This window comes from Asticcacaulis excentricus (assembly GCF_003966695.1).
Lineage (GTDB): Bacteria > Pseudomonadota > Alphaproteobacteria > Caulobacterales > Caulobacteraceae > Asticcacaulis > Asticcacaulis excentricus_A.
This window is the reverse complement of the sequence record NZ_AP018828.1, coordinates 57,672-155,000: the sequence shown is the minus strand read 5'-3', so window position 1 is coordinate 155,000 and position 97,329 is coordinate 57,672. Positions and strand designations below refer to the sequence as shown.

The 97,329-nt window shown below is 61.7% G+C and carries 78 protein-coding genes (2 of these 78 running past the window's edge); 34 read left to right on the top strand and 44 right to left on the bottom strand.

Translation table 11 applies throughout. From position 1 onward, the window contains the following. Both EM6_RS11770 and EM6_RS11765 read right to left on the bottom strand, forming a co-directional pair. Positions 1-350: the 5' portion of a response regulator gene (locus EM6_RS11770; protein ID WP_126423255.1), read on the bottom strand. 70 nt of this gene lie to the left of the window's left edge; 350 of the gene's 420 nt are visible here — the first part of the coding sequence; its start codon is at positions 348-350; its stop codon lies beyond the left edge, outside the window. A gap of 19 nt (positions 351-369) precedes the next feature. Continuing rightward, positions 370-1,518 (bottom strand): sensor histidine kinase, encoded by a 1,149-nt coding sequence (locus EM6_RS11765; protein ID WP_126423253.1) that lies wholly within the window; start codon positions 1,516-1,518, stop codon positions 370-372. Positions 1,519-1,741: 223 nt separating this feature from the next. Between EM6_RS11765 and EM6_RS11760 the strand changes: the two genes are divergently transcribed. The 5 genes from EM6_RS11760 to EM6_RS11740 all read left to right on the top strand — a co-directional run bounded on the left by EM6_RS11760 (position 1,742) and on the right by EM6_RS11740 (position 7,184). Further along, positions 1,742-1,948, top strand: coding sequence for a hypothetical protein (locus EM6_RS11760; protein ID WP_126423251.1), 207 nt, complete (start codon positions 1,742-1,744; stop codon positions 1,946-1,948). A 104-nt stretch (positions 1,949-2,052) separates the two neighbouring features. After that, positions 2,053-2,475, top strand: coding sequence for a response regulator (locus tag EM6_RS11755; RefSeq protein WP_126423249.1), 423 nt, complete (start codon positions 2,053-2,055; stop codon positions 2,473-2,475). Between the two features lie 255 nt (positions 2,476-2,730). Then, on the top strand, positions 2,731-4,917 hold the full coding sequence (locus tag EM6_RS11750) for a methyl-accepting chemotaxis protein (protein ID WP_126423247.1): 2,187 nt from the start codon (positions 2,731-2,733) through the stop codon (positions 4,915-4,917). 124 nt (positions 4,918-5,041) lie between these two features. Continuing rightward, a complete protein-coding gene (locus tag EM6_RS11745; protein ID WP_232037159.1) occupies positions 5,042-5,590 on the top strand; it encodes a response regulator in 549 nt (182 codons plus the stop codon). A 49-nt stretch (positions 5,591-5,639) separates the two neighbouring features. Next, on the top strand, positions 5,640-7,184 hold the full coding sequence (locus EM6_RS11740) for a tryptophan halogenase family protein (protein WP_126423243.1): 1,545 nt from the start codon (positions 5,640-5,642) through the stop codon (positions 7,182-7,184). 129 nt (positions 7,185-7,313) lie between these two features. On the opposite strand, the gene EM6_RS11735 is transcribed toward EM6_RS11740, so the two are convergent. Continuing rightward, complete coding sequence (locus EM6_RS11735; protein ID WP_126423241.1) at positions 7,314-8,675, bottom strand: cation:proton antiporter; 1,362 nt, start codon at positions 8,673-8,675, stop codon at positions 7,314-7,316. A gap of 212 nt (positions 8,676-8,887) precedes the next feature. Between EM6_RS11735 and EM6_RS11730 the strand changes: the two genes are divergently transcribed. Then, positions 8,888-9,136, top strand: coding sequence for a type II toxin-antitoxin system Phd/YefM family antitoxin (locus EM6_RS11730; protein ID WP_126423239.1), 249 nt, complete (start codon positions 8,888-8,890; stop codon positions 9,134-9,136). Then, a complete protein-coding gene (locus EM6_RS11725) occupies positions 9,136-9,633 on the top strand; it encodes a PIN domain-containing protein (RefSeq protein WP_126423237.1) in 498 nt (165 codons plus the stop codon). Before EM6_RS11730 ends, EM6_RS11725 begins: the two co-directional genes overlap by 1 nt. Positions 9,634-9,771: 138 nt before the next feature. Here the strand turns inward: EM6_RS11725 and EM6_RS11720 are convergent, their stop codons facing one another. Genes EM6_RS11720 through EM6_RS11710 form a run of 3 tightly spaced genes read right to left on the bottom strand, consistent with a single transcriptional unit; the run spans position 9,772 to position 12,268 of the window. Next, positions 9,772-10,569 carry a MetQ/NlpA family ABC transporter substrate-binding protein gene (locus EM6_RS11720; protein WP_126423235.1) on the bottom strand — a complete coding sequence of 266 codons (798 nt, stop codon included), beginning with the start codon at positions 10,567-10,569 and terminating at the stop codon, positions 9,772-9,774. A gap of 11 nt (positions 10,570-10,580) precedes the next feature. Next, positions 10,581-11,252 (bottom strand): methionine ABC transporter permease, encoded by a 672-nt coding sequence (locus tag EM6_RS11715; protein ID WP_126423233.1) that lies wholly within the window; start codon positions 11,250-11,252, stop codon positions 10,581-10,583. Then, positions 11,249-12,268, bottom strand: coding sequence for a methionine ABC transporter ATP-binding protein (locus tag EM6_RS11710; RefSeq protein WP_126423231.1), 1,020 nt, complete (start codon positions 12,266-12,268; stop codon positions 11,249-11,251). Before EM6_RS11710 ends, EM6_RS11715 begins: the two co-directional genes overlap by 4 nt. 734 nt (positions 12,269-13,002) lie before the next feature. On the opposite strand from EM6_RS11710, the gene EM6_RS11705 reads away from it, so the two are divergent. Both EM6_RS11705 and EM6_RS11700 read left to right on the top strand, forming a co-directional pair. Continuing rightward, positions 13,003-16,143: a TonB-dependent receptor gene (locus EM6_RS11705; protein ID WP_126423229.1), complete on the top strand. Its 3,141-nt coding sequence runs from the start codon at positions 13,003-13,005 to the stop codon at positions 16,141-16,143. Between the two features lie 185 nt (positions 16,144-16,328). Continuing rightward, positions 16,329-16,589 (top strand): GlsB/YeaQ/YmgE family stress response membrane protein, encoded by a 261-nt coding sequence (locus EM6_RS11700; protein ID WP_126423226.1) that lies wholly within the window; start codon positions 16,329-16,331, stop codon positions 16,587-16,589. Between the two features lie 52 nt (positions 16,590-16,641). On the opposite strand, the gene EM6_RS11695 is transcribed toward EM6_RS11700, so the two are convergent. Continuing rightward, entirely contained in the window at positions 16,642-17,388 is a 747-nt protein-coding gene (locus EM6_RS11695; RefSeq protein ID WP_126423225.1) for a FadR/GntR family transcriptional regulator, read from the bottom strand. Between the two features lie 270 nt (positions 17,389-17,658). Between EM6_RS11695 and manD the strand changes: the two genes are divergently transcribed. The 3 genes from manD (at position 17,659) to EM6_RS11680 (ending at position 22,771) form a co-directional block, all read left to right on the top strand. Further along, on the top strand, positions 17,659-18,867 hold the full coding sequence (gene manD / locus EM6_RS11690; protein ID WP_126423223.1) for a D-mannonate dehydratase ManD: 1,209 nt from the start codon (positions 17,659-17,661) through the stop codon (positions 18,865-18,867). Positions 18,868-19,066: 199 nt separating this feature from the next. Beyond that, a complete protein-coding gene (locus EM6_RS11685) occupies positions 19,067-21,157 on the top strand; it encodes an alpha-glucuronidase family glycosyl hydrolase (protein WP_126423221.1) in 2,091 nt (696 codons plus the stop codon). A gap of 171 nt (positions 21,158-21,328) precedes the next feature. Further along, positions 21,329-22,771: a methyl-accepting chemotaxis protein gene (locus EM6_RS11680; RefSeq protein WP_126423219.1), complete on the top strand. Its 1,443-nt coding sequence runs from the start codon at positions 21,329-21,331 to the stop codon at positions 22,769-22,771. 6 nt (positions 22,772-22,777) lie between these two features. Here the strand turns inward: EM6_RS11680 and EM6_RS11675 are convergent, their stop codons facing one another. Further along, positions 22,778-23,710, bottom strand: coding sequence for an NAD-dependent epimerase/dehydratase family protein (locus EM6_RS11675; protein ID WP_126423217.1), 933 nt, complete (start codon positions 23,708-23,710; stop codon positions 22,778-22,780). A 73-nt stretch (positions 23,711-23,783) separates the two neighbouring features. Between EM6_RS11675 and EM6_RS11670 the strand changes: the two genes are divergently transcribed. The 4 genes from EM6_RS11670 (at position 23,784) to EM6_RS11655 (ending at position 26,495) form a co-directional block, all read left to right on the top strand. Continuing rightward, positions 23,784-24,707, top strand: coding sequence for a LysR family transcriptional regulator (locus EM6_RS11670; protein ID WP_126423216.1), 924 nt, complete (start codon positions 23,784-23,786; stop codon positions 24,705-24,707). Between the two features lie 503 nt (positions 24,708-25,210). Continuing rightward, positions 25,211-25,414, top strand: coding sequence for a cold-shock protein (locus EM6_RS11665; RefSeq protein ID WP_013480794.1), 204 nt, complete (start codon positions 25,211-25,213; stop codon positions 25,412-25,414). Between the two features lie 159 nt (positions 25,415-25,573). Further along, positions 25,574-25,834: a hypothetical protein gene (locus EM6_RS11660; protein ID WP_126423214.1), complete on the top strand. Its 261-nt coding sequence runs from the start codon at positions 25,574-25,576 to the stop codon at positions 25,832-25,834. Between the two features lie 40 nt (positions 25,835-25,874). Continuing rightward, complete coding sequence (locus EM6_RS11655) at positions 25,875-26,495, top strand: hypothetical protein (protein WP_126423212.1); 621 nt, start codon at positions 25,875-25,877, stop codon at positions 26,493-26,495. Here the strand turns inward: EM6_RS11655 and EM6_RS11650 are convergent, their stop codons facing one another. Further along, entirely contained in the window at positions 26,496-27,851 is a 1,356-nt protein-coding gene (locus EM6_RS11650) for an MFS transporter (RefSeq protein WP_126423210.1), read from the bottom strand. 361 nt (positions 27,852-28,212) lie between these two features. On the opposite strand from EM6_RS11650, the gene EM6_RS11645 reads away from it, so the two are divergent. The 3 genes from EM6_RS11645 to EM6_RS17645 all read left to right on the top strand — a co-directional run bounded on the left by EM6_RS11645 (position 28,213) and on the right by EM6_RS17645 (position 30,956). Next, positions 28,213-29,037 carry an alpha/beta hydrolase gene (locus EM6_RS11645; protein ID WP_232037158.1) on the top strand — a complete coding sequence of 275 codons (825 nt, stop codon included), beginning with the start codon at positions 28,213-28,215 and terminating at the stop codon, positions 29,035-29,037. Positions 29,038-29,165: 128 nt separating this feature from the next. Beyond that, positions 29,166-30,185 (top strand): LacI family DNA-binding transcriptional regulator, encoded by a 1,020-nt coding sequence (locus tag EM6_RS11640; RefSeq protein WP_126423207.1) that lies wholly within the window; start codon positions 29,166-29,168, stop codon positions 30,183-30,185. 60 nt (positions 30,186-30,245) lie between these two features. Next, positions 30,246-30,956 (top strand): hypothetical protein, encoded by a 711-nt coding sequence (locus EM6_RS17645; protein WP_197723652.1) that lies wholly within the window; start codon positions 30,246-30,248, stop codon positions 30,954-30,956. A gap of 188 nt (positions 30,957-31,144) precedes the next feature. Here EM6_RS17645 and EM6_RS11630 read toward each other — a convergent pair whose 3' ends face one another. The 4 genes from EM6_RS11630 to EM6_RS11615 form a co-directional block, all read right to left on the bottom strand. Then, positions 31,145-33,088, bottom strand: coding sequence for a TonB-dependent receptor plug domain-containing protein (locus EM6_RS11630; RefSeq protein ID WP_232037157.1), 1,944 nt, complete (start codon positions 33,086-33,088; stop codon positions 31,145-31,147). A gap of 183 nt (positions 33,089-33,271) precedes the next feature. Continuing rightward, complete coding sequence (locus EM6_RS11625; protein WP_126423205.1) at positions 33,272-33,595, bottom strand: hypothetical protein; 324 nt, start codon at positions 33,593-33,595, stop codon at positions 33,272-33,274. A gap of 44 nt (positions 33,596-33,639) precedes the next feature. Further along, entirely contained in the window at positions 33,640-34,467 is an 828-nt protein-coding gene (locus EM6_RS11620; protein WP_126423203.1) for a glycoside hydrolase family 16 protein, read from the bottom strand. Between the two features lie 51 nt (positions 34,468-34,518). Next, on the bottom strand, positions 34,519-37,107 hold the full coding sequence (locus EM6_RS11615; RefSeq protein ID WP_126423201.1) for a family 20 glycosylhydrolase: 2,589 nt from the start codon (positions 37,105-37,107) through the stop codon (positions 34,519-34,521). A gap of 593 nt (positions 37,108-37,700) precedes the next feature. Between EM6_RS11615 and EM6_RS11610 the strand changes: the two genes are divergently transcribed. Then, positions 37,701-37,889 carry a hypothetical protein gene (locus EM6_RS11610; protein WP_126423199.1) on the top strand — a complete coding sequence of 63 codons (189 nt, stop codon included), beginning with the start codon at positions 37,701-37,703 and terminating at the stop codon, positions 37,887-37,889. A gap of 127 nt (positions 37,890-38,016) precedes the next feature. Here EM6_RS11610 and EM6_RS11605 read toward each other — a convergent pair whose 3' ends face one another. The 7 genes from EM6_RS11605 to EM6_RS11575 form a co-directional block, all read right to left on the bottom strand. After that, the gene (locus EM6_RS11605) at positions 38,017-38,415 is read right to left on the bottom strand and encodes a YidB family protein (RefSeq protein WP_197723648.1); all 399 of its coding nucleotides are present in this window, start codon (positions 38,413-38,415) and stop codon (positions 38,017-38,019) included. A 119-nt stretch (positions 38,416-38,534) separates the two neighbouring features. After that, the gene (locus EM6_RS11600; RefSeq protein ID WP_126423197.1) at positions 38,535-39,671 is read right to left on the bottom strand and encodes a M14 family metallopeptidase; all 1,137 of its coding nucleotides are present in this window, start codon (positions 39,669-39,671) and stop codon (positions 38,535-38,537) included. Positions 39,672-40,561: 890 nt separating this feature from the next. Then, positions 40,562-41,491, bottom strand: a complete 930-nt coding sequence (locus EM6_RS11595; RefSeq protein ID WP_126423195.1) for a replication initiator protein A — start codon at positions 41,489-41,491, stop codon at positions 40,562-40,564. Between the two features lie 2 nt (positions 41,492-41,493). Then, entirely contained in the window at positions 41,494-41,829 is a 336-nt protein-coding gene (locus EM6_RS11590) for a stability/partitioning determinant (RefSeq protein WP_126423193.1), read from the bottom strand. Positions 41,830-41,832: 3 nt separating this feature from the next. Continuing rightward, a complete protein-coding gene (locus EM6_RS11585) occupies positions 41,833-42,522 on the bottom strand; it encodes a ParA family protein (protein WP_126423191.1) in 690 nt (229 codons plus the stop codon). A gap of 1,248 nt (positions 42,523-43,770) precedes the next feature. After that, positions 43,771-44,442, bottom strand: a complete 672-nt coding sequence (locus EM6_RS11580; RefSeq protein WP_126423189.1) for a DUF1345 domain-containing protein — start codon at positions 44,440-44,442, stop codon at positions 43,771-43,773. Between the two features lie 49 nt (positions 44,443-44,491). Continuing rightward, a complete protein-coding gene (locus tag EM6_RS11575; protein WP_126423187.1) occupies positions 44,492-45,544 on the bottom strand; it encodes an SIS domain-containing protein in 1,053 nt (350 codons plus the stop codon). Between the two features lie 534 nt (positions 45,545-46,078). On the opposite strand from EM6_RS11575, the gene EM6_RS11570 reads away from it, so the two are divergent. Together EM6_RS11570 and EM6_RS11565 are read left to right on the top strand one after the other, a co-directional pair. Then, the gene (locus tag EM6_RS11570; RefSeq protein WP_126423185.1) at positions 46,079-47,737 is read left to right on the top strand and encodes a hypothetical protein; all 1,659 of its coding nucleotides are present in this window, start codon (positions 46,079-46,081) and stop codon (positions 47,735-47,737) included. 75 nt (positions 47,738-47,812) lie between these two features. Then, a complete protein-coding gene (locus EM6_RS11565; RefSeq protein WP_126423183.1) occupies positions 47,813-50,440 on the top strand; it encodes a TonB-dependent receptor domain-containing protein in 2,628 nt (875 codons plus the stop codon). Positions 50,441-50,575: 135 nt separating this feature from the next. On the opposite strand, the gene EM6_RS11560 is transcribed toward EM6_RS11565, so the two are convergent. After that, positions 50,576-51,184, bottom strand: coding sequence for a LacI family DNA-binding transcriptional regulator (locus tag EM6_RS11560; RefSeq protein ID WP_232037156.1), 609 nt, complete (start codon positions 51,182-51,184; stop codon positions 50,576-50,578). A 40-nt stretch (positions 51,185-51,224) separates the two neighbouring features. Then, positions 51,225-51,986 carry a 2-dehydro-3-deoxy-D-gluconate 5-dehydrogenase KduD gene (kduD, locus tag EM6_RS11555; RefSeq protein ID WP_126423181.1) on the bottom strand — a complete coding sequence of 254 codons (762 nt, stop codon included), beginning with the start codon at positions 51,984-51,986 and terminating at the stop codon, positions 51,225-51,227. A gap of 141 nt (positions 51,987-52,127) precedes the next feature. Here kduD and lldD point away from each other — a divergent pair, with 141 nt between their 5' ends. From lldD to EM6_RS11540, 3 genes are all read left to right on the top strand, one after another. Further along, positions 52,128-53,267, top strand: a complete 1,140-nt coding sequence (gene lldD, locus EM6_RS11550; protein ID WP_126423179.1) for an FMN-dependent L-lactate dehydrogenase LldD — start codon at positions 52,128-52,130, stop codon at positions 53,265-53,267. 158 nt (positions 53,268-53,425) lie between these two features. Continuing rightward, positions 53,426-53,683 (top strand): type II toxin-antitoxin system ParD family antitoxin, encoded by a 258-nt coding sequence (locus EM6_RS11545; protein WP_126423177.1) that lies wholly within the window; start codon positions 53,426-53,428, stop codon positions 53,681-53,683. Then, the gene (locus tag EM6_RS11540) at positions 53,680-53,973 is read left to right on the top strand and encodes a type II toxin-antitoxin system RelE/ParE family toxin (protein ID WP_126423174.1); all 294 of its coding nucleotides are present in this window, start codon (positions 53,680-53,682) and stop codon (positions 53,971-53,973) included. Before EM6_RS11545 ends, EM6_RS11540 begins: the two co-directional genes overlap by 4 nt. Here EM6_RS11540 and pstB read toward each other — a convergent pair. From pstB to EM6_RS11510, 6 genes are all read right to left on the bottom strand, one after another. Beyond that, entirely contained in the window at positions 53,970-54,770 is an 801-nt protein-coding gene (gene pstB / locus EM6_RS11535) for a phosphate ABC transporter ATP-binding protein PstB (protein ID WP_126423172.1), read from the bottom strand. The two genes, EM6_RS11540 and pstB, sit on opposite strands and share 4 nt — an antisense overlap. A 9-nt stretch (positions 54,771-54,779) precedes the next feature. Beyond that, the gene (pstA, locus tag EM6_RS11530; RefSeq protein ID WP_126423170.1) at positions 54,780-55,619 is read right to left on the bottom strand and encodes a phosphate ABC transporter permease PstA; all 840 of its coding nucleotides are present in this window, start codon (positions 55,617-55,619) and stop codon (positions 54,780-54,782) included. Between the two features lie 13 nt (positions 55,620-55,632). After that, positions 55,633-56,562, bottom strand: a complete 930-nt coding sequence (gene pstC / locus EM6_RS11525) for a phosphate ABC transporter permease subunit PstC (RefSeq protein WP_126423168.1) — start codon at positions 56,560-56,562, stop codon at positions 55,633-55,635. 16 nt (positions 56,563-56,578) lie between these two features. Next, positions 56,579-57,658 (bottom strand): phosphate ABC transporter substrate-binding protein PstS, encoded by a 1,080-nt coding sequence (gene pstS / locus EM6_RS11520; RefSeq protein WP_420000744.1) that lies wholly within the window; start codon positions 57,656-57,658, stop codon positions 56,579-56,581. 229 nt (positions 57,659-57,887) lie between these two features. Continuing rightward, positions 57,888-59,516: a methyl-accepting chemotaxis protein gene (locus tag EM6_RS11515; protein ID WP_172961247.1), complete on the bottom strand. Its 1,629-nt coding sequence runs from the start codon at positions 59,514-59,516 to the stop codon at positions 57,888-57,890. A gap of 154 nt (positions 59,517-59,670) precedes the next feature. Next, complete coding sequence (locus EM6_RS11510) at positions 59,671-60,306, bottom strand: TetR/AcrR family transcriptional regulator (RefSeq protein ID WP_172961246.1); 636 nt, start codon at positions 60,304-60,306, stop codon at positions 59,671-59,673. A 250-nt stretch (positions 60,307-60,556) separates the two neighbouring features. On the opposite strand from EM6_RS11510, the gene EM6_RS11505 reads away from it, so the two are divergent. The 4 genes from EM6_RS11505 to EM6_RS11490 all read left to right on the top strand — a co-directional run bounded on the left by EM6_RS11505 (position 60,557) and on the right by EM6_RS11490 (position 67,156). Next, positions 60,557-61,753 (top strand): efflux RND transporter periplasmic adaptor subunit, encoded by a 1,197-nt coding sequence (locus EM6_RS11505; protein ID WP_126423162.1) that lies wholly within the window; start codon positions 60,557-60,559, stop codon positions 61,751-61,753. 119 nt (positions 61,754-61,872) lie between these two features. Then, on the top strand, positions 61,873-65,049 hold the full coding sequence (locus tag EM6_RS11500; RefSeq protein ID WP_126423160.1) for an efflux RND transporter permease subunit: 3,177 nt from the start codon (positions 61,873-61,875) through the stop codon (positions 65,047-65,049). Further along, positions 65,049-66,419: an efflux transporter outer membrane subunit gene (locus tag EM6_RS11495; protein WP_126423158.1), complete on the top strand. Its 1,371-nt coding sequence runs from the start codon at positions 65,049-65,051 to the stop codon at positions 66,417-66,419. The genes EM6_RS11500 and EM6_RS11495 overlap by 1 nt, the downstream gene beginning before the upstream one ends. A 71-nt stretch (positions 66,420-66,490) precedes the next feature. After that, positions 66,491-67,156, top strand: a complete 666-nt coding sequence (locus EM6_RS11490; RefSeq protein ID WP_126423157.1) for a DUF6445 family protein — start codon at positions 66,491-66,493, stop codon at positions 67,154-67,156. 77 nt (positions 67,157-67,233) lie between these two features. Here the strand turns inward: EM6_RS11490 and EM6_RS11485 are convergent, their stop codons facing one another. The 6 genes from EM6_RS11485 to EM6_RS11460 all read right to left on the bottom strand — a co-directional run bounded on the left by EM6_RS11485 (position 67,234) and on the right by EM6_RS11460 (position 77,998). After that, complete coding sequence (locus tag EM6_RS11485) at positions 67,234-68,592, bottom strand: IS5 family transposase (RefSeq protein WP_126422843.1); 1,359 nt, start codon at positions 68,590-68,592, stop codon at positions 67,234-67,236. Between the two features lie 263 nt (positions 68,593-68,855). Next, positions 68,856-69,848: a cupin-like domain-containing protein gene (locus EM6_RS11480; RefSeq protein WP_126423155.1), complete on the bottom strand. Its 993-nt coding sequence runs from the start codon at positions 69,846-69,848 to the stop codon at positions 68,856-68,858. Continuing rightward, entirely contained in the window at positions 69,845-71,371 is a 1,527-nt protein-coding gene (locus tag EM6_RS11475; RefSeq protein WP_172961245.1) for a tryptophan halogenase family protein, read from the bottom strand. The genes EM6_RS11480 and EM6_RS11475 overlap by 4 nt, the downstream gene beginning before the upstream one ends. A gap of 10 nt (positions 71,372-71,381) precedes the next feature. Further along, positions 71,382-72,875 carry a tryptophan 7-halogenase gene (locus EM6_RS11470; RefSeq protein ID WP_126423153.1) on the bottom strand — a complete coding sequence of 498 codons (1,494 nt, stop codon included), beginning with the start codon at positions 72,873-72,875 and terminating at the stop codon, positions 71,382-71,384. Continuing rightward, the gene (locus EM6_RS11465; protein ID WP_126423151.1) at positions 72,868-74,385 is read right to left on the bottom strand and encodes a tryptophan halogenase family protein; all 1,518 of its coding nucleotides are present in this window, start codon (positions 74,383-74,385) and stop codon (positions 72,868-72,870) included. Before EM6_RS11465 ends, EM6_RS11470 begins: the two co-directional genes overlap by 8 nt. Positions 74,386-74,701: 316 nt before the next feature. Further along, positions 74,702-77,998 (bottom strand): TonB-dependent receptor, encoded by a 3,297-nt coding sequence (locus EM6_RS11460; protein WP_126423148.1) that lies wholly within the window; start codon positions 77,996-77,998, stop codon positions 74,702-74,704. Positions 77,999-78,512: 514 nt separating this feature from the next. Between EM6_RS11460 and EM6_RS11455 the strand changes: the two genes are divergently transcribed. After that, a complete protein-coding gene (locus EM6_RS11455) occupies positions 78,513-79,517 on the top strand; it encodes a cupin-like domain-containing protein (protein ID WP_126423146.1) in 1,005 nt (334 codons plus the stop codon). Positions 79,518-79,574: 57 nt separating this feature from the next. Here the strand turns inward: EM6_RS11455 and EM6_RS11450 are convergent, their stop codons facing one another. Both EM6_RS11450 and EM6_RS11445 read right to left on the bottom strand, forming a co-directional pair. Next, positions 79,575-80,000, bottom strand: coding sequence for a MucR family transcriptional regulator (locus tag EM6_RS11450; RefSeq protein WP_013480837.1), 426 nt, complete (start codon positions 79,998-80,000; stop codon positions 79,575-79,577). Positions 80,001-80,229: 229 nt separating this feature from the next. After that, the gene (locus tag EM6_RS11445) at positions 80,230-81,339 is read right to left on the bottom strand and encodes a phosphatidylinositol-specific phospholipase C1-like protein (protein ID WP_126423144.1); all 1,110 of its coding nucleotides are present in this window, start codon (positions 81,337-81,339) and stop codon (positions 80,230-80,232) included. A gap of 206 nt (positions 81,340-81,545) precedes the next feature. Between EM6_RS11445 and EM6_RS11440 the strand changes: the two genes are divergently transcribed. Further along, positions 81,546-84,329, top strand: a complete 2,784-nt coding sequence (locus EM6_RS11440; protein WP_126423142.1) for a TonB-dependent receptor — start codon at positions 81,546-81,548, stop codon at positions 84,327-84,329. Positions 84,330-84,393: 64 nt separating this feature from the next. Here EM6_RS11440 and EM6_RS11435 read toward each other — a convergent pair whose 3' ends face one another. From EM6_RS11435 to EM6_RS11400, 8 genes are all read right to left on the bottom strand, one after another. After that, on the bottom strand, positions 84,394-86,367 hold the full coding sequence (locus tag EM6_RS11435) for a putative bifunctional diguanylate cyclase/phosphodiesterase (protein ID WP_126423140.1): 1,974 nt from the start codon (positions 86,365-86,367) through the stop codon (positions 84,394-84,396). 88 nt (positions 86,368-86,455) lie between these two features. After that, positions 86,456-86,656, bottom strand: a complete 201-nt coding sequence (locus EM6_RS11430; protein WP_126423138.1) for an HIG1 domain-containing protein — start codon at positions 86,654-86,656, stop codon at positions 86,456-86,458. Positions 86,657-86,725: 69 nt separating this feature from the next. Beyond that, positions 86,726-87,274, bottom strand: a complete 549-nt coding sequence (locus tag EM6_RS11425; protein WP_126423136.1) for a fasciclin domain-containing protein — start codon at positions 87,272-87,274, stop codon at positions 86,726-86,728. 108 nt (positions 87,275-87,382) lie between these two features. Beyond that, positions 87,383-87,829 (bottom strand): thiol-disulfide oxidoreductase DCC family protein, encoded by a 447-nt coding sequence (locus tag EM6_RS11420; RefSeq protein ID WP_126423135.1) that lies wholly within the window; start codon positions 87,827-87,829, stop codon positions 87,383-87,385. A gap of 36 nt (positions 87,830-87,865) precedes the next feature. After that, positions 87,866-89,236, bottom strand: coding sequence for a phosphoesterase (locus EM6_RS11415; protein WP_126423133.1), 1,371 nt, complete (start codon positions 89,234-89,236; stop codon positions 87,866-87,868). A gap of 192 nt (positions 89,237-89,428) precedes the next feature. Continuing rightward, entirely contained in the window at positions 89,429-90,088 is a 660-nt protein-coding gene (locus EM6_RS11410) for a GntR family transcriptional regulator (RefSeq protein WP_126423131.1), read from the bottom strand. Positions 90,089-90,310: 222 nt separating this feature from the next. After that, positions 90,311-91,330 carry a 4-hydroxyproline epimerase gene (locus tag EM6_RS11405; RefSeq protein ID WP_126424129.1) on the bottom strand — a complete coding sequence of 340 codons (1,020 nt, stop codon included), beginning with the start codon at positions 91,328-91,330 and terminating at the stop codon, positions 90,311-90,313. 136 nt (positions 91,331-91,466) lie between these two features. Next, positions 91,467-92,381 (bottom strand): dihydrodipicolinate synthase family protein, encoded by a 915-nt coding sequence (locus EM6_RS11400; protein ID WP_126423129.1) that lies wholly within the window; start codon positions 92,379-92,381, stop codon positions 91,467-91,469. Positions 92,382-92,458: 77 nt separating this feature from the next. Between EM6_RS11400 and EM6_RS11395 the strand changes: the two genes are divergently transcribed. From EM6_RS11395 to EM6_RS11385, 3 genes are all read left to right on the top strand, one after another. Then, positions 92,459-93,688: an NAD(P)/FAD-dependent oxidoreductase gene (locus EM6_RS11395; RefSeq protein ID WP_126423127.1), complete on the top strand. Its 1,230-nt coding sequence runs from the start codon at positions 92,459-92,461 to the stop codon at positions 93,686-93,688. Positions 93,689-93,699: 11 nt separating this feature from the next. After that, positions 93,700-94,881, top strand: coding sequence for a M24 family metallopeptidase (locus EM6_RS11390; protein WP_269471952.1), 1,182 nt, complete (start codon positions 93,700-93,702; stop codon positions 94,879-94,881). Positions 94,882-94,961: 80 nt separating this feature from the next. Then, positions 94,962-97,329, top strand: partial view of a glycoside hydrolase family 2 TIM barrel-domain containing protein gene (locus EM6_RS11385; protein ID WP_126423123.1) — the 5' portion only. It continues 809 nt past the right edge of the window; only the first 2,368 of its 3,177 coding nucleotides appear in the window; it begins with the start codon at positions 94,962-94,964; the stop codon falls past the right edge of the window.

The window sequence follows — 97,329 nt, the reverse complement described above, 5'->3', positions numbered from 1 at the left end:
TCAAACGGCTTGACGACATAGCTGCTGGCCTGGCGCTCGTAGCAGTCGCGAATGTCGGTCGGCGACTCCGACGAAGTGAACATCACCACCGGAATGGCTTTGAAGGCCGGATCGGCCTTGATCTCGCTGAGGAACATCTTGCCATCCATGCGCGGCATGTTGATGTCGAGCAGGATCAGGTCAGGACGGGGAGCCTCGGCGAAGCGACCTTCGCGACGCAGACACTCCAGCCCCTGCGCTCCGTTGCCGGCCACGGACACCCGGCACTCGGTCGCTGCCGTGCGCAGAGCGCGACGAGTCATTTCGACATCGCCTTCATTATCCTCGATCAGCAGAAGTTCGAGCGTCATGACGTCTCCGGTTCAGGATTTACAGACGGGCCGGTTGTGGCAGGGTGAAGGTGAAGGTCGTGCCTTCGCCCGGCGTCGAGATAAAACTGATCTCTCCGCCATAGAGGCGCACGAACTTGCGGCAGGTCGAAAGGCCAATCCCGGTGCCTGGGAATTCGTCCTCGCTGTGCAGCCTTTGAAAAATGGTGAAGATGCGATCGGCATAGGCCGGATCAATGCCTATGCCGTTATCGGATACGTCGAAGCGATAGGCCTTGCCTTCGCGGCGCGCCGAGACGTGGATTTCCGGGATGCGCCGGCCGTCCTGAAACTTCAACGCATTGCCGATCAGGTTTTGCAGCAGGACGCGCATTAGGGTGGGCGAGGTGTGCATTTCCGGCAGGGCGCCGCAGGTGACCCTGGCACGCTGGGCTTCGATCACTCCGGCCAGACCGGCGCAGACCTCATCAAAGACGCGCCGCGTATCGACCGCCTCGACCTCGATGGCTTCGCGCCCGACGCGGGAGAAGTTGAGGATATCGCCGATCATGCGGTTCAGGCGCGTGGCGTTGTCGCGGATATACTGAACGTAGCGACGACCATCTTCGTCGAGCTTTTCGGCGGAATCCTCGGCCAGAAAGCCCGCATAGATGTTCATCATGCGCACCGGCTCCTTCATGTCGTGCGAGCAGACATAGGCGAAGCGTTCCAGTTCCTCATTCGACTGACGCAAGGTGGCGTTCAGTTGCAGGATCTGCTGCCGCTGAGTGTAAAGGTCGAGATAGACCTGCACCTTGGATTTGAGGATGTCGGGATTGATCGGCTTGAAGATATAGTCCACCGCGCCAATGGCCGCCGCTTCGGTGGCGTAGTGGTCCTCCTTGGAAAGGGCGGTCACGAAGATGATCGGCACGCCCAGCATGGAGGGGCGGGTCTTCATCAGGCGCGCGGTCTCAAAACCATCCATGCCGGGCATCTGCACATCAAGCAGCACGATAGCGAAGTGGCGTTCGAGCACGAGGCTCAGCGCCGCCTCACCCGACTCAGCGGTAACGATGTCGGCCCCCAGCGGCTTGAGTAGGGCTTCGGTCGCCAGAAGATTCTGCCAGCGGTCATCGACAATGAGGATAGAGGGCCGCGGCGTCTCGCCCACAGCGGATGGTGTCTGAGCCGTCCTGACCGTCGTCATATCAACCTCCGATTGCCCTCTGGCGCAACGAACCTAAAACAAATCGCGTCCGGATTGAATCGAAAAATGCAGCCTAAGATCCTGTTTTTCGATCTCTTCTCAAGACGAGGTCAAGCCAGATCTGGGGAACAAAGTGCCTTTATACCGTGTTCACAACCTGCGCGCGGCCCGCCATTTTCGTCTTATGCCTTTGCGCCCAGATTTCCGGGGGAGAGGAGAAATCATGACGCACCACCGCTCCCCCACCCCTGAAGAGATCAGCCACACCGCCGAAGAGAAAGGTCACAACAGCGATCCCTTTCCGCCGGAAGGCACAACGGACGAACACCTGCTGAGCAAGGACAGCCAGGGCCCGATCCGCGAGGACGAGCGCGTCAAGGCGACGCGCAAGGCGCTCCGCCGCATCCGCAAGCCGCAGAGCCACCTGTAAACGAGGACAGTCAATACTGATTTTTTACGCCCCTTACGGTTAAGGACGGGCCGCGTCAGTAAAGCGCGCCTTCTGTAAAGTATCATTTTTCTCAAAGGTTTGTCATGATTGATTGTCACGAACGCAAAGACGGGGCGGCCACGGCACGCGCGTCTTTGAAGGTGCTGGTCGTTGACGACAATCAGGCCTCGGCCCTGACCTTAAGCTGGGCCATCGAGTCGTGGGGCGATGAGGTGCGGACCTGTTTCGACGGTCTCAGCGCGATTGACACGGCGCGCAGCTTTCATCCGGACGTCGTACTGCTCGATCTGGGGATGCCGGAAATCGACGGCCTGAGCGTGGCGCGTGCCCTGCGCGCCGACCCGCGCACCCGTCGCGGCAAGATCATTGCCCAGACCGGCTGGGGCGATGCGGCGCGCCGTCGTGAAACGGCCAAAGCGGGTTTCGACCTGCATCTGGTCAAGCCCATCGACTTTAACGTCTTGCAGGAGATGTTCGAGCTGTTCCGCCTGATGCCTTCCCGGTAATTTGTTACCACTCGCCGTAACGGAGGCGCCGGCTCAACAAATAAACGTTTGCGCGAGGCGTTCTCATAAATTAAACTCAAATACTATATAAGCACATATTACAAATCACCGCTTGTCGCAATATGCGACACTGAGATATTTTGCCGCATTATTTATCATTACACAAAACATCGACGCGATAATCGCTTAATACATCATTTATTATTGTGGGCGCGATGATCCCCCTAACGCCGTTATGGCGGCTGGAGGACGCACATGAACATACATTCCGTTAAAACGAAGATCGTCGCCTTGTCGGCGCTCTGTCTTCTGATGGCGACCGGCGCCCTGGTGGGCTTCGGCATCTTTTCATCTGGCAAGACCGCGCATTTTGTGAACCAGAATGTGCAGGGCCTGCTCGATCGCAACAGCAGCGAATCCCTGACGCGGCTGGCCGATGCGCAGGCCGGCACGATCCGCACCGAGGTCGATACGGCCTTTTCCGCCGCGCGTAACATGGCGCGCAGCCTCGAAGTCATCGCTGGGCCCGGCGGCGTGCCGCGTGCTCAGCGGCGTCAGCATCTGAACGATATCCTGCTGGGGGTGCTGAAGGACAATCCGCGCTTTAACGGCACCTATAGCGCCTGGGCTCCCAATGCGCTGGACGGGGCGGACGGGGCCTATGCCAACCGCAAGGAGGTGGGTTCCGATGCGACGGGCCGCGCCCTGCCCTACTGGACCCGCAATGCGCAGGGCGAGATCGCGCTTCAGCCCTTGGTCGAATACGACAGTCAGGACCGCCACCCCAATGGCCTGATCAAGGGCGGCTGGTTCCTCGGCCCGCAGGCCAATGGGCAGGAAAGCATCCTCGCCCCCCTGCCGTATATCGTGCAGGGAAAATCCGTCTTTCTGGCCACCATGTCGGTGCCCATCGTCATCGACGGCCAGTTCAAGGGCGTGGCCGGGGCCGATTTCGACCTGTCCTTCGTACAGGTTCTGGCCCAGTCGGTGAAGAAGTCGATCTATGAAGGCAAGGGCAATGTGACCATCGTCACCTCTGACGGGCTGGTGGTCGCCTCAAGCGCCTTCCCCGACGCCGTTGGCGGCTCGGTACAGACCGTCGATCCGATGGCGTGGGGGGCGCTGGATACCGTCAAGGCGGGCCGCTCGGCCGTCGATTTCGACAAAAAGAACGATCAGATGCGCGTCTATGCCCCCATTCAGTTGGGCCGCAGCGGGCAGTTCTGGTCGGTGATCATCACCGTACCGCGCACCGTCGTTATGGCCGATGCCGACAAGCTGTCCAATGCGCTCAAGGCGCGCGGCGGCAGCGACTCTTTGTGGGAAATCGTCTGCGCCCTGATCGTGGCGGTGCTGGGGATCGCGATGATCGCCGTCATGGCCAATAATGTCGCCAATCCCATTACCCGCCTGACCGAGGCGCTGGGCCGGCTGGCCTCTGGCGAAAAGCTGCGCGAAATCGCTGGCGCGGGACGCAAGGACGAGATCGGCGACATTTCGCGAGCCGTTGACCGCATCCGCATCGTTACCGAGGAAGAGGCCTTGCAAAAGGCCGCCGATGCCGAGGCCGAACGCCAGAGGCAGGATCAGGAACGACGTCAGATGATGCTCAAACTGGCCGATGAGTTTGAAAAGTCGGTGGGCAGCATCGTCTCTCTGGTGTCCAGCGCGGCCACCGAAATGCAGGCCTCGGCGCAGCAACTGACCACCACCGCGCAGCAGGCTTCGGCGCAATCGGTCGCCGTCTCGGCCGCCGCCGAAGAGGCCGGAGCCAATGTCACCTCAGTGGCCTCGTCCGCCGAAGAACTGGGCGCCTCGGTCAGCGAAATCGGGCGTCAGGTCGAAACCTCGGCCAGCATTTCTTCTGAGGCAGTCGAGGAGGCCAGCGGCGCGGTACGGCTGGTGGACGAGCTGAATACGGTGGCCGTCAGCATCGGTGACGTGGTCGATCTGATCGCCGGGCTGGCCAGCCAGACCAACCTGCTGGCGCTCAACGCCACCATCGAGTCGGCGCGCGCCGGCGAAGCGGGCAAGGGCTTTGCCGTGGTCGCTTCCGAGGTCAAGGCGCTGGCCGGTCAGACGGCCAAGGCCACGACGGAAATCTCGGACAAGATCGCCCACATGCAGGAGGCGACGGCCAAGGCGGCGGCAGCCATCTCCAACATTTCCGGCACCATCACGCATATCAACCAGACCAACACCATCATTGCCTCCGCCGTCGAACAGCAGACGGCGGCGACGCAGGAGATCGTGCAGGCCGTCAATCAGGCCTCCATCGGCACGCAGGAAGTGACCACCAATATCACCGGCGTGGCCATGGCGGCGGAACAGACGGGCACTTCCGCCGTACAGGTGCTGGGGGCCTCGGCCGAACTGGCGCAGCAGGCCGAGCGGCTGCATCAGGAGATGGACAAGTTCCTGCAAACTGTCCGCGCCGCCTGATTACCAAGGGTCATTGAAAGTGACCCTCAGTGCCACCTGGGTGGGGAACTACACCTCCCCACCTCCCCCGCATCACCCCGCAGGGCGTGTGTACAGATGAAAGGCACGGATAATGAAGACGACTGTGAACGATATCGCAGACCTCCACCTGTCGCGCCTCAGCGTACTGGTGGCCGATGACAGCCTGAACATCCGCAAGCTGGTCTCCGAAATGCTGCGATCCATAGGAGTCAAAACCGTTAGACAGGCCAGCAGCGGCATCGAAGTGTTTGAAATCCTAAAAACCTGTCCGGTTGATCTGATGATCCTGGACCTGGTCATGGATCAACTGGACGGTATCGAAACAGCAAAACTGCTGCGTCAGAGCCCAGACAGCCCCAACCGCACCGTGCCGATCATCCTGATCACCGGCCATACTGAACGCAGCAATATCGTGCGTGCGCGCGACGCCGGCATCAACGAGGTCATCGCCAAGCCCTTCTCGGCGCAGGTTCTGCTCGATCATCTGAGACATGTCCTAACGTGTGAGCGCGAATGGATCGTCACACCACACTATACGGGACCGGATCGGCGAAAACGTACGCCTGTGTCCTATGCCGGACCGTGGCGGCGCGCCAGCGATGCCGAAGCTACATCCCCCACAGACACAGAGGTCAGCGCGATGACTCAGTGATCCGTCACACCGATTGCCCGCGCCGCCAAAACGTCGCATAGTCAGACCCATGACGGGCAAGCGCAGAATCCTGATCCTGGGGGGCGGTACGGCCGGATGGCTGGCGGCGGCCTATCTGGCGCGCTATTTCGACATCAAGCGTCAGCCGCGCCTTGAGATCGTGCTGGTGGAGTCGCCGGAGATCAGCAGCGTCGGCGTCGGCGAAGGCACCTTCCCCACCATCCGCCAGACGCTGAAATTCATCGGTATCGACGAAGCGCCCTTCATGCGGCGCACCACCGCCACCTTCAAACAGGGCATCCGTTTTGCCGACTGGGTAAAGACGCCGGTCAACGGGCGGCACGAACACTATTTCCACCCGTTCGAAGCCCCCTACTATACCGAAGGCGAAGGGCTGGTCCCCTACTGGCTGTTGCAGGACGAGGCGACGCGCAAGCCCTTTGCCGAGGCCGTAACCTTTCAGAAGCGCGTGGCCGAGGCGCGGCGCGCGCCCAAACGCCCGCACGAAGGCGATTTTTCCGGCCCGCTGAACTATGCCTACCATTTCGACGCGCATCAACTGGCCGGGGTGCTGGCCGAACGCGCCGTCACGCTTGGGGTGGCGCATAAGCCGGCGCGGCTCGATGGGGTGGTGCTCGACCACACAGGGCAGATCGACCACATCGTCGCCGAGGGCGAGGTGCTGACGGCGGACCTCTATATCGACTGTTCGGGCTTCCGGGCCGAACTGATCGGCAAGGCCTTGGGGTCGCCGTTCCGTTCGGTGCGCGGGACGCTGTTCACCAACAAGGCGCTGGCGTGCAAGGCGCCCTATGAGCGCCCCGACGCCCCCATCGAAAGCTACACGGTGGCCACGGCGCACGCGGCGGGCTGGACCTGGGATATCGGCCTCGATGGTCAGCGCGGCATCGGCTATACCTATTCGACCGACCACACGAGTGACGATGAGGCCGAAGCGACGCTGCGCCGCCATGTGGGCAGCAAGGCCGCGCTGAACCTGCGTGAGATTGCGTTCGAGCCCGGCTATCGCGAGCGCCCGTGGATCGGCAACTGCGTGGCGGTGGGGCTGGCCGGCGGGTTTATGGAGCCGCTGGAATCGACCGGCATCGTGATGATCGAGGTCGCCGTGGCCATGATCGCCGAGCTGTTCCCCCATGCCGGGCCTATCGACGCCCCGGCCCGGCGTTTCAACGCCCTGATGACGGCGCGTTACGAGAATATCGTCACCTTCCTCAAGCTGCACTACGCGCTGAGCCACCGTAGCGAGTCCTTCTGGCGCGACAATGCCGATCCGCAGACCTGGCCTGAGCGGTTGCGTGAGTTGCTGGAGCAATGGCGCTACAGGCCGCCCAGCCGGTTCGACTTCCTGATTGACGTCGAAACCTTCGCCTTCTTCAACTATCAGTACATTCTTTACGGCATGGGCTTCCGGACCGACCTCAGCGGGGCGCGCGACCACTTCCCGCATGTCGAGGACGCCAACCGGACCTTTGCCAAGGTCCATAATTTCGGCGAACGCGCGACGCTGGACCTGCCGCCGCACCGCACCCTGATCCGTCAGATCTACGCCGAGGGCTTTGCCGAGTCGGCGTAAGTGCTCTTCTTATACCTCCCCAGCTTGCTGGGGAGGGGGACCGTACGAGCCTGATGCGCGTAGCGACATCAGGTGAGATGCGGTGGTGGGGGTTCTTTTTGATCTTAACCCCAAACGGATGTTAAACCTTTAGTCCGGCGACCGATCCGGCAAGGCCCCAAGCTCGCCGCTTTCGCGGGCCTTGCGGCCATAGACGGCTTCGAACAGCGGCGAGGCCATGACCGTGGTGACAATCGCCATTAGCACCAGCATCGAGAACAGGGCCGGGCCGATAATGCCCTTTTGCAGGCCGATATTGATGATGATCAGCTCCATCAGCCCGCGCGAGTTCATCAGCGCACCGATACCGAGCGCCGTGCGGTTGTCTTCGCCGGTCAGGCGCGCCGCCGCATAGCAGGCCCCGAACTTGGCGAGGATCGACACGGCCAGAATGGCCAGCGCGATCAGCAGCAGTTCGAGATTATTGACCATGTCGAGGCGCGTGTTCAGCCCCGAATAGGTGAAGAACATCGGCAGCAGCAGGATCACGGTCAGCGGCTCGACCTTTTTCTTCAGTTCCTCGGTAAACTTGCCGCGCGGCATAACCGTGCCCAGAATGAAGCCGCCGAAGATGGCGTGGATGCCCACCGCGTCCATCACAAAGGCTGAAGTCGCAAAGGCGATCAGGGTGATGGCCAGAACTGTGTGGCTCATCTCGCCGCGGTCTTCGACCATGCGCCCCAGCGGTGCCAGAAGGCGCTTACCGGCAAAGACGACGAACAGGGTCCACAACAGGCCGCCCCCGATGGCCAGCACGGCGATACCCGGCCCGCCGCCAAAAGTGGCCAGCACGATGGCCAGTACGCACCACGACACGGCGTCATCAAAGGCACCGGCGGTCAGGGACAGGGTGCCCAGCGACGAGTTAGCCAGACCACGCTCATTGATAATGCGCGCCAGCATGGGGAAGGCGGTCAGTGCGATACAGGCCCCCATGAACAGGGTGGCGTTAACCTGCGAAATGCCTTCGGCAAACAGGCCGGGCACGGTGAGAAGCCACGGCGTGATCAGCACCGCCATCAGAAACGGCACCGTAATGCCCGATAACGAGACCGCGGCGGCGCTCTTGCCCTTCTGCGCAAAATGGTCGGCGCGGAAGGTGCAGCCGACGAGGAACATATAAAGGCCTACGCCTAGTTGCGCCCCGACATACAGGACGTTACGGCTTTCCTTCGGGAAGATGGCCCCCTGAAGATCGGGGAACAGAAGCCCCAGAAGCGATGGCCCCAGAATGACCCCGGCGATCATTTCGCCGACCACCTGCGGCTGCGCCAGAAACTTCTGACCCAGCCAGCCGACCACGCGGCACGCCAGAATGATCAGGCCGATTTGCAGGAAGAAACGGATGCTGAAGTCGTTGGCATTATAGGTGCCATTGGGCCCATGCGGCGACAGGATGGTGGTGATGGTCTCAAGCGTGTGAGCCCACATGTCGGGTGTGGCGACGGTCATGCGTGTCTGTGATCCCCTGATTGATCTGTGTTCGGCCTTCTTTTGAGCGAGACCGGTGGCTGAGACAGACACAGAAATCATGCCGGACGCAACCGGTTGCCGGTTTAAAAAAACGTTTTGAAATCGCGCGTTTGAAATGTGTTGCCAATGGATCACGATGTAGTAACGTCACTACATGTTAGCGCGCTCATTTGTAGCAACGTAGGTGCAAAATGACGACCTTTTCCAGCCGGGAATTCAATCAGGATGTCGGTAGCGCCAAACGCGCCGCCCTGTCGGAACCCGTGTTTATCACTGACCGGGGCAAGCCGACTCACGTACTGTTGAGCTTTGAGGCCTACCGCGCCCTGTCGGGGCAGACGGAGACCTTGGTCGATTTGCTGGCGCTCAGCGAAGGGGTGACGATCGACCTCGACGCCGCCCGCGCCGGGGATGGCTGGGACCGTCAGGGAGGGGTTTAATGTACCTGCTCGATACCCCCATCGTTATGGAACTGCGCAAGGCCAAGGCCGGTGACACCGATCCGGGCCTGACCCGCTGGGCGTCGGGCATCGGGCGTCAGCACCTGTTCCTGTCGGTGCTGAGCCTGCTGGAGATGGAAACGAGCGTCGCCGCGGCCGAAAAGCGTGACGCCGAAAGCGGACGCCTGCTGCGGCTATGGCTGGACGAACAGGTGCCGCGCGCCTTTGAAAACCACATCCTGCCCATCGACGCGGCGGTGGCCCGACGCCGGGCGGCCCTCCATATGAGCGATTCCCGCGATGCGCTGATGGCCGCGACCGCCGCCGTGCACGGCCTGACGCTCGTTACCCCCTCACCGGCGGCCTTCAAGGCGGGCAAGGTCAAGACCTTCAACCCGTTCGGCTATACGCCCGAAGAGGCCGATACCTTCGCCGACTGGCGCGAAGCCTCACGCTCAGGCCCGCAATGGTTCCGCAACCTGTTTGTCAGGTTTTAGAGCGCATTCCGAAACGGAGTTCGGCGAAGCCGAAAGTGTGCAACGGTTTTCGAAATCAAATGCGCGACAAAACAAAGCGTTAGAGCGGGATTTGGCTGCGCCGAACTTCGTTTCGATTCAACCTGAACGAAATTCGCTCTAAAACGCCGCAATGACCGCACCATTATAGGTCTTGGCAATGAAGTCTTTGACCTTCTGAGAGGTCAGGGCCTCGGCCAGCGCCTTGATACGCGGGTCATTTGTCTTGTCCTCACGCGCCACCAGATAGTTGATGTACGGGCTGTCCGACCCTTCGATGATCAGGGCGTCTGTCTTGGGGTCCAACTTGGCATCCAGCGCGTAGTTGGTGTTGATCAGGGCCAGATCGACCTCCGGCAGGACGCGCGGCAGGGACGGCGATTCCAGCTCCTTGAACACAAAGCCCTTGGGGTTACCGGCGATGTCTTTCAGCGTCGCATTGATATTGCTGGGGTCTTTCAGTGTGATCAGACCGTTCTTGTGCAGCAGGATCAGGGCGCGCCCGGTGTTCGAGGCATCGTTGGGCACGGCGATGACCGCGCCCTGCGGCAGGTCGGCAATCGTCTTATATTTGCGCGAATAGCCGCCAAACGGCTCGACATGCACGCCGACAACGGTGACCAGCTTGGTGCCGCGCTCTTTATTGAACGAGTCGAGATAGGGCAGGGTCTGGAAATAGTTGGCGTCGATCAGGCCCTGATCGACCTGAAGGTTCGGCTGCACATAGTCGTTAAAGACCTTGATATCGAGCGTGATGCCCTTGGCCGCCAGATCAGGGGTGAGGATCTTGAGGATTTCGGCGTGCGGCACGGCGGTGGCGGCGACACTGAGGACATTGCCCTTGGTGGCCGGCTTGCCGCAGGCGGCCAGAGCAGAGGCGGCAACACCGGTCAGGATAAGATGACGACGAGACAGCATGAGTATCTTCCTTATTTCTTCGAGACGCGCGCCACCAGCGCATCGCCCAGCATTTGCAGACCCTGAACCAGGGCAATGATCAGCACCACCGTCACCACCATGACATCGGTCTGGAAGCGTTGATAGCCATAGCGCACGGCCAGATCGCCGAGGCCGCCCGCCCCCACCACACCGGCCATGGCCGTATAGGAAACCAGCGCGATGGCCGTCACCGTCGCCGCCGCAATCAGGCCCGGCAGGGCTTCGGGCAGCAGGGTGTGCAGGATGATCTGGCGCTTTGAGGCCCCCAGCGCCTGCGTGGCCTCGATGACCGAGCGATCGACCTCGCGCAGGGCGTTTTCGACCAGCCGCGCCAGAAATGGCGCCGACCCCAGCACCAGCGGCGGAATGGCCCCCTTCACCCCCAAGGACGTGCCGACCAGCGCCAGAGTGACCGGGATAAGCAGGATAAACAGGATGACAAAGGGGATGGAGCGCAGCACATTGACCGCAAAACTCAGCAGGCCATAGAGGAGCGGATTGGGGCTTAAGCCCTGACGGCTGGTGACCGACAGCCACACGCCCAGAGGCAGGCCCAACGCGAGGCTGAGCAGCAAGGATGCGCCGACCATGCCGAGCGTCTCACCGCTGGCGCGGGCGATTTCCGCCGGGTCGATATTGGCAAAAAACTCAGATCCTATCATTGGACCGCCTCCGTCACGCTGACGCCGCGCGCCCGCAGTCGCGCCAGCGCTTCGGCGCGGTCAGGACCGGCCATATCGACGATCATATGGCCATAGGGGCCGGATTTGAGGTGCGACACCTGCCCGGACAGGACGCTGAAGCGCGCCTGAAGCCCCTGCACGGCCGCCGACAGGGCGTCGGAATAGACCACCTCGCCGAAATAGGTCAGGGTGACCGCGCCTTCGCCCACCCCGTCGGGCGGTGGCGGCAGGATATGCTTCGACAGGGCGCGACCGGCGGCGCTCACCGGGGCGAACAGCACCTGTTCCACCGTGCCGACCTCGGCCAGCCGCCCGTGATCAAGAACGGCCACGCGGTCGCACACCTGACGCACCACCTCCATCTCATGCGTCACCAGCACGATGGTCAGGCCCAGTTCGCGGTTCAGTTCGGCCAGCAGGGCCAGTATGCCCTGGGTCGCCTCCGGATCGAGCGCCGAGGTCGCTTCGTCACACAGCAGGATGTCCGGCGCATTGGCCAGAGCGCGGGCAATGGCCACACGCTGCTTCTGGCCGCCCGAAAGCTGCGCCGGGTATTTCTGCGCGTGGGCGCTGAGGCCGACGCGATCAAGCAGATCAAGCGCGCGCTGGCGGCGGGTGGCGGACGTCCCCGTCCCGGCCAGTTCCAGCGCATAGGTGACGTTGTGCAGCGCTGTCTTGCTCGACAATAGCCCGAAAGCCTGAAAGATCATGCCCATCTTGTGCCGCAGGGCCAACAGAGCGCGCGCATCCAGACCGCTGAGATCGAGGCCATTGACCTCTACCCGGCCTTCGCTAGGCGTTTCCAGCCGGTTGAGCAGGCGGATCAGGGTCGATTTGCCGGACCCCGACGGGCCGATAATGCCAAACACCTCACCGCGCGCGATATCGAGATCGACGCCGTCGAGCGCCGCCTGCACGCCGCTTTTGGAGACGAAGCGCCGGGTCACGCCGCGTAAGCCGATCACCGAAGCCGGATTGTGCACATTTGAAACCATCAGGCGGTCTTAGAGCGCCTGTGGCGGCCTGTGAAGCGTGTTTTTCTGCGCGCAGTGGTGACGCTTTCTAAACTGGGGGTCACGCGGCGGTTTCGCGTCTCAAAATGATGATCATTTTTGACATAATTTGAATATTTCAAATTTGAAAATTAAACACGCCGTCAATTTTAGACCCTAACATCAACAGTGACTCTTATAAATACAGAATTGTAATTAGTATAAACATATCACTGATAAAACCATACATTTTTAAGAAGTATTAAATTTGTATTTATGTCAATTGCACCAATATATTTGTCTATTTTATCGTCATAATTTGGTCAAATTCGATCCATTTTTGAAATATTATGTGGCATTTTTGCCCGTGAAACGATGATATTTGACATTTTCATAAAAATAGCAGCGCTATTTATGACCAAGGACTTGACTGATCGTTTTTGATCGTAAATGTTCGCAGCGCTGATAAATTGATCATCGCGCCACGAGGGTACAAACCCAAGGGCAGGCCTGACGGCAGCGATGAGGGAGACTCGCCCCTTTCCGGAGCCGTTTGTGTCGCTCCACCCCCCTTCCTTCGCCACCGGTTCTGCGTCGCGCCGAACCTGTCCGGCAAGAGGGCGGCGTCCGGCCTGTCTCCCGTTTTGATTTGTCCGCCGGTGTCCGCGCGCCGTCGTCCCCCTCCCCGGATGACCACCGGACCGCCGCCCCGCAGATTGCTCAGGAGCCTCAAAGGTATGATCCGCAGCCCCTCCCCCCGCCTCCTTTCCACGCGCCTGAAAAGCGCCTCCGCCCTGACTGCGGTGGCCCTGCTGGGCCTGTCCGGCGTCGCCTTTGCGCAGGAGGCCGCCCCCGCTGCCCCGGCCAAAGAAGACATTGAAACCGTCATCGTCACCGGCACGCGCCAATCTCAGCAATCGGCGATCAATCGGAAGAAAAAGGCCGGCACAGTCTCTGATTCCATCGTGGCCGATGATATTGCGCAGTTCCCGGATAAGAATGTCGGCGAAGCGCTGGGTCGCATTACCGGCGTTCAACTGGCCCGCGATTTTGGTGAAGGCAACTCGGTCTCCATCCGCGGGGTGGAACCCGATCTGAACCGTGTCGAAATCAATGGCATGAGCACCCTGTCAACGGCGGGCAACCTCAATACCTATGGCGGCGGCGGGCGATCCAATGACTTCCGCGAACTGGCCTCGGAACTGGTGCAGTCGATCGACGTGTTCAAAGGCTTCACGGCCGATATGACCGAAGGCGGCGTCGGCGGTACAGTCAGCGTCAAAACGCGCAAACCACTCGACTTCAAAAAGCCGACCTTCTCCATCACCGCCTCGCTGCAAAACCTTGACACAGAAGATGGCTGGAAGCCGCGCAGCAACTTCTTCGGCGCGACGCGTCTGCTGGATGGCAAGCTGGGGCTGATGGCCAACATCACCTTCGATAATGTCGATACGCGCGGTGACTATCTGCGCAATACGGCCTGGGTGCGTCTGGCCGATCTCGACGGTTCGGCGGAAAAAACGGCCAACTATTACTCGCCTACCGACTCCGCCGCCAATATCGCGGCCTATAATGCGATCACGACGCAGGCCGGCTGTAATTCAGCCTATCCCGGTTCCGGCAGTGTGGTGACGGCACAGCGCAACAACTGTCTGTCGCAATGGTACGACTACAATCCGCGCGTGCCGCGTTACGGCGTGTGGACCCGAAATGACCAGCGCGCCTCGGCTGAATTCGTTGCGCAGTACCGTTTCACTGACCGCATCGACGCCTATGTCAGCTATAATCGCAATACCCGCGACCAGAGGCTGAACGACATCAACTATGGCACAGACTTCACCTCGGTGAACCGTCTGTATAATGTCACCTCAGCGACCAGTACGGCCTGCGGTTCCACCGTGCCTGCCGGATCGACCACTGTAGTCAATCACGTGGTGAGCAGCTACACCGCCGGTAACTGTGTGACCACCACCGGCCGCGGTGGCTCCAACGCCTTCAGCGTCAGTGCGCGCGATTTCAAATACACCACCGAAAGCGACTATTACGGCTTTGGCGCCAATTATAAGGGCGATCGCCTGAAGGCGGAGTTCCAGGGCTCGGTGGCCAAAACTGACACCGTGTCAGAAACCAACAATGTCAGCGTCAGCTACAACGTGCCCGGTCTGGTCGTAAGCCTCAACAGCGCGGGCGCTCCGGTCTTCACCTTCCCCACGGGCTATAGCCCGACCGACGCCTCTGCGGTCAGCCAGTGGCAGATCCAGTATCGTCCATCGAATGCCCATTCCGAGGAACAGCAGTACAAGCTCGACTTCGATTATGACACGCGCTGGCCGATCATAGACAAGATCGAATTCGGTGCCCGCGCGACCGATAGCGAAACCTATGGCTACGGGGCACTGATCTTTGGCGGTGGCGACGGGATGATCGTCAGCGCCGGCAGCAATCTGGCCTCGGCGACAGACGATACCGTCGTCTATGCCAACCAGATCAACTCGACAGCCACCATTTCCCCCAACCAGACCGCCGATCAGACGGCCGCCGCCGCCGCGGTTGCCGCGTATCAGACCGGCTACTGGTCCACGACCGAAACCTGGTCGAGAAACTTCTCGAACAGCGTCTTCGCGGCGGCCATGACGCCGTTGTCTTCCAGCTTCTATTACGGCGGCGGCAATATCCCGACCACCTGGAACTATCCGGACTTTGCGACCGTGGCGCAGTACCTCGATACATCGCACTTCAATCTGGACAATCTGGAAACGACGACGGGCAGCGACGGCAAAACCTATAACCGCATCCCTTACCGCGTTTCCGAAACGACCGACGCGCAGTATCTGAAGTTCAACTATGCCTTCCCGTGGAATGGCTGGGACGTGAGCGGGAATTTTGGCTGGCGTCGCGTCAATACGCAAACGACGGCTTCGGGCGTCAATACGCGTCAGGAAATCCGTTACATCAACAACGTGGCCACCACCTACACCGTGTCGAACAGCCAGACCTCCATCACCAAGGATTATACGGTGTGGCTGCCCAGCTTTAACGCCGGAGTGTGGTTCATCCCGAACACGCTGTCGGCGCGTGCGGGCTTTGCCGACCTGATGGCGCGTCCGTTGGTGAACTATCTGATGCCCTCGGTGACCTGCACCATCAACTACACCAATGACGGTACGGACTCCGATACGGCCGACACCTGCGTCGCGGGCAACCCGTCGCTCAAGCCTTACCGCGCCAAACAGTATGACCTGAGCTTCGAATACTATCCCAACAAGGATACGCAGGTGACGCTGGGGCTGTTCTACAAGAACATCAAATCCTTCTATGTCTCTTCGCGGGTTCCGGTGGGGCTGGTCGATTACTTCGGCGATGGAACCCAGTATTCCCTGACCACCTATATCAATGGTGAGGGGGCCAAGATTTCGGGTCTCGAACTGACGGCCAAAACCGCCTTCACCTTCCTGCCGGGCTGGATGTCGGGCTTCGGCGCCGATGCCAACTACACCTATCAGGAAGCCAAGGATGTCGGCCTCTACAGCCAGCTTGACGGCTCACCCCTGCCCTTCCCCGGTCTTTCGACCGACAGCTATAACTTCACCTTCTGGTACGACAAGGGCCCGATCAATGCGCGTCTGGCCTATAATTACCGCTCGAAGTGGCTGGTCAGCGCCGCCGACAGCTATGGTCAACCGCTCTATCGTGACGAAACCGGCTATCTGGATGGCAAGATCACCTGGAAGCCCGGTCCGCGCGGCCTCAGCCTCTTCATGGAAGGCAAGAACCTGACCAAGGAAGAGGAGACCACCTCCACCGGCGTTGGCAATCTCCTGACCGAGCAGGGCTATTTCGGTCGTCGCTTCTTCGTCGGCTTCACGATCAAACGTTAAGCGCTCTATTTCCTCCCAAACTCACCGCCGCCTGTGCCTCACAGGCGGCGGTTTTTTGTGGCCGGAGCCTTGCGCGGTTTTTATGCGACGGCCCCACGGCGGCATTTTGGCCTTATCAGACGCGTGAGAGGGTGAACCTCAGTACACGGGCCTTTCGGCTCCTGACTTTTGAGGAGGCTATTTCCATGAACGAGAATTCCATCGGCTGGCTGACAGCCCTGATCGTCGGTGCCTTTGCCGGCTGGATCGCCGAACAACTGATGAAGTCCGAACAGGGTCTGTTCATGAACATCCTGCTGGGGGTCATCGGGGCCGCCGTGGCCAATGGGCTTCTGGCCATCCTCGGCATCTCGTTCGGCGGCGTGATCGGCTATCTGGTCGCCGGTGTCATCGGGGCGTGTCTGCTGATTGCGCTCAGCCGCATGTTGCGGGGCCGCCGGGCGTAACGCGCCTGAAGCTTCAAATGCAAAAAGCCTGCTCCGTAAGGGGCAGGTTTTTTTATGCCTTCAGGAACCGTTTGGCCAGCGCCTTACGCCGCGCCTCACCGGCGGCGCGCGCCTTTTCGACCTCGACCAGTTCGGTCGTGGCCAGGAGGTGCTCGATCACGCGGTCCATGTGCTCACGCATGGCCTGACGCGCCGCGTCGGGCGAGCGCTTTTCCAGCGCCTCAATGATCTGGCTGTGCTCGGCAACACGCGCCTTCATACCCAGATTGGCCGTGCGCGCCAGAATGTTGCGCGCCAGCGGTGAGCGGTAGCGCCAGTCCCACAGATTCTCAACCGACGAGACAATCGCCCCATTGCCCGTCACCTGCGCAATCAGCATGTGAAATTCGCGGTCAGCGCGCTCGGAGACGGCCGGGGACGGATCGTCCATGCGCCGCGCCAGCTTTTTCAGGTCATCAAGCTGTTCATCCGTAATCAGGGTGGCCGCCAACGCCGCCACCTCGCTTTCGAACAGGCGGCGCGCCTCGATCAGCTCAAAGGCACCGATTTCGGAGTCGGACATGGGCAGGGGATCAGGCGACACCGCCTTGACCACGATGCCGTGGCCCTGGCGCGCCTCGATATAGCCCAGGATTTCCAGCGCGATCATCGCCTCACGCAGGGTGGGGCGGCTGACCTTGAACTGCACGGCCAGCTCGCGCTCGGTGGGCAGGCGGTCGCCCGCACTATAGACGCCGGAGCGGATTTCTTCGGCGATGGCGTCGGCGATGCGTTTGTAACGTTTACGATTGTCAGACATGGGACCGTTATCAGGATTCGTCTGGACTATGCCTCATGGCGCTGTATTTTGAAACGGAAAAGACAGGAAGAGGCGCCCGTTTTTGGCCTGACCAATACGGCCACAGGCCTTAACCATCCCCCGCGCACCGTCTGAGCCTTACGATTTTTATGGCTTTTTGGGTCATCCCGGACGATTGAACGTCCGGCGCAACGCAGTTTGTGCTTGCCATCGGGGCAGCGAAACGGCAATAAGGCCGAATAGGTCATACCAATTTAAGGCGTAAGTCTCATGAAGATCGTATCGGCAAAAGTCATCGTCACCTGCCCCGGCCGGAATTTCGTCACCCTAAAGATCATGACGGACGAAGGCGTCTATGGCATTGGTGACGCCACGCTGAACGGGCGTGAGCTGTCGGTCGTCTCCTACCTCGAAGACCACGTGATCCCCTGCCTGATCGGGCGCGACCCGCAGCAGATTGAGGACATCTGGCAATATCTCTATCGCGGGGCCTACTGGCGTCGCGGCCCGGTGACCATGTCGGCCATTTCCGCCGTCGATATGGCGCTGTGGGACATCAAGGGCAAGATCGCTGGCCTGCCCGTCTATCAGCTTCTGGGCGGCCGTTCGCGCACCGGCGTCATGGTCTATGGCCACGCCAACGGCACCAGCATCGAAAACACCATCGAGGTGGCGCAGGAATATAAGGCCATGGGCTATAAGGCCATCCGCCTGCAATGCGGCGTGCCGGGGCTGGCCTCCACCTACGGCGTGTCGAAGGACAAGATGTTCTACGAGCCCGCCGACGCCGACCTGCCGACTGAAAACGTCTGGTCCACCGAGGCTTATATGCGCGTAGTGCCGAAACTGTTTGCCGCCGCGCGGGAAGCGTTGGGCGAAGAGGTCCACCTGCTGCACGACGTCCACCACCGCCTGACGCCGATCGAGGCCGGGCGTCTGGGGCGCGACCTTGAGCCCTATCGTCCCTTCTGGATGGAGGATTCGGTCGTCGCGGAAAATCAGGACAATTTCAAACTGATCCGTCAGCACACCACGACGCCGCTGGCTGTCGGGGAAATCTTCTCGTCGATCTGGGACGCCAAGGACCTGATTCAGAACCAGTTGATCGACTATATCCGCGCCACCGTCGTGCACGCGGGCGGCATTTCGCACCTGAAAAAGATCGCCTCGTTCGCCGAGTTGTACAACGTGCGCACCGGCTGCCACGGCGCGACCGACCTGTCGCCGGTGTGCATGGCGGCGGCTCTTCATTTCGACGTCTCGATCCCCAACTTCGGCATTCAGGAATATATGCGCCATACGCCGGAAACCGATGAGGTCTTCCCGCACGGCTATTATTTCGACAAGGGCGACCTGATGGTCTCCGAAGCGCCAGGCCTCGGCGTCGATATCGACGAAGACCTGGCGGCGAAGTATCCCTATAAGCGCGCCTATCTGCCGGTGAACCGCCTGCAGGACGGCACGCTGTTTAACTGGTAGGCCCTTTTAGACTCCCCCCTGATATCAGGGGGGATACCGCCGGAACGGCGGAGGGGGGTTATGGGGCGTTGAAAACCTAACCGTCTTCGATGCTAAACGCATCGAATCCACCTCCCCTGATTTGGCTTCGCCGAACTGGCGTTTCAGGGGAGGAACTTAAAAACCGCACCCGCAAAGCGGGGTACCACAGGAGGGAACTATGCGTAGGCTTATCCACGCGCTGTGCGCGCTTGTCTGTCTGTTGGCCACCCCGGCCTTTGCCGAGGATGGATACGACCTGTGGTTGCGCTATAAGCCGGTGGCCGGCGCCCAAACCCTCCCTCGCACCGTCGTCGCTCAGGCGGATTCCCCAACGGTCAAGGCGGCGGTAGCTGAACTGCAACGGGGCCTGTCTGGCCTGTCCGGGCACAGGATTTCCGTGACCCAAAATGTTAGCGCTCACTCTGTGGTTCTGACGCGGAATGCGACGCCCGATGCGACGCTGGGCCGCGAAGGCTATGCGATCCGCAAAGGCCGTCAGAACGGTCAGCCGATCGTGCGCATCCGCGCCAACAGCGATATTGGTCTGCTGTATGGCGCTTTCGCCTACCTGCGGCACATCCAGACCGGCACCACCGCCGACACCACCGACGTGCCGAAGGTCAAACTCCGCCTGCTCAACCACTGGGACAATCTCGACGGTACGGTCGAGCGCGGCTATGCTGGCGCATCGTTGTGGGACTGGTGGCGGCTGCCGGACCTGAAGGACCCGCGCTATACCGATTATGCGCGCGCCAACGCCTCCATCGGCATCAACGGCACAGTGCTGAACAACGTCAATGCCAAGGCGGCATCGCTGACCGCGCCCTATCTCGACAAGGCAGCGGTGCTGGCCGACACCTTCCGCCCTTATGGCATCCGCGTCTATCTGTCGGCGCGCTTTTCGGCCCCCATCGAACTGGGCGGCCTAAAGACCGCCGATCCGCTCGACCCCACCGTGCGTGCCTGGTGGAAGGCCAAGGCGGACGAAATCTACGCCAAAATCCCCGACTTCGGCGGCTTCCTCGTCAAGGCCAATTCGGAGGGCCAGCCGGGTCCGCAGGACTATGGCCGCACGCACGAGGACGGGGCCAATATGCTGGCCGAAGCCCTCGGAAATCGTGGCGTCGTCATGTGGCGGGCCTTTGTTTATAAGGCCGAGGTCGCCGACGACCGCCACAAGCAGGCCTATAGCGAGTTCAAACCGCATGATGGAAAATTCGCCCCTAATGTGCTGGTGCAGGTGAAGAACGGCGCCATCGACTTTCAGCCGCGGGAGCCCTTCCACCCCTTGTTCGGGGCCATGCCCAAAACGCCGCTGATGATGGAGTTCCAGATCACCAAAGAGTATCTGGGCTTTGCCACCCACCTCGCCTATCTGGGTCAGTATTACGAGGAAACCCTGCGCGCCGACACCTTTCAGAACGGCCAGAAGGGCTGGAGCGTCGCCCGCGTCGTGGAAGGCGAACATCACGCCCTCAGCGGCATGGCGGGCGTGGCCAATATCGGCACGGATCGTAACTGGTCCGGCTCGCACTTCGATCAGGCCAACTGGTACGCCTTCGGGCGGCTGGCGTGGAACCCGCAAGGCTCGGCGCGCGACATCGCGGCCGAATGGGCGAAGATGACCTTTACCACAGACCCGCGCTTTGTGACGCCCGTCGTCGCCCTGATGATGCGCTCGCGCGAGACGGTGGCCGACTATATGACGCCGCTGGGGCTGCATCACCTGATGGACACCGGCCACCATTATGGCCCCGGCCCATGGGTCGATAATCTGGGCCGGCCCGACTGGAACCCTGTCTATTACCATAAGGCGGACGCCAACGGCATCGGCTTTGACCGCACCAAAACCGGCTCTGATGCCTTGAGCCAGTACGACCCGCAGGCGCAGAAGGCCTGGGCCGATCCCAAAACGATGGATGAGCGCTATCTCCTGTGGTTCCACCACCTGTCGTGGGACTACCGCACGCGCTCCGGCCGCCCCCTGTGGGAGGAACTGGTCCTGACCTATGACAAAGGGGCGAAGGACGCCGCCGCTATGCAACAGACATGGGCGGCGATGAAGCCCTATGTCGATGCCGAACGCTTCGAGGCGATCGCCAGCACCCTGCGCATACAGGCGCGCGAAGCCAAATGGTGGCGCGACGCCTCTATCGCCTATTTCCAGTCGAAGTCGGGCCGCCCCCTGCCCGCCGGGGTGGCGGCGCCGGAAAAGTCACTCGACTATTATAAATCCCTGACCTTCCCCTACGCGCCGGGGCACCATTAAAAAAAATTGAAGGAGATTGTGATCCACGCCCGTTTCTGACCGTATAATCTTGTTAAACTAAATTTAATTCCTTGAATTTCATAAGTTTTTTGTAAGAGCGCCATTCGATTTTAACCAGAGCTTTACCATCGGCGTAACAATGCTACGTTAGAAGTTGCGTAAGGTTTTGCCATGCTCGTTAAATCGAAGTCCGACCACCGCGCCCGCTATGACGCCCTGTCGCGGACACAAGCCATCATCTGCTTCACACCCGATGGGATCATTGAAGACGCCAATGACCGCTTTTGCGAGGCCATGGGCTATAATCGCAGCGAAATCATCGGGCGGCACCACAGCCTGTTCGTCGATCAGGCCTATGCGGCCAGCGACGACTATCGCGCCTTCTGGGCCGATCTGAAGGCCGGACGCTTCCGCTCGGATGAATTTGAACGGCTGGGTAAGGGCGGCCAGCGCGTCACGCTTCAGGCCACCTATTCGCCCATCGAAACCAACGGCCGCGTCACCGGCATTATCAAGATCGCCACCGTCGTCGAAAGCCGCAAGGCGCAGCAGGAACGCATCGCTCGCCTTCTGGAGACGCTGGACAAGCTGCCCGTGCCGATCATGACGTGCGATCCGGATACCTTCGTCATCGACTACGCCAATCAGGCCTCAATCCGCATGTTGGGCAAGATCCAGCAATATATCAACGTCAGGGCCGATGAAATCATCGGTTCCAAGATCGACGTCTTCCACAAGGTGCCGGAGCATCAGCACCGGATGCTGAAGGCAATGGGCAGCGATGGCCATCAGACGACGATCAAGGTCGGGCCGGAATATCTGGAGCTAAAGATCAACCGCATCGCCGGAAGACCGCTGCTCGTCTGGTACGTGGTGACGCACCGCGTGGCCATGGCCAAGGGGATGGAAGATACGGTCGCTGAGATGACGCGCGTCGGCGATGCCGTGACCTCGCAGGCCGGTGAGCTGTCGGGCTATGTCCGCGAAACCATGACCCTGACCGGCACCGTCGCCAATGCGGTGTCGGAACAGGCCACCGCCATCCACGAAGTCGCCATGCGTACCACCGACGTGGCCAGAGAGGCCGAGGCAGTGGAAAGCGCCAGTATCGGCACAAAGCGGCAGTTGGAAGGCCTGACCGGCGCGGTGGGCAGCATTTCGGACGTGGTGTCCACTGTCTCTTCCATCGCCGAACAGACCAAGCTGCTGGCGCTCAATGCCACCATCGAAGCGGCGCGCGCCGGGGCCGCCGGTGCGGGCTTTGCGGTCGTGGCCTCTGAGGTCAAGGCCCTGTCTGAACAGACCGCCAAGGCGACATCGGAAATCGGCAAGCGCATCGAGGCCATTCAGGCCGAAACGCGTAAGACGGTCGATACGGTGTCCGGCGTCATCAACGGCATTGGGCAGATTACGCAACTGGTCAATTCGGTGGCCTCCGCCACCCAGGAACAGCGAGCCGTGGCGCAGTCGGTTGCTGAAACCATGGGCCGTGTGGCCGAATACGCCGAAAATACCGGTAAGTCCGCCGAGAAAGTTGCCGGCATCTCCGATACAGTACGCGCTACGGCTCAGGAACTGAACAGCCGCCTGGCCGAGTTCGTCAAAAAGGATTAGGCTCGATCACCGGCTATAGCTGAGCGCCGTTTGCGGGATACCCACCTCAAACGGCGTCACTTCAAAGCCGAAGCGCTGCCTCAGCTTGTGGCCGTCGATATGGTAGGGGCGGTCGAACAGGAAGCGCATGTCGTGCAGTTCGCGCATAAAGGGCGTGACCAGCCCCAGCACGGGCAGCAGACTTTGCGGGATGGCCTGAATCCGCGCGGGCTGCCCCAGCGCCTCGGCCCCCAGCGCGATCAGTTGTCGCGGCGTGCGCGTCGGCGCGCTCGGCATATGCCAGACCTGTCCAAATTCGCCCACCGGCAGGTCGAGCAGCAGGGCCATAGCGCGCGACACATCCGGAATATAGGCGAAATCGTGCGGCGTATCCGGCGGGGCGATCAGTTGCGCGGGCTTGCCCTGCGCCAGACGCCCGAAGACCAGATCGCCCAGATGGCTGTTGCTGACGCCGGGACCGTAGAAATCCGGCACGCGCAGGGCGCTCATCACCACCTCGCCCTTCGCCGCCGCCGTCTGCCACTGCTCGGAGATGGCGCGACGTACCGCCGGTTTGCCGCCCCAGCGGGCATAGGGCGTCGTTTCCGAAATCGGCTCGTTTTGCGGTCCGTACATATAGAGATTATCGAAGAAGAGCGTTTTCGCGCCGGTCTCACGCGCCGCCTTGAGCAGGTTCGTCATGGCCACGGGCCAGCTTTGCCGCCACACGGCGGTCGAATACTCAAAGCCAATGGTGATGACGATGTGGGTCGCACCGCGCGTCACGGCCAGCACCGCAGCGGCATCCAGCACATCCGACGCCATAAAATCGACGCCCGGCGGCAGGTCTTTGGGGCGCTTGCGCTGCGTGATCAGGGGCCGACGGCCTTCGGCGACCAGACGTTCGGTAAGGCTGCGGCCACCGGGACCGTAACCGAAGATGACGATTTTCTCGGACATGGGGAACTCCTGTTGATGTCCAAGGATACCGCCGATTGCACTATACCAAAAATGCATTATTTGTATAAACATTATGCAGAATAAGAATTTAGCCGCTATCGATCTCGACCTGCTGCCGGTGCTTGAGGCCCTGCTGAGGCGGCACAATGTGACCCACGCCGCGCAGGAGGTGGGCCTCAGCCAGCCCGCCGTCAGCCGGGCCCTTTCGCGGTTGCGCGACCTGTTCGACGACCCGCTACTCATCCGCTCCGGCGGCGGCCTGACCCTGACGCCTAGGGCTGAGCGGCTTGCCCCACAGGTGGCGAGCGCATTAGAGGGGGTGCGCGGCCTGTTCCGCGAAGATCGCTTCGACCCGGCGCAGGAAAAGCGCACGATGCGGCTAGTGGCCTCGGATGTGCACACCCTACTGCTGCTGCCCGCCCTGACCGCGCGGCTGGCGCGCGAGGCCCCCGGCATCGACGTTCAGGTCTCGGCCTATGGCCCGGAGACCATCACCCTGATGCAGCAGGGGCGGCTTGATCTCGCCTTCGCGCTGGAGACGACGCCCCTGCCCGTCGGCACCGAGACCCTGCCGCTGGGTTATGACCGGCTGGCCCTGGTGATGCGGCGGGGGCACCCGCTGGCCGACCGGCCCGTCACGCCCGAAGATTATGAGCGCTTCCCGCACGCCGCCATCCGCATTTTCGGCGACGGCCAGTCCGAGCTGGACGCGGCGCTGGCGGCGCGGGGCCTGTCGCGGCGGATCGCCCTCAGCACCCCCTATTTCACCGCGGCGCTGGCCGCCGTCAGCCACAGCGACCTTCTCACCACCGTCTCCGAAGCGCTGGCGCAACGGCTGGCCGAGACGTTTGGTCTGGTCTGCGTACCCTCACCCGTGGCTCCGGAACCGATGCGACTGGTGCTGGTGTGGGACCGCCTGCGCGGCCGCGACCCGGCCCTGATCTGGTTCCGCGAATGTCTGAAAGACGTGGCGGCGGCGGTCTATTCGGTCAGCTAAAGGTCAAAGACACCGAAAAGCCGCAATTAGCGCTTAAGATGTGTTTGTGTCCGGACTGGCGAAGCGCCGTCCCTGACCCTTATCTCCCCTTCTCGTTCTGGCTGCGCCCGCTTCCACGCCGAGTGCGCTCCCACCTTTTAGAGTCCGCCCCTCAGCGGACAGGAACATCATGTACACGTCTCATACCCCCACGGCCGCGAATGGTCGTCACGGTCGCGTTGCGGCCCCCCTTCACCGTGCCTTTGCGAGTCGCATCCCCACCCCGCCCCTGTTTACGCCGGAAGAATTGCGCCGCCTTGTCGCTGAAATGATAGATTGAATAAATAATACGCTCGGATGTCGCTTTTAGAGCGAAAAGTATTTCAAGCTATGCTATAGTAAAATTTCGAAACACAGACCGCTTTGTCTGATTGCCTGTATTGGCCTCTCCCAAGCATTTCTTTTTTCGAACGCCCCGATTTTCGGGGCAGACGGCGCACGTCTATATGCGAACGGAGGCCAACATGGCTGTCGGTATTGTAAAGTGGTTCAACCCGAACAAGGGTTTTGGTTTTATTCAGCCGGATGACGGCGGCAATGATGTGTTCGTGCACATTTCGGCCATCGAACGCGCCGGCTGGCGGATGCTGGTCGAAGGCCAGAAGATCGCATACGAGGTCCAGAGCGACCGCGGCAAGGCGGCAGCGGTCAATCTTCAGGCCGCCTGACTCTGCGAAGCCCGGCGACCCCGCCGGGCTTTTTTATTTGATTTAGAGCGAAATGACTTTGAGTTGAATCGTCATTTCACTCTAAATTTTTGTTTTGTCGCGATGTTTTTGCGGAAAACCGCTCACACTTTTCCGCACATCGCTCCAAGGAGCCTGCACATGACCCCTTTCCGTTCCCCCGCCGACACCTGGGATTCCCTGTGGCCGACCGTGGGTGAGGCCGGGCTGGTCAATGCCCATGTGCCTGCCCGCTTCGAAGTGCGCTTTGACGGTCAACTCTGGCAGGTGCTCAAGGACCGTGAACCCGTGGCGCATCACAGCGAACGCAGCGAGGCTATTCGCGGCGTGCGTCAGGCCATGCAGCGTCTGTTTGCTGCCGGTAAATCGGCACAGTGGCGACTGATCGCGGCCAACGACTGATCCGCCTGTTGTCTGAAATGGTTTTTTGAAAGCTCTCCTCATGACCTATTCGCCCGCTGTGGCTACCACCACCGACGCCCTGTCCGACATCGCCGATCTGGTCGATGCACTGCTGGTGGAGCCGTGGGAGCCGCAGAAGGTGACCGGTCGCCGTCGCGAAGCCTGGGCGCAACTGGCGCCCTTGGTCCTCAACGGCATTAAACTATCGAAATTCGACACGCCCGCCTTTGACCGCCTGATGAACGGCCACATGCCCCTGCTGCGGCGCAGCCGCGACCGCGTCTGGACGGCGGCGCTGTTCGTTGTGGCGGCCGCCCTGTCGCGCTCGGAGCCGGTCGAGTTCAGGCGCTTTCTGTTCAGTCCGCCCTTGCTGAACGAGATGGCGGGCCTGAGCCGCATTATCGACTACATGGTCCGTCTGTACGCGGGCTCGACGGACTTCCGCCCGGAGTTGCGGCGTCAGGTCATCAACCTGATCTTTGATCCGGTGGAGGAGCTGGCGCGTGCCAGCGACCTGAGGCAGGTGGTGGACTTCGTCGCCGCCCGACTGGCCGATATTGACGGCTTTCAGCCCGACCTTTCGGGCATAAGCCTCGACCTGATGGGAGCCGTTCTGGCCGCGCGGCGCGGTGTGTACGACCTGCGCCACCAGATACGTTAATCACTCTTCCAAGGCCGCCCGTCGGCGCGCCAGTTCAGCCGAGACGGCGCTCATGCTGGCCTTGTCGAGCTTATACAGCAGCAGCACAGCGACCGAGATCAGGGCCGCCGCCGCAGGGGCGAGCGACATCAGGACGGTTATGATGCCCTTGGTTTCGACGGTCTGCGGGCCATTGGCGACATAATCGACGGCCTTCAGACCCGCGCCGATCAGGTAAGAGGCCAGCGCTCCGCCCAGCTTTTGCGAAAAGGTCGCCGCCGCATAGGTCATGGCCGTGGCGCGCCGTCCGAAGCGGTATTCCGTATAGTCCGCCGCATCGGCATACATGGCGTAGGCCAGCGGCGATTTCGGCCCCAGACACAGGCCGATCAGTATTTGCACCGCAAACATCAGCCCGATCTGATCCGGCGGGATGACAAAAAAGCTGGCCGAGAGGACAGCGACGGCGCCCATCAGGATCATCATCAGGCGCGGCTTGTCGATCCATTTGGTCATCATGGGCGTCAGGAGCGCACCGGCGGCCAGCGCTACGCCGTAAGAGGTCAGGAACGGCCCGATCAGATCCTCACGCCCCACCACATAGCGCATATAGTAGGCTGAGGTGGCCATACGCAGGGTGATGGTCACCATGATGACCAGAGCCAGGGCAAACAGCACCAGCCACGGCTTGTTACCGAACAGGTCGCGGATGTCGCGCCAGGGGCTGGAGGCCTGCTGTGGCGGCGGGCTGATGCGTTCGCGCGTATTGAGGACGACCAGCGCCATGATGACAACGACCACCACGCCATAGATGGCCATAACGATGGGCCAGCCCTGCGCCGGATTGGCCCCGCCGAAGCTTTTGACTAGCAGCGGCGTGGCATAGGTAACGATTGTGCCGCCCAGAAAGCCGCCGACAAAGCGGAACGCATTGAGCGTGGTGCGGTCCTGCCCGTCGGCGCTCATCACGCCGGACAGGGCGCTGTAGGGGATGTTGGCGACCGTATAGACAATCATCAGCAAATTATAGGTCAGATAGGCATAGACCAGCTTACCGTCATGATCGAAGGGCGGGGTGAAGAAGCACAGCACCCCCAGCACCGCCATCGGCGCGGCGGCCCCGAAAATCCACGGACGAAAACGGCCCCAGCGGCTGCGCGTGCGGTCAGCCACCGCCCCCATCACGGGATCAGTAAAAGCATCGAGGACGCGACTGATCAGCAGCATGGTCCCCGCCGCCAGCGGGTCGAGGCCGAAGACGTCGGTGAAGAAGATCAGCCCGAAGGCCGAAATGGTCGTCCAGTAGAAGTTAAAGCCCAGGTCGCCTGCGCCATAAGCGATCTTTTCGCGCAAGGATAGACGGTCAGTTGCGGCCATTTCGTTCCCCTGTGGTGCCGCGTTTTCGCGGTCTGGCCTATCTGTAGGGCAGTGTTACCCCCTGCGCAAGCGTCGATACGTCAACGTTGTCATGAACTGTTTCAAAAATAGCACAATCTCTAAGGATACTCCATTCTGCCCCGCCACATGGGCTCTGAAAGATAGGGCTCATAAGGCTTTCAATCCGCAGCCTCACGACTTCCCAAGGGCTGGTGTAGCAGGTATCATAGCGCCATTTTCCGCGTCAGTGCGGTCCAAAGGGGACGCTTTAGCCAAGATGGATAAGTTTAACACCTCTGCCTCCAGTGTCGGCAGACCCGCCTCCGTCTTGTCGCGGCGGGTGTTTCTCCTGAGCGCCTCCATGAGTGCTCTGGCGACTGTCGCCTCTGCCTCGACTCAGGAAACAGGTTTCGACGGCGCGGGGATTCCCGTAGACATCGGCAAGGGGTATCGCATCACTTCGCATATTCTGGGCGACACCCGCAGGGTCAACATATCCCTGCCCACCGAATATGCCGATCCGGCAACCGCCCACAAACGCTATCCGGTCCTTTATCTCCTCGACGGCGGCGACGGCTGGCAGGATTTTGCGCACATCGCAAGTATGGTTCAGCAGGGCGGGACATGGGGGGCCAACGCGCCCGTGATCGTTGTCGGCATCGAAAGCAAGGACCGCAAGGCCGAGCTCACCACGCCCTCGACCGATCCAGAGGAAATAAAGACGCTGCCGACCAGCGGAAAGGCCGATCTTTTCCGCCGGTTCATGGTCGAAGAATTGAGGCCTCTGGTCGATGCCGCCTACCGTACAGACGGGGTGAACGCAGTTATGGGTGAGTCGCTGGCGGGCCTGTTTGTGGTCGATACCTTCCTGCGCTTTGGCGGACAGTTTCAGAAATATATCGCCGTCAGCCCCAGCCTGTGGTGGGACTATGGCAATCTGTCCAAAATGTCCGATTCATTTTTGAAGACGAAGACGGCGACGCCGCGAACCCTGTGGCTTTCCATCGGCAATGAAGGCGGCACCATGCAGGCGGGTGTGGATCGTCTGGTGACCGCGCTGCAGAACAACCCGGCCGAAAACATCGTCTGGAGCTATCGTCCGCTCAAGGATGAGAGCCACGCGACCATCTATCACCCGGCGGCAACGCAAGGAGTCCGCTTCCTTTTTCCTGGTGACGCGAAGTAGTTGATATTCTGACGGGTTCAAACGGAACCCTTGGTCCCGACCTATGGGTCATACTCTGCTTGGCCTTTGTCTGGACAGGGGGCAAACCCCACGTTAGGCTTTGAGTTTAATTCCTTTTCGGTCTGCCCGTGTCCCGTATCACCATCGTCGATCTGGCCCGTCTGACGGGCGTTTCCATCAAGACCGTGTCGCGGGTGCTGAACAAGCAGCCGGGCGTGCGGCCGGAAAAGCGCGCTGAGATCGAGGCGCTGATCGCCGAGACGGGGTTCAAGCCCAACCCCGCCGCCCGCGCCCTGTCGGGGTCACGCAGCTATATGATCGGGCTGATTTTTGAACGCCCCGTCACCCACTATTACCAGCATGAGCTTCAGATCGGCGCCCTCAATGCCTGCCATCAGGCCGGCTATCATCTGATTATCGAAGGGGTGGCGGAACTGCGCCACCTGCCGCGCGCGCAGATGAAGGCGCAACTGGCCACCTCGCGCTTTGACGGCGTGCTGCTGGCCCCGCCGGTGTGCGATGATGCGGCCATGATCGACCTGTTCGACGAGCTTGGCGTGCCCGTGGTGCGCATCTCTCCCGTCCAGCATTTCGAGCGCAGCCCCTATGTGTTTATGGACGATGTGGCGGCGGGCTATGAGCTGACGCGCTGGCTGATCGAACTGGGTCACACACGCATCGCCTTCATCGAAAACCTGCGCGGGCGCGGCTCGAACGACAACCGCAAGTCCGGCTATCTGCGCGCCCTGTCCGAGGCCGGGCTGGCGGCGCGACCGGAATGGGTGGTGCGCGGCGATGTGCGGGTCAATAACGGCTTCGATGAGGCCGAGGCCCTGCTGTCTCAGGCCGACCGCCCGACCGCTGTCTTCGCTGCCGCCGACTACATCGCCTTCGGTGCCATGGCGGCGGCCGCCAAGCTGAAACTGTCGGTGCCGCAAGACGTCTCCATCGTCGGTTTCGACGATGCGCCGGGCACCAGCAGCGTATGGCCGCCGCTTTCGACCGTACATCAGCCGATGAAGGGGCTGGCCGAAGAGGCGACGCGCCTGCTTCTGGAGCGCATCAACGGGCGTGACGTCCCGGCGGCGCAACAACTCGACTATTTCATCGTCCGCCGCGGGTCCGCCGCCGCCCCGCGTGAGGGGTAAAAACCACTGCGTTACACACCGGCCTTAATTTGGCTGCATAGCCGTCTCACAGTCCCTGTCATGCGCCTGAAACCCCTCACCCTTTCCGGTCTGATCCTCGCTACGCTGGTCGTCACGCCCCTGTCGGTGTGGGCGGCCGACGATGAGATCGTGGCCACCAACCGCCCCAAGGTGGCCCTTGATACCCCGGCCCCCGCCGCCAGCGTGACGCCCGTAACCGCCGAAGACACGGCCAAGGCGACGCAGGCGCAGGTGCTTTCAACGTTGGACGGGACGCGCACTCCCGACCGCCGTCAGCCGACCTCCTGGGGCCGCGACGATACGGACTCAGGCCCGCAAAAGCGTCAGATTCACGGCGAAGCGGGTGTCTCCATCGGCACCGGCGGCTATAAGAGCGCCTATGTAGCGACCCTGATCCCGGTGGGCGAAACCGGCACGCTGGGCATCGCCTACAGCCAGACCGATCACGGCAATAACGGCTATATTTACGGCGACCCTTACGGCTATGGCTACGGGCCGGGCTATGGTCACTATGGGGCGTCGGCTTACGACCCCTACGGATACGGCTATGGTCGGGGCTATGGCTATGCGCGCGGCGGCACGTCAAAATCCCTGTCGATCTCGCTCGACTTCAGCGACCGCGGCAAGGACCGCGACCGCGACGAAGACTGCGACAGCGTGCGTTATGAAGGCGCTATAGGCGACCCCATATGGGGCGGCTATCGTCCCTCCCGCCGCGTCTGCACCAAGACGACAAACTATCCTTACTGATTAACAAGGCTTGGGCGGAATGATTTCAAATAGAATCATTCCGATCTAATACCAACGGCCGAAGATGCTGACCGCATCCGGCCGTTGAAAACTCGAGACTGTCTCATGTGTGTCAGCGACATGAGACAGTCTTGAAAGGCATACCCAGAGTCATTTTCAATGACCCTGGGTATAAGCCGGTAACCGCATCAGAAGCGCATCCGCACCCCGCCATTGAGCACGAACCCGTCGGTCGGGGCCCAGGCCTCGACCGTCCAGCGTCCATCGGCGGCCCTTTGCCGCCGCACCAGCGGATCGTGCCGCGTCTGGCGCACATTGAGCAGGTTTTCGGCATTGAGGAACAGGCGCACCTTCCCCACCACGCGCTCACCCAGCAGGCCCAGTTCCCAGTAGGGTTTACTCTCGCTCCGGTACGGATTGTCGTCCAGAGTCTGACAGCCCGTATAATAGGCCTCAAAACCGATCCGCCCGATGTCGTGTTCCTCCCACATGGCGACGAAGCCGCCGGTGTGTTTCGGCGTTGTCGGCTGAGCGCGGCGGCCGCTGCCCGACGGATCGGGCTCGGTGGCATCGACATAGACGTAGGAACCGGTCAGGGTCAACGCCTCATGACGGTAGCGCAGACGCCATTCCGAACCGCGCGTGCGCGTCACGCCCGCCGCATTGACCAGCCTGACCGAGGACGGGCCCGTTTGGCGTAGCTGCACCGCATCGTCTATGTCCGCACCGAACAGGGTCATATTGGCCTCGATCGGTCCTTTGGCATAGGTCAGGTCCAGCGAGGCCGTGCGCGCCACCTCGGGCCGCAGGTCGCCCAGCGGCTCCAGCCGGCCAAAGCCCGTGGCCTCGATGGCCTCGACAAAGGGCGTGGGCGCATGAAACCCGCGCCCCACTGAGGCCCGCACCGTCCAGTGGCCCGGACGATAGAGCAGAGACAGGCGCGGACTGAACTGCCTGCCGTAGCGGCTGTGGTCATCCAGGCGGGCACTGGCCGCCAGCGTCAGGCGCTCACCCATCGTCTGCTCCACCTGCCCGAACAGGCCGGGGACGCTGAAGTGATAGTTGAAGTCACTGAACCCCTTGGAATGGTAGTGGTCGGACTGAAAAGCTACCCCGCCCACCCAGGCGGTCGGCCCCGTCTCGCCTTTCAGCGCCGCCTCGGCAAAGCCGGTCAGGTGCGAGTCGCGGTCAATGACCTCGCCGAAGCGGTGCTCGTGACGCTGGGTCATGGACGAGGCGCGCAGGCTGAGGGTGCCCAACCCTTCCAGCGGAAACTGCGCCGTAACCCCGGCATCGACGCGGCGCGAGGCTTGCGTTTCGGGAAAGGCCGTGCCGTCCGGGACCGTGCGCCCGCTGAGCGTGCCACCCTTACGCTGTTCGCGCATGGTGCCCAGCGTGAGCAGTGCCTTCGACCCGTTGTCCCCGTACCAGAACAGGCGCGGTCGCAGCGTCCAGCGCTCAAAGCCCGCCATATCGATCCAGCCATCGCCATCGAGATCCTTGCGCGCCTGACGGTGATAGCCGCCGGTAAGCGAATAGCTGAGGCTCTGCGTCGCCGGGGCGGAGCTATAGGCCGTGACGTCCTGCCCGCCACGATGCGTCAGGTTGAGCAAAACCTCGCTTTCCGGCTCAGGGCTGGGGCGGCGCGAGACGAGATTGATCACCCCGCCCAGCGCCGAGGCCCCATAAAGCGCCGAGACCGAGCCCTTGATCACTTCCACCTGCCCCAGATCGGTCGGCGGAATCTGCAACAGACCGAGCGACTGCCCGCCATAGAGCGGCAAACCGTCGGTCAGCAGCAGGGTGTAGCGCCCGGCCATGCCCTGAATGCGGATATTGGCCGCCCCCAGCGACGGCGCGGTCACCTGCACGCGGATGCCCGGCGTCTCATTGACGAGGGTCGAGATATTGCCGGGGGTCATCAGGCTCTTTTCGTCGATCTCTTCGCGGCCGATGACGTCAACGCGGATCGGCTCGTCCTGAAGCCGGCGGCCAGCGCGCGTGGCCTGAACCACCACCTCTTCGATGGCGTCTTCCGGCTGAGGGGCAAGGGTTTGGGCCTGCGCGGCGGTCACGCAGACAAGCAGCGGCAAGGCGGCAGCCGCCAGAGCGCAATCCGATAAAGTGGGCACCACTTTTCGGAAAAATTGCGCGACCAAACAAAAATTTAGAGCGGGATGACGTTTCGGTCTAAAATCATCTCGCTCCAGAAGGGGCAAGGCCCCGTATAGGTAAGACATGGGAAAACCCGTAAAAATGAGCAAGCAAGGGCGCAGCGCGTCTAAGCGCTCCGCGTCGGTTCATTTTTCAGGGTTTCAGCGCGGCGGCGGGGCCAGCGGGCGGTAGCTCAGGCCAACGCTGTAGCGGTGACGCGACTGGAAATCCAGCGCCGTCACGCTCGGCAAGTGCATGAACAGGAAGCTGGCGGTGGCGATGGCGGCGCAATGCTGACCACAAACCTTCAGTGATGCCGCCCCCTTGTCGGCGCAGCAGGGCGCTTCCGACGACCGGACGTGCAGGTGCACATGGGTGTCTTCGTGATGCGCCCACGGACCGGCGGCTTCGGGCGCGTGCAGGCCCGACAGCATGGCCAGCAGTCCCGCCACAATCACCATCACTTTGAGGAGACCAGAGCGCATGGGGTATTTATAGGGACCGCACCTCGCCACTGCAAGCGGGGGTTTTAGCGCTTTTTCCACACCCTTACGTAATCGACCTCAAAGGTGCGCGGGAAGATGCCGTCGTCCACCTCACCGGCCATATTGCCGCCAATGGCCAGATTGAGCAGCAAAAACTGCGGCTTGTCGAAGGGCCACGCCCCCGGCTTGTCGGTTTTGACGTAGGTATGGAAGTGCTGCCCATCGACGAAGAAGTCGAGCTTTTGTGGTGTCCACAGAAGCTGATACTTATGGAAGGCGGTGCAGGCATCGGGCACGTCGATGCCATTGCCGTTGCCGGAACCGCCCACGCTGTTGATCGTATAGCGGTTATGCACCGTGCCAAAGGTCCGGCCCGGCGTCTTGCCCACATGCTCCATAATGTCGATTTCGCCGCCGTCCGGCCACCCCGCATCGGTGCCGAGCATCCAGATGGCCGGCCATGAGCCTTGACCGCACGGCATTTTGGCGCGGATTTCGTAAAAACCATACAGGAAGCTGACCTTGCCGCGCGTGATCAGGCGCGCCGAGCTGTAGTCCTGCCCGCCATAATCGGCGCGGTCGCTCAGGCGTTCCTTGCGCGCGGTGATACGCAGCGTGCCGTCCTTCACCTCTGAGTTTTCCAGCCGTTCGGCGGCGTAATACTGCTTTTCGTTATTGTACCAGCCGCTACGGTTGGCCTGTGTGTCATAGACCCAGGTCTTCACATCGGGCAGGCCGGGCGTGTTGAATTCCTCGGCCCAGTCCAGCATATAGCCCGCCGGAACGGGTGAGGTGGCATCGGCCGCCCGCGTTTCATTGGCCCCCGACAGAGCCGTCAGCGTCATCGCCGACAGAATCAGGGATTTCAGCATGACGTTTCCTCTGTGTTTATGCCCTCTCGCCGAAGGCAAGGAGGTTTAAGATCACTCTACCCTTACCATACGGCTCTTGCGGCGGCCATCGGGGGAGGTGACGCGCAGTTCGACCGGGCCGCTCACTGCCACCGGCCCCGTATAGGGCGTCCATTCGCCGCCTGCGAGGCGGTATTCGATGGGCGTAGCGGCGATTTCGGCATTGGCGAATAGCTGCCCGCCTTCGATCTTTGCCCCCGGTGGCGCCAGACGATAGGCGATGCCCGCCTGATCCAGAAGCCGCAGATGCACGCCCAGCCGGTCACGGAAGCCCTGCCAGTCGCCCAGCACGGCCTTGGGATCGACCTTGCCGTCACCATAGGTGTAGCTTTCCCCCGCCTTGTACGGCGCTTCCCAGCCCGCCCGGTGCCAGGCCCGCTCGGCCAGCGGCAGAAGGCGCGGGAAGAGGCGATATTCGGCCTCGTCGTCCGTGCGCACCACCTCGGACCATAACTGCCCCTGTAGGCCGGTCAGGCCGCGCCCCGGCGCATAAGGCGTCTTATCGGCCACCGTCGTCCCCTGCCCGCGGATATCGGTCAGCAAGGAGGCATTGGCGGGCAGGTTTTCCGGCTGGAAGCTGAAAATCTTGTAGCTGTCCGTATCGCGCGACGCCCAGTCATAGGCCGTCTCATCCGGGTCCGGCGCGGGCGGCATGTCAAAATAGGTGACATCGGGCACGGACAGCACGACTTCCCAGCCGCGATTGGCCTGATCGTGCGCTTCGGTGGCCGCCGTGCCGAGGGTGGAACTCCAGATGTTCGACTGCACGATCTTCGGCATGCGCGCGGCGTCCGTATGGCCCATGCCGTCGCTCCAGCCCGCCGTCTCGATGCCCTTTTGCGCCAGATAGGCCGAGACGCGCTCGATGAAATAGGGGGTGAGCTGCGGCGCTTTCAGACTGTTCTGCGCCATAAAGGCCTGACAGGCGGGCGATTGCGTCCATGCCCCCGCCGTCTCATCCGCCCCGATATGGTAGCGTTTCAGCGGCACACCGGCGGCCTGATGCAGCTTCATCGTCTCGTCGATCACCTTGTCGATAAAGGCATAGGTGGCGGGCAGGCAGACATTGAGCGTATTGTCGTTATAGTGCTGGATCGAGCGATAGGCCGTGGTGTCTTCGGGTTCGACCAGCCGATATTGCGCCGCCCCCGCCGCATCACCGGCGGCCATCAGACGGCGATAGCGAACCTCCATGGATTTGATCGCTGCGCGGCTGTGGCCCGGCATATCGAAGGACGGGATGACCTCGATGCCGCGCGCCTGCGCCGCCTTCAGGATGTCGATATAATCGGCCTTCGTGAAATAGCCATTGACTGGCGTGTCGCGCTCCGGCCCGGCCCCCAGTTGCGGCAGCAGGCAGGTTTCTTCGGCCGGGTCGTGGCAGCGATAGGCCCCCATCTGCGTCAGTTCCGGCAGGCCGTCGATTTCCAGCCGCCAGCCCTCGTCGTCGCCCAGATGCAGGTGCAGGCGGTTGAGCTTATAGGCCGCCATCTGTTCCAGCGTCTCGAGCACAAAGGCTTTGGAATGGAAGTTGCGCGCCACGTCGATATGCAGGCCGCGGAAGGGCAGGCGCGGCGCGTCTTCGATGGTCATACGCCGCACCTGAGCGCCATCAAAGGCCGTTTGCTGGGCCAGAGAGCGCAGGGCGTGGTTGGCCCCGGTCGTCGATCCGGCGCGGATGCTAACGCTTTTGCCCACCGTCAGGCGATAGGCTTCGGGGCTCAGTTTCGGGTCGATGGTGACGCTGAGCACCGGCCCCCGCCCCTCCCCGGCCCCCGCCTGTTTCAGGGCCTCTACGGCGGCGGTAATGGCGTCACGGCTCAGGCCTTTCAGGCGCAGGTCAAACCCCTTGCTGAGATCGAGCGGCGCGCCCTTTTGCAAAGTCACCCTAGCCGGGGTGGGCAGGATCACCACGGCCGGACGGGTCAGGGCGACGTTGCGCGCCGCATTGCGTTCATAGGCACGTTCAGGGGTCAGCCACTGCGTCTTGTCGCCGGGGGTCTGGGTGCCCAGCTTCGCCTCATCGGTCATCGGGGCGACAAAGGGCAGGGTCTCCAGCCCGCTTTCAGGGTCGATCACCGCCTTAGAGGCCACAAGGGTACGGGGGGTGAGGCCCGGCGCGGCCACATAGGCATTGGGCATCATGAAACCGCGCGCATAGAAATGCCCCTGCCCCCAGACGCGAACCGTATGCGAGGCACCACCCTTCAGCGTGATGCCGGCCTTGGGTGTCAGGGCGTAGAGGTCGCCATTGACCTGTTTCAGGTCGAAAGCGTCGCTTTCAGAGCGCACAAATGCCCCGACGTAGGAGAAATAGAGGGTCCAGCCACCGGGCAGGTCGCTCCCTTCGGGAAGGGTGAGGGTCAGGGCCGACAGGAAACAGGCGGCCTTGTCGCAGGTCTGACGGTTATCGACGATCTCCCACCGATAGCCGAGCTGGTTCCCCAGACGGTCCAGTGTGGCCTGATCCAGTATCGGCACAGGCGCGACGCTTGGCGCAGCGGGCGCTGGCACCGGCGTTTGCGGCAAGGTGGCGCAACCGGCGGTCAGGGACAGGATAAGGGCCAGTGTGCTCAGGCTGACGGAATGGGCAAAGGTCATGGCGGTTCCTCGGTCGGCGCTGCGTTTATCGCATGTGACGGCGGTTTTTCCGCGAAATCAAGTCCAAAAGTTATAGGGTGGAGCGGTATTGGTTATAACCAATATAGCGGATAGCTAGCGGATAGCTTTTTCAAGCCTCCGCTTATCGATTTGACATTTGCGCCCAGATATGAGAACAAAGAAGGAACTCTAGGAGAGTGCGATGAGCCGACTGTATGACGGAGCGTGGGTGCTGGTGGCTGGTCAGGCGGTGGCGCAGCCGGCTATTGAGTGTCTTATACCAAGGGTCATTGGAAATGACTCTTGGTATTCCGTTCGAGACTGTCTCATGTCGCTGATACATATGAGACAGTCTCGTGTCTTCAACGGCCGGATGCGGTCAGCATCTTCGGCCGTTGGTACTAAAAGCATGTTTCGCGTGGCAGATGGTCTTTATGGTGAGGATGGGCGCGCTGTGGACGGGGTTGTGGGGCGTCCGGCCATTCAGATGATCCTCGACCCTCAAACCGCGCGCGAAAACGGCCTGCTGGCGGGGTAATTTTTAACCCCCTTCCGCTATAGACAGTCCCCTCCCCTGCCGTAATATGCCCGCCATGACCCCTACACTGATCGCTGCCAACGACAACTGGCCCGCCGAGGCCGAACTGATCGCCGAAACGGTTGCCGCCTATGAGGCATCGGGAAGCACGCGGGCGCAGGCTCTGGCCGATCTGCGCCACGCCGTGCAGGCTTTGCGCCGCAATGGGCTGCGCTCGGCCCGCGCCCTTAAGGGGATGGAGTAAGGATTATAGCGGACTGATTTCCATAATCAGTCCGCTCAAGCCGCCATTGAGGCGGCGGCCAAGGTGGCGGAGCCTCGCACCCGGCGAGGGACTAAAAAAGCTAGATCATTATGTTTATCATAATGATCTAGCGGAATAAACCGCCCAGCAGCTTGCCAATGCCGTCCTGCCCCAGGAGGTTCGGGGCGGCCTCGGCTATGGCCTGCGGCAATTGTCCGCCCTGCGACAACTGATCGACCACACCGGGCAGGACGTCGCCCAGTTGCGCCGGATCAATGCCCAGTGACCCGGCCAGTTGATTGACCATGTCCGGCCCCAGCGCCGACTGCAACTGCTCCAGAGATACCGGCAGGTTGGCGCCGTTCGACACCCACGACTGCACCACCTCAGCCAGACCGCCCTGCTGCAACTGACCCAGCACGTCGCCGATCAGGCCCTGCCCGCCCAGTTGCTGCGCCAGACCGGCGAGGTCGAGATTGCCCAGATCGAGCTTGCTGCCGAGGGCGCCAAGAATATCGTTCAACATGATCCGCTCCGTGTGTGTTCCCATTCTACCTTGCGCGGCGAATCGGTCAGAGTCGAGTCAGGATGTGCGGTCACCGATACCCCGATGATTGCGCAAACCTTTGCCTCACGCAGATGTTTTCAGCCCCGGGCGCGGGGCGGGATCTCCGTGATCACGTCCGACAGCGCCTTCAGGCACGCTACGCCCAGCGCCTGAGAGCGGGCCGGTGACCAACCCTCAACGGCGTCCGGCGCGTCGTCATGGTCCTTGAACGGCATTTCCAGCGTCATGGCGATGGCCCCGAAGCGTTCGGCCACGGCATTGGTCGAAACGGCCAGATTGGCCTGTCCCGGCGCATCGACCGCATAGCCATAGGTGGTCTGGAAATCGAGCGTGCGCGCCGACAGGGCGCTCAGATAGCGGCGATAGAGGACGTCACGCTGCGGCGTCCACGACGGAATGCCCTCAAATCCGGCCATGAAAACGTGCGGGATGGCTTCGTCGCCGTGCACGTCGATGGCAAAATCAACGCCGGTGTCGTCCATGGCGTTGCGGAGGGCCAGCACTTCCGGGCTCTTTTCGGCCGAGGGCTCGGCCCACTGACGGTTCAGATCCGTGCCGGCGGCATTGGTGCGCAGGTGCCCGCGCGCGCTGCCGTCCGGGTTACAGTTGAGCACGATGTAAAAGGTCGCCGCTGCCCGCAGAGCTATGGCCTCCGGCGCGTCGCTGCACAGCCAAGGAATGGCCCCCTCCATCCACCATTCGGCCATGGTCTCGCCCGGATGCTGACGCGCATAGAGCCAAACGACGCGCGGCCCCTCTCCTACCCTGAACAGGTCGAGATCGCGGCCATCGAGCGTTTGGCCCAGAACCCGGTGACTGATGCCGGCCAAGGCCTTCACCCGCTCGACCAGCGCCCGGTGACGGTCACTGTCATAGGGCGCAAAATAGGCCACCCACAGGGTTTCAGAGGCCGACCGGTGACGGATGCTCAGCACGCCGTCGGCATAGGCGGTGTCGGCCTGCCTCCAATGGGCCCCATCGCTGCTGATACGGGCTTTGTAGCCCTCCCAGCCGCCCGTATAGGCCGATCCCCCGGCATTGGTGAGGCGCAGTTCCAGATCGACGCCTGAGGCCCCGTCCACGCGGAAATAGAACCACTGGTAATAGTGCGACTGATGATCCGGGCGGATAGCCAGATCGAAACGTCCGCCCCCGTGCGCCTGCACCACCTCGATATTGCCGCCATCGAAATCGGAATGGATGCTGACCGCCATGCTGCGTCTCCGCAAGGTGTTGAATGTACTGATCGTTTCCATAACGACCGAATCGGAGGCCGTCACGTGATTTCGGGACCGTTTTTCAGGGTGTGGCTGGCTATCGGGGGATCAGTGACGGCCTCTTTTCGCCGCAATCCCTTGGACTCCAAGCGACTCCGTGTCTTGTGGGGTCGTTTTTCAGCATCATAACCGTCGCTCTATGGCTGAAATCAGAGCCTGACGGGTATATCTCGGTGGTATTGCAGGCGGTCACTACAAACTCACCCACTGAGGTCAAGGAACAGGACGCGGTGAACCGTAAATCCCGGTGACTGTGCTGTTCGGTGACTCTGCCGGTCGGGTGTTAACTGTCTTTCCCCGTAGATGTCCGCCTGAGCGACCCTTCAAAGGTCGCACAAGGCGGACCGCGCACGGACCTTAATACCGCTCCCCTCTCGCTGTTAAGAGAGTCTGTTAGTGAATCTAGTTAAATAGGTTAAGCGAAAAAACAGCCGGAATTCCCCTTTAAAATCAACAAGGGTACCTTTTGTTAATCTTTGATACCCCGTCACTTTGTCACTGATCCCCCGCGCGACGGGTCTTCGTTCCCCCGTGCAGGCGGTCACTCTTCCCCCGATAAGTGAGCTAGGAAAAACAGAATATTTTCCACAGCTTGCCCGCGGCTTTTTAACCCTATTTCCGCGGCAAATCCGGTCACCATTCCCCGAACACCGGCTTTTGAGGGCAAAACCGCTGAAAAACGCCCGCCGGTCACCGTTCCCCCGACTCACCTTGAGCGAATCGGTCACTCTTCCCCCGTCAATCCGGTCACCCATCCCCCGATAGGGTGGTCACTGTTCCCCCGACGAATCGGCCTCAAAAAGTCACCGATCCCCCGACACCGTTTTCTAGAATCGTTTGTGCATAAGGCCGTCGATTTCCAGCGCCCGCTGGTCTTCGGCGGTTTGCCGTTCCAGCGTTTTCAGCGCATCGCGCACCCTCACCCGCTCTTCCATGTCGCGCTTGATGAAATGCACGGCGGGTGAGCCGTCATTGGTCTTGGTCAGCGTCATCTCGTATTCCGGCAGGGCGTTCTTGGCCACGATGCGCTTTAAAAGGTAGGTAAACTGCTTCAGCGGGCTGTCTGAGCCGGTTTTCTCATGCAAAATCGCGATACGGCAGGTCCAGCCGCCCTCCTGATCACCGGCGTGCTTGCGCGCCACGCGGTAAAGAGCGCGCTCCATGCCGCCGGTCAGCAGGAAATAGTCCTGATGCATGGTTAGCAGAGAGCGTTCGGTGACGATCCCCTGATAAACCCAGTCGGACAAGGTGATCGAAATGCCGCGCGGCGCCTCGGTTTCCGGGTCCACCTCCAGTTGAAAGGCGTCGATCCAGCCGAATTGCGCCTTGTCCTTGCGCTTGGGCGCGCGCAGCGAGGTCTGGATGGTCGTCGATTCCAGCCTTTGCAGCGCCGCGTTCAGTTCCTGATAGGATTTGCCGCCGGTATCGCGCTTGATGGCGCGCAGCAGATCATAAGACGTTGTCTTAAGAGTCCGCGGCAAGTCATTGACTCCCTGCTCTTTCAGACGATTGAGCACCGAGGCCGCCCAGATCATGATATCGGCGTCCCAAATGGTGGCGATGCCGAATTCGGCATTGCCTGAGACCTTCACCCAGGTGTCGCCATCGGGGCTGGTATATTCGATCGGTTTCAGGCGCTTGCGCTTGGCGAGGCTGAAAAACGGCCGTTCCATCAGCTCGCGCTGGTCCTTCAGCGACATGTCGCTGACGAGCGGGATAAACAGGTCGAACTGCGATTCGGCGGCGCGGCGGGCCATGATCAGATCCTGCCCTCGGCTTTCAGTTTGTCTTCCAGCGCTTCGACGGCCTGCTCGAACACCTGCCCCAGCACCAGACCCTGCGCGTCGGCCACGGCATAGAAGCGGCGCAGCGCCTCGTCGGTGACTTTCAGATTGAGCTGACGGTTACGCCCGGTGCGGTAGCGACGTTGCAGGACGGGTTCAGGCGCTGCAGGTACGGCCACGGCTTCACGGCTGGGGAAGCCCCTCGCCTCGGCCACGGCGCGCAGAGAGTCCTTATCCGGCTTGGGTTTTGGCCGGGCGTCAAACGCCGACAGGTCAAGATCGTCGTCAAAGATCGAAGCGCGTTCGGACATGGATTAAGCGACCTCCTGAGCCGGAACCGCGTCCGGATTTTTCAGCAATTCAATGGCTTCGGCAACAAAGGCGCGGGCATTGGCCACGGCCTTGTCGATATTGGCGACCTGCGACGGGTCTAGCGTTTCCAGCGCCCCGCCGAACGAGAACATGGCCTTGAAGGCTTCGCGCTCGTGCAATTGCGTATCGAACAAACGGATACCATGGGCGCGCAACTGCTCGTGGATGGCCGACAGGGTACGCGGCTTGATGATCGGATTGGTGCGCGTCAGCAGCACCGCATGCGGGATCGGGCGGCGCGACTGACGCTCGGTATTTTTGATCAGGCTGAGCGCCTTGGCCGCCTGCTTGGCATCCAACTGCGAGCCTTGCGTTGGCACCACCACCAGATCGGACGCCCCGATGGCATAGGCCACCGTCAGCGACGCCGTGCCTTCGCAATCAACGACCACAAATGGCGCTTCGGCGGCCGCCTCCTCGATCTTGTCGAGAATGTTTTCCTGATTGGCGTCCGACACGATGCGGATATTGGCCGGGCAGCCATTCAACTGCGACCAGGCCAGGATCGGACGGTTGGGGTCGGCGTCTATAATAATGACCTGCGTCTTGCGCGCCAGTTGCGTGGCCATCAGCGTCGCCGCCGTGGTCTTGCCCACGCCGCCCTTGGGCGAAATGAAGGAGATGACAGGCATGTCAGGTTCCTCGTGCTGGCTTTGACGCGCGAATGGCGAGCTATCGGATAGCCACCGGCTAGCGCGCGCCTTTTGCGCAAAGGTTAATGAAGTGTTAATTCTGTTGGTGCGCCGATTCTGACGCGGGGTCCAGACGGAAGGCCTCCGACAGCTAACGGAAAGCTGTGCGAAAGTCGCCCGATAGACACCGGCTATCTCACCGAAAGCCCTCGGCTAGACGTCGGGTTGCTATGCGTTAGCTCTCGGTTAGCCATAGCCTAGCTTTCCAATAGCTAATAGAAAGTTAATAGCTAGCCGAATTCCATCCGATAGCCTGTGTGAAGCTTTCGTGTGGCTATCGGATATGTAATGAGTATCTGGTAGCTACCCTCTCCTCAGTTGTGATGACGTTTCACAGCGGGTGAATAAGGTTTCGTCTCAATAAGCTATTGAATAAATGTAAGATATCTTTTGGCTATCTTTTGGGCATCTAAAAAAGAGCCTCCGGCGGGCAGGGGCACAGCCCCTGCACCCGGTTTCGGGCGCGAAACTTCCTCATACCTTCCCAGCTTGCTGGTGTGTAGCGCCAGCGAAAGTGTAGCTTTCATAAGCGTTGGGAACATCAAGCGAAGCGCAGATGGTGGTGGGGGCTTCCTTGGCGTCAATGACACGACATTCTGACAAGCTGGCAAGGCCCCTACGCCACTGAAGATTAGCCACCAAAAACACGAAACGAAGTTCGGCGCAGCCAAAAGAGCCGCTGAAACACCCGGCCCACAGGGCCCTGACCTTCGTGCGCAAGCCTCGATGAATGGCGCTGCGCGTCGAGAAAGGCTTTGAACCACAGATTACACAGATTTCATAGATTGGCGCTGCGCGCCCCTGAGTGACGCAGACACGGATAATCTGTGAAATCTGTGTAATCCGTGGTTTTTGAGCTGTCGTGACGATTTCACCTTAGCGATCTTCCTCCTCCCCATATCATGGGGAGGTGCCGAGTTTACGAGGCGGAGGGGTATCTTCACGAGGAGTTATACCCCTCCGTCAGCGTCGCTTCGCTCGCCAACACCTCCCCACTTCGTAGGGAGGGGAAGTCGGGTTTAAAGCGCAGGCCTGTGCCAAAGGCTCCCATTCGTGCTTTTTGCGTTTATAGTGGCTAAAAACCCGCCCGAAACCCCAGACGCCGCCCGCGGAAAGCGCGTGCCCACATCCGGGGTCCGGGGTCAACTGACCCCGGAATCTTACCCTTGCCCAACACTCAAACCCAACTCACCCCAGCAGGCTTGCGGCGATATTGATGCACAGGGCGAGGATGGTGGTGTTGTAGACAAAGGCAAAGACGGCGTGGCCGAGATTGAGGCGGCGCATGGCTTTGGAGGCGACGGAGACGTCGGCGGTTTGGGCGGCGGTGCCGACGATGAAGGCGAAATAGGCAAAGTCGAGATAGTCCGGTTCGCAGTCTGCATCCGGGAATTTGAGGGGCGGGGGCTCGGCGCGGCGGATGGCGATGTAGTAGGCGTGGGCGTAGTGCAGGGCGAAGGTGGTGTGCACGAAGACCCAGGTTGTGACGATGGTGGTGCCGACCAGCGCGAGGTCGAGGCCTTTGCTGAGGCCGGTTTCGTCGTGGGCGGCGATCAGTTCGCTGGCGATGGCGACGACGCAGACGGCGATGGCGGCCCCAGTGAGGCCCAATATGGTCCATTTGCCGACGTCTTGCGTTTCGGCGCGGCGGCGCATGTCGGCGGTATTGGCGGTCATCATCAGCCGGGCGAGGGCGATGAGGTAGAAGACGGCGGCGCTGTTCCACGCGACCAGCACGCTTTGCGACAGGCGCAGGTCGGTGAGGGTGCCCAGAAGCGTCCCCAGACCAAGGGCCAGAGCGATGGCACGGCTCAGCCACGGGCGGGTACGCAGGGTGCGGACAAAGGAAAGGGCGGTCATAGACAATGCTATGACCGCCCTTTGGAAAATGTCCAGCCGGGGAGGGGGCTTAAACCGTTTTCGTTACCTTGTTCAGGTGCGGCGGGCTGTCCGGATTGAGGCCGCGCGCCAGCGACAGGCGGTTGGCGAGGCGGTAGAAGCTTTGCAGGCGCAGGATGGGCTCAAGCATCGGCTCAGCGGCCAGGGCGGGCAGGGTATAGGCCCCCGGCGTGGTGTCGGCCAGCCACACGGCAGCCCCGCGTCCGGCAAATTCCGCGGCCACATCGCGCACCCCGTCGCCGGCCGTGTCGGAGGTGGCGAAGGCCAGCACAGGGAAGCCCTGATTGACGATGGCCATCGGGCCGTGGCGCACTTCGGCGGCGGAGAAGGCTTCGGCGTGCAGGGCGCAGGTTTCCTTGAGCTTCAGGGCCGCTTCCTGGGCCACGCCGAAGCCGTAGCCGCGACCGATGACGAAGAGGTTGTTTGCCGCGGTCAGGGCGGGGAGGGCGGCGGACCAGTCGAGGTCGAAGGCCTGACGCATCTGGGCGGGGAGGGCGGCTACGGCGGCCTTCAACGCCGCGTCGTCGGCCCATTCGGCGGTCAGGGCGGCAAAACCAGCCAGAGCGGCGAGGCAGGATTTGGTGGCGGCGACCGACAGCTCCGGCCCGGCGCACAGCGGCAGGACTTCGTCGGCGAGCGTCGCCAGCGGCGCGGTTTCGTCATTGACCAGCGCCACAACGAAGGCACCGGCGGCCTTATAGGCTTCGACGGCGGTCAGAAGGTCGGGCGAGCGGCCCGATTGCGACACGGCGATGCACAGGGTTTCGGCGGCGACGACCGGGGCCGCATAGACCGAGGCGACCGACAGGGCGGCGGAGCTGACCGGCACGCCGGTCAGGGTCTCGATGACGTACTTGCCATAGGTGCAGGCGTGGTCTGACGAACCACGCGCACAGGTGACGACGGCCTTCGGGGGCTGGGCCTTAAGGCGCGCGGCGATACGGCTCAGGGTCTCGGCATTGCGTTTCAGGAAGCGCTCAACGGCGTCGCCGCCTTCGGCCGCCTCACGGAACATCAGGGTCGTGGTTTCATCCAGCGGCGTGGCGACGGAGGCGAGGGACATGTAGACGGTTCCTTTGTGACGAGGCAGATGGTTCTGATACCAATATTTAGCATTGGTATTACTACTGATGCGCTTTTGAGGCAAGGCCAATCGCAAAACCGTCAGTTTTGTAGCAATTTAGAAGGGTTTCCGGCGGGAGGCACGCAAAAACCCGCACAAAAGGATATAACCAATATTGCTATTGGGCTTTATCTGTGCCACGCTCACGTCCGTAACCGGGTTTTCCCTCATTTCCCCCCGGCCCTACTGGAGTGGTCTGCCCCTGCGCTGACCACTCTTTTTTTTGCTCTATGTTTCGCTCTGTTCGCGAGTCTGTCCGTGCTCTGACAGGCGAAAACGTGACACCAAAGACACATAACGCGCCTTACAGAGGCGATTCCGCCGCCGGTAAGTGCCGGTTTTCGGGCTTACACAAATCCGTCATACAAGTTTGGGCGTTCTGTCACACAGCCTCCCTATAAGGCCGAATGATGGCATGGGTGCGTTCAGAACGGGGTCTCCCGACGCGCCGCTGCGCTGGTCTGGAGAGATGACATGAACACTTCCACGAAATTCCGCCTGGGTCTGCTGGGCTTTACCGCTGCTGTGGCTCTGGCGGGCTGCTTTGGGGCTGACAACGTCGCTTCGCCGGGCGAAGGCGTGCTGATCGGCGGCGGCACCTCGTCCTCGTCATCGTCGTCGTCTTCCACGTCAGGTGTCGCGGCGGCTTCGTGTCCGACCGGCACCGACAATATCGGCGTCATCACGCTCGCCGGCGGTGCTCAGGCCCGCAACTGCCAACTGCCGAACACCATCACGGGCAGCCTGACCCTGGCCAAGCTCGACGGCGTCATCTACTCGGTCTCGGGCCGCGTCAATATCGGTGAGGACATGGGGCCGAACGTTAATTCCCCGATCGCCGGTGCGCGCAAGGGCGTGCTGACCATCGAGCCGGGCGTCACTGTCTTCGGTTCGGCTGGTCTCGACTACATCGCCGTGCAACGCGGTTCGCAAATCTTCGCCGAAGGCACGGCGACCAATCCGATCATCTTCACCTCCAAGAACAACGTCACCGGCGCTTCGACCTCGAACTCGATCGGCGAATGGGGCGGTCTGGTCCTTCTCGGCCGTGCGCCGTCGAACTCCTGCGCCACTGACGCGGTTCCGACCAACCTCGACGGCTTCAACACCTGCGGCGCGTCTTTCGAAGCCGTGGCCGGTCTGAACTTCGGCGGCAACAGCCTCGCCGACAATTCCGGTACGCTGAAGTACGTGCAGGTCCGCTACACCGGCTATCAGGTCGATGTGGGCAAGGAGCTGAACGGCATCACCTTCGCCGGCGTCGGCGCGGGCACCACGGTCGATTACGTTCAGGTCTATAACTCGTCCGACGACGGCGTTGAATTCTTCGGCGGCGCGGTCAACGCCAAGCACCTCGTGCTGGTCGGCAATGACGATGAGCAGTTCGATACCGACAACACCTGGTCGGGTTCGGTGCAGTGGATGATCGCCCTGCAGGCCGCCCGCTCGACCTCGGGGTCTTTCGGCTTCGAAATGTCGTGTAACAAGGGTGGCAATGGTGGTGTTCGCGCCTTCTGCCCGCCGACGGCGGTTGTCAACACCGGCACCCTGCGTCCGTTCGCCTACCCGAAGGTATCGAACGCCACCATCATCATGAAGAACACCTTGAATACTCAGGCGCTGAAGCTCGACACCGGCACCGGCCTTCTGCTGATGAACTCGATCATCCGCACCACCAGCCCGTCGTCGAACTGCCTGCTGGTGCAGGACAACAATACGGTGATCGCTCAGGTCGCCTTCCGCTCGGTCATGGGCATCTGCGGCGGTATCGCTTCGGTGAGCGTCCAGACGGGTTCGTCGAACACCGGTCAGACCCTGCCGACCGTGGCTGAGGCCGAAGCCCTGTGGAATACGGGTAACATCACCCGCGTGTCCTCGGTCACCGCGACCCTGCTGCCGACCGTCACCAACAACTCGATCGGCACGGCGACGACCCTGACCAACGACATCGTCAACGGTGCGACCGAAAACGCCGTTGCGGTGACCAACCCGACCATCCTCAACGATGCGGCCAATAACAACCTCGGCTTCTTCACCAATCCGACCTACATCGGTGCCGTGAAGGACGCTAACGACACCTGGTACAAGGGTTGGACCTGCGGCATGGGCACCGGCGAGAAGTCCTGCCAGTAGCAAGCGACAGCGCGGCGGGGGAAACCCCGCCGCGACGCGCTCTGCTCTCCAAGTCCTTCAGCAAAGGTTGATCCCATGAAACTGCATACTCTCTCCCTCGGCGCCTTGCTGATGGCTACGACGTCGCTGGCGGCGGTAAACGCCGCCGTGGCGCAAGACCAGACTCAGACGGCTGCCGACCAGCCAGCGGAAGCCGCCACCGGCGATTCCAACGCCGTTACAGAAGTCGTCGTGCGCGGCAAGAACCTGCCCAAGACCATGCGTCGCACGGCAGAAGTCACTTCGATCCTGACCACCGAAGACCTCAAGCGCACCGGCGACGACAATGCCGCTACGGCCCTGACGCGCGTCGCGGGCCTGTCGCTGGTCGAAGGCAAGTTTATCTATGTGCGCGGCCTGGGCGAGCGCTACTCGTCGGCCCTTCTGAACGGCGCGCCGCTGCCGTCGCCGGAACCGCTGCAACGCGTTGTGCCGCTCGACCTGTTCCCGGCGTCGCTTTTGGGCCGCGTTTCGGTGCAAAAGACCTATTCGGCGGAATATCCGGGCGAATTCGGCGGCGGTGTCGTCGATCTTCAGACCGTGGCCCTGCCGCGCGACAACTTCCTGAGCCTCGGCATCGGCACCGGTTACAACAGCGAAACGACCGGCAAGAAAACCGTCACCTATTTCGGCTCGGCCACCGACTGGCTGGGCTATGACGACGGGGCCCGCAGCCTGCCCGATCCACTGCGTAATGCGCTGGCCAAAGGCAAGCTGGTCAACCCGAACACCTACCCGGCGACGGGCACGGGCGCGACCAACGAGCTTCAGAAGATCGGTCATTCCTTCACCAATGCCGACCTCAACCTGCTGCAAATCGGCCGTCCGACCCCCAACTTCAGCCTGAACGGCAGCGCCGGTCAGACCTATGACGTTCTGGGTGGCAAGTTCGGCGTCGTGGCCGTGGCCGACTTCTCCAACAACTGGTCGGTCAAGAACGGCATCCACTACGAGGATGACTATACGAACTCGGCCAACAATGTCTCGCTGAACAGCCTTTTGTCGCTCGGCTATACGCGCGGTGCCCACACCCTGAAGTGGACCGGCATGTATATCCGCAAGACGACGAAGTTCGCGGCTACCCGTGACGGGTTCAACTCCAACGGCTTCTTCTACCGCAAGGACCGTACCGGCTGGTATCAGCGCGAGTTGGGCCTCAGCCAACTGACCGGCACGCACGCCCTGACGCCGAAGCTGGTGCTCGACTGGACGGCCTCCTACGCCGTGACGGTGCGCGATACGCCGTATGACAAGTTCATCAACTATCAGTTGGACACCTCCAACACGGCGACAAAAGGCCTCTATTTTACCGACCTGCGTAACGGCGGTAGCAATGAAACCGCCTTCTCGAACCTGAAGGACGTGGCCAAGTATCTGGGTGCCAACCTGACCTGGGACTACAGCCTCGGTGAAGGCCGTGATGGCAAGCTGATGGCGGGTGTCTCGGTGCTCGACAACCAGCGCGACTACCAGCGCCGGGCTTTTGAGTTCAAGTCGGTGAACGACTCGCTGGCCAAATATACCCGCGTCGATTACCTCTTCTCCGACTACAATATCCGCCCGGACTTCCTGCAACTGTGGGAAACCGGTTCGGACTCGCCGCAAGCCTACAAGGGCGGCCTGTTCGTGTCGTCCTACTACGTGAAGACCGATCTGGAAGTCATTCCGCTGGTTCGCGTCGCCGCCGGTCTCCGCTACGAAAGCGGCAAGGAGCGTAACGACCTGCGTTACCTCTATCAGACCAACACCAAGCCGGAGCGCGCCGCGACCCAGATCAAGGAGACCTATCTCCTGCCGTCGGGTACGGTGACCTGGAACTTCAAGGACGACATGCAACTGCGTTTTGGCGCGTCCAAGACGATCGGCCGTCCGCAGTTCCGCGAACTGGCCGAGCCGACCTTCCGCGAAGCCGATAGCGACCGCTCCTACACGGGTAACCCGCTGCTGAAGGACACCGAGATCACCAACCTCGATGCCCGTTATGAGTGGTACTACGGCGCGGGCGAATACCTGACCGCCGGCCTGTTCCACAAGACGCTGGACAAGCCCGTCGAAACCATCTCGACCGGCACCCAACTCCAGCAGACCTTCGTCAACGCCCCGGAGGCCAATATTCAGGGCTTTGAGGTGGACTATAAGGGCCTGTTCGAGAGCCCGATCAAGGGCGGCTTCTTCGAGAGCAAGCAGTGGCTGGTGCAGGCCAACTACACCTTCACCGACTCCAGCGTGAAGGTGAAGGCCGGCGACAAGATCGCCTTCAGCCGCACCACCTTCCAGCCGGTCGAAGCCAGCCTGTACATCAAGGACGGCTCCAAGCTGCAAGGTCAGTCGGATCACCTCGCCAACGTGCAGTTCGGCTGGGAAGACTCCGAAGCCAAGTCGCAGGCCACCCTGCTGCTCACCTATGTCAGCGAGCGTATCTCGGTGCGCGGTTCGGGTATTGTCGGTGACCCCGACATCATGCAGGAGCCGGGCACGCAGGTCGATTTCGTGTGGCGCAAGGGCTTCGACGCCTTTGGCCGTGGCCTGAACTTCCAGCTTGAGGCCCGTAACCTGATGGGCACCGAGTACAAGGAATATCAGACCATCAACGACAAGCGCGTCTATGTCGATCGCTACGATCCGGGCACGTCGGTCTCGGTCAGCCTTTCGACGCAGTTCTAAAAACAAGAGAAGGCCGTCCGGTTCGCCGGGCGGCCTTCTTGCTACGGACAAACAAAGCCCTCCGGATCACTCCGGAGGGCTTTGTTCTTATCTTGAAGGGTCACTGAACCCCCGACGGTATCGGGGGAACGGAGACTATTTTACGGCCTTGGCTTTTTCGTCTTCGCTGAGGCGCTGGAACAGCAGATCGACCATCTCCTCGGCGTTTTCATCCGTGGCGGTCGAGGCTTCGACGCCGCAGTAGTTTTGGTCCGGCAAGCGGCCCCAGACGACCAGCGGCGCGTAGTAGCGGGCGAGGTCGCTAAGCGCCTCGTGCTGATCCTTAGCGGCGGTGTCGGGCAGGACCAGCATGCCGTCAAAGCGCTGCGAGCGGACAAGGTCCTTCAACGCGCCCTGACGCTTGGCCGGGGTCTTGAGCACCAGCAGCTCATAGCCGCGTTTGAAGACGGCCTGGGTGAGGGCGCCCATCATGCTCAAGAGGTGCGGGTCGCGCAGCTTGCGGTCACCGTCGTCGGGAAGGACGAGGCCGATGGTGCGGGTGCGCTTCAGACGGAGGTTACGGGCGGCCTGATTGACGACGTAGCCATGTTCCTCGGCAATCGCCGCGATCTTGTCACGCAGCGGCTTGGGGATCAGGGGGCTTCCGGCCAGGGCCCGCGAAACGGTGGACACTGAAACGCCGGCCATGCGGGCGATATCGGCCATCTTGAGCGGCGCGGTGGTCGAAAGAGTCTCTGTGGTCATTGTCTCCTCAAGGGGTTCGGATGGGGCCGGAGCAGACGCATTAGCGCGCCAGCCAGCCCCCATCGACGGGGATAATAACTCCGTTTACGTAATTTGACACGCTAGAGGCCAAAAAAACCGTCGCGCCGCCCAAATCTTCTGGTGTGCCCCAGCGTGCGGCGGGAATCCGGTCGAGAATCGCCTTCGCGCGTTCGGGGTCGCTTTGCAGCCCTTCGGTCAGTTCGGTGGCCATATAGCCCGGCGCGATGGCGTTGACATTGATGCCTTTGGACGCCCATTCGTTGGCCAGAAGCCGCGTAATGCCCGCCACGCCCGACTTCGACGCCGTGTAGGAGGGGACGCGGATGCCGCCCTGAAACGACAGGAGCGACGCCGTGTTGATGATCTTGCCGTGGCCCTGCGCGATCATGTGACGGCCGGCGGCCTGACACATGAAGAACAGGGTCTTCAGATTGAGGTTCATCACCGCGTCCCAGTCTTCCTCGGTGAATTCCGTGACGTCGCCCCGGCGGATCGACCCGGCATTGTTGACGAGGATGTCGAGCCCGCCCATGACGCTCAAAGTTTCGGCGACAATGTCCTCTATGGGCGAAATGGAGGTAAGATCGGCGCGGATGAAATGGAACCGGCGCCCCAGAGCCGCAACCTTTTCGGCGGTGGTGTCCGCCCCCGATGAGCCCACGGCGCAGATATCGGCCCCGGTTTCGGCCAGAGCCAGCGCCATGCCCTGACCCAGCCCGCGATTGGCTCCGGTGATCAGCACGGTTTTTCCGGAGAGGTCGAACATCGAGGCAGCGGGCATGGCATTTCCTGAATAAAACGGGAGGTGATTAATTTTGATCTATGATGATTGAACGGGATTGTCCACGCATTGTCATCGGGCTTGGCCCCATGCTAGAGCATCGTCCGTGCTTTTCCAATTCTTTGAATCGCTGGGTTTGCCATGATCATCTCCGCCTCGACCGATTACCGCGAAGCCGCCCGGCGTCGGCTGCCGCCCTTCCTGTTTCACTATATCGACGGCGGGGCCTATGCCGAGCGCACACTGGCGCGCAATGTGTCGGACCTTGGCGACGTGGCGCTGCGCCAGCGGGTTTTGAAGGACGTGTCGTCGCTCAGTCTGGAGACGGAACTGCTGGGCGAGAAGCTGTCCATGCCCATAGCTCTGGCCCCCGTCGGCCTGACCGGCATGTATGCCCGTCGCGGCGAGGTGCAGGCGGCGCGCGCGGCGCAAAAGGCCGGCATCAACCTGACGCTTTCGACCGTCAGCGTCTGCCCCATCGAGGAGGTGCAGGGCAAGTGCGACAAGCCGATCTGGTTTCAGCTCTATGTGCTGAAAGATCGCGGCTTCATGAAGAACGCGCTGGAACGCGCCTGGGCGGCCGGTATCCGCACGCTGGTCTTTACCGTCGATATGCCGGTGCCGGGGGCGCGCTACCGCGACGCCCATTCGGGCATGAGTGGGCCGCACGCCGAGATCCGCCGCCTGTGGCAGGCGGTGACGCACCCGCACTGGGCCTTTGATGTCGGCCTGATGGGGACGCCGCACGATCTGGGCAATGTCTCGAAATATCTGGGCAAGGCCACGGGTCTGGCCGACTATATCGGCTGGCTGGGGGCCAATTTCGACCCGTCGATCTCATGGAAGGATCTGGAATGGATCCGAGACTTCTGGAAGGGGCCGATGGTCATCAAGGGCATACTCGATCCGGAAGACGCCAAGGACGCGGTGAGCTTCGGTGCCGACGGCATTGTGGTGTCCAATCACGGCGGGCGACAGCTTGATGGCGTCCTGTCATCAGCCCGCGCCCTCCCGGCCATTGCCGAGGCCGTGAAGGGCGACCTGACCATTCTGGCCGATTCCGGTATCCGCACGGGCCTTGATGTGGTGCGTATGATCGCGCTGGGGGCCGACGGTGTGCTGCTGGGGCGGGCCTTTATCTACGCGCTGGCCGCCGGGGGGGAGGCGGGGGTCTCCAACCTGCTCAGTCTGTTCGAGAAGGAAATGCGCGTCGCCATGGCGCTCACCGGCGTCAAGTCGATCCGCGAGATCGGCCCGCAGTGTCTGGTGCCGGGGGCGTGATTGTCAAAGATTGACAATTTTGGGGGCGGGCGTATCTTTTAGAGCGAAATGACTTCAAGCGGAAACGCCATTTCGCTCTAAATTTTTGTTTTGTCGCGATGTTTTTGCGGAAAACCGCTCACACTTTTCCGCACATCGCTCTAGTCAGGAGATACGCCATGACCCTGAATGTAAACCTGACGCCGCGTCTCGAAGATATGGTGCGTGAGAAGGTCGCGGGCGGCCTGTACAATAATGCCAGCGAAGTAATCCGCGATGCGCTGCGCCTGATGGAAGCCAATGACCGGTTTCAGGCGGCCAAACTTGAGGCGTTGCGCGAGGCGATCCGTGAAGGCATCGACAGCGGTTCCGCAGGAGAACTGGATATTGAAGCCATCAAGGCCAAAGGTCGCGCCAGACTCAATGCGGCGGAATGACCCGGATTTTAAAGACGGCAAGGGCGAAAGACGATCTCGAAGCCCTGTGGCTTTATATCGCCAAAGATCGTCCTGACGCCGCGGATAAGATGTTGGATCGTATTGCCGAAACGCTGAGAAAGTTGTCTTTGCATCCCGACATGGGGCGACCCCGACCGGAACTCTACGCTGGGTTGCGCAGCTTTCCGATCCGGCCCTATGTGCTTTATTATCGTCCTGTAGAGCAGGGTATCGAAGTGGTGCGGGTATTGAATGCCGCTCGCGATATGCCCGCCGCCTTTGAAGCTTAACCGAAGCGGCCGCCGATATAGTCGGAGGTGCGCTCGACCTTCGGCTTGACGAACAGTTCTTCGGTTGGGCCGTATTCGACCATCTTGCCCAGATACATGAAGCCCGTGTAGTCCGACAGGCGCGCCGCCTGTTGCAGGTTATGGGTCACGATGATGATGGTCAGGTCGCGCTTCAGCTCTTCGAGCGTGTCTTCCAGCTTGGCCGTCGAGATGGGGTCGAGCGCCGAGGCCGGTTCGTCGAGCAGCAGGATTTCCGGCTCAACCGCGATGCCGCGGGCGACGCACAGGCGCTGCTGCTGACCGCCCGAAAGCGACAGGCCGGACTTGGTGAGCTTGTCCTTCACCTCGTCCCACAGGGCGGCGCGGCGCAGGGCCTTTTCGACCACCTCGTCCATCTGCGACTTCGACTTCTTGTGGTACAGCTTCACGCCGAAGGCCACATTGTCGTAGATCGACATGGGGAAGGGGGTCGGCTTCTGGAACACCATGCCGACGCGGGCGCGTAAGCTGGTCACATCGACCTTGGGGCCCAGAATATTCTCGCCATCGACCAGAATCTCGCCTTCGGCGCGCTGACCCGGATAGAGGTCATAGATGCGGTTCATGGTGCGCAGCAGGGTGGACTTGCCGCAGCCCGACGGACCGATCAGGGCGGTGATGCCATTGCGCTTGACCGGCATGGAGACGCCGAACAGCGACTGATGCGTGCCGTAGTAGAAGTTGAGGTTCCGCGTTTCCAGCACAAGCTGATCGGCCGGGGGCGGGGTGATGACGCTTTGGAAATCGGTGTCGGACATGACGAGGCCTTACTTGTGATCTTTGTCGCGGGCGAGCCAGCGCCCCAGAATGTTGACGCCCAGAACCGCCAGCGTAATCAACAGCGCCCCGGCCCAGGCGAGGGTGTTCCACGTCTCGTAGGGGCTCATGGCGAAGGGATAGATGGCGCCCGGCAGGCTGGCGAAGGGCTTCGACATGTCGAAGCTCAGGAACTGGTTGTTGAGAGCGGTAAACAGCAGCGGCGCGGTTTCACCCGAAATACGGGCAAAGCCCAAGAGACCGCCGGTCAGCATACCGGCCCCGGCCGCCTTCCAGATGATGCTGCGCACCGTAACCCACTGAGAGGCCCCCAGCGCCATGCCGGCTTCACGCAGGGCATTGGGTTGAAGGTTCAGGATGTCTTCGGTGGTGCGCGTCACGATGGGGGTAGCGATGATACCGAGTGCGATCGCCCCGGCCCAACCGGAGAAGCCGCCCATGGGCACAACGACCCACCAATAGACGAACAGGCCGATCAGGATGGACGGGGCCGACAGCAGCACGTCATTGAGGAAGCGCACGACGTGGCCATAGGGGGTGTTGCCACCGATTTCGGCCAGCCACGTCCCGGCCAGCACGCCGATGACCACGGCGATCATCATGGCGACGCCGCACATCAGGATCGAGCCGATGATGGCGTTGCGCAGGCCGCCCGGCGAGTCGGGGGCCGGGGTGTCGGCGGTGAACAGCATCAGGTCCACCCCGCCGACGCCCTTGGTCAGCAGCGAGAACATGATCAGGGCCAGCGCAGCGAGCGCGACCAGCGCGGCCCCGGTGCAGATAATGACGAAGGCCTGATTGGCGATTTTGCGGCGAAGGGCGCGATCCATGCTCTTGCCTCCCTTAGTAACGCTGCGAGGACAGGAGCGCCCTGGCGATGGCCAGAACGGTGAAGGTAATCAGGAACAGCACCAGACCCAGCGCGATCAGCGAGGCGAGGTGGACGCCGGAGGCTTCGTTGAACTCATTGGCGATGGTCGAGGCGAGCGTCGAGCCCGAAGCGAACAGCGAGTCCGGGAAGCGGTGCGAATTGCCGATGATGAAGGTGACGGCCATGGTCTCACCCAGGGCGCGGCCAAAGCCCAGCATAACTACGCCGATCATGCCCTTCTTGACGTAGGGGATCAGGACCGAGCCCACCACTTCGTAGGAGGTGCAGCCGAGGCCGAAGGCGGCTTCGCGCACCTGCGGCGGGATCGAGCGGAACAGTTCACGGAAGACCGCCGACATATAGGGCAGGATCATGATAGCGAGCACGATGGAGGCCGTGAAGATATTGGCGCCGTTGGGCACCCCGGCCAGCAGCTTGCCCCAGAAGCTTTCGGGGTCGAGGCTGGTCAGGATGGGCAGTTGCACCGTGCGCGCAAACCACGGTGCGAAGACGAACAGGCCCCACATGCCATAGACGATGGAGGGGATACCGGCCAGAAGCTCAATGGCGGTTGAAACCGGCTGAGCGATCTGCTTGGGGCAGTACTGCGTCAGGAAGACCGAGACGCAGACGGCGATGGGCAGGGCGATGGTCAGAGACAGCACCGCGGTGATCAGCGTGCCGACGATGGGACCGGCGGCCCCATAGACTTCGGTGACCGGGTTCCAGGTGCTGGAGGTCAGGAAGCCGAAGCCGAACTTGGAGATGGCGGGCCAGCCGCCGATCATCAGGGCGACGATCAGGCCGCCCAGAGTAAGCAGCAGGGTCGTCGCCGCCGCGAAGGCGAGGCCGCGGAAGATCGGGTCAACGGGGTCTGGGTGGCGGGCGCTCTGAAGAGACATCGGGGTTTCCATAAGCTTACTGAGCGGAGGCGGCAGACGCCGCCACGGCGGGCGCGGGGGTGGCCGGGGCATAGACCGGCTTACCGTCCGGACCTGTGATCTGCGACCACTGGGCGCGCATCATCTGCTTCACCTCAGGGGGCAGGGGGACGTAGTGCATTTTTGTCGCCAGCGCGTCGCCATTGGTATAGGCCCAGTCGAAGAAGGTGAGGGCGGCGCGGCCGCTGGCCGGCTTGTCCTGCGTCTTGTGCATGACGATGAAGACGGTGCCGGTGATCGGCCACGCCTGAGCCCCCGGCTGATCGAGCAGCAGAAGCTGGTTGCCCGGCGCGTTGGCCCAGTCCGCCCCGGCAGCCGCCGCGGCAAAGGCTTCGATGGACGGGGCGATCATGTGGCCGTCGTGATTGCGCATATTGGCGACAGCGGTGCCGGTGCGCGCGGCGACGGCGAATTCGACATAGCCGATAGCGCCGAGCGTTTGCTTGACGAAGGCAGAGACGCCCTCATTGCCCTTGCCCCCAAGGCCCGCGGGCCATTCCAGCGCGTCGGCGGCTCCGACCTCTTCCTTCCAGGTCGGGCTGACCTTGGCCAGATAGTTGGAGAAGAGGAAGGTGGTGCCCGACCCGTCAGCGCGGTGGATAACCGTGATGGGCAGGTGCGGCAGCTTCAGGCCCGGATTAAGGGCTCGGATGGCCGGGTCGTCCCAGCGCTTGACCTTGCCCATATAGATATCGGCCAGCAGCGGGCCGGTCAGGTTCATCTGACCGCTCTTGACGTCGGGCAGGTTGACGATGGGGACGATGCCACCCATGACGATGGGGAATTGCAACAGGCCGGTTTCGTCGAGGTCAGCGGGCTTTACCGGCTTGTCCGTGGCGCCGAAATCGACCGTCTTGACCTTGATCTGACGCACGCCGCCGCCGGAGCCGATCGACTGATAATTCAGACGGACGCCGGTGGTGTCCTTATAGGTTTCGGCCCATTTGGCCCCCAGCGGCGCGAAAAAGGTCGAACCCGCGCCGGTGATGTCGCCCGCCGCCGGCGCGTCCTTGCCTTCGGCCGTCGCAGCACCCTTATCCGAGCACGCGGTCAGCATCAGCAGCGCGCCAAGCGCCAGGGCGAAGGGTTTGAACATCTACTCGTCTCCGATGATCCGACGAACACGTTTCCGATGGGAAGCCCGTATCCGAATCCAACCACCGGTAAAGCACCGCTGCGTTAAACAAATATGACGCAAGGGTAAACGGCAGGCGGTGCTGTGAAGCTGAGGGGGCATTACAACAGTTTTGTGACAGTTGTGTGAAGCCTGCCGACCATTGATTTCCCTAAGCCGCCCGCACCGCGCGCAGGAAGGCGTCCACCGCCCCGTTAAGGCGTGCGGTTTCTTCGGCCAGATGCGCCGATTCCTCGCTCACGCAGGCGGCGGTCTGATCGGTTTCATCGGCCGAACGGTGCACCTGTTGCAGGGTGCGCCCCACCGCCTGTGCGTCGGCGGCGGTCTGTTCGATGGTTTCGCCGATGCGGGCGGTCAGGCCCGTTTGCGCCTCGACGGCCTGAGCGACGTCCTGAGCCGTGCGCCCCATGTCTTCGATGATGCTGCGGATGGCCCCGACGCTGTCCACGGTCTCACGAGTCGCCGACTGGATATCCTGAATCTGGGTGGTGATGCGGCGGGTGGCTTCGGCGACGCGGCCGGAGAGGGTCTTGACCTCTGAGGCGACGACGGCAAAGCCCTTGCCGGCGTCTCCGGCGCGCGCCGACTCTATGGTGGCATTGAGCGCCAGCAGATTGATCTGGGACGCCACGTCGTCGATCAGGCCGATAATGTCGGTGATCTGCGCCGACCGGGCTGACAGGGAGTCGAGCTTGGCCGCCGCGTCGGCGGAGCGGTGCGCCGCTTCGTGGGCGATGGCGTCTGAGCGGGCGCTGCGCTCGGCGATATCGCGTATGGCGAGGCTGAGGGCCTGCGCGGCTTCGGAGACGTGCCGGGCGCGCTCTTGCGTATTGCGCGTCGCCGTGGCGGCGGTTTCGACGCCTTCGCGGGTGCGGATGGCGATTTCCGAGACATCGGCGGCGCGTTCGTGCAGGCCGCCGACTGACTGCTTCACCTGGTCGAGAATGCGGCAGGCGGTCTGTTCAAAGGCGGTAGCGGCCTCCGACATGGCGGCGCGGCGGCTGGCTTCGGCCTGAAGCGCCGCGTGCTCGGTACGCAGGCGGTCGTGCTCCATGGCCTGCAATTGCTGCGAGCGGGCGGCGTTTTCCTGACGCACGCGCTCGGCGGCGTGGCGATGGCGTCCAACGATCAGCCCGGCGGCAATGGCCGCCAGCGCCGCCACGCCCAGACCGGTCAGCAGCGCGTTGCGGATGCCCTCCAGCCGTTTCAGATAGGCGTCCACGCGGATATCGACGCCGACCAGACCGACAAAGCGGCCCTTGTCCACCAGCGGCGCATAGCCCGACAGGAAGGTGCCCCATTTGTCCGTGTAGGTTTCCGACTCGACCTGCGGGGCCTGAGTGGCAAAGGCCTTTTCGAGGGTCGATGTGCTGTCTTCATAGACTTCCATTACGCCCGTCGGCAGGACGGTTTCGCCCGGTTTGGGGATGGAGGCGTCCATGATGAAGCGGGTCTTACCGTCCACCCGGACCATGGTGTAGATGTAGGCGAGGTCCGGATTGCCGCGCAGCAGGGCGAAATAGGGGGCGCGCACATGCTCGTAATCGGCATTGCCCTGATCTTCCGGGCGGGTGATGCGGGCGTGGGCGGTGGTGTCGGTCAGTTGTGCCGCGCTGACGGCGACGCGCATCAGATTGGTGCGCACCTCGTTTTTCAGCGCTGACGAAGCCGTGAGATAGACCGCCAGACCGGTGACGGCAGCGGCGGCAAACAGGGCCCCTCCGGCGATCAGCCCGTCGCGCCAGCCCACGCCTAACCGGATGCCCAAACGCTCAAGCATAGTCGCCCCCACCTGTTGCCGGCACATGTCTGAGCCGACTCGTTTTCTGAACTGAACGTCCAGTAACGCTTCGTTTTTTAATGGAGGGTTAACCGTGGGGGCGGCGGCGGATAAAAGCTGTTTATGGTGCTATCTTGCCGCGCCCTGAGCCAACCTATTTCAGGATAAACAGCACCTTCATCACCGCGCGCAAATCGTTGGCCAGCGCCTCACGGTCGATGTCGGGATGGGTGATGGCGCGGATCATCATGCCGTCGAACAACATGCTGATGATTTCGCCGCGCGCGTCCAGACGCCGCCGGTCACACCCCGGATTGAGGCGCTCACAGAGGCTGCGGCCCAGTTCGCGTTCCTGCATGTCGGCGGACTGCACGATGGCCGCGACGCGCGGATTGCGTGCGGCTTCGGCCAGCACTTCGAGGGCCAGCGCGCTCTTGTCGGGGCCGTACTTGTGGTCCAGCGCGAAGTCGATGGTGTTGAGGAGGGTGTCCAGCAACTGATCGTCCGGCGTCTGGTCCCATTCGGCGAATTTGGCGCGCATTTCTGCCAGATCATTGGCGACGATGGCTTCAATAATAGCTTCTTTATTCGCAAAGTAGCGATAGATAACGCCGACACTCATCTTCGCTTCGGCGGCAATGTCGGACATGGAGGCGCCATGAAAACCGGAGCGTCTGACGCAGCGCAAGGTGGCGTCCAGAATCTGCTGGCGTCGCTCCTCGCGGCTTTGACGCGCACGGGGCAGGGTAGGGGAATCGGCAAGTGCGGACTTCAAAGCTGTACTGGTCATCCGAGGTGGCAAACCCTTCGTGGATAAGGGGTTAACATTTTTAATATTATCTCTGCGCTTGACATACACCAAAAAGCCGCGTAATGCCAGAAAAAATGAGAATGATCGTTCACTCTCATTTCGTGCTGACACTTTCTTGCACATCCGTGCGACAGGTGTAGGGCTTGTTTTGCGTTGCACACTTTGATCTGCGCCAACGTATAGGGCGGCATTTACAAGTGACTGACATTTCGTTCCGGAGAGAACCCGCATGAGATCGCAATTTCCCCTTATGAAATCCGCAGCGGTGGTGCTGGCGCTTGGCCTCACCCTCACGGCCTGCGGCAAGAAGGAAGGCGGCCCCGGTGCGGGCGGCATGGGCATGGGCGGGCCGACCGAGGTCGGGATCGTCGTCGTGGCGTCTGAGTCGGTCAATCTGACGACCGAACTGTCAGGCCGCACCTCGGCCTACCTTCTGTCGGAAGTGCGTCCGCAGGTCAGCGGCATCGTCAAGGCGCGACTGTTCACCGAAGGCAGCTACGTCAAGGCGGGTCAGCCGCTGTATCAGATCGACGCCGCGCCGTTCCAGGCCTCCTACGCTCAGGCGCAGGCCACTGTGGCTCAGGCCGAAGCCAATCTGACGGCGGCACGGCTGAAGGCTGAACGCTATGCCGAACTGGTCAAGATCAACGCCGTCTCGAAGCAGGATAATGACGACGCGCAGGCGCAGTACGCTCAGGCCAAGGCGACCGTCGCCGCCGGTCAGGCCGCGCTGCAAACCGCGGGCATTAATGTCGGCTGGACCAAGGTCGTGGCCCCGATTTCTGGCCGTATCGGCAAGTCGAACGTCACACCGGGCGCTCTGGTCACGGCGGCGCAGGCCACCGAGCTGACGCGCATCCAGAATATCGACAATGTTTATCTCGACATCAATCAATCGGTCACCGAGCTGATGGCGCTGAGGCGTGCGGCGGCGGCGGGTCAGATCGGTGAGGCCGCCACGGCCGATGTCGAAATGGTCCTCGAAGATGGCACGGTCTATCCCATCAAGGGCAAGCTGCAATTTTCGGACGTCAGCGTCGATGAATCGACCGGTACGGTGACGCTGCGCGCCCTGTTCCCCAACCCCAACGGCGTCCTGCTGCCGGGCATGTATGCCAAGGCGCGCATCGTGTCGGGCGTGGTCGGCAACGGCATTCTGGTGCCGCAGCCGGCGGTGACGCGCGATCCGAAGGGCAATGCCACGGTCATGGTGGTGTCGAAGGACAGCAAGGCCGAGATGCGCCCGATCAAGGTGGCGCAGACGGTCGGTGACAAGTGGCTGGTGACCGAAGGTCTGCAAGCCGGTGACAAGGTGATAGTGGAGGGTCTTCAGAAGATCCGTCCCGAAGCCCCGGTCAAACCCGTCAGTGTCGGTGCGGCCAAGGAAGCTCCGGCTGCCGCGGCGCCTGCGCAAAAAGCCAAGTAAATCAAGCGTTTTAAATAAATGACTGACGACGCGACGCCCGAAGTGTGTCCGTCGTCAGCCCCAGACCTCTATCTGCCAGACCTCCATCTGACTGCATCCGTTCCTGCAAAGGCACCGTCATGATCTCGCGTTTCTTTATCCATAGACCGATCTTCGCCTGGGTGGTGGCCATCGTCATCATGATGGCGGGCCTTCTGTCCATCGCCAACCTGCCGATCGCCCAGTATCCGCAGATCGCCCTGCCGCAGGTGTCGGTCAGTGCTTATTATCCCGGTGCTTCGGCCAAGACCGTTGAAGACTCGGTCACCCAAATTGTCGAGCAGCAGATGAAGGGCATTGACGGCCTTTTGTACATGAATTCGACCTCGGATTCGAGCGGTGCGGCCTCGATCACCCTGACCTTCAAGGCGGGGACCGATCCGGACATCGCGCAGGTTCAGGTGCAGAACAAGCTGCAATCGGCCACGCCGCTCCTGCCGCAGGAGGTGCAGCAGCAGGGCCTGACCGTGGCCAAGGCGACCTCCAGCTTCCTGATGGTGGTGGGCCTCTATTCCGAAGACCCCAATGTCTCAGGCCACGACCTCGGCGACTACATGTCCTCGACCCTGGTCGATCAGCTCAGCCGCGTCGATGGCGTCGGCACCATCCAGAACTTCGGGGCTCAGTACGCCATGCGTATCTGGCTCGATCCGGCCAAGCTGACCAGCTACAGCCTGACGCCGACCGACGTGATGAATGCCATCCGCGCCCAGAACACGCAGGTCTCGGCCGGGCAACTGGGTGGTCTGCCCGCCGTCAAGGGCACGGTGCTCAACGCCACGATTACGGCGCAGTCGCGCCTGACCCGCATCGAGCAGTTCCGCAACATCATCCTCAAGAACACCTCTGGCGGCGCCGTGGTGAAGCTGGAGGACGTGGCGCGTGTCGAACTGGGGGCTCAGCAATATACGGGTACAGTGAAGTTCAATGGCCGTGAAGCGACCGGGGTCGCCATCAGCCTGGCCACCGGATCCAATGCGCTCAACACCGCCAATGCGGTGAAGGCCAAGATGGCCGAGCTGGAAAAGAACTTCCCCAAGGGCTACCACTACGTGGTGCCGTTCGACACGACGCCGTTTATCGAGCTCTCGATCCATGAGGTCGTGAAGACCCTGATCGAAGCCGTGGTGCTCGTCTTTGTCGTCATGTTCCTCTTCCTGCAAAACTGGCGCGCCACCATCATCCCGACCATCGCCGTGCCGGTGGTGTTGCTGGGGACGTTTGGTGTGCTGGCCGCCTTTGGCTATTCGATCAATACCCTGACCCTGTTCGGGCTGGTGCTGGCCATCGGTCTGCTGGTCGATGACGCCATCGTCGTCGTCGAAAACGTCGAACGTGTCATGCATGAAGACAAGCTGCCGCCCATGGCCGCGACTATCAAGTCGATGGAGGAAATCACCGGGGCGCTGATCGGCATTGCGCTGGTCCTGTCGGCGGTGTTCATCCCTATGGCCTTCTTTGGCGGGTCGCAGGGCGTCATCTATCGCCAGTTCTCGATCACCATTGTTTCGGCCATGGTCCTGTCGGTGGTGGTGGCCCTGATCCTGACGCCCGCCCTGTGCGCCACGCTTCTTAAGGCCTCTGATGCCGAGCATCAGGACAAGAAAGGCTTTTTCGGCTGGTTCAACCGCAATTTCGACCGCATGGCCAATGGCTACCGCAACACAGTGGGCAAGATTCTGGGGCAGGGCGGTCGCTATATGATCGTCTTCGCGGTGATCGTCGGCCTGATGGCCTTCCTGTTCACCCGCATCCCGACCTCCTTCCTGCCGGAAGAAGACCAGGGGATCATGTTCTCGCTGGTGCAACTGCCGCCGGGGGCCACGGATGAGCGTACCGGTCAGGTCATGGATCAGGTCGGCGCGCACTTTGCCAAGGACCCGGCCGTGGAATCGAACTTTACGGTCAGCGGCTTCTCCTTCGCCGGCGTGGGGCAAAATGCTGGTATGGCCTTCGTCCGCCTCAAACCCTTTGAGGAGCGCAAGTCGCCGGACCTGAAAGCCCCCGCTGTCGCCGGGCGCGCCATGGGTGCCTTCAGCCAGTTCCGTGACGCCATGGCCTTTGCCATCGTGCCGCCGGCGGTGTCTGAACTCGGCAACTCATCAGGCTTCAACCTCCAACTGAAAGATGTCGGGGGTCTGGGTCACGAAGCCCTGCTCAATGCCCGTAATCAGGTGCTGGGTATGGCGGCGCAGAACCCGTCGCTGATGGCCGTGCGTCCCAACGGCATGGAAGACACGCCGGAACTGAAACTCGACATCGATCAGGTCGCCGCCGGTTCTATGGGCGTCAGCCTCAGCGACGTCAATGCCACGCTCTCGACCGCCATGGGCGGGGCCTATGTCAACGACTTTATTGACCGCAACCGCGTGAAGAAGGTCTATGTGCAGGCCGATGCGCCCTTCCGCATGAAGCCGGAAGACCTGAACCAGTGGTATGTCCGCAATGATCAGGGTCAGATGGTGCCTTTGTCGGCCTTTACGACCGCGCACTGGGCCTATGGTTCGCCGCGACTGGAACGCTATAACGGCGCGCCGTCGATGAATATTCAGGGTATGGCCGCGCCGGGCAAGTCGTCGGGTCAGGCCATGGCCGAGATGGAGAAGATCATCGCGCAACTGCCCCCCGGCATCAGCTACGAATGGACCGGCCTGTCGCTTCAGGAGAAGCAGTCCGGGGCCGAAGCGCCGATGCTCTACGCCCTGTCGATCTTCGTCGTCTTCATCCTGCTGGCCGCCCTCTATGAGAGCTGGTCGATCCCGGTGGCCATCGTTATGGTCATTCCGCTGGGCGTGCTGGGGGCGCTGCTTGCCACCCTGCTGCGCGGCCTGTCGAACGACATCTATCTGCAGGTGGCCTTGCTGACCATCATCGGCCTGTCGGCGAAGAACGCCATCCTCATCGTGGAGTTTGCCAAGCACAACCACGAAAACGGCATGAATCTGATCGACGCCACGCTTCAGGCTGCCCGCGTCCGCCTGCGCCCGATCATCATGACGTCGATGGCCTTCACCTTCGGTATCCTGCCGCTGTTCTTCGCCGATGGCGCGGGGTCGGGCAGCCAGAACGCCATCGGTACGGGTCTGGTCGGGGGTATCCTGTCGGCCACCTTCCTGGCGGTGTTCTTTATCCCGCTTTTCTTTGTCATCATTGAAAAGATGTTCAAGGCGGACGAAAAGCACCTTAAGACTCTGGCGGCGGAGCGTGAAGCTCTGGCGGCTCTGGAACAGTCACGTCACAACCGTGAGGACCACTAATGACACGCTCTCTTAAACTCGGTCTGATGCTCCCGGCCACGGCTCTGGTCCTCAGCGCCTGTACGCTGGCCCCGAAATATGAGCGCGGCACCCTGCCGGTGGCCGATCAGTTCCCGACGCCCGCCACGGCGCAGGGAGAGTCGGCGGAAACCCTGCCGTGGCAGAAGGTCTTCCTTGACCCGCGCCTGCAAAGCGTCATCTACGAGGCGCTGGTCAATAACCGCGACCTGCGCATCGCGACGCTGAACGCCGAGCGCGTGCGCGCCCAGTACAGCGTGCAGCGCGCCAGCCTGTTCCCCGCCGTCAATGGCACGGTCAGTGGCCGCCGCGCCGATACCGGCACAGGTACGGACACCGAGTCCTACAGCGCCGACATCGGGGCCTCGTGGGAGCTGGACCTGTTCGGGCGCGTGCGCTCTTTGAGTAATGCCGCGCTCAACACCTATTTCGCCTCGGCCGAAAACCAGAAGGCGGCCAAGGTGTCGCTGATCTCGTCTGTGGCCACGGCGTGGCTGACTCTGGGCGCCGATCAGGAGCAGTTGCGCCTGTCGCGTGAGACCCTGCGTCTGCGCGAAGAGAGCCTGTCCCTGACGCAAAAGCGCTTTGACCTTGGGGCCACCGACGCGCTGGGCCTGCGTCAGGAGCAGACCCTGACCGAACAGGCGCGCGCCGATGTGGCGCAACTGGAAGCGCTGGTGCAGCAGGACAAGAACGCCCTGCGCCTGCTGGTTGGCGTTGAGGTCGAAGCCGCCAACCTGCCGAATTCACTGCCGGAAAACGCCGTGCTGAGCGACCTGCCGGTCGGCCTGCCGTCGGACGTGCTGCTGAAGCGTCCGGATGTAGTGGCCGCCGAATTTGATCTCAAATCGGCCAATGCCAATATCGGGGCGGCCCGCGCCGCCTTCTTTCCGCGCATCTCGCTGACCGGTGCGGTGGGCAAGGCCTCTACGGACCTCAATAACCTGTTTGACGGGGCCGATACCTGGAGCTTTGCGCCGTCGATCTCGGTGCCGATCTTTGCCGGCGGGGCCAATATCGCCGGGCTGGAAAGCTCGAAAAAGGCGCGGGATATTGCGCTGGCGACCTACGAAAAGTCGATCCAGACGGCGTTCCGCGACGTGGCCGACGCCTTGGCTGTGCGCTCGACCATCGACACGCGCCTGACCGCCCAGACCCGCGTGGTCGAAGCCGCCAGCGAGACCGAAGCCCTGTCGCGCGCCCGCTTCGATCGTGGTGTGGACTCGCGCCTGACCCTAACCGACGCCCAGCGCACCCTCTACGGCGCGCAGCAGGGCCTGATCACCACGCGCCTGACCCGCGCTCTGAACCTGACGCGGCTTTACGCGGCCACGGGCGGCGGCCTGCAATAGATTTATCGCGACGCTTTGCGCTTTGACCGCCTGAGGGAACCGGAATAACGTTCTCTCAGGCGGTTTTTTGTATGATCTCTCTCAATCCCCACCTTACCTTGACGGTTCAGTCTCTGGGCCATGAGGCGCAGCCCCTGATCATCGTCGATGAGGTGCTCAGCGATCCGCAGGCCCTGATTGCCGAAGCCGACGCGGCGGCCTTTCGCACGCCTGCGCCCGGATCGCGATATCCCGGCCTCAATGCCCCCTTGCCACAGACCTATAAGACGGTGGTGGCGACGGAGCTTCTGCCGCGCCTGTTGCCGCATTTTGGTGTGACGCCACAGCCCTTGCCGCTGTTTGGCTTTTTTGGCGTGGCCACCCAGGCCCCCGACGCCATGGACGTGCGGCAGGCCGCGCCGCATATCGACGCCTTCAGCCTCAACAGCTTTGCCAGCGTGCATTACCTTTTTGAGGGCGATCTGGGTGGTACGGCCTTTTTCCGCCATCGGGCCAGTGGGCACGAGCTGATCACCCCCAGTCGCAGCTATAGCTTTGAGCGCGCCAAACGGCTGGAACTGGATGGTTTTGACGGCAGCGGTGAAGCGGCACGGGCACAGTTTTTTGAGCCCATTGCCGCTATTGAACCGCGCTTCAACCGGCTGATCTTTTACCGGGCTGGACAAATCCACTATGGTCAGGTGCAGGCCAGCAACCCGCGTCGCCTGACGGCCAATCTGTTCTTTGGTATCCGATAGCTACTGTTTTGGGCTTTCTAGATCATTATGATTTCTGGTAGAAACATAATGATCTAGTCGTCCGTGAAGAACCGGATTTAGGCGGCGTGGAGGGTTGGTTTGCGCCTTAACGATGAGATGAGGGTTGGGAGTACGAAGGCGAACAAAAGCCTGATCCACTTGATGAGCAGGGTGAAGTTGTATCCGGCAGCGGCGAGGACGGCGTTGATGGCGTCGCCTCTGCGGTGTGCGAGGTAGTTTCGGCCCATGCGATGGCCGGCTTTGAGATGGCCGATGACGGGTTCGACCGCGGCCCGTCGTCGCAGGGCTTTTTTGATAGTGTCGGTGACGCCGCGTTTCTGACCACTGGTAAAGACCTTGAGGCGATGCTTGTAAGGAGCGTTGTGGCCCTTGTAGCCAGCGTCAGCGACGATGCGGTTCAGATTGACACCGATCTGGCTCTCGATCTCGGGCAGCACCTTCTCCAGGGTATGACCGTCATAGGGTGCGCCGGGCAAGGCCTTGATGTGGGCGACGAACTGGCCGCCTTTTGAGCGCTGGATGGGTGTTGCGACGCTGACCTTGACGCCGAACTCATAGGGCTTGTGCGCCTTGCCCTTGCCGATGCACTCGACTTCCGGAGCGTGCAGTGAATAGACTTTCTGACCCCGTTGGCGCGGGCGTTGATCGCGCACCCGGCTGGCCAGGGAGAGCGGCCAGGCGAAGGCCGCGTTCAGGGCTTCGTCCGTCCCGATCTTGCGGCGAATATCACGGATGACGCGGCCCAGTTGGGTGCGCAGGGTTCGCAAAGCCTTATTGGCGCGCTTGAACTGTTTGGCATGGGCGTAGCGCTGGTGCTTGATCAGGGCCAACTTGCCGACCCGCTCATAGGTTTGACGCAGGTTGACGCCCAGGGCCCTGGCCAGACGGACCAGACGTTCACGCGCCCGGTGCATAAGCCGCGCATCCGTCGGAAACATGACGTTCTTCGGCTGGACGGTCGTGTCGACTATCACCTGGCGGAAGTCTGCAGGCTTGGCGGCTCCGGTCCGAGTGGCCACAGCCAGGCTCTCCTGGACCAGAGCTGTCAGGGCATCCTCGCCCATGCGCTGGCGCCACCGCGTGATCGATGTGCGCTCAAACGGCAGGCGATGGCGGAAGAACTCCTCACCGCAGAAGTATTGATAATAAGGGTTTTCCAGCCAACGAGCGCATAGCGCCTCGTCCGACAGATCGTGTGCAGACTTAAGGATCGCCAGCCCCGCCATCAACCGCGTCGGCAACGGTGGGCGGCCCTTCCTGTCGGTGTAAGCCGCGCCCAGCTTCGTCTCCAGAAAGACCCAGTCGATCTTCTGCGCCAGCTTCACAAGAGGGTGGCCCAGATCGATAATCTGGTCCAGGCGTGATTGGAAGATGTCATTCTGCCCAGTTTCCCGACGCTCTTTTGGACGCACGATCAACGCTCCCACGGCTCACATATCAACCAGGGAATCACGCCAAAACTCGTTCGTCAATTGCAAGAAAACCTATCAAGACAGGTTCTTTTCTGGCAATTCCAAACCCTTCAAAAGTACAATTTATAACTATAAATCAATGAATTGGACGTTCTTCACAGACGACGATCTAGATTTTTTGCTTTTGTCCCTCGCCGGGCGGCGGCTTCGCCACCTTGGCCGCCGCCTCAATGGCGGCTTAAGCGTAATGATTCCAGTAGAAATCATTACGCTCTAAAAGCCGCCGCGATTTCGGCTTTAAGCGCCTTCAGCCGTTCGGGCGTCAGTTCGCCATAGGCCCCGCGCACCTGAGCCGGCAGGTGCGCCATGGCCGCCTCGCTGTCGCCAAAGATAAACAGCTCGAACATGTGACGCCAGACGGCCTTCTGTTCGTCCGGCAGGTCCCTCAGCGCCACCAGCGCCGCCTTGAAGGCCAGTCGGGGCAGGGGGCGGGCGGCGTCCGCGTCGTTCCACCAGTAATTGACGAGGGCATTGAAGGGGGCCAGCGACTGCACCTGATGCCACCAGCCATAGGGGATGTATAGCGCATCTCCGGGTTCCAGTTCAGCGACCTGCGCGCTGTCCAGTGCCGCCCGCAGCCGGGGCCAGCGCGCGAAATCCGGGTTGCGGATGTCGGGCAGGCTGAGCGGTGCGCCGCCGGGGGTAAAATCGTCCGGGCCGGGGTAGAGATTGGCCTGCTGATCCGGCGGGAACAGGGTGAAGCGGCGGCGTCCGGCCACGACGCAGGCGATATTGCGCATCAGGTCGTAATGGGTCTGGGTGGCCACATGGGTGCCCAGCCACAGGCGCGGCTGAACCTGTGGCGGCAGCAAGGGCATTGCGTGCGCCTCGGCAAAGCGCGGCAGGTAGGTTTCGGTGGGCAGGGACTGCACGTAATAGCCGCTGCCGTCGGTCGGCGGGGACAGCAGCCTTGGCCAGATGTCTTCGAGCCACTGCGGCGTGGTGCGGAAATTCACGCCGGTCAGGCTGGCGTCATAATGACAAAGCCCGTTCGCTTCGGGGGGCAGGATGGACAGCGGCACCTTCAGCCCGGCATCGAAATCGGCCAGCAGCGCCGTGACGGCCTGATCCGATTGCCGGGCGGCGGCCACGATGGGCCAGTCGGCCACCAGTTGCTTCAGGACGACCGGTTGCGCCGCCGCCTGCACGGTCGCAAAGGCCTCCGCCGTCACGGACTCTATCGCGCGGACGGGTGTCATCCGGCGCTGGCCATGCGCATCTTCAGGTCGGCGGAGGGCGCAAAGCGGCGCACATAGTCTTCGTGGCCGGGCAGGCTGTCGGCACGGCTTTCCAGCATCTTGCGCCAGCGGCTCATATGCAGACGCAGATCGGCGGCTTCGATCGTCTCCACGATCGGGTGACTGGTCTTGGGCAGCAAGCCCTGCCCCATCATGACCGCCAGCCAGCTCGTCTCGCGGAACAGCTCGGGTTCGCGGGCAATCAGCAGTGCGGTTTCGCGGAACATATCCAGCCGCTCTTTCAGGCTGTCGGGCATCTCCATGGCCTGCACCCAGCGCCAGAAGGGCGTGTCGTCGCGTTCGCTGATCTTGTAGTGGGCGATCAGGAAGTCCTTGATATTGTTGTAATCAAACAGGACGTCGCGATTATACTGCGCCACGACGGAAGGCACGATCCCTGTCTTGGGGAAGAAGGCCAAAAGGCGGGTAATGCCCGACTGCACCAGATGGATGGCCGTCGATTCCAGCGGCTCAAGGAAGCCAGAGGCCAGACCCAGGGCCACCACATTCTTGTCCCACACGCGCTTGCGGTGACCGGTGACGAATTTCAGCAGGCGCGGCTCGGCCAGAGGCGCGCCGTCGAGGCAACCGAGCAGTCGCGTTTTGGCGTCTTCGACGCTGAGGAACTGATCGGAGAAGACATAGCCATTGCCGGTGCGGTGTTGCAGCGGAATCCGCCACGTCCAGCCCGCTTCGCGCGCCGTGGCACGGGTATAGGGTGTGATGTCGGCGACGCGCTCACAGGGCACGGCCACGGCGCTGTTCATCGGCAGCCAGCGCGACCAGTCCTCATAGCCGCAGTTCAGAGTTCCTTCGATCAGCAGGCCACGGAAACCGGAGCAGTCGATAAACAGATCGCCTTCAAGGCGGCGGCCATCGGCGGTGACGACCGCCGTCACAAAGCCGCTTTCAGGGTGCTGTTCGACGCTGACGATGCGGCCTTCGTGGCGGGTGACGCCGCGCTCGGCGCTGTAATTGCGCAGGAATTTGGCATAAAGCACGGCGTCGAACTGAAACGCATAGTTCAGACCGGGCTTGTCGCCTTCGGCCGGCAGATACCCGAAGCGCCCCTTATAGGCGGCGACGGTTTCCAGATTGAACTGCGTATAGTCGTACTCACCGCCCCGGCGTCGCCAGTCGGCCAGCCAGTAGTGATGGAAGGGGAAGCTTTCGATTTCCCGCCCGCTGTGGCCAAAGGGGTGGAAATAGCTGTGCCCTTTGGCGCGCCAATCGACGAACTCGATCCCCAGCTTGTAGGTGGCGTTGGTTTCACGCACGAAGGTGGCTTCGTCGATCCCCAGCAGGTCATTGTATTTGAGGATGGGCGGGATGGTGGCTTCGCCCACACCGACAATGCCGATTTCCTCTGACTCGATCAGATGGATATCGAGCGACTCCCCCAGTGTTTTGGCCAAGGCAGCGGCGGCCATCCATCCGGCGCTGCCGCCCCCAACGATCACAATCTTCCTGATGGTCTGTTGCATCCGATAAACCCTATACAGTCGCTGCCCGTGATACGGCATCCGGGGTGGGCATGGCCTCGACCTGCTTGCGCACATAGCCGAGGGCCGTCTGAAAGTGGCGGATCAGTTCGGGTTCCGCAAGCTGATCGGCGCGCACATCATGGGTGGCGGGAAACAGCCCGTGGCCAAGGCCCGCGGCGATCCACCACGCCTCGTCGAAGGTTTCGTCATCGTACACCGGCAGGTGACCACAGGCGGCAAACACTTCGCGCTTATAGGCCAGTTCCGGCGGCAGGCTGACGCTGCGCAGATGGTCCCAGACCGGCTGATCGCGGCGTTTGTTGAGGCTGTAGAGCCAGATCTGCGCATCCCTCAGACGGTCGTAGGCCTGACCCACGGTGCGGTTATACACAGCGCTTTCCAGCCCGGATGTGTCCAGCGGGAACAGGGCCGTCAGGTGCGACAGACCGAGCAGCAGGGCGGGCATCCGCGCAGTGCCCAAAGGATCGAGCACGGCGGCGGCTTCGCCCAGCCCGATGACATTGCCCGACCAGGCCGGGCGACGGCCCGCTTCAAAGGGTGTCACTGTCGCCTGCGGATGCAGGCTCATCTTCACCACCATGGCCGCCGCTTCGAAAGCCTCATCGTCAGACAGCTCGTCGCGGATGTAGGCCTGTTGCACAGCGGTATAGTCGCGCAGCGGGAACAGTCCGGCCCAGCCTGAGCGGAAGGCGGTGATCTGCGCATAGGCCGGAAGCGGCGTCGCGGGGGCGGCATAGGTGGTCAGCAGGCGGTCAAAGGGTAGCCATTGCCGCCACGAGCTAAAGCCTGTCTCCGGCATCTGGCTGAGCAGACGTGCGTCGCTGCCTGTGGTGTCGATAAACAGATCGCCTTCTACTGTTTGCCCGTCGGACAGGACCACGGCGGTCATCTCAGGACCCTTCACGACGGGCGACACGTGCGCGGCGGGCAGGTGCCGCACCCCGCGCTTGATTGCCACCTGCCGCAGCATTTCGGCATAGGGGGCGGCGGGCAGGTGAAAGCCGCGATCGGCGTCGGCAAAGCCGCTGAGGTCGGCGTCGGGGGTCAGCAGACGCCCCTGCTTGGCACAGGCGGCATTGATGGCGAAATCCTCAAACGCCACGTTCATGCCGGAGGCGCGGGCCCGCAGCCACAGATGATGGAAGGGCACATTGTGCAGCGCCACGCCTGTGCTGGAATAACCGACAAAGACCGGCGGCGCGGTCTTGGCCCACCCAACATATTGCTGCCCCAGCGTAAAGGTCGCGCCCAGCGCCCGCATCAGCACCGCTTCCTCCAGCCCCAGACGGGCGTGGAAGCCGGCCTGACTGCCCAGTGTCGGCAGCACCTCGCCGGGGCGCAGCAGCGACGGCAGCTCGACAGCGGTAAAGCTCAGATCGCTGCGGGCAAAGGTGCGTTGCAATACTGCGGCGGTCAGCCACAGGGCCTCGTCACGGCCGACGATGACGACGGTGCGCACCGGTCTGACGGAGGTATCAGTCATGGGAAATCCCGCTGTTCGGATTGTAGCAATGGGCGGCCACAAACTCGGCGTGTGAGGGCAGAACGGCCAGATTGCTGTCGATCTTGCGTTTGAGGTCTTTCAGATAGCCCGTCAGGGCCTCTTCGCTTAGGCCATCGGCCTGCCGGTCGTAGGCTTGCGGCATGACGTCCTGCCCCATGAAGACGGCGATCCAGCTTGCCGGGGAAAACAGGCCATCCTTGTACTGCTGAACGTGGCCGCGGTGGCGGAACAGCGCCATCTTTTCCTTCAGGCTGTCCGGCACAGGCATAGAGCGCACATAGTCCCACAGGGGGCCCTGGCTCGCCGAATTGGCGTGGTAGTGCAGGATCAGGAAGTCGCGCACCCGCTCATATTCGATGTCGATCAGGCGGTTGAATTCGCGCGCCAGAGCCGGGTCAAAGCGCGTGTCCGGCATCAGGCGCATCAGGAAGGTCAGGGCGATCTGCGACAGGTAGATGCTGGTCGATTCCAGCGGCTCCAGAAAGCCGGAGGCCAGACCGAGGGCGATGACGTTTTTGTGCCACGACGCCGTGCGGCGGCCGGCCTGAAAGCGCAGCAGGCGCGGCTCGGCCTGAGCGGGGGCATCGAGCGCACCCAGCAGCACCTCACGCGCGCGGTCTTCGGTGGTGAAGCGGCTGGAAAACACATAGCCATTGCCGGTGCGATGCTGAAGCGGGATGCGCCACGTCCAGCCGGCTTCGCGGGCGGTGGCGCGCGTGTAGGGCGTCAGGTCGTCGGTACGTTCGCACGGCACGGCCAGCGCCCGGTCGCACGGCAGCCACGGCGTCCAATCTTCCCAGCCTAAATTCAGCGCCTGACCGGCGATGACGGCGCGAAAACCGGAGCAGTCGATGAACAACTCGCCTCCCACGCTTTCACCGCTGGCCAGGGTCAGGCGTTCGACAAAGCCGGTTTCGGCGTTCTGATCGACGCCGGTCACCTGTCCTTCGATGCGCTGCACGCCGCGCGCCTCGCACCACTGGCGCAGATAGCGGGCATAGAGGACCGCATCGAAATGGTAGGCATAGGCGTAGGCGGAACGGATCGACTTGGGGTCTTCCACCGGAAAATCGAAGCGGTTTTCGCGCGCCAGCCGTATGGGGAAGGCATAGTCCTCGATGGAACCGGGGTCCATGAAGGTGCGCGCCTTCAACCACAACTGATGGAAGGGGATGCCGCCGGCCGACTGACCGTGGACGCCAAAGGGGTGGTGATAGCTGCCCGACGTGCCCCAGCCGCGGAATTCGATCCCCAGCTTGAACGTAGCATTGGTCGCGCGCATGAACTCAGCCTCATCAAGGCCAAGCCAGGTGTTGAAATCGCGTACCTGCGGCAGGGTGGCTTCGCCCACGCCGACAATGCCGATCTCTTCGGACTCGATCAGGCGGATGGTGCAGGCATCGGGTGTGAAGGCGCGGCTCAGCACCGCCGCCGTCATCCAGCCGGACGTGCCGCCGCCCAGTATGGTGATGTTGCGAATGGGGGTCATCCCTGCTTCCCCTTTTGGCTTCTGATGAGTGGGGTCTTTTTAAGTGTCGCGATCTTAGAGGGTATTTTGAAAACTGTGAGGCCCCTTTTGGATAAAAAAGCGCGTCACTGTGTCTCATCCCCAGAAAAGCAATTGGCCCAAAAAGAATTGGCCCAGATAAAAACAGGACGCACCACGTGTGATGCGTCCCGTAAGGGTTTCCGTGAATGACGGAGGGAGAGGCGCGCAAAGGTCGTACCGCTGCGCGGGAAACGGGTTGTCCGGGAAAGAACGCCTCCCGGACAGCCTCATCCTACCGTTTGGAACGGTGTACCGATTAGAACTTCAGGCGAACCTGAGCCTGAATGCGGCGATCGTTCTGGAACCAGGCGTTCGGCAGCAGCAGGCGCGTATCGTTCGGGCTCGAATTGGTCGGGCCGTCAACCTGTTGCAGAAGAACGGTTTCGGTGTTGAGCAGGTTGGTGCCTTCGATCGACATTTCCACGTGATCGTTGAAGCGGTAGGCCAGGCGGGCATCAAGGAAGCCCGCCGACTTTTGCCAGATCGGCAGAGCGATACAGCAATCCTGCGAGGTCACGAGATACGACGAACGCCAGTTGTAGGCCAGACGCGCCGACCATGCACCCTTTTCGTACATACCCACCAGGTTGAACGTCTTGTCAGACAGACCTTCCAGCGGCAGATCGGTGAAGGAGTTGGCCGCCACCGACGTACCGCCACCGGTTTGACCGGAGGTGCCGTCACCCGAGTTCACAACCACGTTCGACGACTTGATGCCCTTGTTGTTGAGCATGGTGTAGTTGAAGTCGATGCCGAGGCCGTTCCACGGGGAGGGCAGGTTGTCGAAGAAGCGCTTATAGGCCAGTTCCCAACCCTTGATGGCCCCACCGTCACCATTGACCGGACCACGCATACGCACCGAGCGGGTCACGCCCTGATTGGTGAAGTCGCGGAAGTAGGTGCCGTAGGTGATGTAGTCGTGGAACTGCTTATAGAACAGCGAGAAGGTGAACGACCCGGTCGAGGAGAAGTAGTTTTCGAACGACAGGTCGAACTGATCCGCCGTCACCGGCTTCAGGTAGGGGTTCTGGGCATCACCGGTATAGGTCATGACGACCGACTGGATCTGACCGGCGGAGTTACACACAAAGCCCTTGCCGCAGACGCGATCCGCTTCATTGGGCAGAGACGCATTCACGGACGTATAGGCTTTCAGGTTACCGATATCCGGACGCGACATGGCGCGCGAAGCGGCCACACGCAGATACCAGGCATCATCCAGCGTAATGCGCGCGTTGAAGCTGGGCAGCCAGTTCTTATGCGTGATGCTGTAGACACTGCGGGTATTGTTGACCGTCATGAAGTTACGATCAGCCTGCGTCACGTAGTATGACGCATTGATAACCGTGACATCACCCAGCGGCGTTTTCTGTACAGAGGTCGGCTCAGTCGCGTAGGCAATCTGGTTGCCGAAATTGATACCACCCGTGCTTTCGTTCTTCGTCTCGACGTAGCGGACCCCGATATTACCCGTCACAGGGAACTTACCAAACAGCATCGCGTCGTCGCCCCCGAACTTCAACTGAAGATAGGCGGCGTTGGTGATTTCGGACACTTCGGCAATTTCGGACGGACGGAAGCACCCGTCCACCCGGCCCGAACGACGGCAGACCGGAACCCAGACGTTCGACACGTTGCCATCCGGATCATACTTCGGATTCGGGATGGTTTTCGTCGGGTCGTTCGGATCCGGAATGGTCTGGGGTTCAAGCGCGGCAGTGGTCCGAGGCTTATAGCTCGCACGGCCAAACATATTCGCCAGACCTTCCTGGTCCCTCAGGAGGTCCATGTTCAGGTAGACGGCGGTATTGGCGTTGGTCAGACCGCCGCCATAGAAATCTTCGTCGAAGGAACGAACACCATAGGCCGAAGCGCTGGGGAACTTGGAGCCTGTGATGAAGTAGTTGTCAGCGGTATAGTTGGACCACGTGTTCACAACGTTAGCCCAGTTGTAGGTAGACCAGCGCACGGTCTGTTCACGTTCGGCATGGCGTACGCCGAACTTAAGCATATTCAGCCAAGGCGAGTCGAAGCTGTAGGCGGCGTCCGCACGTACGGCAAACTCATTGCCATCCGAATCCGTGACGTGATCCATCAGATCGTTCAGGCGGTAGTTTTGCGGGTTGGCAACGTCGCCGGGCATCGTCACGAAGCTGGTCGGCTTTGCCAGCGTGAAGGTCGGGTGTTCGCCCGTCATATCCCAGGTGACGTCTGCAAAGGTCGAAAGCGTCCCGGCGATGTCATAATTGGTCTGAATGGCATCGACATACTGAACGTCGAAGCTGGTGAACAGCTTGTCGCTGACCTGCCATTTCAGGTTAAACGAGGCGTCCCTTGTGTCGTTGACGCTGTCGCTGAAGCGGGTCGAGGTGGCGTAAGACGTGCCCCGTTGGGAACCGCCGCAGCTTTCCCAAGAATAACAGACCAGGTTACCGGTCGGCGAGTTTGCACCGGGATGGGCGCCGATATTGCCATACCAAACATCAGACGAGGCTAAGAGCGTACCTTTTTGCAGGAAACCATTGGAATCGAAGGTACAGGTGGTGCCCGTCTTGCATTGGGTTTCATTCGCACCCGTGGCAAAGTACTCAATATCCTTGGCCCACATGTCGGTGCCGGTCGAAGCGGTCGAGACGTACTCTTCCCACTTTTCCTGCTTCTTCGACTGGTTGTACTGGAAGGTGGCGGTCATATTGCCGTCATTGCTCTTCCATTGAGCGGCAAAAGCTACGCCGTCGCGGATACGGTTATAGATATTGTCGCGCAGCGAAATGGCGGTCGGGTAGTAACGTTTGGCGGTCGTGCCCCAGGTAGCGGCGTTCGAGTGGATCGCCATACGACCCAGTTGCACGCCTTCCGAGTTGGTGAAGACTTCCGAGTGAGCGGCGTTGATCATCACGCCGAATTCACCCAGCTCCGTGTCCCAACGGTCGGCATAGATGCCCGACACCGAAGCGGCGCCCTTACCGACGAGATCGCCATAGGTATATTCAGCGGTCGCGGCCAGCACGCGGCCCTTCTGGTCGAACGGCAGACGGGTACGCAGATTGACCGTACCGGCGATACCGCCTTCGATCAGCTCAGCCGTCTGGTTCTTATAGACGTCCACGCCGCCCATCAGTTCCGGCGACACGTCCGACCAGGACAGGCCGCGGTTGGAGTCGGCGGTGAAGATGTCGCGGCCGTTGAATTCCGAACGCACCTGTTGCAGGCCGCGGACGACGACGCCCGACGGTTCGGCCGAGAAGTGCGCGGTGTCGCCGGTGGCGGCGAAGCGGTTGACCGTGATGCCGGCTACGCGCTGAAGCGCTTCGGCGACCGACTTGTCCGGGAAAGCCCCGATGTCATTGGCCGTGATCGAATCGACGACCGTGTCGGCATTCTTCTTGATCTGCTGGGCGCTCTGCAAGGCTTTGCGCGCGCCAACGACGACGACTTCCTGCGGCTCGCCTTCCTTGGGCGCGGTCTGCGCCTGTGCCGCGCCGGCCATAGCCACGCCGGCGGAAATCAGAAGCGCCATAGCCGAAACGCCGTGCTTCAACTTAACTGTCATGTGTTCAAGTCCTCCCTGACCGCTCTTCATCTCAAAAAAAGATTTCGGGGAGGCAAACAGCATGAAGGCGTCATTGCGCCTTATGCCCCCCACTCTGGTGAGCTTCCCGAAACCTGTATCCACTTTTTTATTGCCCGCCAGTCACACGACCAGACGGGATTACACCACAGGCCTATGCCTGACAGCGCTGACAATTACAGAATTATATCAACTCTGCGTTTTTGAAAACGCATTAAGCCAATTTGATTTCAAAATTATTTGCTAGCGCTACCATGAAAATCCGGCATCAACCGAATCTCATATAAAAAAGCCATAAATTACATTTACTTAACCTTCAATATCGTTGATATTTTTTTAAAGCGGAGCACTGCATGTGTGCTTTTTGTGCCGCATTTCATCTTTTCAGTTTCGTTTTGAAATGCGCATTTTGACCGATAAAAAGCCGCACGGCCTTGACTTACGGGGATAGCGCGGTCGAATCTCCCCACCCTTACATGGGTATGCAGGAGGCCGGATGAGCCGCGACGTGGAGGCACTGAAAGCCGCGGATGAAGCTGAGATACGGTTGCGTATCCGCCGGGCGACCGTGCCGTTTGTGGTGCGTGGTCTGGTGGCGCAATGGCCGGCGGTTCAGCGGGCCCGCGAAGGCGTGTCGTCGCTGGCGGCCTATCTGCAAGGCCTCGACAACGGCCGCCCCGCCGGGGTGCTGACGGCCAGTGCGCACCTGAAAGGGCGGTTCGGCTACACACCCGATCTTGAGGCCCTGAACTTCAGTCACGCGCAGCAGACCCTCTCCGAAGTCATGGCGACGCTCGTGCGTCTGAGCGGCCATCCGATGCCGCCGGGCCTCTATCTGCAATCGGCGCCGGCCCGCGACCATGCGCCTGAGTTCGCCGTGCAAAACCCGATGCCCTTGCTGCCGCCAGAGATCGGGCCGCGCCTGTGGATCGGCAACGCAACACGGGCGGCCCTGCACAACGATCACGACCTCAACCTGGCCTGTCTGGTGGCCGGGAGACGGCATTTCCTGCTGTTCCCGCCGGAGCAGGTGGGTAATCTGTACATCGGGCCTCTGGGTTACACGCCCTCCGGACGGCCGATCAGCATAGCCGACCTCGATACGCCGGATTTCGAAACCTTCCCGCGCCTGCGTGAGGCCTTTGAACACGCGCAGAGCGTGACGCTGGAACCGGGGGATGTTCTATTTATCCCGCGCTATTGGTGGCATCAGGTCACGGCCGAAGGGCCGGTGGGCGTGCTGGCCAATTTCTGGTGGGGCGGCTATGCGAATCCGCTGGAGGACCCGGCGGTGGTGTTCAATCAGGCGCTGGGGATTATGGCCGGGCTGAGCGAGGCTGATCGGGCCTATTGGCGCGAAATGTTCCGGCTGCACATTGCCGACCCACGCCCGGCGCATTTTGAGCATCTGCCCCCTGACGTGCGACAGATGACCGAGGCGGAGCGTCGCGCGCTGGTCGTCAGTGTCGAGCAGGCCGTGCGCGGCTATATATGTAAGTAGCCATAAAAAAACGGCAGGCCTGCGGGCCTGCCGTTTTTTTGTTCTTATACTGACGTCTTACGCCTTGCGCGGCTTGCGGGCGGCCTGACGACCACCGGTGCCGAGGCCCATCTGCTTGGCAAGGTTGGAGCGCGCCGCCGCATAGTTGGGGGCGACCATCGGATAATCCTTCGGCAGGTTCCACTTGGCGCGGTATTCTTCGGGGCTCATATTGTACTTGGTGCGCAGGTGACGCTTCAGCGACTTGAACTTGCGACCGTCTTCCAGACAAATGATGTAGTCGTCCGAGATCGACTTTTTGATCGACACGGCAGGGGTCTTGGCTTCTTCGACCTTTGCTTCCGGTTCACCGGTCAGACCGCCCAGCGCCTTGTGCACCGAGTGAATCAGAGCGGGCAATTCAGATGCGGGCACCGAATTATTACCGACATAGGCGGTGACAATATCGACAACCAGATCGGTCAGCTTGTTTTGTTCTTCCATAACCAAGAATCCTTGTTACCTTTCCTTCCCCAAAACAGCAGTTTGCCCGCGAAGTCAACTGAGCTGACATAAAAAATTGAAATAAATGCCGATATGGCGAAGTTTCCAGTGCGTCAAACCCCGGATAATTGTGTTCACAATAGTATAGAGAAACAGACATTACTGCGCCGCAGTGTCTATCCTTGCGTGTAGCCGAAGCGAAGTTGACTTAAGGGAAGGCGCAGAAGCCTCAACGCCGCGGTGCCTGTCCCCGCAGCGGATTGGCACGGGCCGCGACGCCGTCCGGCAGGCGGACCTGATAGGGGCTCCATTCGGGGCGCGGGGTGGGATAGTCGGTGGAAATATACTGCGCGCCCGACGCCAGCGCCTTTGTGAAACGGCTGAGATCGTTGCGGCGCGCTTCGGTGGTCGAATCGTCAGCACGGGTGCGCACCACAAAGCCCGCCTTCACCGCCGCCTGAATGCGCTCAAACTGTTTCACCGGGTCGTTGAGGGTGAAGTAGGCGGCGTGATCGGCCGCTTCGGACACCGAATTGACGAAGACGGGCAGGCCCTCCAGCGAGGCGTGGCCGCGCATATAGACGGCGACCTTTGCCGGACCTTCATCCAGCGCGAAGAAGACCTTGCCGCGCGCCGCCTTGAGTGTCGGCCAGCCGCCAGCCATCGCCCCCTCACGTAGCGTTTTGTGCCCACCGCGCACCTGATCCGGCGTGATCAGGCGCTCCGGCCCGAAGACCGAGCGGATTTCAGCGTCCAGCGCCTCAAAGGCCTGAGCGTCATAAGCGAGTGGCGTCACGCCGCCGTCGAGGCTGGGGGCGCCATCCTTGGCGTTCATCATGATCAGCAGGGGGACGTGATCGGGGTGGGCGTCGGACCAGTCGCGGATCTGCCTCAGGCACTGGACGAAGGTGTGGCAATGGCTGCGCACATCGGCATCGGGCATGTGCAATACCTTGAAGCCGGGCTTATCCATATCCGTGGCGTCATAGGGTTCGCCGCTGAGCTGCGGCAGGCGCGGATGGGCATAGCGCCCGCCGTCCGGATCGTAGAGGAAGTCGATTTCAAGCTGACGCATCCCCAGATCGAGCTGCGTTGCCAGAGGTAGGTGGCCGTAGTCGAGCGCCTTCGCCCCCTGAGCGTTGCGCGCGGCGATCAGGGCCAGTTCCTTCGGCGGAATGGCGATCTTGTAGCTGTTGTGCGTGCCCACCGCCTGAAGGTCGTTCATATGCAGACCGGCGGTGGCCTTCGGTTCCAGCGACGACTCTGCCGCGAGGACGGGCAGGGCGGTCATGGCCGCGACAAGTGCTGCAACAGGCCACAGGTTGGGGCGACGGGTCATGGGTTCACCTTCTCGGTTGTCAAAAGCCTCTGTAGCGCCCGTACCACGCCCGCATGACAAAATGACGAGAAAACACAAGCGAACGGCGTTAGGTGGGGGGTGTCATAAAACCGTATTTTTAGTGACAATACGCTTTCACAAATAAAACATACCTGCGCCTCAATCCGCCGCGTCCTCCCCCCTGCGGTGGCTATGGGAGCTATTTCATGTCTGTTTCGCAAAAGACGCTGTTGGCGGGGGTCGCCTGCGGCGTTCTCAGCCTGTCGCTTATCCACGCCGCGCCGGCCCTGGCGCAAAGCCCGACCTTGAAGCCAACCGAAGACGCCGCCAAGGCCTCGCCCGCCGATGAGACCGAAGAGGTCGTCGTGCGCGGCTTCCGCAAGTCGCTGGGTCAGGCCCGCGCCCTGAAGCGCAATTCGGATATCGTCTCCGACGTCATCGTCGCCGAGGATATGGCCAAATTCCCCGATCTGAACCTCGCGGAATCGCTGCAACGCCTGCCGGGCGTCGCCATCAACCGCGAAGGCGGCGAAGGCCGTCGCGTGTCCCTGCGGGGTCTGGGGCCGGACTTCACCCGCGTGCAACTGAATGGCATGGAAGTGCTCGGCAATGTCGATTCGCCGATGGATTCGCGCGGTCAGACCTCGCGCGATCGTGCCTTCGACTTCAACCTGTTCGCCTCTGACCTGTTTAACAAGGTCGATGTGAAGAAATCCTTCTCGGCCGAGCAGGACGAAGGCGGCATGGCCGGGACGGTCGGCCTCTACACGGCCAAGCCGTTCGACTACAAGCCGGGCCTGAAGGGTGCCTTCTCGCTGCAAGGCGGCACCAATTCCAACACCGAAGACTTCCAGAAGCGCGGCGCGGCCATGCTGTCGTACAATCACGACGGCAAGTTCGGCGCGCTGATCTCGGTCGCCTATGGTGAGCGTCAGACGCAGGAACAGGGCTACAACACCTATGGCGCGGGCAACCAGAGGGCGCTGGCTGCCAATGTCAGCAAGCTGAGCGCCGCTGATCAGGCGCTGGCCACCGCCGGCCTGCTGGTCTTCCAACGCGGTAACCGTCTGTCGGTGTGGGGTTCGGATCAGACGCGCCTTGGCATCACCACGGCCCTGCAATGGCGTCCGCTGGAAAACCTGACCCTGACGCTGGATGCGCTGCACGGGGAGTTCACCAACAAGCGTGACGAACTGCACCTCGCCACGCGCGCCAGCGTCGGTTCGACCGTCCTCGGCACGGCCATGACCCATTCGGGCATCCCGGCTTCGGCGCAGAAGGCCCCCAGCCTGAATTCGATCCAGTACGATCAGTACTACAGCGTCCTTTATGCCGACGTCGATAACACGGTCTTCGCCACCGAAACCCGCCGTCAGAAGGCTGAAAACACATTTGACCAAATGGTGCTCACCGCCGACTGGCAGGTGTCGGACACGCTGAATATCAACGGTCATGTGGGCAAAGAAAAGTCCACCTACGACCTGCCCTATTCGGACAAGTTCTATATGGAAGCCTTTGGCGGCCTGATTACCGACTACACGCAGGACCCGTATTACGGCCGCAATACCTATAAGTGGGACACGACCGATCCGAACAACTACCGCGCCCACGAAATCGACTTTTTCAGCAGCTATCAGACGACCGAGCTGGAAAATGCCGAAATCAACGCTGCCTATGCCTACAGCGACAACCTGACCTTCAAGGCCGGTCTGTCCTATCGCAGCTTCGCCAATTCGGGCCGTCAGTATACCAATGACGACCTGCTGAAGGGCGAGTGGGAAAACGGCACCTGGGGTACGCGCCCGGATGACAAGGTGAACAGCTACTACAAGCTGTTCACCGGCCACAAGGACCAGTCGTGGGTGATTGCCGACTTTGACAAGGCGCTCAACTATTACGGTGTGACGCGCACGGTAAACTGGGTGCGTAATGCCGACTACAGTGTCACCGAGGACACCAATGCCGCCTATGCTCAGGTCGATTTCAAGGGCACGCTGGGGGGCCGTCCTGTACGCGGCAATGTCGGTCTGCGCGGCTATGAGACTGAACTGACCTCCGAAGGTTTTATGAGCGTCAACGGCACGACGAAGCCGGTGACGACGTCGAAGACCTATTCGGGCACCCTGCCGGCGTTCAATCTGGTGGTTGAAGCGTCCGACAATGTGCAGGTGCGTCTGGCGGCGTCGCAGAACCTCAACCGTCCGTCGCTGACGGCCTATGCCATGAACGGCACGGTCAGCAACGACACGACGACTAACACCATCACCGTCTCGACCGGTAACCCCAACCTCGAACCCTATACGTCTGACGAATATGATCTGGGCGTCGAATGGTACTTCGGTCGCGTCGGCATGGTCACCGGCGGCGTCTTCCATAAGGACATCGACAATCTGGTCGTATCCAAGAAGGTCACCAATGTCTCCTACGCCTCGACCGGCCTGCCCGAAGGACTGAGCGCCGGGGTGACGGCCAACAGCACGGTCAACGAATACACCCGTCCGATCAACCTCAATAATGTCAAGCTGACGGGCTTTGAGCTGAGTGGTCAGACGGATTTCGTTTTCCTGCCCGCGCCGTTCAACAATCTGGGCATGGTCGCCAACGTCACCTTTATCGACACCACGACGATCAATTCGGTGCAGGGCGTCGATGTGAAGGGGCCGTTGTGGGGCGTGTCGGACGTCAACCACAACCTGACCATCTATTATGAAACCGCCAAATGGGGGGCACGTATCTCCGAAAACTTCCGCTCGGACTATCCGATCGACGGCGGTGGCTTTGCCTCGACCACCTATGTGGACGCGGCCGCCTTCTGGCAGGTGACGCCCAGCCTGCGCCTGACGCTGGACGGTATCAACCTGACCGACGAGAAGGAAATCCAGTACAACAGCTTCTGGCCGGGCGGTAACGCCGCGCGCGGGGCCAAGCGTCTGTGGAACACCACGACGTCGGGCCGCACCGTGTTTGTCGGCCTGAACTGGCAGTTCTGATCCGGCTTTCGGGTCTGAATGAAAAAACCCCGGAGCGAAGGCTCCGGGGTTTTTTGTGCCGTTTTCACGCCGCCGTTTCGCTGAGCGTATCCGCCCCCAGAATGTTGCCCAGGCGCTGCGGACGCCCCAGCAGATATCCCTGAAGCTGATCCACGCCCAGCGTGCGCAACAGGTCGCGCTGTTCATCGCTTTCCACCCCTTCGGCGACGATGGTCAGGCCAAAGGCGCGGGCGATCAGTATGGTGCTTTCGATGATCACGCGGCTCTGACCACTCAGGTCGGCGACGAAGGACTGATCGATCTTGATGCCGCTGACATTGAGGTGACGCAGACGCGACAGCGACGAATAGCCCGTGCCGAAATCGTCGATATGGATGTGCACGCCCAGCGCCTTGAGGTGTTTGATGGTGTGGCTGACCTGCTCGATATGGCCGTCATCAAAGACGCTTTCGGTCACTTCGATTTCCAGACAGGCCGGTGAAAGGCCCGTACGCGACAGGATCGACACCAGATGCAGGGCAAAGGTATCGAGCGTCAGTTGCTTGACCGAGACATTGACCGCCACCTTGGCTGCGATCCCCTGACGGCGCCACTGGACGGCATCGGCGCAGGCGCGTTCCAGCACCCAGTTGCCCAGTGCCACGATACGGTCGGTATCTTCGGCCAGACGGATGAACTCGTCCGGGCGGATGGTCCCCAGCTCCGGATGGTCCCAGCGGCACAGGGCCTCATAGGACAAAAGCGCGCCGGTGCGGGCGCAGATGATCGGCTGATAGGCAACATACAAGGCGTCGCTGCCGATGGCCTCACTGAGGGCGCGGCTGAGGTTGAAGCGGCGGCGCAGGCTTTCGGCAAAGGTTTCGTCAAAGGCCAGTGTCCGACCGCGGCCGCTGCGCTTGACCTCGGTGGCGGCCAGATCGGCGGCGTGGACGATGTCCGAAAAAGTCTTGTCGTGATCGGGATGGCAGGCCCAGCCAATACTGACGCCCAGCTTGAGATCGGTGCCTTCGATGTTCAGCGGGATATCGACGGCGCGCGATACGCCCTCGGAGACCGCATCGACCAGCGCATTGACGTCGCCGGTGACCGGGCAGGCCAGAACGAACTCATCGCCGCCCCAGCGGGCTAGTTTGGCCTGCGGTGGGGCCACGGACTCGATCTGCTGGGCAATGGCCGTCAGCACCTTGTCCCCCGCTTCGTGGCTCAGGGCGTCATTGACCTGCTTGAAGCGGTCGAGATCGAGGAAGAAGACGACGGTGCGGGTGTGTGGCTCGGCCTCGATCCGCTTCTGGTGCCAGTCGAACAGGCCGTAGCGGTTGAACAGGCCGGTCAGCTTATCGGTATGGGCCAGCCGCGCCAGCCGTTCGGTGCGTTCGCTGACCTTGGCCTCCAGCACCTGATTGACCTCGCTGAGCTGTTTGATCAGGCTGAGATTGCGGTCTTCGAGGGTGAGATTGCGCACCAGCAGACGATGATTGCCACGCAGCGTGACCAGCATGACGCCTAAAAAGATCAGGCCCAGAAGGCCCAGGGTGCGATGCGTGTCGTCGTGGGTCAGGAGGGTCAGGGAGGCGGGTAGCAGCAGCAGACCGATATAGACACTGCCGGCGCGCGCAAAACTTGAGGTAACGCCCGTGGCCCCGCCCGCCAGCGCCGACAGGATGATCAGGACGGCGTACTGCGCTTCGACAGACGCGATTTCAGGGTGTTTGGCAAACAGATAGACGGCCAGAGCCGACCACAGGCTGCCGGAGACGAGCAGGCCCGCCGCATAGCTGGCCTTCCAGAACTGATAATCGCTTTTGCGCCGCCAGTTGCGCTTGTCCTGATGAAAACGCGCCCATGAGCCGCCGCGGATCAGGATGACCGTCACATGCATCACCACCCAGCCGGACAACAGCGGATGGTTGGCTATGTCGAGCAGGAAGCTGGTGCCGATTACGCAGGCCAGATTGACCAGCAGCATCGGCCCAAGCGTGCGATAGGCCTGACGCAGCAGGTGCGGGTGATATGGAACAGGATGAAACAGGGTCGGCATAGGCAATCGGAAAGTAATTTACTTTGCCCATTGATAACATTGTCATGTTAACGAACCGAGAAGATACCAGTACCTCTTCCGTTAAAACCTACGACCCGGCCTTGATCGCCATGCTGAGGATCAGGATGCCGATGGCGACGATCTGGGTACGCACGCGCCATTCCATCGCCTTGTTGAGCTTGGCGCCCGCTTCCTTGCCGTTCTGGGCAAAGGCGAACATGCCCATGATAAAGGTCGCCAGAACGACCAGCAGCGACAGGCCGATAGCGATATTGACGATGATATCCATAGCGTGACCTTTCTGGGCGGGCGGTAAAAGAGGCCCGGAAGGGGGCCGGGCCTCTTTGCACACAAACCTTTATTTCGGCAGAACGACCTTGTCGATGACGTGGATGACGCCGTTCTTCTGATACAGGTCGGTGGTGGTGACGGTGGCGACGCCGCCCGATTCATCGGTCAGCAGCACCTTGCCGCCCGACAGCGAGGCGACCAGCGTATCGCCGCTGACGGTGGTGATGGTGTACTTGCCATTATGGGCATTGATGGCGGCGATCAGGTCGGCGGCCTTCACCTTACCGGCGACGACGTGATAGGTCAGGACCTTGGTCAGCTTGGCCTTGTTTTCCGGCTTCAGCAGCGTCGGCACCGTGCCGTGCGGCAGGGCGTCGAAGGCGGCATTGGTCGGGGCAAACACGGTGAAAGGACCGGGACCGGACAGGGTGCCGATCAGATCGGCGGCTTTCACGGCAGCGACCAACGTGCTGAAGTTCGGGTTACCGGCGGCGGTTTCAACGATGGTGGTGGTGGGTTTCTTGGCATAATCTCCAGCCACAGCAGCGGCCGGCAGGGTCAGGCTGGTGGCCAGCAGGGCGATGGTCAGTTTATGCAAAAGATTGCGCTTAATCATGGGTTTAGTCTCCGTCTGTTGGGGGATGCCGAACGTGGCGATAAACTCGAACTCAGAAGCGCTTCTGGCTATCTATACGGCGGGTGGCGACGTTTAGATTAGACAGCGCTACGGCTGACGCATGGGTTTGGCCCCCAAAGCGCGGGCGAGGCGCGACAGGGCGGGACGCACGGGTAGGAAGGCGCGATAGGCGCGCTCAAGACACCACGCCACACCGGGCAGGGAGGCCAGACGCGCCAGCCAACGCCAGCCGGGCACCTGCGACCAGATGGCGATGAAGGCCTGTGCCCCGGACAGCAGCGTGCCATCGGGCTGACGCACGTGGAGGCGTTTCAGCGCCGCCTCGCGCGGCAGATCGGGCTCAGGCGTCACCGCGTGGTCGGCCACATCGACAAAGCGCAGGGCCTCGCCCGCGCGCGCCGAATAGTAGCGGATTTCGGTGGAACAAAGAGCGCAGGACCCGTCGAAATAGACGGTCAGGCCCTCACGGCAGACCGTGCCGCAGGCGGCGATTTCAGGAGCGGGTGTGTCGGATTCGTCGGATGTCTGTGTCATGCGCCTTTTACGCACGAGACGGCTGTTTAGACGGGTTTACCGCACCTGGATATAGACCGGGCTGCCATAGACCCACAGGTCCGGCCAGGGGTCTTCGCCCAGCGGGTCGGGCAGGGGCTCGGCCTCATCGGTCGCCGTGCCGCGCAGGCGCAGATAGGCGTCTGTGGTGGCGGTAAATGACCAGTTGAAGGTGATGATCTCCCCGTCGCGCGTCCAGTCGGCAGGGGTAAAGGTCTTCGCCACGCGGGTTGTGGGGTTGCGCTCGGCCACCTGTCGCATCACCTCGCCCATGATCAGGTCCACGCGCTTCAATTCCGGGCGGTCGCCGTGGGCGTTCGGCCCGGCGGGGTCGCGCAGACGCACCGACACCTGCACCGTCTCACCCTTTTTGACCGTGGCCGTGTCGCCCAGATGGGCACCCGCGACGTCCATATCCAGTTCGCTGACCAGATCGCCGGTGGCCACAAAGACGCGGCCCTTGCGCAGGCCGTCGAGAATGTCCGCCGGGTCCTTGCGCGCCTTGACCCAGGTCTTGGCGTACTGACCGGGCCAGAAGTCTTCGCCGCCGTCGGCGACATTGCGATGCGAGTCCGAGGTGGCGGTGACCACGAAGTGGCGACCTTCGCCCAGCAGCGCATCCCACACGCCGCCAAGGCGCGCCGTCATGGCATCAAACCCGCCATAGGTCGGCGACTGCTCGTAATAGCCGCGCTTGCGCAGGGTGTCGGGTGTCGCCCCGCTCTTGAGGCTGGCGCCCTGATGGCCCGGCGCGCCTTCCATGCCGACGGCTACGTCGGGCGCAGTGTCTATCCAGTTGCGCAGGGATTGCGGCGTATGGCGGCCATAGCCGTCCGGTGATTTCGCGCCGCGCGACGGGTGATTGGCGATGACGAGTGGTTGGGGGTTCAGGCCCTGCATCTCGCTCAGCGCCGCGATCATGCGCGTCGGGTCGTCGCGGGCCGGGTCTTTCGTTTCATGGGCCGCATAGGTGCTTTCGAGATGGCGCAGCGTCTCGGCCTCGCGCGGGTCGATGGCCATGATCAGGCTCGAATGGTCGCCGCCCGGCGTATCGAGTTCCATGCCGAAGAACTGGATCAGGTCCGGCACCGCCTGACGCGCCCGTAAAAACTCCGGATAGGCCTGTTCGTAGCGCAGTTTCGACAGGCCTTCGCCGCCGTGGTCGATCAGCACGACCCAGCTCAGACCGTACTGGCGGGCGTGGCGAGCATTGTCGGGCAGGGTGTAGATGCCGTCCTTGCCCAGCACATAGGTGCCGTCTTCGGTGCGCTTGCCGGAAAAGCGGCTGTGCACGTGGTGATCCCCGGCCAGCCAGGTGCGCGCCTCTTCGGCGTGGACGTGGCCGGTGAGAGCCACCAGTGCAGTGAAGGCAAGACAGGACAGACGCATGAAAAAAGCTCCCGGAAACGGGAGCTTTTTACCGTTCGAGTGTGACGGTTTTGCTGCGCTGGTGTTTCATACCAACGGCCGAAGATGCTGACCGCCTCCGGCCGTTGAAAACTCGAGACTGTCTCATCTGTGTTGGAGACATGAGACAGTCTCGAAAGGCATACCCAGAGTCATTTTCAATGACCCTGGGTATCAGGCGCGCTTGTCGTTCTCGAATTCCTTGCGCAGGTCGTAAAGCGTTTCGGCGATGTGCGCGTGCATCAGCTCGGACGCCTCTTCGCCCTTGCCGCGCATCCACAGGTCCAGAAGCGTGGAGTGTTCCTGATGCGCGCGGTCGTCGCGGCCGGCGGGTTCCAGATGTTTGGACACGTAGCGTTCGGCGATGATGTTCAGCCGCTCGATGATCTGCAGGGTGACCTGACGGCCCAGCGGGCGCACCAGCGACAGGTGGAAGGCACGGTTGAGCTTGCCCACCTCGCTCTTGTTGTCCTCGGCGGCGGCGCGGTCCAGCGCGTCCAGCGCGTCGCGCGCGGCCTTGTGATCGGCGGGCGTCGCCAAGGCGGCGGCGCGCGCCACGGCTTCCGGCTCGATCTTCAGGCGCAGGGCATAGACCTCTTCGGCCTCAGAGGCGGTCATCGGGCGGACAAAGAAGCCGCGATTGGCCTGAGAGGTGAGGAGGCCTTCCTGCTCCAGCCGCACCAGCGCCTCACGCAGAGGAATCTTGCTGACCCCCAGCTCCGCCGCCAGAGCGTCCTGACGGATGGCGACCTCGACGGGCAGGGAGCCGGAAATGATCCGATCCCGGACGAGGGTAAAGATCTGTTCAGAGAGGGTTTGGACGACCAGCGCCATGCGAAACTCTTGTTTGGATTTATATGGTATACGCTTTTTGTAACACTGTGGTGCTAACGCTAACAAGTCAATAACTGTAACCTGATTCTGCGAAAATCTGATAACGACAGCCAAAGAGGCTGACGCCTCCAGCCATTGAATCGCACACCCTTTGTCACAAACGCTCGCAGCGGACAACGGCTGTGCGTCGCCCGCTGCGTTTCTTTTGGCGCTGAAGCCGCGTTATACGACCTGAAAACCGTCCCAGAACTGATCTTCGCGATCGATCCAGATGGTATTGAACCCGGTCGACATCGCCGAGCCTTCGATGGACGGGATGATGGCCGGCTGACCGTTGAGATCGACCTCTTTCGTCACCACACCGGTAAAGCGGCTACAGATATAGCTTTGGTGGATGAAGGGTTCGCCTACCGTCAGGCGGCCCGTGGCGTGCAGGTGCGCCAGCCGCGCCGAGGTGCCGGTGCCGCAGGGTGAGCGGTCGATGGCGCGTTCGCCATAAAAGACGGCGTTGCGGCCGTGGGCAGGATTGGCTTCGCCTTCGGCGTTTTTGGGCGCATCGGCCCACAGGACGTGGCTGACCCCGCGAATGGTCGGGTCGAGCGGATGCACAGGCTCATAGACTTCGCGCACCAGGGTGCGGATGGTGCGGCTCAACTCGATAATTCGCGCGGCCCCCAGAGCGTCGAGGCCGGTATAGGGGCCGTCCTTGGTGGGCTCGATAATGGCGTAGTAGTTACCGCCGTAAGAGACATCAAGCGTTACCGGTCCGAAGTCCGGCACGTCTATTTCAATGCCGGTCCTGGCCAGATAGGCCGGGACATTGGTGATCTTAACCGCCGTCACCTTGGGGCCGTCGGTTTTATAGTCGATGTCGATAAGCCCGGCGGGCACTTCGAGCTTCAGCTTACCCGGTGTGCGCGGCGTGATCAGGCCGTTTTCCAGCGCGAAGGTCACCATGCCGATAGTGCCGTGGCCGCACATGGGCAGGCAGCCGGAGGTTTCGATAAACAGGATACCGGCGTCGGTGTCCTCGCGCGTCGGCGGATAGAGGAAACCGCCCGACATCATATCGTGACCGCGCGGCTCATAGCACAGGCCGGTACGGATCCAGTCGAAGCGGTTCAGGAAGTCCTGCCGACGCTCGGACATGTTCGATCCGCGCAACAGCGGTGCACCGCCCGCCACCAGACGCACCGGATTACCGGCGGTGTGACCATCAATGCAGAAGAAGGTGTGACGCATAGGGGGCCTCATAAAAAAGTCTCCCGATAAATCGGGATACTTTTTCATGGAAATCAATAAGGACGCGCCTTAGCTCTGGTTGGCCCTTCGCTTTGGCGCGGATTTTTATATCTCCCCACTTTGCGGGGTACGGAGCTTACGCCGCCTTGTTGATGCTCAGCGACGGGCGCGAGGCGGCGGCGTCTTCGACCATTTTGATGATCTGGGCGCGGCGCTCCCCGATCAGCGGCATACGCGGCATACGTACGCGCTCAGAGCCGCGGCCCATGACCTGCTCGGCCAGCTTGATCGACTGCACCAGATCGTGCTCGGCATCGAGGTGCAGCAGCGGCAGGAACCAGCGATAGATTTCGAGCGCGGTCTTGGTGTCGCCCGCTTCCAGCGCCTTGACCAGCATGACGGATTCGTGCGGGAAGGCCGAGGTCAGGCCCGACACCCAGCCCTGCGCGCCCAGCAGCAGGCCTTCATAGGCCACGTCGTCGAGACCGGCGAAGATCGAATAGCGGCTGCCAAAGGCGTTATAGACGTCGGTGAAGCGGCGCGTATCGGCGGCGGATTCCTTGATCGCCACGATGTTCTTCACCGGACGCAGCGCTTCGAGCGCATCATTGCCGATATTGACGCGGTAGGCGGTCGGGTTGTTGTAGAGCATGATCGGCAGGGCGGTGGCATTGGCCACCTGCGTGAAGTGCTCAACCAGCTCATTCGTCTTCGGCACATAGACCATGGCCGGCAGCAGCATCAGGCCATTGGCACCGATGGTTTCGGCATCGCGCGCAAAAGCGACGGCGCGCGGCGTGGTCAGTTCGGAAGTGCCGACGACGACCGGCACGCGACCATTGACGACTTCGACAATGGCGGACAGCAGCATCCGCTTTTCGTCAGGCTCCAGCGAATTGTTCTCACCGCAGGTGCCGAGCGCGATGATGCCGGTCACGCCGTCCTTGATCAGATCGTCGATTACGCGCTGGCTTTCGGGCACGTCAATGGATAGGTCTTCTTTGAATTGAGTGGTGACCGCCGGGAATACGCCGCGCCAATCGACTTTCATAGTTTACTCCAACTGCTTGCGTAAGAATATATACCGTATACAATATGCAATGATGCGGCGCAAGAAGGAACGTGCATTTGTCTAAGGTTATCGTTGTCGGGGGCGGAATCGTCGGTCTGTCCATCGCCCTGGAACTCCAGAAACGCCACGGCGATGTGATTTTGCTGGACCCGGACTCCCCCCGGAAAGGCGCATCATACGGCAATGCGGGCCATATTGCTATCGAACAGGTGGAGCCGCTGGCCTCATGGGACCTGATTCGCAGCGCGTGGCGGCGCTGGTTTGCGCGCGGCGGGGCCTTATCCTTTCCGCCGTCAGGGATTTCGGCGTGGCTGCCCTTCGGGTTGCGACTGATGGCCGCCGCCGAACCGGCGCGCTTTGCGCACGGCAAGACGGCCTTGTCTGGCCTGATGCGCGAGGCCATGCCCGCCTGGCGGCGGCTGGTGCAGTCGCTGGGAGCGCCCGACCTGATCCGCGAAGACGGCCACTACGTCGTCTGGGAGAGCGAGGCCTCGGCAAAGGCCGGTCTGGCGGCGTGGCGCGATACGGATACCGGAACCGCGCGGTTTCATGTCCTGACGCCGGACGAGCGGGCGGCGGTATCGGCCCTGACGCCGCGGCCTCTGTCTGGCGGTATCCGTTTTGAGAATACGGGTCAGGTCGCCGACACTGCGCGTCTGCTGGCGCAGATGGAGGCGGCCTATCTGGCGGCAGGTGGGCAGGTGGTACGGCAAAGGGCGGTGGGGCTGAGCCTGCGCGACGGCCATGCGCAGGTCGAATGCGATGACGGCCTGATGCGGGCGGCGGAGTCGGTGATCATCTGCGCCGGGGCGCGCTCAAAGCCTTTGATGCAGGGGATCGGCCACGTCGTGCCGCTGATCGCCGAGCGCGGTTACCATATCCAGAGCGCGCCGCACGGCTGGCCCGCAGGGATGCCGCCCGTGGTGTTCGAGGACCGTTCGATGATCGTGACGGGCTTTGAGGGCGGCTTGCGCGCCGCCAGCTTTGTCGAACTGAACCAGCCCGATGCGCCGCCGGACGCGCGCAAATGGCAGAGGCTGCGGCAGCACGTCAGCGAGCTGGGCCTGCCGATGGACGCAGAGGTGGCGCAATGGATGGGCATACGCCCGACCCTGCCGGACTATCTGCCGGCCATCGGGCGCAGCGACAAGGCGCAGAATCTCTACTATGCCTTCGGGCATCAGCATCTGGGCCTTACCTTGGGACCTGTCACCGGCGAGATCGTCGCCGACATGGTCGAAAGGGGCACCGGCCCGCAGGCCTTTGATATCAAGCGTTTCGCATAAGAGGTATGTCTATGAGCATTGGCGGTTCCACCATCGAGGCCGAACTGGCGAAGCTGAGCCCGCCGCCGGCCGCGGCGGCCATCGGCGACTATGAATATCAGGCGCGTCTGGACAAGGCGCGGCGGTTGACGCGCGATCTGGGGGCGAAGGCGCTGCTGGTCGGGGCCGGGGCGTCTTTGCGCTATTTCGCCGGGGTGCCGTGGGGCGCGTCGGAGCGTCTGGTGGCCATGCTGCTGCCGGTCGAAGGCGAGCCACTGATCATCTGCCCCTATTTCGAGCGCGGGTCGCTGGAGGCCGATCTGAAGATCCCGGCAGAGCTGCGCCTGTGGCAGGAAGACGAGAGCCCGCACGCCCTGATCCACGCCGCCATGCAGGACCTGGGCGGCGGTGTGCTGGCCGTCGATCCGGCGATCAGCTTCGAAATGGTCAGCCGCCTGATGCGCGAAACCGGCCTTGAGGTGCGCGAGGCCTCGGCGGTGGTCAATGGCTGCCGCATGTACAAGTCCGAGGCCGAACTGGCCCTGATGCAGCAGGCCAAGTCGATGACCGAAACCGTGCACCGGGCCACGGCACGCATCCTGAAAGAGGGCATCACCACCACCGAGGTGATCAACTTTATCGAAGCCGCACACCGTAAGATGGGGGCGGCGGGCAACAGCTTCGTCATCGTGCAGTTCGGCCACGCCACCGCCTATCCGCACGGCCTGCCGGGCGTGCAGACCTTGCGGGAAAACGACCTCGTTCTGATCGATACGGGCTGCTACGTGCAGGGCTATACGTCCGACATCACCCGCACCTATGTCTATGGTCAGGCGACGGCGGAACAGCAGCGCATCTGGGACATCGAAAAGGAAGCGCAGGCCGCCGCCTTTGCCGCTGTCGAGGTGGGCAAGCCGTGCGAGAGCGTCGATTACGCGGCGCGCGCCATTCTGGAAAAGCACGGGCTGGGGCCGGACTATCAGTTACCCGGCACGCCGCACCGCACAGGCCACGGCATTGGCCTGAGCATCCACGAACCGGCCTATCTGGTGCGTGGCGACCAGACGCCGCTGGCGCCGGGCATGTGCTTTTCCAACGAGCCGATGATCGTGGTGCCGGAACGCTTCGGTATCCGTCTGGAAGACCATATGTACGTCACGGAATCCGGCGCGAAATGGTTTACCGAACCGCAACCGGCCATCGACCGGTTGTGAGGCGGTAAAGCCAAAGCAAGGCATTGCCATATTGTATACTGTATAATAATCTGACCGAAAGCTACGAATAAGGGCAGATCATGGTCAGCAAGGTGGGGGCGCGCCGCGTCCTGTTCGCGGTATCGGTTTCGTGTCTGGCGCTGCTGGCGGCGGCCGGCGGGCAGGCTCAGACGGCGGCGGAGCTTAAGGCCATAGCCGATGCCCCGCCGCCTGATGTCACCGGTCGTGCCGAGTGGGAACAGCCGGAAGTCATGGCGGTCAATCGCCTGCCCATGAAGTCGACCTTCTTCAACTATGAGAGCGTGGAAAAGGCCGTGGCCGGTCAGATGGCGGCTTCGGCCAACTATCTGTCGCTCGACGGCACCTGGAAATTCGCCCTGTCCAAGACGCCAGAAACTCGCCCGGTGGACTTCTACAAGCCCGACTTCGATGTCTCCGGCTGGGGCACGGTGCAGGTGCCCGGCATCCTTCAGGCGCAGGGCTATGGCGTGCCGCTGTTCAGCGGGGCCGGCTATCCGTTCGGGGCCAATCAGCCCTATGTGCGCCACGAGGTGAACGAGGTCGGCGCCTATCGCCGTGATTTTGAGTTGCCGAACTGGAGCGGCAAGGACGTCTTCCTGCATATCGGTGCGGCGGGTGCGGCCTATTATATCTGGGTCAACGGGCAGAAGGTCGGCTATTCGGAAGACTCCAAACTGCCGTCGGAATTCGACCTGACGCCCTATGTCCGGGCGGGTAAGAACACCATCAGTATCGAGCTATATCGCTACGCTGATGGCTCCTACCTTGAGGATCAGGACTTCTGGCGCCTGTCGGGCATCGAGCGCTCGGTCTATCTCTATGCCGAACCCAAAACGCGGCTGGGCGACTATACGGTTACGGCCCTGCTGGACAAGACCTATACGGACGGCGTCTTCGCGCTGGAGGCCGAACTGAAGGGCGTCAAGGGGTCGGGGACGATCACCGCCACCCTGTATGACGGCAAGGCTGTGATGCTGACGACCAAGGGGCGCGCTACTACGGACAAGCCGGCGCACCTGTCGGGCACGATCAAAAACGTCAGGCCATGGTCGGCGGAGACTCCGAACCTCTATCGCATGGTCATCGAATACCGCGACGCCAAGGGCGCTCTGGTCTCGGCCACGTCGAAAAAGATCGGCTTCCGCACCATCGAAATCCGCAATGGCGAGGTGCAGGTCAATGGCAAGCGCGTCATGATCAAGGGCGTCAACCGCCACGAGCACGACCCCTATACCTTCCGCGTGGTGTCGCCCGAAACGACGCGCAGGGACATGGAACTGATGAAGCAGGCGCACGTCAATGCGCTGCGCCTGTCGCACTATCCCAACGATCCGCACGTCTATGATCTGGCCGACGAATACGGCCTCTATGTGATGGATGAGGCCAATATCGAGAGCCATACCTATATGGCCATGATCCGCGACATCGATCAGCGCTACAAGGTGCAACTGGGCTATAAGCCGCACTGGTACGCGGCGCACCTCGACCGCGTGTCGCGCATGGTCGAACGCGACAAGAATGTCACCTCGGTCGTCTTCTGGTCGCTGGGCAACGAAGCGGGCATCGGGCCGGCCTTTGAGCGCGCCGCCACCTGGGTGCGGGCGCACGACAAGACGCGCCTGCTCAACTTTCTGGGCTATGGCACGATCGGCGAGGAGCACCGCCCCAATGCCTATGTCGATATCTACGCCCCCATGTACGACAGCCCGGTCAAGATGGCTGACTATGCGCAGGACAACCGCTACAGCCAGCCGATGATCCAGTGCGAATACGCCCACGCCATGGGCAACAGTCTGGGCAATCTGGAAGACTATTGGGAGACGATCCGCGCCTATAAGAAGCTGCAAGGCGGCTTTATCTGGGACTGGGTCGATCAGGCGGTGATCCGCAAGGACGACAAGGGCAGGCCATACTGGGCGCAGGGCTTCGACTTCCCCAAGGGTGAGTGGGAAGACGACTCGACCATCGGCGACGGCGTGGTGCAGGCCGACCGCACGCCGGACCCGGAATATTACGAGCTTCAGAAGGTCTATTCGCCGGTGGTGTTCGAAGGCGATCCCAAAACGGGGACGCTGACGGTCGTCAACCGCAACGACCTGATCGACCTGTCGGGCTATGCCCTTGGCTGGAAACTCGAAAAGGACGGGGTGACGGTAAAGACCGGCACCTTAACGGGCGTCAATGCCCCGGCGGCAGGCCGCGCGACGGTGCCGCTTGATCTCGGTGCCGTCAGCTATGACCCGGCAGCCGAATATGTGCTGACCGTCTCGGCCGTGGCCGCTGATGACCGTATGCCGGGCGTGCCGAAAGGCAGTTCGATGGGCTGGACGCAGTTTGTCCTTCAGACAGCGCGCCCGGCGGCCCTGACCGCCAGCGGGCCGGTGAAAGTCACCCGGACGGCGGCGGCGGTCGAACTGAGCGCCGGGC

Coding starts and splice junctions, on each gene's coding strand:
- EM6_RS11765 (WP_126423253.1), bottom strand. CDS start 1,518: ATGACGACGGTCAGGACGGCTCAGACACCATCCGCTGTGGGCGAGACG.
- EM6_RS11760 (WP_126423251.1), top strand. CDS start 1,742: ATGACGCACCACCGCTCCCCCACCCCTGAAGAGATCAGCCACACCGCC.
- EM6_RS11755 (WP_126423249.1), top strand. CDS start 2,053: ATGATTGATTGTCACGAACGCAAAGACGGGGCGGCCACGGCACGCGCG.
- EM6_RS11750 (WP_126423247.1), top strand. CDS start 2,731: ATGAACATACATTCCGTTAAAACGAAGATCGTCGCCTTGTCGGCGCTC.
- EM6_RS11740 (WP_126423243.1), top strand. CDS start 5,640: ATGACGGGCAAGCGCAGAATCCTGATCCTGGGGGGCGGTACGGCCGGA.
- EM6_RS11735 (WP_126423241.1), bottom strand. CDS start 8,675: ATGACCGTCGCCACACCCGACATGTGGGCTCACACGCTTGAGACCATC.
- EM6_RS11730 (WP_126423239.1), top strand. CDS start 8,888: ATGACGACCTTTTCCAGCCGGGAATTCAATCAGGATGTCGGTAGCGCC.
- EM6_RS11725 (WP_126423237.1), top strand. CDS start 9,136: ATGTACCTGCTCGATACCCCCATCGTTATGGAACTGCGCAAGGCCAAG.
- EM6_RS11720 (WP_126423235.1), bottom strand. CDS start 10,569: ATGCTGTCTCGTCGTCATCTTATCCTGACCGGTGTTGCCGCCTCTGCT.
- EM6_RS11715 (WP_126423233.1), bottom strand. CDS start 11,252: ATGATAGGATCTGAGTTTTTTGCCAATATCGACCCGGCGGAAATCGCC.
- EM6_RS11710 (WP_126423231.1), bottom strand. CDS start 12,268: ATGGTTTCAAATGTGCACAATCCGGCTTCGGTGATCGGCTTACGCGGC.
- EM6_RS11705 (WP_126423229.1), top strand. CDS start 13,003: ATGATCCGCAGCCCCTCCCCCCGCCTCCTTTCCACGCGCCTGAAAAGC.
- EM6_RS11700 (WP_126423226.1), top strand. CDS start 16,329: ATGAACGAGAATTCCATCGGCTGGCTGACAGCCCTGATCGTCGGTGCC.
- EM6_RS11695 (WP_126423225.1), bottom strand. CDS start 17,388: ATGTCTGACAATCGTAAACGTTACAAACGCATCGCCGACGCCATCGCC.
- manD (WP_126423223.1), top strand. CDS start 17,659: ATGAAGATCGTATCGGCAAAAGTCATCGTCACCTGCCCCGGCCGGAAT.
- EM6_RS11685 (WP_126423221.1), top strand. CDS start 19,067: ATGCGTAGGCTTATCCACGCGCTGTGCGCGCTTGTCTGTCTGTTGGCC.
- EM6_RS11680 (WP_126423219.1), top strand. CDS start 21,329: ATGCTCGTTAAATCGAAGTCCGACCACCGCGCCCGCTATGACGCCCTG.
- EM6_RS11675 (WP_126423217.1), bottom strand. CDS start 23,710: ATGTCCGAGAAAATCGTCATCTTCGGTTACGGTCCCGGTGGCCGCAGC.
- EM6_RS11670 (WP_126423216.1), top strand. CDS start 23,784: ATGCAGAATAAGAATTTAGCCGCTATCGATCTCGACCTGCTGCCGGTG.
- EM6_RS11665 (WP_013480794.1), top strand. CDS start 25,211: ATGGCTGTCGGTATTGTAAAGTGGTTCAACCCGAACAAGGGTTTTGGT.
- EM6_RS11660 (WP_126423214.1), top strand. CDS start 25,574: ATGACCCCTTTCCGTTCCCCCGCCGACACCTGGGATTCCCTGTGGCCG.
- EM6_RS11655 (WP_126423212.1), top strand. CDS start 25,875: ATGACCTATTCGCCCGCTGTGGCTACCACCACCGACGCCCTGTCCGAC.
- EM6_RS11650 (WP_126423210.1), bottom strand. CDS start 27,851: ATGGCCGCAACTGACCGTCTATCCTTGCGCGAAAAGATCGCTTATGGC.
- EM6_RS11645 (WP_232037158.1), top strand. CDS start 28,213: ATGAGTGCTCTGGCGACTGTCGCCTCTGCCTCGACTCAGGAAACAGGT.
- EM6_RS17645 (WP_197723652.1), top strand. CDS start 30,246: ATGCGCCTGAAACCCCTCACCCTTTCCGGTCTGATCCTCGCTACGCTG.
- EM6_RS11625 (WP_126423205.1), bottom strand. CDS start 33,595: ATGCGCTCTGGTCTCCTCAAAGTGATGGTGATTGTGGCGGGACTGCTG.
- EM6_RS11620 (WP_126423203.1), bottom strand. CDS start 34,467: ATGCTGAAATCCCTGATTCTGTCGGCGATGACGCTGACGGCTCTGTCG.
- EM6_RS11615 (WP_126423201.1), bottom strand. CDS start 37,107: ATGACCTTTGCCCATTCCGTCAGCCTGAGCACACTGGCCCTTATCCTG.
- EM6_RS11610 (WP_126423199.1), top strand. CDS start 37,701: ATGACCCCTACACTGATCGCTGCCAACGACAACTGGCCCGCCGAGGCC.
- EM6_RS11605 (WP_197723648.1), bottom strand. CDS start 38,415: ATGTTGAACGATATTCTTGGCGCCCTCGGCAGCAAGCTCGATCTGGGC.
- EM6_RS11600 (WP_126423197.1), bottom strand. CDS start 39,671: ATGGCGGTCAGCATCCATTCCGATTTCGATGGCGGCAATATCGAGGTG.
- EM6_RS11595 (WP_126423195.1), bottom strand. CDS start 41,491: ATGGCCCGCCGCGCCGCCGAATCGCAGTTCGACCTGTTTATCCCGCTC.
- EM6_RS11590 (WP_126423193.1), bottom strand. CDS start 41,829: ATGTCCGAACGCGCTTCGATCTTTGACGACGATCTTGACCTGTCGGCG.
- EM6_RS11585 (WP_126423191.1), bottom strand. CDS start 42,522: ATGCCTGTCATCTCCTTCATTTCGCCCAAGGGCGGCGTGGGCAAGACC.
- EM6_RS11580 (WP_126423189.1), bottom strand. CDS start 44,442: ATGACCGCCCTTTCCTTTGTCCGCACCCTGCGTACCCGCCCGTGGCTG.
- EM6_RS11575 (WP_126423187.1), bottom strand. CDS start 45,544: ATGTCCCTCGCCTCCGTCGCCACGCCGCTGGATGAAACCACGACCCTG.
- EM6_RS11570 (WP_126423185.1), top strand. CDS start 46,079: ATGAACACTTCCACGAAATTCCGCCTGGGTCTGCTGGGCTTTACCGCT.
- EM6_RS11565 (WP_126423183.1), top strand. CDS start 47,813: ATGAAACTGCATACTCTCTCCCTCGGCGCCTTGCTGATGGCTACGACG.
- EM6_RS11560 (WP_232037156.1), bottom strand. CDS start 51,184: ATGACCACAGAGACTCTTTCGACCACCGCGCCGCTCAAGATGGCCGAT.
- kduD (WP_126423181.1), bottom strand. CDS start 51,986: ATGCCCGCTGCCTCGATGTTCGACCTCTCCGGAAAAACCGTGCTGATC.
- lldD (WP_126423179.1), top strand. CDS start 52,128: ATGATCATCTCCGCCTCGACCGATTACCGCGAAGCCGCCCGGCGTCGG.
- EM6_RS11545 (WP_126423177.1), top strand. CDS start 53,426: ATGACCCTGAATGTAAACCTGACGCCGCGTCTCGAAGATATGGTGCGT.
- EM6_RS11540 (WP_126423174.1), top strand. CDS start 53,680: ATGACCCGGATTTTAAAGACGGCAAGGGCGAAAGACGATCTCGAAGCC.
- pstB (WP_126423172.1), bottom strand. CDS start 54,770: ATGTCCGACACCGATTTCCAAAGCGTCATCACCCCGCCCCCGGCCGAT.
- pstA (WP_126423170.1), bottom strand. CDS start 55,619: ATGGATCGCGCCCTTCGCCGCAAAATCGCCAATCAGGCCTTCGTCATT.
- pstC (WP_126423168.1), bottom strand. CDS start 56,562: ATGTCTCTTCAGAGCGCCCGCCACCCAGACCCCGTTGACCCGATCTTC.
- pstS (WP_420000744.1), bottom strand. CDS start 57,658: ATGCTGACCGCGTGCTCGGATAAGGGTGCTGCGACGGCCGAAGGCAAG.
- EM6_RS11515 (WP_172961247.1), bottom strand. CDS start 59,516: ATGCTTGAGCGTTTGGGCATCCGGTTAGGCGTGGGCTGGCGCGACGGG.
- EM6_RS11510 (WP_172961246.1), bottom strand. CDS start 60,306: ATGACCAGTACAGCTTTGAAGTCCGCACTTGCCGATTCCCCTACCCTG.
- EM6_RS11505 (WP_126423162.1), top strand. CDS start 60,557: ATGAGATCGCAATTTCCCCTTATGAAATCCGCAGCGGTGGTGCTGGCG.
- EM6_RS11500 (WP_126423160.1), top strand. CDS start 61,873: ATGATCTCGCGTTTCTTTATCCATAGACCGATCTTCGCCTGGGTGGTG.
- EM6_RS11495 (WP_126423158.1), top strand. CDS start 65,049: ATGACACGCTCTCTTAAACTCGGTCTGATGCTCCCGGCCACGGCTCTG.
- EM6_RS11490 (WP_126423157.1), top strand. CDS start 66,491: ATGATCTCTCTCAATCCCCACCTTACCTTGACGGTTCAGTCTCTGGGC.
- EM6_RS11480 (WP_126423155.1), bottom strand. CDS start 69,848: ATGACACCCGTCCGCGCGATAGAGTCCGTGACGGCGGAGGCCTTTGCG.
- EM6_RS11475 (WP_172961245.1), bottom strand. CDS start 71,371: ATGCAACAGACCATCAGGAAGATTGTGATCGTTGGGGGCGGCAGCGCC.
- EM6_RS11470 (WP_126423153.1), bottom strand. CDS start 72,875: ATGACTGATACCTCCGTCAGACCGGTGCGCACCGTCGTCATCGTCGGC.
- EM6_RS11465 (WP_126423151.1), bottom strand. CDS start 74,385: ATGACCCCCATTCGCAACATCACCATACTGGGCGGCGGCACGTCCGGC.
- EM6_RS11460 (WP_126423148.1), bottom strand. CDS start 77,998: ATGACAGTTAAGTTGAAGCACGGCGTTTCGGCTATGGCGCTTCTGATT.
- EM6_RS11455 (WP_126423146.1), top strand. CDS start 78,513: ATGAGCCGCGACGTGGAGGCACTGAAAGCCGCGGATGAAGCTGAGATA.
- EM6_RS11450 (WP_013480837.1), bottom strand. CDS start 80,000: ATGGAAGAACAAAACAAGCTGACCGATCTGGTTGTCGATATTGTCACC.
- EM6_RS11445 (WP_126423144.1), bottom strand. CDS start 81,339: ATGACCCGTCGCCCCAACCTGTGGCCTGTTGCAGCACTTGTCGCGGCC.
- EM6_RS11440 (WP_126423142.1), top strand. CDS start 81,546: ATGTCTGTTTCGCAAAAGACGCTGTTGGCGGGGGTCGCCTGCGGCGTT.
- EM6_RS11435 (WP_126423140.1), bottom strand. CDS start 86,367: ATGCCGACCCTGTTTCATCCTGTTCCATATCACCCGCACCTGCTGCGT.
- EM6_RS11430 (WP_126423138.1), bottom strand. CDS start 86,656: ATGGATATCATCGTCAATATCGCTATCGGCCTGTCGCTGCTGGTCGTT.
- EM6_RS11425 (WP_126423136.1), bottom strand. CDS start 87,274: ATGATTAAGCGCAATCTTTTGCATAAACTGACCATCGCCCTGCTGGCC.
- EM6_RS11420 (WP_126423135.1), bottom strand. CDS start 87,829: ATGACACAGACATCCGACGAATCCGACACACCCGCTCCTGAAATCGCC.
- EM6_RS11415 (WP_126423133.1), bottom strand. CDS start 89,236: ATGCGTCTGTCCTGTCTTGCCTTCACTGCACTGGTGGCTCTCACCGGC.
- EM6_RS11410 (WP_126423131.1), bottom strand. CDS start 90,088: ATGGCGCTGGTCGTCCAAACCCTCTCTGAACAGATCTTTACCCTCGTC.
- EM6_RS11405 (WP_126424129.1), bottom strand. CDS start 91,330: ATGCGTCACACCTTCTTCTGCATTGATGGTCACACCGCCGGTAATCCG.
- EM6_RS11400 (WP_126423129.1), bottom strand. CDS start 92,381: ATGAAAGTCGATTGGCGCGGCGTATTCCCGGCGGTCACCACTCAATTC.
- EM6_RS11390 (WP_269471952.1), top strand. CDS start 93,700: ATGAGCATTGGCGGTTCCACCATCGAGGCCGAACTGGCGAAGCTGAGC.